This window comes from Marinomonas sp. BSi20584 (assembly GCF_002792415.1).
In the GTDB taxonomy this organism is placed as follows: Bacteria; Pseudomonadota; Gammaproteobacteria; order Pseudomonadales; family Marinomonadaceae; genus Marinomonas; species Marinomonas polaris.
On record NZ_KZ454880.1, the window covers coordinates 57,672 to 153,092 of the forward strand.

Sequence of the window (95,421 nt, forward strand, 5' to 3'; positions counted from 1 at the left end):
GTATTCCTATGGTGATTGTTTGGTGTGTATTCCTAGCAGTCGTTGCAAGTTGGGTTCTATTACGTACGAAATACGGCAACTGGATTTTTGCCACCGGTGGCGATGATAAAGCCGCTCGTAACGTCGGTGTACCAGTTGATAAAGTTAAAATTTCTTTGTTTATGTTTACTGCATTCACCGCTACGGTTTACGCGGCTTGTCAGGTATTTGAGTTTGGTTCCGCATCCGCTGACCGAGGCGTCTTAAAAGAGTTTGAAGCCATTATTGCAGTGGTCATCGGCGGTGCGTTACTGACCGGTGGGTATGGCTCGGTGATTGGTGCGTGTTTTGGTGCCTTGATCTTTGGTGTCGTGCAAATGGGCATATTCTTCACAGGTATCGATTCAGATTGGTTCCGTGTGTTTTTAGGTGCCATGTTGTTAATCGCGGTTTTGTTCAATAACTACATTCGTAAAAAGGTGACAGAGGCCCGACATTAGTGGCGAGCCCAGATTCGAGTTTACTTTTTAGAAAAAGAATTTAGGAGAACAAAATGAGCGAATTTATTATTGAATTGAAAAAAGTGAGCCGCTACTTCGGTTCGGTTATTGCTATTAAAGACATCGATATGAAGGTAAAGCTGGGCGAAGTTCACTGTTTGTTAGGTGATAACGGCGCTGGTAAATCCACCTTGATAAAAACCCTAGCAGGCGTTCACGCGCCAAGCGATGGGCAGTATTTGTTAGAAGGCAAACCGGTGGTTTTTAACTCGCCAGTCGAAGCTCTTGATGCGGGCATTGCCACGGTTTATCAAGATCTGGCATTAGTGCCTTTAATGAGTGTGACACGTAACTTTTTTATGGGACGTGAGATTACCAAAGGGCGTGGAATTTTTAAGCGTTTTGATATTGAAACCGCTAACCAAATTGCTCAAAAAGGCATGGCCGAAATGGGCATTAATGTCCGTGATCCTTCCCAAGCTATCGGCACAATGTCAGGCGGTGAAAGACAGTGTTTGGCAATTGCCCGAGCGATTCATTTTGGTGCCAAGGTATTGATACTTGATGAACCAACCGCTGCACTTGGTGTGAAGCAATCTGCCAATGTTTTAAAAGTCGTTGCGAAAGCCAAAGCCCGAGGCTTGGCGGTGATTCTGATTACTCATAACGTTCATCACGCTTATCCGATTGCCGATCGTTTCACTTTATTGAATCGTGGTCAGAGTCTAGGTTCCTTTATGAAATCCGAAGTTAGCCGTGAAGATGTATTGGAAATGATGGCTGGCGGTCAGGAGCTAGATGAACTTACTGCTGAGTTAGAAGAATTTAGTCGCTTGGATGCTACCGCATAAGGAACGACATCATGACAAATAAACAAATGCGTGTTGGTTTGGTTGGCTCTGGATACATGGGCAAAGCTCATGCGATTGCTTACCGAAATGCGATGGCGGCTTTTGCCATTCCCCAGGGTCAATTGCACTGTGAAATGTTAGCCGATGCAACGCCTGAGTTAGCTAAAACGAAAGCCTTGGAATTAGGTTTTAACCGCTCAACAGGTGATTGGAAAAGCTTAATTAACGACGCTGATATTGATGTGGTTGATATATGCGCGCCGAATTTTTTGCATAAAGAAATTGCTCTCGCTGCCATTGCCGCAGGCAAGCATGTTTACAGTGAAAAACCCTTAGCGCTAAACGCTGATGATGCCAAAGAAATGACTGAGGCGGCAGAAAAGGCTGGAGTGAAAACACTGGTTGGCTTTAATTATATTAAGAATCCAACTGTGCAATTTGCCAAGCAATTAATCGCTCGTGGTGATATCGGTGATGTGGTGCATTTTCGTGGTGTGTTTAATGAAGATTATCTTGCTGACGCGAACTTACCGTTTAGTTGGCGTTTACAAAAGCAATTTGTGGGAACGGGAGCGCTGAATGACTTAGCCTCACACCTTGTGCAATTGGCCATTCATCTTGTCGCACCGATCACGTCATTGTGTGCCGATTTAAAAATTGTTCATCAACAACGTCCATTGTCTCAAACGTCAGATGATTTGAAATCGGGTGTTGGCGAAGTCGAAAACGAAGACCAAGCTCATATGATGGTGCGCTTTGCCAATGGTGCTCAAGGTACATTAGAAGCATCACGCATCGCGTGGGGCCGCAAAAATGGTTTGTCGTTCGAAATTACAGGAACCAAAGGAAGTTTAATCTTCGACCAAGAAACCTTGTCAGAATTGTCTTTGTATATTGCTGAAGGTAATCCTCAAACCCAAGGTTTTAAACGTATTTTAGTGGGGCCGGAGCATCCTGATTATCAAGCTTTTTGTGTGTCAGCGGGTCATGGATTGGGCTTCAATGATATGAAAGCAGTTGAAATTCGAGACTTGTTCCAAGGTGTTGTTAACAACGCTCCTTTGTGGCCAGATTTTCGAGCCGCGACTCAGGTAAATATCATTCTCGACAGCGTGGTGGAATCCGTTGATAAAAGAGCGTGGGTCGAGGTGGAGCAATACGATGGGGATCACAGATGAATAATAAAAATTTGGATGTTATTTGCTTAGGGCGCGCTGCGGTTGACCTATATTCGGAACAAATAGGCGCGCCATTAGAAGACGTGAGTAGTTTTAAAAAATACCTTGGAGGTTCGTCTTGTAATATCGCCTTTGGAACCTCTCGAATGGGATTGAAGTCTGCCATGCTAACCCGCGTTGGTGATGAACACATGGGGCGTTTTGTGCGCCAAGAGCTCGCGCGAGCTGGTGTGGATGTCTCTCATGTGGTGACGGACAAAGAGCGCTTAACCGGCTTGGTGTTGCTTGGTATCAAAGACAAAGATACGTTTCCATTGATCTTTTATCGTGAAAACTGCGCGGACATGGCAATCAGTGAAGGCGATTTTGATGAAGCCTACATTGCTTCTGCAAAAGCCTTGCTGATTACCGGAACGCATTTTTCTACCAAAGGCACAGATCAAGCCGCTAGAGCAGCCATCAAATACGCCAAAGCTAATAATACAAAAGTGGTGGTCGACATCGATTATCGACCTGTATTGTGGGGTTTGACAGGGAAAGGCGAGGGCGAAAACCGTTTTGTATCGAATGACTCTGTCACCCAGCATTTGCTGTCAATTATGCCTTTGTGCGATTTGGTAGTAGGAACCGAAGAAGAGTTTCATATTGCTGGTGGCTGTGAAGATACCATTGAATGTTTAAAACGTATTCGCAAAGTGTCATCCGCTGAATTTGTGGTGAAGCGCGGTGCCTTGGGATGTTCTGTTTTTAAAGCAGAGATTCCTGAAACCTTGGACGAAGGCATTACTCGTTACGGTGTCACTGTCGATGTGCTGAATGTGCTGGGTGCTGGCGATGCCTTTATGAGTGGTTATTTACGTGGCTGGATTCCTGGCGAATCGACAGAAAATGCTTGTGACTATGCCAATGCTTGCGGAGCGATTGTGGTTTCTCGTCATGGCTGTTCACCTGCTATGCCAAGCCTTGAAGAACTGGATTATTACTTGGCTAATCGCAATGACATTCCAAGACCAGACCTTGATCCAGTGTTGAACTATTTGCATCGTGTCACGACTCAGCGAATGTTGCGTGAAGATCCAACAAAAGAATGGCAAGACATGTGTATTTTAGCTTTCGATCATCGACGTCAATTTGTCGATATGTGCCGTGAAGCGGGTGCGCCTTTGTCACAAATATCGAAAGCAAAGAAATTGATTCTACAGGCGGCTTATCAAGGGGCTTCTGTTTTAGAAGGTAAAGTCGGTGGCACGGGAATTTTGGCTGATGGCACTTTTGCCCAAGACGTTTTGAATGACATTACCGGCAAAGATTTTTGGATCGCTCGACCTGTGGAATTACCCAGCAGCCGTCCGTTGCGCTTTGAATTAGGTAATAACGTAGGGCAAGCGATTGCAACATGGCCAGCCAATCATATTGTGAAATGCTTGGTGTTTTATCATCCAGATGATGAAGTTAGTTTGCGTAATGAGCAAGAGCAAAAGGTCATGGATCTGTATCGTGCTTGCTGCACAACTGGCCATGAGTTGTTGGTGGAGATTATCCCGCCTGTGGGATCGGAGGTAAAAGACGATACTTTGTCTCGCTCCATCGAACGTTTCTATAACTTAGGCGTATTTCCTGATTGGTGGAAACTGCCATCACCAAGTAAAGCCGCTTGGCAAAATATTAGCGACTTGATCAAGGCGCGAGCGCCGTATTGTCGCGGTGTCGTCTTGTTAGGCTTAGATGCGCCAGTGGATGCACTAAAAGCAGGCTTCGAAGCGGCCGCAGGACAAGACATTTGTAAGGGCTTTGCGATTGGTCGAACGCTATTCTCTGAACCGGTAAAAGCTTGGTTAAGAAAAGACATTGATGATGCCATGCTTGTTGAACGAGTGACACAAAACTACTTAGAAATGAGTGCATTGTGGCAGCAGAGAAATGACAGCCAGATGATGAAAAGGAAGGAGGCATAATGGACACAATACGTTTAACAATGGCGCAAGCCTTGGTCAAACATTTGCAGGCGCAATTTACTGTGGTGGATGGTGTGGAAGTGCCGTTGTTTGGTGGGGCTTGGGCGATTTTTGGTCATGGCAACGTGGCTGGGATGGGCGAAGCCTTGGCTCAAGTCAAAGACGAGTTCACGACCTTTCGAGCGCACAATGAACAAGGTATGGCATTAGCGGCTTGTGCCTACGCGAAGCAATATCGTCGTCAACGTATTATGGCCTGTACTTCATCCATTGGTCCGGGAGCCTTAAACATGGTGACGGCTGCTGGCATGGCGATGGCGAATCGTTTGCCTGTGCTGTTTTTACCAGGTGATGTTTTTGCTACGAGAACGCCAGATCCAGTACTGCAACAGGTCGAGCATTTTAATGATCCGACCCTGTCGGTGAACGATTGTTTTCGTCCTGTGTCGCGTTATTTTGACCGAATCAATCGACCAGAACAGCTGATTACCAGCTTGCCTGTTGCGATCAATACCATGTTAGATCCAGCGACTTGCGGACCTGCTACATTAGCATTGCCGCAAGACGTGCAAACCATGGCGTTTGATTATCCAGCTAGTTTCTTTGCGAAAAAAGTTCATAAACTTCGTCGTAATCGTGCCGATGTGGATCAGTTAGCGACAGCGGTTGCCGCGATCAAGCAGGCGAAAAAACCACTGATCTTGCTTGGTGGCGGTGTGCATTATAGCTTGGCACTTGAAGAGGCAACTGCCTTGATTGAGCAATGCCACATTCCCGCTTGTGAAACGCAAGCTGGCAAAGGCGCATTGCCTTGGGATCATGAATTTAATCTTGGTTCGGTAGGTGTAACTGGTTCTAGTGCTGCGAATGCTGCGGCACAAGAAGCGGATTTAATCATCGCTATTGGCACACGTTTGCAAGATTTTACCTCAGCGTCGCGTACCTTGTTTGCCAATCCAGATCACACTTTATTAAGCATCAACGTAACGTCTTTTGATGCAGAAAAACACAATGCCGTGCCCTTAATCGGCGATGCAAAAGTTACGCTGCAAGAGTTGTTGGCTGAGGTTGAAGGTTATCAAACGCCAGCGACTTGGAGCAAAAAAGTGAAAGCCTTGAATCTTGATTGGCTCACTGCAGTGGATCAAGTTACTGCCTTGCCAAAACAAGCAATCGATCATAACTATTTGCCAACCGATGCAAATGTGATTGGTGTGATTAATCGCGCAGCAAGCACCAACAGCACTTTAGTGCAAGCAGCGGGTGGTTTGCCTGGCGAATTGCACAAATTGTGGCGTACTTCGTCAGACCTTGGTTATCACGTGGAATACGGTTTTTCCTGTATGGGTTACGAGCTAGCGGGTGGCCTTGGCGTGAAAATGGCAACGCCTGAGCGTGAAGTGATTGTGATGGTGGGGGATGGTAGTTATTTGATGCTGAATTCTGAAATCGCCACGTCGGTGATGTTAGGTTTAAAGCTCATCATCGTTGTCTTGGATAACCGTGGTTACGCCTGTATCAATCGCTTGCAACAAGCCTGTGGCGGAGAGTCATTCAATAATTTATTGCAACACTGCCATACCGTAGAAGCAGGTGCACCAAAAACCGACTTTGCTGCTCATGCCAAAGCCTTAGGTGCAAATTCCGAACAAGTGTCTTGTCTTGCCGACTTAGAACAAGCTCTGACTCGAGCAAAAGCCAGCGATAAAACCTATGTGATCGCTATCGATACTGACCCAATACCAAGTACACAAGAAGGCGGTGCTTGGTGGGATGTGGCGGTACCTGAAGTGTCGAATCGTGAGCAAGTGGTCGATGCCGAGCGTCAGTACAAAATAGCCAAACAACAACAACCTTATTAATTTTAACTTTCATTTTTCAATAAGAAAATAGAACAGAGATCTTGGAGCAACTTCATGAACAGCACGAATAAAAATAATAATGCGACAACCGAATCAAAGATCAGAATTGGCATTAATCCCCTTACTTGGACCAATGATGATTTGCCATCGTTAGGTGCTGATACACCGTTAGAAGTTTGTTTGAGCGAAGCGCGTCAGGCAGGTTACAGCGGTATTGAGTTAGGCAATAAATTCCCCCGTAATGCCAGTGTGCTTGGACCAATCCTCAAGCAACACGACTTATCATTGGTATCCGGTTGGTACAGCGCACGTTTGTTAGAGCGTAGCGTGGAAGAAGAAATTGCCGCCATGCAGGATCATCTTAATCTACTAAAAGCCTTGGGTTCTAACGTCATGGTATTTGCCGAGGTGAGTGGTTGTGTTCATGGGGATCAATCAGTGCCTTTGTCACAACGTCCACGTATGACCCAAAGTCAGTGGGAGGAATACACAAAACGCATGACAACTGTCGCGGATTATATGGCATCGGAAGGTGTAAAAATGGCCTATCACCATCATATGGGAACCGTGATCGAAACAGTGGAAGAAGTCGATAAACTCATGCAGATGACAGGCGATAATGTGGGTTTATTGTTGGATACAGGCCACATAACCTTTGCTGGTGGCGATGCTTTGGCGATGGCGAAAAAACACGCCAAACGCATTGTACATGTGCACTGTAAAGACATTCGCCCGGCTGTTTTGAAAGACAATCTTAATCGCGACAGTGCATTTTTGAATGCGGTTCTGGATGGTGTTTATACCGTGCCCGGAGACGGTAGCATTGATTATTTCCCAATTTTTGAAGTACTGAAAGCCGCCGATTATCACGGCTGGATTGTGGTGGAGGCGGAGCAAGATCCAGCGATTGCCCATCCATTAACGTATGCGACAAAAGGCTACGAGTATTTGTCGGCGAATTTAGAAAAGGCCGGTTTTCATTTTTAATCTGGCACTTGTCATTCACGTACTTTAAGCGATAAGAAAGAAGAGAGAAGAAAATGTCTAATAACGTCATGGGTAACTTCATCAATAACCAGATTGTAGGAAGTACTTCCTCACGCCAAGCAAAAGTCTTTAACCCTGCAACAGGTGATGTGTCATTGCAGGTTTCCTTGAGCACTGCTGAAGAAACACAAGGCGCGATTGCTGCTGCACAAACCGCGTTTGAGACATGGTCTCAGGTGACGCCATTAAATCGCGCTCGTGTACTGTTTAAGTTCAAAGCTTTGGTAGAAGAACACAGCCATGAGTTGGCGGAATTGATTTCCAGCGAACACGGCAAGGTGTATTCCGACGCAATGGGTGAATTGACCCGTGGTCTAGAAGTGGTCGAATTTGCCTGTGGTATTCCTCATCTACAAAAAGGCGAGCATAGTTTGAATGTTGGTCGTGGTGTCGACAGTTATAGCTTGATGCAGCCGCTGGGCGTTTGTGCTGGTATCAGTCCATTCAATTTCCCCGCGATGGTGCCAATGTGGATGTTCCCTGTGTCCATCGCTTGCGGAAATACCTTCGTAATGAAGCCGTCTGAAAAAGACCCAAGTACCATTATGCGCCTTGCAGAATTGTTAAAAGAAGCGGGTTTACCTGACGGTGTGTTTAACGTGGTTAACGGCGATAAAGAATCGGTTGATGTCTTGCTGACCGATGAACGCATTCAAGCGGTGAGCTTTGTTGGCTCTACGCCAATCGCAGAATACATCTACGCCACGGCTAGTGCTCACGGCAAACGTGTTCAGGCTCTAGGTGGTGCAAAAAACCATATGTTAGTGATGCCTGATGCCGATCCTAGTCAAGTAGTGAATTCACTAATGGGCGCCGCTTATGGTTCAGCAGGTGAGCGTTGTATGGCGATTTCAGTTGCTGTATGTGTCGGTGATGACGTCGCTGATAATTTGATTAGCAAGCTGAAAACAGAAATTTCCACCATGACGATAGGGCCTGGTTTGTACAAGCAATTTGGCATTGAAGAAGAGCCGCACATGGGGCCGCTAATCAGCAAAGAACATGCGCAAAAGGTTAGAGATTACATTACTTCAGGTGTTGAACAAGGTGCTACCTTGGTCGTTGATGGCCGTGATTTTGTGCGTAAAAATCACGAGCAAGGTTATTTTGTCGGACCAACCTTATTTGATCATGTTAAAGCGGGCATGCGCATTTATGACGAAGAGATCTTTGGCCCTGTTTTGTGTGTGGTTCGAGTTGATTCGTATGAAGAAGGTTTGGCGCTAATCAATCAGCATGAATATGGCAACGGCACGGCGATTTTTACTCGAGATGGCGATACGGCGCGTCAGTTTACTGAGAAAGTTCAAGTCGGCATGGTTGGTGTAAATGTGCCTATCCCTGTGCCAATGGCGTTCCATAGTTTTGGTGGTTGGAAGCGTTCTTTGTTTGGACCTTTGCACATGCATGGGCCAGATGGTGTACGTTTTTACACTCGCATGAAAACCATTACGGCGCGCTGGCCAACGGGTTTACGCGCAGGCGCTGAGTTTTCAATGCCAACCATGAAATAATAAGTTTCGAGGTTTTTAATATGTCACATCTTTTAAGTAAAAGAAGCCAGCAGGCAGGGCAGTCACAGACTCAATTAGTAACACCTAAAAGTGCCAATTGGCGTTACGTTGGCTTTGAAGCGCATCAGCTTAAAGCGGGTGAATCTGTTGTTATTGAAACAGGTATGGACGAAGTGTGTGCGGTGATCTTATCGGGCAAAGCGAATGCCAGTACCAAGCAGGAAGCGTGGAAAGACATTGGTGATCGTATGAGTGTATTCGAGCAAAAAGCACCATATTCAGTTTACTCGCCAGCGCAAGACGAGATTCGAATTGAAGCGATTACCGATGTGGAAGTGGCGTTTTGTAAGGCACCGGGTAAAGGCGGATTTCAAGCGAAATTGATCACGCCTGAGCAATGCCAATACGAAACGCGAGGCGTTACCAGCAACACTCGACATGTGTGTAATATCTTGTTCGGCAACGAACCGGCTGACAGCTTGTTAGTCTGTGAAGTCATCACGCCAAGTGGCGGCTGGTCTAGCTATCCACCGCATAAGCATGATACCGATGCGGCTCCCGCTGAAACTCAGTTGGAAGAAACCTATTACCACAAGATTGATCCGCCACAAGGCTTTGCCTTCCAACGGGTTTATACCGATGACCGCAGCATTGATGAAACCATGGCCGTGGAAGATGGTGATTTAGTCATGGTTCCGGAAGGCTATCATCCAGTTGGCGTGCCACACGGTTATCAGTCTTATTATTTGAACGTCATGGCGGGACCAAGTCGGAATTGGATTTTTCATAATGATCCGGATCATGAGTGGATTATTGAAAGAGATAAACAGCTCTAAACCTTAATAACTGTTGCGACGTTACGAGCGAAGTAAAGACAAGGCAAAAACGAACGAGAAAACGGAGTTTATAGTTATAAATGAGTATTTCGAGTTCGTTTTTAACACAGTATTTACAAGCGCAGTAGTCGCCTTAAATATACCTAAGGAATTATCATGTTGAATTTTGCGCTATTTGGTGCTGGTCGAATCGGAAAAATGCACGCCCAAAATATTCAGGCGTTTGCTCAATCGAATTTAAAATATGTATTTGATGTCTATGCGCCAGCGGCGGAAGCGGTAGCAAAAGCAACCGGTGCAAAGGTTGCTGACAGTGTCGAGATGGCCTTGGCCGATCCTGAAGTGGATGCGGTTTTAATCGCTACGAGTACGGATACCCATGTGGAGCTGATTATTAAAGCGGCCAAAGCGGGCAAAGCCATTTTATGTGAAAAACCAATTGATTTAGACACGGCTACGGTGAACGCTTGCTTAGCACAAATTAAAGATTGCCATGTGCCGATTCAGATTGGTTTTAACCGTCGTTACGACCCAAGCCATGCTGCAGTGGTCAAAGCGGCGCAAGATGGCAGTATCGGCAAGTTAGAACAGATCATCATTACCAGTCGTGATCCGGGCATGGCGCCAGTGGAATACCTTAAATCATCTGGCGGCATTTTCCGTGACATGGTGATTCATGACTTCGATATGGCGCGTTTTGTATTAGGTGAAGAGATTGTCGAGTTGCAAGCTTTTGGTAGCGCCATGGTGGATGAGAAGATTACCGAAATTGGTGATGTTGATAGTGTGATGGTCATCATGAAAAGCCAGTCTGGTCGCTTGATTCACATTAACGGCTCTCGTCGTGCAATTTACGGTTATGACCAGCGTGTGGAAGCGTTTGGTTCAGAAGGCATGGTGATATCGAATAACCAAACGCCAACTTCTGTAACGCGTTTCACCAAAGACACGACACAAGTAAAAGATCCGCTTTATAACTTCTTTATCGATCGTTATGTGGATGCCTACAACTTGCAGCTAACGTCTTTTATTGAAAATGTTCTTGCGAAGAAGTCTGTATCTCCAAGCTTCGAAGACGGACGTCGTGCACAAATGCTCGCTGATGCAGCACAGAAATCACTAGAAACAGGGCAAAAAGTAACCTTGGCCTGGTAATATCTCGATCTTTACCACAATAAAAAAGGGCGATTTGCCCTTTTTTATTGTCTTTTGCTAGGAGATTCAACCATCACTCTTTGGTTTAAGTCCTTCAAATTTGTTATCGAATGCTTCTATAAAGGCGTTTTTCAATGCTTCTAAAACAGCGTCAAACGCACTAACTTTAGGGTCGTTTAGTGAACCTGTAATTTCGATGATGGTAGCGGCTTTGTCCGTATCGCTGTTGGTAAATAAGCTTGTTAATCCGCCACTTAACCCCTCCCAAGATAATTGAAAGAGTCCGTCGCCATCTTCTACGGCGTCTTGTTGCCAATCAAGAATATCGACTTTTTTGAATAAGGGTTTTACGTAACCGTTTAGTTCTCCATCCGCGGCTTTTAGTTCGCTGACCACTTCGCCTGTACCTGCTCGAAAATCAAATCCGGCATAGGCTTGGGCAAAATCATTGAGTAAAGGCAGTGAAACGGATTCTGTTTTTAAGGCGATATTAAAATCGTTTGAGACAAAAGGGTCGAACTCAGCATTCATTTCCAAAGAGGCTGAATTCAGAAGTTTTGCGTCTAGATTTAAGCTCGCCACACGTTTACCGTCTTGTCCGGCAATATTGGTCAGGTTAGACACTTCAGCATTGAGTTCGGTAAGCTGTACATTAACAGGCGGTTCGGATTCAAAATTACGAAAGGCAATGCTGCCATTGTTTAAACTGATTTTACTAATGGTAATAGGAATAAGTCCTTCGACGACACCTTGCCAGTCTCCACCTTTGCCTGATTGGGCATTATCTGCTTTATCACTATCGACAAAGTTTACCTGTGGTGCGTTCAGAGCGATATCAGCCAGAATTTCGCCTTTGAACAATGCGCGCCAGCTTAATGCAATATCTATGTTGTCGGCGCGAATGAATGGCACTTTGTGCGTACCTTTTATCTTTGAAACAGATAATTCCTGTAGCTGATATGCACCTCGATAAAGATCTATGTCGACGTTTTCTATGTGTCCCGAATAATCTCCCATATCGGATAATTTTTGATTCACTGTATAAAGTGCCCAATAGGGTAAATACAGTCTTAATATGATGAGAATACTTAAGATCATCACGAGAAAAGTGATGGTGTTTTTCAGCCGTTCTGCTTTCATGCTAATTTCTCCTTGTTAGCATTTAGATTAAGATGCAGAGCGATTTTTCTCAATGAAAATCAAGGCTTTCCATAATCTATACGAGACCTTTGCATTATGTTAAATCCAGTTAACATTGAAAAACAAAATAGCTTAAGGCTTATTCAAATGCGGCAATAGACAACTCAACTCTTTGTCTGAAGTCATCTGGAAAGGGAATGGCAGCTTTGGCGGCTTTGGAGAAGCACACATAAGTCACATCGGCTTCAACTACGATCTCATTGGTTGGAACCTTGATGATGGTCTGCTGCATGGTGATGCTGCGATTGCCGATTTTAGTGTAGCGGGTTTGTACTTCGAGAACATCGCCGAAATTCGCTTCGGATTTAAAATTAATGTTTATGTTAACCACTGGCCAGACGAGATCTTGCTGCATCCAATCGTTGTCATCGAAAAACTCATCAAAAAAAGCCCAACGACCTTCTTCAATGAACTCTAGATAGCGAGCATTGTTGACGTGTTGAAAAAGATCAAGATGATAACCGCGTACTTTTATTTGCGTCTTGTTGAGCATGGTTACTGCCTCTAAAAAGTTCGAACGCAAAAGATTACGATTCTTTAAGCAAGAAGCAAATAACAAAATCGCTCGACTTTACTAACAGCGAATTTGAATAGTTATGAAGCGCTTGGACGTACGGTGTGTCTCCACACTGGTGGAGCGTGAAATATTAGATGTTGTTTTTTACGTTCTTTGTTAGAGGCGTTTTCCAGTAATGTTGAAATAGCATCTGCCATTGCACCAAGTGGTTGAGAGAACGTAGTTAGTTGATAGCCAAGCCAACTTGCTTGTTCTATATCATCGAAACCGACAATGCAGATATCTTCTGGAATACGTAGACCAAATTCATTTTTCGCCACATCCATAAAGCCGCAAGCAATCAGATCAGTGACACAAAAAATGCCATCCGGTCTATCCCGAGAGGCCAATAAACGTCGTGCTGCGTCTACGCCAGTTTGGTAACTCGTTGGTCCTGCTCGTAACAAGGTGCAAGCTTGCTTGGCGTCTTCGGCGGCTTGAATAAACAGTTTTTCACGCGTTAGTAAACTGGGCGATTGAATTGTCGACGACACAACCGCAAGGTTTTTACAGCCTGCTCGTAGCAGCATGTGATGGGCGTCAGCCATAGTAGATTGGTAATCTATGCTGATGTGGTCTGTGCCTTCAAATTGTCCGGCACGGTTCACAAGGATGACTTGTTGTCCGCTTTGTACACAAGTTTCAATCAAAGTGGTTTGTGGTGTGCCTGATAAAACGATGGTCGCCGAGGCGCGGTAATTTAACGTTTGACGTAACGCCGCATCGGCACTGGCTTCGCCGCCTGACGTGTTAATCACCATCACGGCTCGACCAGCCAGTTGCAGACGTTGGGTGAGAGCATCGAGCAAGCTTGCTTGATAAGGTGCATTAAGATTGGCGCCTAGAATACAAATAGGTCGGCTTTTTTCACTGGATAAGCCACGGGCGAGATGATTTACGTGATAATTCAATTCTGCGGCCGCGGCCAGCACACGTTCACGAGTGTCTTTGGAAACGCTCGCACCTTGGGTAAAAGTGCGAGAAACAGCAGACCGAGAAACGCCAGCTAGTTTGGCAACCTCTGCGGCGCTGGCGATGTTTTTCGGTCGTTGCTGTGTCATTTTTTTTTCATGTCCTGACCAAAGCCAGCGTCTCGCAATAATTTTTCCATGCTTGCGGCACGTTCTGCTAAGTGAATCAAAGCCGGTTTTGGGGTTTCGAACCATTCATCAGGATGAAGCTCTCGTGTTTTACGAATGTGCGCGATGGCTGCATCCAACGTAGGATAGCGATCTGGGTATTCTAGATGTAAAAACAAGGCAACTATGGTGACGGAGCGGCTACGTCCACCGCGACAATTCACTAAGATATTGCCTTTTTCGCGAACTTTATAAGAGGCTTTCTCGGGTAGCTCTTGATCCAGTGCTGAACGCATTAAATGATAACCCGCCAAGACCATAGATTCTGGGTTACCAGGGCCGTCAATAAGGCCAATTTTATAATAACGAACACGAGCTGAACCATGCTTTAGCAGATGTTCCGGTGTGTTTGGCTCTTCTGAATGCACAAGGTCTATGTCTAAGTTTACGGCACAGTTCAGCACGACTTTGATGTTGTGTTTTTCAAGCAATTCCGCGTCAGCTACACCGGTGGAACCGCCAATATAAATGTCGACGCCCCAGCCAGGGATATTGCTTTCGATTAAGCTAATCGGTGGGCGTGGATAATGCTTTTTTACTTTTTCAGATGTCATGGTTTTTCGTTCTCTTTTTTGCGCTTGTCTTTTATAAAGTACAAATGAGCCAAGGTGTTAGGCTGTAAGTTCAAGCTCAGTCACGCGTTGGTTATTCGTCTCTTTTTGGTCATTATGTTCAGCTGCAAGCGATATCATGGTGTCATTGGCAAACTGTTCTGCCACACCGGGAGCGACAGCGAGAATCGGTCCACCATGCGCTATCTCCTCGTGAGTTTTAGGGTAGACACCAGTTCGTCCACCAGCCTCTCGCACCATAAGTAAACCTGCCAAGCAATCCCATGCATTCATATGCGATTCTGCGTAGCCGTCGGTTCGGCCTTCGGCTACCCAAGCCAATGCCAATGCACCAGAGGCACCACGTCGTATATTGGTACCGCTTTCCAGAAGAGAAGAAACTATTGCCAAGTAGATATCTTGGGGAACACGTGTAGACCATCCTAATTCAAAGGATGAGCTATGAGTATCCCTTATGCTAGAAACACGTAGAGCTTGACCATTTTTTGTGACGTATTGGTCTTTTCTAGCCAAGTACATTTCGTTCGTCGCTGGATTATAAATCGCGCCGAGTAACGTATCGCCGTTATGCACAAAGGCGATGGAAATACAAAAATGATCTATGCCCCGAGCGAAGTTGGCGGTGCCGTCAATCGGGTCAACTACCCAAAGCGAGGGGTTAGATGTTGATCCTCCTGTTTCTTCCCCAAGTAATCCATCTTCAGGAAAAAGGTTATAAATAGCTTGGCGAATGTGTTCTTCGACCAGTGCGTCGGCTTCGGTCAAAAAGTCTTGCTGGCCCTTCAGTGTAAAATCGCCGGGTTGTCTGGCGCGATAGCTTTCTAGTGCTAATGCTCCTGCGGTTAGAGTAATAGAGTGCAGGGCGGCTTCGCGTTTTTCTAGTTCGCTTTTTTTGATGTTGTTGGGTGTCAAGGATGGATCCTTTTCTAAAATGTTGGATTGAGATCAGCTAGATATTTTATTGTCCTAACTGATCTCTTTTTTAGTTATTACTGAAGCTATCTCTAGCTTACTTTTTAAAGCTTAAGCTCCATAGGTCTTGCCAGTCTTGACGGCTTTCCCAGTCAGATTTTGCCGTAGAAGCATCGTACCCCATGATTTGGTCGCGGACTTTATCGATACCTGCTGGCTCGTTATCAGGCAGTTTAACGGTTTGGTTGGTCGACATTTTACCGTCAACACCCTGTGGCGCGATGCCTTCGGCTGTCATCATGTAATGAATGAACAATTTTGCTGCATTCGGGCTTTTCGTTCCCGTGGTAATGAAGCCTAAACCTGGATAGCTCCAACCGCTAAATGGCACCATATCTGCACAAAGACCCAGCTTCATACCATTTTCGTTTTGACGAAATTTCGCCGCGCTCACCATGCCGACAAAACTGTCCTTCACATCTGGTGCGCCCACTGCATCAGCTGCTTCTGTATCAGAACTAGTGACTAGTGGATGATTTTCTGCGAGGGCTTTTATGAAAGCCGCGGTGGCACTGTTTTCTTTGGTCTTTAGTGGCTTGCCGAATTCAGCTTGATACGCATCGGCCATAGCCTTGTCATGATGTGTGGCTAGCTGGTTAAACCAATCAGTGTAAGATGGTTTGCCAAGAGGATCCTGCATGGCGACTTTGCCACGCCATTCTGGTTTAGTAAGTTGCCACACATTGGTTACTGGGCAGGTGTCATAAAGGCCTGTGTTATAAGCCCAAATATTGGGCGCTAAAACCACCGTAAGTGGGTTTTGGTAGGTCGCTGGAATATTAACGGCAAGATCCGTAGGAACCCAGCTGGTGACATAACCTTTAGATAACAACTGTTCCATGCCAGCTGGCGCATCGGCAAGAATAGCGACGTCAGCTTTCACATTACCTGCTCTAGCTTCACGACTAACAATTTCTAGAATTTGCGAGGCTTTGGCTTTGATGCCTGTTGCTTGAATACCGTATTTTTTACTAAAGGACTCTGCCTGTTGGACGATTTTCCCTGTGGAGTCATACACTGTCAGTGGCGCTTCTTGTTTTGCGGCCGCGATTAATGCTTGAAGATCAAATGAGTCTGCGGCTGAAGCTGAAATAGAACCGAGAGTTGTTAAGCTAACACTCAGTGCAAGAAGGCTTTTTTTCATCGGGAAGTTCATAACAGTTTCCTTTTTAAGATTAGCTTATGCTTGTTTAGCGTAGGGTTGATTCGTGTGTATTTGATTAGCGTTTTGTTTATTAGGTAATGCTGAGCTGGGCAGTAAATTGCTGTAATCAAGGTGACTTTCTGACAGAACAAGACGCTTTTCATCATGATCAAAAAAGTGCAGTGATGGCGTTGGCAAATAAGCGTTTACCTGATCGCCTTCATGCCATCTCGGACGAGACTGAGTTGAATGGAACAATCGGTCTTCACCGAAACTCAGTTCAATCACCCAGCTACCGCCTGTGGGCATGATATTTTCTATGACCATCGGTAGTGTGTTGATGTTTGCTGTGTTGGTGAGAATGATTTCTTCAGGGCGAATGGCGCAGACATCGGCGAATTTACTTTCTGGCTGTCTGGCTAAAATGTGGCTGGCAAGATTGATGAACTTATCATTGGATTCTTTTAGCTTGATCAGATTGATTTTCGGGTTACCAATAAATTCAGCCACAAAACGATTGCTTGGTTCGGCGTAAATTTCATCTGGCGTGCCGATTTGTTGCAGCTGACCTTTGTTCATGACCGCAATGGTATTGGCAAGCGTCATGGCTTCCCATTGGTCATGGCTGACAAAAATAATGGTTGTGCCAAAGGTTTGATGTAAACGGCGCAGCTCGGCGCGCATTTCGAGGCGAAGGGTCGCATCAAGGTTCGATAATGGCTCGTCTAATAGCAAAACCCCCGGATTCACCGCCAGCATGCGCGCTAAGGCAACGCGTTGTTGCTGACCGCCAGACAATTGAGACGGATAACGGTCTGCGTATTCAAGAATGCGTAACTTGCTCATCACATCTAAACAACGTTCTTTGCGTTCATGGGCAGGCACCTTTTGTAAGCGCAAACCAAAATCCACATTGCGCTCTACTGTCATGTGCGGCCACAGAGCATAGTTCTGAAATACCAATCCAATACGACGTTGTTCAGGCGGAATAAAGCAGGACTGATGCACAGAATCGACAACTAAATCGTCTACGGCAATTTCACCGCTGGTGGAATGTTCGATACCGGCAATCATACGCAAAATGGTGGTTTTGCCGCAGCCAGATGGGCCAAGCAAACACATAAATTCGCCATCTTCTACCGTCAGTGAAACCTTGTTGACGGAAGGTTCAGTATTGCCGTCGTAACATTTTGTGAGGTTGGTTAATGTGATAGTAGGCATATTAATTCTCCAGACCTTGAGCCAAACCCGTACCGGAGATCTTTTGGATCAATACGGTACCAAGCCAAGCGATAAGCGCAATCATCAAGACCACCGCATTGGCGGCTTGGTCGTAGTTATAATCGAGTAAACGCAGTGAATAGGTGGTGAGTACATCGGTGGATGGAATCGCCAAGATAATGAACAGGCTGACGCCTTTAATGCCGGAAATGAAAGGCAGCAGAATGCCCGTTGCCAATGGCCCTGCTTGTATTGGGATAATGATTTTAGTCATGCGGCTAAACCAATTGGCACCTGCAATACGTGCCGCTTCTTCGGGTTCTTTGCCCAGTTGCGTCATGGCTGCGATACCAGATCGACTTGCAAAGGGCATTTTTTCCGCGACGAGAGCAATGATGAGAATCAGCGGTGTTCCGTATAAGGCTGGAATCGGGCCACGAGCCACAGCGAACAAAGATAAAAATGCCGCCGCAAAGGCAATGCCGGGAACCAAATAAGGCAAGAAGGTAATTTGGCGTAAGAAAGAACCCACACCTTTGAATGAGCAACGTAATACTGCATAACCGACTAACAACCCTAAGACGCCAGATATCATCGAAGACGAACCGACAATGACAATAGTGTTCCACGCGGCTTGCCAAAATTCTGGTGTCAGCAAGATGCCATTGCGTAGGGCAACCGTGTCTAAATTGCTGCCGATCCAATAATCAAAGGTGAAGTTTTCCAGCGTAAAGCGACCGGGCAAAATCATGATGGTGGATAGAAACAATGTCAGTAATGGAAGCACCACACCGATTAAAACAAAGGCCCCAGCAAATCCAGAAGCAGGCAAACGCATGCGACCAAGTTTGCGTAGCCTGTCCATGTTGCCTTTACCGCCGACGGTTACGAAGCGGCGAGCTTCTTTCATCATGCGAACATCGATCAGCAAAGTAATCACACCGATGATCATAATAACCGCAGCGATCACCGCTGCCACGCCGTTTTGACGAGTGTCTAAGGCGCGATAAAGTCCGGTTGCTAATGTGTCGTATCGTACTGGTAAACCTAAAATATACGGAACTGCGAACTCGCCAATACAGTCGGCAAATATCAATAAAGCCGCTGACATTAATGCAGGGCGAATCAAGGGTAATACGATAGAGAAGGCGATGACTCGTGATGGCGCACCGAGCACACGAGCGCTGTCTTCCATTTGTGTATCAAGACGACGTAATGCATTGCCCACAATCAAAATTACCAATGGCGTGTAATGCAAAACTAAGATAAAAACGATAGGGAAATAACCGTAAGCCACACTGTTTGATGTAGTGATGCCTAAGGATTCTAGCCAGCCGGGTTGTCCACCAACGGTGCGGTTTTTAAAAATTGTCGTCCAAGCGAGGGCGAACGTCCACGTCGGTAACATAAAAGGCACAATCAGCGCCGTGGCGAACCAAGCGCGTCCCGCCATGTTAGTGCGATTTACTAACCATGCCAGCACCACGCCAATACTCATTGAAAACACCATAGTACCAGCGGCAATGGCTAAGGTGTTGTACAGCGGTTGCCATAATAGGATTTCAGAAATGCGTGAATACAGAGTTCGTACAATATAGTAAAAGGTGAAACTGCCTTCGTCCTGATGGGTTCTTGCTTCATCACCGGATTGCACAATAAAGGAATCTACAAGAATCGAGAGCACAGGTGCAAGAATCAAATAAGCAAAGAAAATAGCCAGAACCAAACCAATCAAATTAGCGGGTTCATGTCTGGCAACAGCAAATGAATGCCTTGCGCGTCGCCAAAGATTTGGCTTCTTTTGCTCTGCTGCGGTGAGCAAGGTGGTCATAGATTATTCCTTAGAAAAACATTTAATTTTCTAAACAATAATCTTCGTCTATGACAAACCAATGACATTTTGCACATATGTGCAAAAAAGTTTTTTAGCGCACTTTTGATGAGATTAAATGGCATGATTCGAAGTTAAGCATGTTTTAGATTGAGCCACTGTATTTCTGCTGTTACTTTGGCTTCTCTAAATAGTGGGAGTATTCAATGGAACATGTATTGCCGAACGATGAGGCGTTTTATGGAAAAACCTTTACTGATTTAGCTATGGTGCAGGAAAGTGTGAGCCGTAAGGTGTTTGAGTCTTGTGTGTTTGAATCTTGTGATTTTACCGAAGCGTTTTTTGATGCTTGTACTTTTAAAGATTGTCAGTTCCGTAAATGCAAGTTGACCGCGGTGAATGTGAGAAATAGTAAGTTCTCAGATGTACAGTTTTATGAATCAAAAGTCTTGGGTGTGGATTGGACAAAAGCTTATTGGCGAGGCTTGGAGCTTGGCGCGCCGCTTTTTTTTAAAGAATGTATGGTTAATGGCTCGTCGTTTTATGACTTGAAATTATCAGGAATTGTTTTCGAAGAGTGCCGTGCTCATGATGTGGATTTTAGAGAAGCGACGCTTTCTCGGGCACGTTTTTCTGGAACCGATTTAACCAATAGTTTGTTTGTGAATACCGATTTGACTGGCGCGGATTTTAACGGCGCAACCAATTACGATATTGATGTGAAGAAGAACACCGTAAAAAACGCGATATTTTGTCGTTATGAAGCGGTAAGTTTGCTGACGTCGTTAGGGATTAAGTTAGTTTAAACACATAGCAGATAAAAATAAAAACAACAGGAGATGGATATGTTAAGAAAAGACAAAACGGGGTTAGTCGTGATCGACGTCCAAGGAAAGCTAGCGACTATTGTTCATGACAGCGAGGCGTTTATTGCTAATCTCGTTAAATTGGTGAAGGCCGCAAAGTTATTGGGCTTGCCCATTCTGTGGTTGGAACAAAATCCAGAAAAACTGGGCGCGACCGTACCTGAATTGCGAGAAGTCTTGGACATGGTTGAGCCGATTGCTAAGTATTCTTTTAGCGCCTGTGGTGAGCCTGCTTTTGTCGATGCCGTGAAAAAGGTCAAAGTGAATACTTGGTTAGTGAGCGGTATTGAAGCGCATATTTGTGTTTATCAAACAGCATTGGGCTTGCTGGATTTGGGTTATGAAGTGGAACTGGTGAGCGATTGTGTGTCGTCACGATCTATAGAGAATAAAGAAATGGCGCTCGCCAAGTTAGCTCGAAAAGGGGCAGAAGTGACTAGCCTTGAAATGTGTTTGTTTGAGTTGATTGGTGATTGTCGAGCGGATGAGTTTAGAAGTGCGTTGAGTTTAATTAAGTAAAAACTTTTGTACGATTGCGGCTCGTTATATCGATTTAATTTATCTTGAACGGTCTGCTTTGTGGTTTAATCCAGCAATAGTTTTTCATTGAGACTCAATACCTTTCCCTTTAGGCAGGCAGCATGAACATAGATAAATCTAAAAAACGTATCGCAAAGAAAGTAAAAATGGGTTTCAAAGGTTATCCGCAACTATCCATTGCTTACTTCGGCGATACTGAAGACATCGCCACAGAAGTGATTGTCACCTTTACCGCAGAAGAAGGCGCTGAGCCACAAGATCAGCGTTTTGCGGGCCAAAGTGATGTACGTGAAGACGAAGTGATTCAATCCGCCTTGGTGAAAATCATGGAACGCACAGATGCGAAAACAGTATTAGAAGTAGAAGGTGTTTCGATCAAGAGCTAAGGCTCTTTTTTATTTAAATAATATGAAACTGGTGCTTGACCTTGGAGTGTGCTCTAAGGTCTACACTCTCCTTATAGCTTAAAAACAGGAGAGCCATATGCATCATTCATCAGGTCAACATAAAGAAAATTGCCAATCTCATTCTTCATGTCAGTGTCATCAAGCAAAAGACCATTCATCACACTCACATCAAGAGACGAGCAGTTCTTGTTGCTCGACGCCAAGTGAAGCTTCCTCTTGTTGCGCAAGCAATGATAGCAGTCAAAACGAAAGCCAATGCTGTACTTCTGATGATGAAGACGCCCCCAGTTGTTGCTCATCCGCTGATTCCAGTGACTATGCCTCAGTAGCGCAAGAAACTGCCAAGCAAACTTATACTTGGCGAGTCAATGGGATGGATTGCGCCAGTTGTGCACGTTCTATTGAGAAGGCGGTTTCTTCTTTGGATGGCGTGGTGAGCGCGAATGTGGTTTTTTCTACCGAAAAATTACGCGTTCAGGCAGATTCGGATCTTTTTGACAAAATCCAAGACACAGTGAAAGGTATTGGCTTTAGTTTGGTGCCTTTTGGTGAAAGCGCTTCTAAGCAGCACTCTCAGCAAGAAAACACTCAGCAAACTATTTCAGATCAAAAAACGACGTCATGGTTTTCACGCCAGCAATTAAGTGAATACGGTCCGATTGCGGCTTTGGCAGTGCTGATGTTATTGAGCTGGGGTATCGCGCAATTCAATCCATTATTTGGCGAAACCGCCTTTATAGTCACTACCTTGGTTGGCTTAGTGCCTATCATGAAAAAATCATGGCGGATGATGCGCAGTGGCTCGCCGTTTGCCATTGAAACCTTGATGAGTGTTGCAGCGATAGGTGCATTATTTATTGGTGCTACCGCAGAAGCCGCCATGGTGTTGTTGCTCTTTATGATCGGCGAATGCTTGGAATCGTTTGCGGCGAACCGTGCGCGTAAAGGCGTGAGCGCTTTGATGGCTTTGTTACCAGAAGAAGCCTTAATCATCAAAAATGGTGTGCGTCAAAAAATCGCTATAGCGGATTTACGTCCAGGGGATGAAATAGAAGTGTCGCCGGGTGAACGTTTGCCTGCCGATGCTGAGCTCTTGTCCGAGATGGCAAATTTCGATGAAAGCGCGTTGACGGGTGAATCTGTACCTGTTGAACGATTACGAGATGAAAAAGTGCCAGCAGGGAGCTTGTTAGCTGATCGAGTTGTGCGACTCAAAGTAGTGTCGCAACCGGGTAATAATGCCATTGATCGAATTCTACACCTTATTGAAGAAGCGGAAGAGCGCCGAGCACCGCTTGAACGTTTCTTAGATAAATTCAGCCGTATCTATACGCCTGTGATTATGCTGATTTCTGTCTTGGTGATCTTGATTCCGCCTTTGGCCTTTGCTCAACCTTGGGATACGTGGATTTATCGTGGTCTAGCCTTGTTGTTGATTGGTTGTCCTTGTGCCTTGGTTATTTCGACGCCAGCGGCGATTACGTCTGGTTTGGCGGCGGCGACTCGTCGTGGTGCTTTGATTAAAGGCGGATTAGCGTTAGAGCAACTTGGTCGAATAAAAACCATCGCCTTTGATAAAACCGGCACGCTTACAGAAGGTAAACCAAGTGTGACGGATGTAGTTACTTTAAACGGTTCTAACTTTAATGATTTGTTGGCTGCTGCAGCGTCCGTTGAAATGGGGTCTCATCATCCATTGGCGAAAGCCATTGTTGATTACACAGAACAACAAGGCATTGTATTAGTGCATGCTGATAATCGCAAAACCTTGGCTGGTGTTGGTGTGGAAGGGGATTTTGCAGGTAGGAAAATCAAGATTAGTTCGCCAAGTAAGTTAGAGCAAGTGTTAGATGAATCTATACAACAGGAAGTTATTCGTCTTGAGCAAGAAGGTAAAACTGTCGTTGTTGTTTTCGAAAAAGGTGAATTGTCGGGCTTGATCGCTTTGCGGGATAGGCTACGCGATGATGCTAAGGCGGCGCTTAAAGATTTAGCGGCTTTGGGAATTAATGGCGTGATGTTAACGGGTGATAATGCCCGTGCCGCAGCTGCGATTGCAGCCGAGTTGAATATAGATTATCGAGCGGATTTATTACCAGAAGACAAAGTTATGGCTGTCACTGAGTTGAATCAACAGCAAGCGACAGCCATGGTGGGCGATGGCATCAATGATGCGCCAGCAATGAAAGCATCCACTATCGGCATTGCCATGGGAAGTGGCACCGATGTAGCTTTAGAAACCGCGGACGCGGCTTTGACGCATAATCGCTTGCAAGGATTGGCTGAAATGATTCGCTTATCGCGTGCGACCAATGCCAACATTCGTCAGAATATCACCATTGCTTTAGGTTTGAAGGCGGTGTTTCTGGTGACGACCTTGCTGGGTATAACTGGGTTATGGTTGGCGGTATTGGCTGATTCTGGCGCGACCGCATTGGTTACAGCGAATGCCTTGCGACTGCTTTCGAAAAGGTTGTGAGACATTGAAGGTTTGTTTGGCTTTTGTTACCTAATAAAGTCGCTGAAAATGAACCGCCAGTCATGAATATTTCATTTATGTTAATGAAATGGGTAAGAAAAGATTAATCCGCTTACAAAGAGCTAAGTTTTATTTTGCAAGCGCATTTTTATAGAAAGTTGGTGGTAGGATCTCGCACCTTGTGTTTGATGTTGGTCGTAGAAAAGGCACTTTTTGGTGGTTTTAAATCAACCAAAATAATGTCCAAACTGCGGTTAGCCTATATCAATGTCTGATGGTGGCGAGGTGCTTTTAGTCTGTCTCTTTGAGGATAGCAAGCACGTCCTATCATCCAACTATAAAATAATAGATGTTGTTTGCTTTATGAAAAATCAAAATACAGCTCCTGAAAAATCCCTTTCTGCTCCGTTCGTTTATCCGAACATGAAAATTGCGTTTATCTTGTTAATTACCTGCTTTGCTGCATGGGGCGTTGCCGCCAACATGACAGATCCATTGGTAAAAGTGTTTAGTAAAATTTTTACCATGAGCACGTTTGAATCCGCTTTAGTACAGTTCGCTTATTATGGCGCGTATTTCTGTTTGGCGATTCCTGCGGCGTTTATTAACGCTCGTTACTCTTATAAAGCGGGTGTGTTGACAGGTTTAGGCTTGGCTATTTTAGGTGCCTTGGCTTTTTATCCTGCCAGTGTTTCGATGACGTATGGTTTCTTTTTAGCTGCCTTGTTTATTTTGGCAGCAGGCTTGTCTATTTTAGAAACCTCAGCGAATCCTTTTGTTATGACTATGGGGCCAGAAGGCAGTGCAGCACGCCGTTTAAACTTGGCTCAAGCGTTTAACCCAGTTGGCACCAACATCGGTGTATTTCTTGCAGCGACATTGATTCTTCCTAATCTAAATACCGCATCTCCAGAAGAAAGAGCCAGCATGGCGCCAGAAATGCTGCTGAGCATTCGAGCAGATGAACTAAACAGCGTGATGACACCTTATGTCGGCATGGCTTTTGTGTTGATGATCATTTGGGCGTTTATCTATTTTATGCGCGTGCCTAAATCGGCTAACACAGTAAATGTTGATGAAGTTCAGACGATTGACTTTATGGCGACATTGGGCCGATTATTCGCTAGAAAACAATACCGTTGGGGTGTACTTGCACAGTTCTTCAACGTTGCCGCACAAACTTGTACTTGGACTTTTACTATTCAATATGTGCAAGAAACACTAGGTGGAACCGAAGCTAGTGCTTCTGATTACTTGCAGTACAGCTTGATTATTTTCTTGGTGTCACGTTTTGTGATGACTTGGTTGATGGGCTTTTTCCGTCCTGCTGTGTTGCTAAGTATCTTGGCTCTATTGGGGACTGCTTTATGCCTATACGCTGTGATGGTGCCAGATGTAACAGGTGTTTGGGCGATTGTGTCTATTTCCGCTTGTTTATCTTTGATGTTCCCAACGATTTACAGCATTGCGTTGGATGGTCTTGGTAGTGATACTAAATTCGGTTCTGCGGGTTTGGTCATGGCTATCTTGGGTGGTGCCGTGATGCCATTGATCCAAGGCGCGACTATCGATGAGTACGGCGCGATTTTTTCATATGTTGTGCCTGCCGTTTGCTTCTTGGTTGTAGCGGCTTACGGAATGTTCTCAGTGAAAAATACCTCTGTTTAATTACTGGTTATAATGAATTCTAAAGAGCCTCGCGAATGCGGGGCTTTTTTTTGTCTGTGACTTTATACGCTTACTTCTTTATGATTCCTGCTCACTCAAATCAATGTTGAAACGGCTCGTGGTTGATTTTAGTTGGATGATTAAGGATGTTAGTTTGTTATGTATTTATCGAACAGAGCGGAAATATTAGAAGAAGAAAGCCGCATATTTGCTCATTCTGTGACTCAATGTGATTTGCATCATCACGATGCACATGAATGCTTATGGGTGGTGAAAGGCCGTATTCGTGTTCAGGTAATGGATGAAATACTGCTTTTGCAGGAAGGCGATGTTTTATTTATTAATAAAGAATTGCCTCACGCCACTCAATCTACCGAGGATGATAATTTAGTACTTTGTCTACAGCATAACTTTGCTGGAGTGGCTCTGGATACTTGCCCAATGAAAGCATGGAGTTTGGTTCAGAAAAATATGCTGCCAACGATTAAGCGGCTGATGGCGCATTTGTGGTGGGAACACTACTACAAGGCGGGTCATTGGCAACAGGCGCAAACAAGTTTACTTGCCCAACTTGGCTTGCTGTTTGCTCGCTACTTTCCTTCGACTAATGCAATTAGAGCGGACTCTCTTGAATCTACTTTATTGATGAATGACCTGTTACGTCAGATTACATTGCGTTACCAAGAGCATCTCTCTTTGTCCTTGTTAGCTGAGGAGCGAGGTTTGTCGGAAGCCTATTTAAGCCGGTATTTTAAAGCCAAAGTAGGCGAGACTTTTCTACGCTATTTGACCCTTTATCGATTAGAAAAAAGCTTGTCAGATTTGGCACAGAAACCTAAAAAAGCCGTATCAGATATCGCTTTTGATCATGGTTTTCCTTCTGTAAAAGCCTTTAATATGGCGTTTCGCCGAGAATATGACTGTACGCCAACGGAGTTTCGTCTTAAGCGGGAGTCGGTAAGTTTAGTGAGTGTGGGGCAAGCCTATGCAGGAGTAGACGTAGTACTTTTGAAACAACGAATTATGCCGTGGTTGGATAGGCAATTTTTGTATCTTTAATAAAAGGTGACTTTATCAAGGTCAAAAAACGGCTACTGAGCAGGTCAAAAATCGGATAGCACACTTGATATTAATTCCCATAATGAAGCAAAACAATAAATACAAATAAGGTTTCATTATGAAGAAGTTATCGTTTTTCGATAAGGTTAGTTATGGCTTTGGTGACTTAGCCAGTAATGTGGTGTTTACTGCGGTTGGCACCTATTTGATGTTTTTTTATACCGATGTGTTCGGGATTTCTGCGGCTCTCGTCGGGACATTATTTTTTGTCACGCGAATGTGGGATGCCATATCCGATCCAATAATGGGCATGATAGGTGACAGAACCCAAACTCGATTTGGTAAATTCCGTCCCTATTTACTCTATGTGCCTATTCCTCTGGCTATTGTCGCTGTGCTCACTTTTACGACGCCTGATATGGATGAATCCGGCAAGATCATTTGGGCATTTGTGACCTATATTCTACTGATGACACTCTATACAGCCATCAATATCCCATATTCCTCTTTACCAGCAACCATATCGGATAGCCCAGTTGAGCGCGGCCAGATGGCTTCATTTCGCATGGTATTGGCGTTTACCGGTGCTTTGCTGGTTAATGCGAGTACGTTACCTCTGGTTGAATTTTTTGGTGACGGTAATAAACAGCAGGGCTTTCAGTACACCATGATATTGCTAAGTGCCGTCATGATTGTAATGTTCTGGCTGTGTTTTTCTCGTGTTAAAGAGCGTGTTCCAATGATCAAACAACATTCCTCTTTGAAGGATGATTTTGCCGTGGTGATCAAAAACCGTGCTTGGTGGATCACCATTTTAATGGGCATTCCACTGTTTACCTTTACTATTATGCCGTTTGCTGTGGGTATGTATTACTTTACTTATATTGTGGGCGATGCCAGTAAAGCGGGTATGTTTTTTACGGTGGCTAGTTTGGGCATGATTGTAGGCTCTGCTCTGATGTCTCAGTTAGTTAAGCGTTATTCAAAGCGGAACTTGGTTATTGCGGGTGCGCTGTTGAGTATGTGTTTGATTAGTAATTTGTACTGGGTTGATCCATCTGACGTTTATGTGATTTACGCCATTATCTTTTTTAATCAGTTGTCGAAAGGGATTGCTGCTTCTTCTTTATGGGGGCTCGTTGCTGACACTGCTGATTATGTTGAGTGGAAGTCTGGTCGCCGTGTGGTTGGTTTGTCTACCAGTTCTGCGACCTTCTCCCATAAATTTGGTATGGGGTTAAGTGGCGCCTTAGTCGGTATTGGGTTGAGTTTTGCTGGTTATCAAGCAGGTGTTGAGCAAACTGCGGAGTCTGCTCAGATGATTTTACTTTTCATGAGTCTGATTCCTGCTTTTGGCGCAGGCTGCATTGCTGTTATTGCTTACTTTTATCCGATCACGCGAGAGGTAGAAGACACAATGCAATCTGAATTACGTGCGACTCGTGAAGCGAACCGAGCAAATTAAAGAATACTGAGGTTTTATTATGAATGAATCATTCCGTAATGCACCGTTTTTTCTGGGTGACACCGAGCTTACTTGGGTGAATAAAACCTATTCAGAGCTAACGTTAGAGCAAAAAGTAGGGCAACTGTTTAATCTTATTGTTAGAGCAAATTCCGCAGAAGAGTTGTCTCTTATTGATACGATTCAACCTGGTGCGGTGACTAAGTTTGTCGGGCAAGATCTTGATACCGAAGTAAAGATGATGAATCAGCTGCGCAGTCATTCTGTCATTCCGCTTTTGGTGAGTGGTGACCTTGAAGGCGGTGGCATGAGCTTTCCTTTCGGTGCTCAAGTACCAAACCAGCTTGGTCTTGCTGGGTTGAAAGATGAGAGTGCGGTGGAATATTGTACCCAAGTAATTGCTCAAGAAGCTAAATTGCTTGGCATTAACTGGTCATTTACTCCGGTTGTTGATATCAACGCTAAGTTTCGTAGCGCTGTCGTAGGTACACGATCATATGGTAGTGACGTTGATGTTATCGAAAGTATGAGTCTCTCGAATATTAATACTTTCCAAAAAAACGGTATCGCAGCAACGGCAAAGCATTGGCCGGGAGAGGGGTTCGACGACCGAGACCAGCACTTAGTAACGACGGTGAATCCATTAACTATGTCTGAATGGGAGGAGCGTTATGGACGACTTTACCGTAGTGCTATCGATAGCAACGTGATGTCGATAATGTCGGCTCACATCGCTTTACCTGAATATGTAAAGACTCATAATGACAACCCGGCAGAGTGGTGGCGTCCGGCAAGTGTTAGTAAGTTGCTCAATGAACAACTCTTGCGTGGAGAGCTGGGCTTTAATGGCTTAATTGTCTCAGATGCTACTGTGATGGCGGGTTTGAGTAGCTGGACGAAACGTGAAAACGTGGTTGCTGAGATCATTGAAAACGGTTGTGACATGCTGTTGTTTTGCAAGGACCCGGTTGAAGATTACGCTTATATGCTTAAAGCCGTGCGTGAAGGTAGAGTATCTGAAACACGCTTAGAGCAATCTGTTATGCGGATCTTAGCGATGAAAGCCGCTTTGGGCTTGCATGAAAAGCAAGAGGAGATTAGTTCCAGTAAATTTAAGGATATGTTGGCATCAGATTACGCGGACCGAATCCCCGAGCTGAATCGTCGCACGGTGCATTTGGTAAAAAATCGCGATAATATTTTACCAATCAGTTTAGAACGTCATCAGCGCGTGTTGGTTATTTCTACTGGTATTCGACATGTTTTTAGTCCTATTCCTGCGTCATTGAGTGTGGCTACCATGCTGAAAAATGAAGGCTTTGAAGTGACAGAGTTTCAAACAGGTATGGCATTAAATGTGAAAGAGTATGATTTGTTGCTCTATCTTAACGCTGATGAATCTATGTTGGTAAAGTCGCACATTTACATTGATTGGATGGCATTACACGATGGTTTTGGTAATGCCATGTATCGTCCTTGGGTCGATATTCCGACGGTAATGGTATCTTTTGGTCATCCTTATCTTTTGTACGACGCACCTAAAGTGCCAGTATACATTAATGCCTATAGTCCTTTATTGGAGGTTCAGAAGGCGGTCGTGGAAGGCTTGTTAGGACGGTTAAGCTTTAATTCTAATGCTGCTATTGATCCATTCTGTGGGTTAGAGCAACTACGTTATTGATTGATAGTTAGCTTAATAAAAAGAACCCCCAATGTTGGTTGTCCAACTATTGGGGGTCACTTCAGAGATTAATGTGCACAGGCTCTTTTTTTGTTTGCTGACTTTGTGTGCGAACTCGCTTATGATGGTCCGTTGTGGTGCAAATCCACCGCTCGAATTGGAAAGAGTGAGTGTTATAAAAACAAGGAAGGTTTCCTGCTAGAGCAAATTCCCCTTCCGTTATACTTTTTTACACACTGGAAAAATTTCTGAAGCAAGTCGTAGGTAATGAGTTTACTTACGGCTTTTTTCTATTTTAAGCAATAGGTTAGACCAAGATAAAGAATAGGTAGATTATGATGCAAAGACCACAAATAACCATTTCATCATTAGATGCTGTGAGACTTGAGAAGATACTGGATTCACTAAGTTATTCGCAATTCCCCAACAAAGATGATTTACAGGAGGAGATTAATCGCGCCGAAATTGTTGAGCCACGAGATATGCCTGACAATATTGTGACGATGAATTCGACTGTAACATTTAAAGTCTTATCTTCGGAAAAGGAATTTTCAAAAACCTTAGTATATCCAAAAGATGCTAATGGCGCTGAAGACACGGTTTCAGTTTTAGCACCTGTTGGCAGCGCGTTACTTGGTCTAAAGGAAGGTGATCAAATTGATTGGCCTAAGCCAAATGGTGATGTGCTGTCGGTAGTTATTATGAAGGTAGACTATCAGCCTGAACGTGCTGGTGAGTTCCAACTTTAGGTTTTTTCGTTAGTTAGCGATCAGTTTTTGGTAATAAAAAATAACCCCTTGCGTTTGACGCTCGGGGTTATTTTTTTAGTCTTGACTGATACCGTTAATTTACTTTGGTTTTATGCTTTTCAGCAGATTGCTCAAGGCGTTCTTTTATAATAGGAGCAATGGCATTTAGCGGTTCAGAATCAAGCATGTCTTGATGCCGACATGAAATGTTATGAGTTTCTATTTCACCTGTGATTCTTGAGGCCCAGGCATTGGATTGGTGCTCAAGAATATTACCCATCGAGCCATTCACACTATCTTCAGCGACAAAAAACAGTAAATCTGCATCCACCTTTCTAGGTTTGAAGCGACCAGCCAGTGCTAAGTTGTTTTCGATTATGGTTTGAACTCTGTCCATAATATTTGTTTGGCTTTTTTGGATATCTTGAACCACAGACATGGACGAATCATCATAATCTCGCCATAACAACGACGCTAATTCTTCTTTGTTAATAGGCAGCTTTTCCAGTGTGCTGAGATCATAACCTAGAAAGAGTAGGGCTGCTCTGACAATATCTGCTTCGTTTTTTGGCTGCTGGTAATCGAGTTTGTATGGGTAGCTGTCTAACATACATAAAAAGGACACTGTTTCATCTTCTGCTTGTAGCTTCTCAGCAATAGCATGAGCAACCAGACCACCAAATGACCAGCCTAGAAGACGGTATGGTCCTTTTGGTTGCACGTTTTTAATTTGCAATAAATACTCTTCTGCCATTTCTTCTATAGATTCTGGCAAGCGCGCTGCATGGCGCAGCCCCGTTGCTTGGAGGCCAAATACTGGCGTTGATTTAGATAAGTGACGTAGTAGTCCTGCGTATCCCCAAGCGAGGCCAAGTGCAGGATGAATACAAAATAATGGTGAATCCGTACCGCTAGATTTGATAGGTAGCGTGCAAATCATAGGATCCCAATCATCACTTCGACTTAAGTAGTCAGAAAGATCGGCAATGGTGGAGGCTTTGAATAAGACACCTAATGGCACTTCAATTAATAAGTTCTTCTGAATATGATTCAGAATTCTTGTTGCAGATATGGAATCGCCACCAATTTCAAAAAAGTTATCTCGGATACCAACTAGAGTAAGACCTAATGTCTCAGCCCAAAGGCTAGTGAGCATTTCTTCTAGTTGATTTCTTGGTGGTTCATAACTATTAGATGCGTGCCAAGTTGGTAGAGGTAAGGCTTTTCGGTCTACTTTTCCATTTGGTGTTAATGGCATTTCATTTAACAGCATAAAGTGTGCTGGAACCATGTAATCAGGCAGTACATTGATTAGCTGACGACGAAGTTCATTGGTATCTAGGTTGCTGTCTATTGGTATTACATAGGCAACCAGTTGCTTATCTTCGTTCGGCGACGTTTGAGCTACGACTATGGCTTGAATGACTTCGCGACAAGCTAATAATGCAGATTCAATGTCACCAATTTCGATACGGAAGCCGCGAATTTTAATCTGATGATCGTCTCGACCTTGGTATTCTAATACCCCATCTTGGCGCCAGCGTGCTTTATCTCCCGTGATATATAGGCGGCTGCCTTTTTTGCCATATGGATTAGAGATAAACCGCTCATTTGTTAATTCAGGGCGATTGTAATAACCCAGTGCTAAACCATCACCGGCAATATATAGGTCTCCTGTTACGCCTACCGGAACAGGCTCCATTGCGTGGTCTAAAACATACATTTGAGTGTTTAGCAGAGGTCTACCAATAGGGGGGTGGCGGAGGTCTGTTGGCTTAACCAGTGGCATAATACTCGACCAGATCGTTGTCTCTGTTGGCCCATATAGGTTTACAACAGGATGCCCCAAGTTTGACATGATTTGAGCCAGTTGACCTGATAACGCTTCGCCTCCTACCAAAGGCCGAATGCCTTTTAGTTCATTGCTGTATGTCGGTAATAATGCCTGCCAAAGAGACGGCGTAGCTTGAAGCAAAGTTACGCCTTCTTTGACCGCTAGCTTTGTTAACGCTTGTGGATCGCGAACGGTTTTTCTATCCGCAATCAGAACAGATGCTCCAACAGTAATAGGCAGGAATAACTCTAAGATAGAAATATCGAATGAAATGGTCGTAACAGCCAGAAATTTATCTTCGCTAGTAAGGTTGAGCTCTTTTTGCATAGCGTATAAGAAATTCATCAAGGCTTTATGTGAAATTTCTACACCTTTAGGCCGACCCGTAGAGCCTGAAGTATAGAGGACATAGGCCGGATTGCTTCCTTGAATTGTTAAGCCAGTAGGATGAGAAACATGTTTGTCTAAGGAAATATCTGAATGTGCGTCATCGATTAATATTATCGGCATATCAACTTTGGGTAACTGTCCAATAGCACCATGGCAGCTGAGTATTAACTTGGGATTGGCATCCTCTACTATGCTGCGAAGGCGCTCTTCTGGAAAGTCAGGATCCAGTGGTAAATACGCAGCTCCAGCTTTTAGTGTACCCAACAAAGCGACTAGCATGTCCGTATTACGTGTTAGTGCAATAGCAACTAAATCGCTTGGGCAAACTTGTTCTTGTATCAGCTTATTTGCCCAAGCATTAGAAAGTGCATTAAGTTCTGAATAGTTTAAAGTGTTTTGTCCAGAGCCTACTGCAATGGCTGTTGGAGTACTGATTACTTTAGCATTAAATGCTTCGACTACGGATTGTTGTGGAATAGAGCATGCCGTATCGTTCCATACATGCAGAATTTTGTAGCGCTCACTTTCTGACAATAATGTTGCCTTACTTATAGGGTTGGCAGGTGCCAATACCATTGCGTCTATCAGGCGTTCAAACTGTGCTAAATGGTTTTCTAGTTCATGTTCTGTATAACGTGTAGGGTTAGCGTCAAACTCTACTTTTAAACCATTGTTGTCGTGTCTGTCGAAGATAAAAACGGTAAGATCGTCGATCAAGGCATTACTTAGGTTATGCAGCGAGGTCGAGCAATTTCCGAATGTTAAGTCATAATTAAAAGGTTCAATGTTAACTCCTAGCGAGGCAATTTGCTGACCAGCAGACATTAACCCCAGCTCACGCTTTAGGTCTTCATAACGATATTGCTGATGACGTAGTGCTCTAAGTACTACTTTAGATACTTGTGTTATTAACTTTTCCAATGTGATTTCAGTAGATAAACTTAAGCGAATAGGCACAGCGTTTGCCATCATTCCAGGTGTACCACGTTGTAATCGTTGGATTCTTGCAGTAACAGGCATTGCAAAAACTAAATCATTCGCTCCTGTCATACGATAAAAATACGCAGCCACTAAAGCTATTAGAGTTTGCGGTAGGCTGGCGTTTACTTGTTGCCCAATGGCAATGAGTTTATTAGTCAATTCTTGAGATAATGTTAGAGGTTTGCGTAGCTGCTTTTTACTCTGAGAATGATCTATTCTCTGAGAAAGGGACGTGGTTTCGGGTAAGTTGATAAGGTTTTCTAGCCAGTACTGACGATCTTTTTTATAGCGTTTGGAAGATTTGTACGCATGTTCACTTTCGACAAGTGCAGCAAGAGAGCCAAAAGGATTAGGGCCTGCATCTAGATTGTTTAGTAATGCACTGTATATTTCAGCAAGTCTTAGAGTGAGCAAGTTTCCTCCAAAACCATCGAGTGCAACGTGATGGCAACGGTGGTACCAGTAATGATGGTTTTCGCCGAGCTTAATCAAAGCACTACGCCACAAAATATCCCCTGGTTTGGTGAGTGGCCGCATCATGTCCTCCGTCATCCATTTTATTGCTGTTTGATGCGGGCTTTCTGCAGAACTAACGTCCGATAAAGAGAAATAGCCTTCATCTGTTTGATAGATGATCTGGAGGATTTTATCGTCTTCTTCGACGATTCGGCTGCGTATGCAATCAGCTTCACTGATGAGTTGTTTAATAGCGGAAGTAAAATGAACTGCATCTATTGCCCCCTTTATTTCAAGGTATTCGGCAATATTAAAGGCGGCACCTTGAGGCGCTAGTTTTTGGGCGATCCATTGTCCACGCTGGGCGGTAGAAAGGGGTACTGCAAATGATTGTTGAGAAATAGGTTCTTTTGAACCATAGCAATTATTATGACTTTTAATCATTTGTTTGCTCCTGCAAAAAACGTCATCCATGTTAGAACTGTGATTATTATGTCCTAAATATTTACTTAAATTAACATAAGTTGATTTTATAATTAAGTCTATTAAATAAAATTTACATATATATGAATATATAAATTGAAAAGTATTTTTATTTTTTAAATTGCAGTCTTAACTAGAAAAAGCAATATTTTTGTTTTTGATGTGACTAGTTACTTGCAGAAAAAGCAGTACGCCTGACAGGATTCCAAAGCCTGCTAGCCCTGACCAAATCCAACCATGATTTATATTTGTCGAAGATAATAGCCAACCTGTGCTGATGTTGCCTATAAAAGCGTATAGACCACCTACACAAGAATACAAACCATAATGACTACCTAATTCCTTAGCAGAGCAAAATTTAGGGACATAAGCACCTAACAGTGGAAACACTAACATCGAGCCGAGGCTAAAAAAGACTGCACAAATTATGAAAGATAAGGCTGGTAGCCACTGCAGGCTAAGGTTGAGCCATAGGTAGCTGGATCCCATAATCGCCATGCCTAATCCTATCCCTCGAGCTGTTCCCAAGTGTGACTCAACGAAACGGCTTACGGGCATTTGCATTAAGACGCCCATAATAGAAGATGTCGCGAAAACCCAAGTAATGATACTGACGTCCTGAGTGACTACACGGATTTCATGTGGAACGGCAATGTATAGTTGGTGGAATAGTAATTGATACACAGAAGCGCATAATATGAATCGCATAAAGGATTTGTTGCTGAGCATTTGTCCCCATTGCTTCCAGAATTTCGAATGAGCGTGCGTCGTATTTTTTTGTGATTCCAATTCAGGTAGAAAACGCCACTGAATAATGAGTAGTAAAGTAAATAACCCTGCAGAAACGACACCAACTAAAGCAAAATCGACGTAGAGTAGAGACAAACCTACTAGTGGTCCTAGCAGCATTCCTGCTTCTGATGTGAGGCTTTGTAAGGCGAAAACTTTATCTCTGGCTTTTTGTTCTGGGTATTCAGATGCCAAATAAGCTTGGCTGCTCGGTGTAAAAAGTGCGCCAGCAAAACCAGAAAAAAATGCTCCTAATATTAGTATGGGAATAGTCTGCCCAACTCCTAATAAGGTGAACCCAATGATACGAACGGCACAACCCAATAGAATAAGGCGCTTGTAGCCTAATCTGTCACCTAAAGTACCACCTACTAAAAACATGCCTTGCTGGCTTAATACTCTAAGTCCAATAATTAAACCAACATACCAACCGCTGATACCCAAGTTATGCTGTAGGTGATCCGCTAGATAAGGCAGCAACATATAAAAGCCAAGATTGAAAGTGAAGCCGTTTATCACCAATACTCGTCCTGCAGGAGAGAGTAATTGCCAATCTTTTATCAGATGTTTCGAAAGCATGGTGTGGTTGATTTAAGCCTTAATAAAATAATAATGTTAAGCAAGTGTTTGGTTGTTGTGATTCACTTTGACTAGGGTGTTTAGAAAGCACCTTCTGCGACTTTTATTGCTTGCTCTTTTGGTTCTTTGTTCTTGATGATTGAAGTAGCTGCGCGATTGTTTCGGATGGTTCGAACAAAAGGAATGCCTGCGGCGTCTTTTGTAATATCAGCCTCAACGTTATAAACATTCTTTACTAGCGATGGTGTGAGTATGTTGTTTGGGTGACCGGTGGCAATTAACTTTCCATCTTTAAGAACCAGTAAATTATCGGCATATTGAGCAGCAAGATTTAAGTCGTGAAGCACCATGATGGTGATCCAACCTTGTTCCTTTGTTTGAGCATCTAGATGATCAAGAAGGACTTGTTGAAAATGAAGGTCTAATGCGCTGACAGGCTCGTCTAACATGAGTATTTGAGGTTTTCTCATTAAGGCTTGAGCAAATAAAATCATTTGGCACTGACCGCCACTGAGTTTATTTACTGGGCGATTCGCTAGATGCAAGAGACCAATTTTATCAAGAGCTGATAACGCTTCTTTAATAACACTATCATCTAATCGAAAACCTAGAGCATTTAATTGCCCAAGTAGAACCACTTCTAAAACACTTAACTCTACATCAAGACGAATATCTTGAGGCATATAACCAAACAGCTTACGCCAGCGTGATAATTGTTTGCGTTGTAAGGTTTCGTTTGCAAAAGTTATCTCACCTGATTTGGCGTGAATATCGCCAAACAAGGTTTTCAATAACGTGCTTTTGCCTGTGCCATTAGGTCCAATAATAACGTTGACCTTGCCTGGCTCTAGGTGAAAGGACATGTCTTTCGCCAAAATAAGGTCATCTAAAACGACATTGAGATTGTTTACTTGCAGCATAGGTTAGCGCCTTTTACCCAGAATCAGCCAGAAGAAGAAAGGCACACCAATAATGGCGGTGACAATGCCGATTGGAAAGAGAGCACCAGGAACGATAACTTTAGATAACACTGATGCACTAGAAAGCAAAAATGCCCCAATGATGAAAGACAAGGGTAAGAAAAAACGCTGATCTTCTCCAACCAAAATCTTGGCAATATTGGGTGCGACTATGCCGACAAAGCCAATAATGCCAACAAAACTGGTTACGGTTGCGGTCATAACGGCAACGATCAACAAGGTTCGCAAGCGCAGTCGAGTAATATTGACCCCTAGGCTTTTAGCCCGTTCTTCGCCTAAACGTAATGCGGTCAGTTTCCATGCATCACGTATTAAAAAGAACATGCAGATAACTGTGACACTTATGATAATTGAAAGATTAGACCAAGAGGCTTTTGATAAGCTGCCGAAGAGCCAAAATAGGATTTGTTGGCTGAGTTCTGGTGAAGACACAAATTGTACGAGAGACAGCAAAGACTGAAAAAGGAACAGTAACGCGATACCCGCCAATATAAGCTGACCTGAACTGATGTGTCTCATGGTTGCCAATGCGAATAAAAATGCCGCCGCCAACATGCAACAAACAAAGGCTCCTAACGGAACCGCAATATTAGTATTTAATCCCAATGAATCAAAATACAGCATCAAAGCGGCACCAAATCCCGCTGCGGCTGCCATCCCCAAAGTGTACGGGCTTGCCATGGAGTTATTGAGTAGGGTTTGCATTTCTGCGCCACCGACGCCTAATACACCACCAACAACGACGGCCATAATAGCAATAGGTAGACGCAAGCTGGACACAATGACTTGTGTTGTCGGATCGACTTCTACAGGGAAACCAATAAGGTTTAGTAAGGCATTGGCGACGTCTTTTACATTGAGTAAAGACGGGCCAGTTGCGACATCTAAAATAAAAGAAAAAACAAGAATGATCAGTAGGATGCTTATAACTGACCAACGACGCTTTTCGCTACGTCGTTGGCTTGAAACCGCATCAGAAATTAAGGCTGATTGCATAGGTATGAATTCATCATGGTCTCGATGAATATTACTCCGTTATTTGGGCGGTAAAGGTGCCTGTCGGTACAACAGGTAAATATTTTTTGTAAAAATCTAGATATTCTTGCTCTGGGTTTATGTCTTCAAATAAACTTGGGTACATAGATTTAGCCATGAATTGAACCATGGAAGCATCTAAGATAGTACGAGAGGCACCTTGGTATATGCCATATACTCGGCCATTTTTCACCGCTGGCATTTGTTCCCATCCAGTACGTTTTTTATAACCTGCTAAACGAGATTCAGCTAGCTTCCTATCTACGCCTTGGCCCATTGCTATAGCATTACCTTTCATGCCAGATTCTGTCCCCGCAAGGAAAACAACGTCAGGTCGTGAGGCTAGTACTTGTTCAGGATTCATTGTTCCCCACCATTCAACAAATGGTGTGGCAATGTTATCGCCTCCCAACATGTTAATAACAGCGCCCCACATGTTTTTTCCATAAGTGAAGCTGTATTGGCTTGGGCCTTTATTGCCAAATTCAACATAAGTGCGTGGCTTTGGTAATTTTGCGGTTTCTATACGTTGTAGGGTCGATTCTATCGTATGTTGGTAGTCATCTGCTATTTCTTGAGCACGTTTTTCTTGTCCAGTTAATGCCCCAATAATTTGAGTGCTTTTAACATGACGGTCTAATGTTTGAGCGTTGTAATCGATAACAATTATTGGAATTCCTGCGCTCTCTAAGCGTTCAACATCGGTACCAAGTCCTTGATATTGCCAATCGGCTAACAAAATAACGCTAGGCTTAAGACTAATGACTTTTTCAATAGAGAACGTTTGCGCTTCTACCTCACCAACGTCAGGAATTTCTTTTAATGAAGGGCGGTAGTTTGTATAAAAGTTCCAACTTGCTGGACGCCATCCTTCCCATGTATCACGAGAAATACCTACCACATTATCTAATGCGCTTTCTGTTCCTATTGCTATGTAATCTTCGGCGTAGAACCCTAGAATTACTCTCTGGGCTGGCAAGTCAACTTCCACTTTTCGGCCTAAAACGTCATCAATGATAGTCATTTTTGCCTGAGCTAATCCAGCAAAAACGGACATTCCTAACATCAAAATAAACACAGCACATCGATTCATAAAAGTCTCTCTATTGAGAATGATTTTCGTTTTTTGGCATCTTACGGATAGAGGAGAATTAATCAAGGGTTTTATTGAGACAGAAGGTACATTTAAGATTCATTTCTATGTGTTGTAAAAAATAGGGCTATATTAGGTTAAAATGTTGAGGATCTTTTACTCATATTTAAGAGACTTCGTTTTCGATTTCCTGCAAAATTCGCGATAAATTTTACTTTGCTACTTGAGCGGTAAAGGTGCCTGTTGGCGTGACAGGTAAATATTGTTTATAAAAATCTAGGTATTCTTGCTCTGGGTTGATGTCTTCAAATAGATTTGGGTACATAGATTTTGCTATAAAGCGAACCATAGGCGCACCTAAAATAGTACGAGCAGCTCCATGGTATATTCCGTAAACTCGCTGGTTTTTTATTGCTGGCATTTGCTCCCAGCTGGCACGTTTTGTGAAGCCTTTTAAACGAGACTCAGCCAGTTTTCGGTCAATGCCTTGCCCCATAGCCATAGCATCTCCTTTTACTCCAGACTCGGTGCCTGAAAGGAAAATTACCTCGGGATTTGATGCTAATACTTGCTCTGGACTCATCGTGCCCCACCATTCAACAAATGGCGTAGCAATATTATTGCCTCCCAACATGGTTACGACTGCGCCCCACATGTTTTTTCCATATGTGAAGCTGAATTTGCCTGGGCCTTTATTGCCGTATTCTACATAAGTACGTGGTTTTACTAAGTTCGCCTCTTTTATGCGTTGTAAGGTGTTTTCTATAGCCTGCTTATATTCGTCTGCGATTTTTCTCGCTCGTTCATTTTGTCCTGTAAGTTGGCCAATAATCTTCGTGCTTTTAATGTGACGGTCCAATGTCTGTGCGTTGTAGTCAACGACCACTATTGGAATATTAGCGTTTGTTAAACGGCTAATGTCGGTGCCTAAGCTTTTATATTGCCAGTCGGCTAATAGAATCACGTTAGGTTTAAGGCTGATGACTTTTTCAATAGAAAAAGTTTGTGCCTCTACTTCACCAACGTCAGGTATGTCCTTTAATGAAGGGCGATAATTTGTATAAAGACTCCAATTTGCGGGGCGCCAGGTTTTCCATGTGTCACGAGAAATTCCGACCACTTTATCAAAGGCGTTTTCAGTGCCAATGGCCATGTAATCTTCGGCGTAGAACCCTAAGACTACTTTTTGTGCAGGTAAATCCACTTCCACTTTTCGACCTAAAACGTCATTAATGACGGTCATTTTTGCTTGGACTGATCCAGTAAAAAAAGACATCCATAACATAAGAAGAAGCATTGTAGATCGATTCATAAAAGGCTCTTTTATTAAGAATGATTTTTGTTTCTGTGTGTTCTGTACGGACTAACAATGAATTAACTTTTTAGGGTTCTATCTACTCTTAATAGTACGCTTACGGATAATTTACAAGTCAATCGCTTCTTTAATTAATTGCAAGTGATTATCATTACGTTTATATTTATTGCTAATGGTTATCATTACAGGAGTTTTTATGGACGCTACCGTTCAAGGCCATGCTAGTTCTTTAGCATTGAATCAATCTCAAGATGATTTGTTTTTATTTAATTCCAATTTTAATCTCGTACGTGCAAATGGCATTCGTCAGCGACTTACCATTCCAGTTCTTGCTAATACCTTTCATAAAGAAGTTCAAGCTGTTTTTAAAAGAGAGAAAGCTCAAGGGAAGAGCAATCCTATTTTGGTTGGGGCTATTCCATTCGATATGAATCAAGCTGCACAACTGGTAGTGCCAGAATGGTACGAGAGAGTAAAGCCCCTAGATCGTACCTTGCCGTCATTTGTGGACAAGGATTTTGTTCATCATGTGTGTGAGCATAGTTTTGCTCCAAGCCATGTGGGTTTTTTAGACATGATAGAGCAGGCGTTGTCTATTTTTGAAAGCGGTCCTTTAAAAAAGGTGGTGTTATCCAAAATACTGAAATTAACCTTAGACAGAAATGTAGACGTTCCCCGTTTGTTGGCCAATATCATGGCGCAAAACCCAAGTGCTTACCATTTTAGTGTTCCGCTTGAAAACAGTATTTTGATTGGTGCTAGTCCTGAATTACTGATTAGAAAACAAGGTAATAAGATATTTTCCAATCCATTGGCAGGGTCGGCTAAACGTTTTGGTAATGCCGATGCTGATCGGCAAGCGGCGAAAAGCCTCTCTAATTCTAAGAAAGATCACTATGAACACAGGCTTGTTGTTGATGCGATTCGAGCCTCTTTATTGCCTGTTGTCGAACGCCTTAATGTGCGGGAAGAGCCTAGCCTGATTTCAACGCCAACAATGTGGCATTTATCAACGGACATTGAAGCAACACTTCCAGCAATAAATCCTCCCTCCATGTTTGATCTTATTAAACAAATACACCCAACGCCGGCCATGTGTGGCACTCCAACAATGTCCGCGCAGCATCATATTGCAGCGCTAGAGTCACACCAACGTGGCTTTTTTAGTGGCTTAGTTGGCTGGTGTGATGCAGAAGGCAATGGCGAGTGGGCTATTGCGATACGTTGTGCAGAAGTGTCGGAGAACAAGGTGACCTTATTCGCTGGGGCTGGTGTTGTGCCAGACTCAAACCCAGAAAGCGAGTGGTTAGAAACTAGCGCGAAAATGCGCACTATGCTAAATGCATTTGGAATAAAGGAAGATGTAATATGAGTATTGCCTATACACCATGGCCAGAATCATTTGCTCAAAAATACCGTAAAAAAGGTTATTGGTCAGATCGACCGTTGTTGGACTTAATTGATAACGCGCCACACGAGAACATTGCAGTTATTTGTGGTGAAAAGTCGTTGAGTTATCGAGACCTGTGTTTGCAATCTAAGCGATTGGCCATCTATCTACAGGAATTAGGTTTGCGAATGGGAGACACCGCATTAGTTCAGCTGCCTAATATTGCCGAGTTTTATGTGGTGTTCTTTGCGCTTATGCGTCTTGGTGTTGCTCCTGTTAACGCATTGTTTAGTCATAACAAAATGGAGTTAACTGCTTACGCCACACAAATCGAACCTAAGATTATTATTGCCAGTGATGAACACGCCTTGTTTCATGATAGTGCTTTTTTCACCACGTTGAGCGCATTGTCAAAAGAGCTACAGCACGCTTTGATTGTTGGCAAATCAGAATGGGCTGAGACCCTTGAAAATATACTTGGTTCATCGACAAGTACATTGTTAACGGCAACACCAAGCAAGGCTGATGAGGTGGCATTCTTTCAGCTTTCTGGTGGCAGTACAGGTACGCCAAAGCTTATACCAAGAACTCATAATGATTACTTTTTTAGTGTGCGTCGTAGTACTGAAATCTGTCACTTTACATCTGCTACAACGTATTTATGTGCGCTGCCTTGTGCTCATAATTTCCCAATGAGTTCTCCTGGTGCATTTGGTGTTTTTCATGTTGGAGGACGTGTTGTCATGTCGCCAAGTCCTGATGCTAGTACTTGTTTTAAGCTAATAGAACGTCATCAAGTGACGGTTGCCGCTTTGGTTCCTCCCGCTTTGGCTTTGTGGTTACAAGCAGCACCAACTAATAAAACCGCTTTATCGTCTTTGCAGCTGGTGCAGGTTGGTGGAGCGAAACTAAGTGAGAGTCTTGCTCGACAAGTACCAGATGTATTGGGTTGTCAGTTACAACAGATTCTTGGTATGGCTGAAGGGTTAGTGAACTATACCAGACTGGACGATGACCTTGACACAATAGTCACGACACAAGGTCGACCCATGTGTTCGCTTGACGAGGTGAAAGTGCTAAATGCAGAAGGTGAGGAGGTGGCGAATGGGGAAGTTGGTGAATTGGCGACTCGTGGCCCTTATACCATCCGTGGTTATTACAAGGCGCCAGAACACAATGCCAAGGTGTTTGATAGCGAGGGCTTTTATCACTCAGGTGATTTGGTGCGTCGAAACGACAAAGGTTATTTGACTGTTGTCGGGCGTGATAAAGATCAAATCAATCGTGGTGGTGAAAAGATTGCTGCAGAAGAAATAGAAAATCTTTTATTAAAGCATGAGCAGATCATGCACAGTGCCCTTGTCTCTATGCCGGACAGCATGATGGGAGAAAAGAGCTGTGCTTTTATTGTGCCGAAAATTGCCAGTCACAGCATGAAAAGTCTCTCGTTACGTAAATATTTAAGAGGGCTTGGTGTTGCTGATTATAAAGTGCCTGATCGCTTTGAGTTTATTGAGTCTCTTCCTCTTACGCCTGTTGGTAAACCCAATAAAGTCGCATTACGTGAGGTAATTCGTCAGCGTTTACAGCTTACTTCTCAACTAGATAACACTCTATAAAAAAGGATCATTATGAGCATTCCAGCTATACCTTCTTACCTTATGCCAACATCTGATACGTTTCCCAATCAAAAAGTAAATTGGGAGTTAGAACCAAAACGTGCGGTGTTTTTAATTCATGATATGCAGGCTTATTTTTTGCGCTTTTATGATGCGGATTCCGAGCTAATTAAAACCCTTAAACAAAATCTTGCGGCCATAAAAGCATACTGCCGAGCGAATGGCATTCCTGTTGTATATACGGCTCAACCCAATGATCAAAAGCCTGAAGATAGAGCCTTGCTGAATGATATGTGGGGAAGTGGATTAAACGATTTCCCTGAATTGCAAAAAATTGTCGAAGAGTTAACGCCAGATGAGCACGATACAGTCTTAGTGAAGTGGCGTTATAGTGCTTTTCACCGTTCTAACCTTCAAGAGCTTATGCAGAGCTGGGGGCGTGATCAGTTATTGATTGGCGGCATTTATGCACATATCGGCTGCATGATTACCGCCGCTGATGCCTTTATGCGTGATATTCAGCCTTTTATGATAGGCGATGCCTTGGCCGATTTTAGTGAAGATGAGCATAGACAAGCGCTAACTTTTACTGGAGGGCGAACGGGGCGAGTAGTGTCAACAAAAGAAGTACTTATCGCTACGGATGTTGCTGATGTTGGTTTTCATTATGAGAAGTTTAAAGCACAAGTTTTTGCGTTTTTAGATGAAGATGATATTCAAGAGTTTGATGCCGATGAAGAGCTTGTAGATTATGGCCTTGATTCGATTCAAATCATGTCTTTTGCATCTAAATTGAAAGAGCAAGGGATTCAAGTGTCTTTTCAGGAGCTGGCTACTACTGCAACACTCAATGGTTGGTGGAGTCTCATTCAAAGCAAAAGAGAGAGTGCAGCATGATCAATCCGCTCGATTTTTCAGGGAAAACAGTTTGGGTAACTGGCGCTGGTAGAGGAATAGGGTTAGAAGTTGCTAACCAATTTACCCAATTTGGCGCAAAGGTTATTGGCTTTGACTTGTCATTTGATAATGCATCTTATGATTTTGATTGTGTGATGCTTGATATTAGCGATGAAAGTGCGGTTTCACAGATGATTCAAAACGTATTGTCAGATTTTCCATGCTTAGATGTGCTGGTTAATGGTGCAGGAATATTGCATTTAGGGAGCCTTGAAGAGACCAACTTTGAGGATTTCAAACACTGCTTTAACGTCAATGCTGGCGGTGCGTTTTTAATGATTAAGCATACGACTCCGACGTTTAAGCGTCAGAAAAGTGGGGTGATAGTAACTATTAGCTCGAATGCCGCAAAAGTACCGCGTCAGAATATGGCGGCTTATTGTGCATCAAAAGCGGCGTTATCTGCACTAAGTCATACTGCAGGACTAGAGTTAGCACCTTATGGTGTTCGGTGTAATCTGGTGTGTCCAGGTTCTACTGATACGCCAATGCAGCGAATGTTGTGGACAAATAATGAAGCAGAGCAGAACACTATCAAAGGCTTTCCAGAGCAATATAAACTCGGCATACCTTTGGGGAAAATTGCCCAACCTAACGATATCGCCCAAGTGGTCTTGTTCTTTGCTTCTGATATGTCGAACCATATCACTATGCAAGATATTGTCGCGGATGGTGGTGCGACGTTAAATGCTTAATTCATAATTGAATAACAATTAATTGGGGCTATTAATAGAAGAACCAAAAAGGCGAATCATTTCTGATTCGCCTTTTTGGTTTTTTGCGTTATCCCTAATTATTACATACGGTATGTAGCGCTTAGGCCGATAGTGCGAGTTTGGCCTACAGAGGCGCGTACAGATCTTCCCCCATCGATTTGGTAGATTATGGTTTCGTCGGTTAGGTTTTTAACATAACCATCGATAGTTAGGCTGCCATTAACGTACTGTATGCGAGCATCGGTGCGGACGTAATCGCCAGCTTTGTAGTCTTCTGTGTTATCTAGGTCAGAATAGTACTCGCCAACATAAGTGACATCTCCACCAAATGACCAATTTTCACCAATATATTGAGTGAACCCTAGGCTTAAGTTGGTTTCAGGGGCGCTAGGAAGGTCATTTCCTTTTGAAGTTTCGTAATTATCGATTTCACTGCGCAGTAGGCCAATAGAACCACGTACTTGCAGGTCGTCGGTTGCCCAAGCGAGAGCCTCGATCTCTAAGCCGTATGTGTGTGCTGCGTCAATATTGTTGATGCGATCATTATACATTGCTTGGTAATTAGAGTAGTCGTTATAAAACAAAGAAGTATTTAGTGTGGTGCCATTTTCGAATTGACTTTTACTGCTCACTTCGTAGGCAATAACCTCTTCACTTTCATAAGTGTAAAACTCGCGTGTTGAGTCCCATTGATAAGCAGAACCACCAGGGCTGTAGCCTTTACGAATGTTGGCACCTAATGTTGTGGTATTTGATATCGCATGTGTTAAACCGATTTTTGGTAGGAGATTTGTTTCGCTATCGTCGTGATCAACATCGGTACGGCCATCATTGACAATAAAGCGGTCTGCCTCTTCTCTTTCTACTCTAGCACCACCAATCAAATTTGTTTTCTCAGTTAATGCATAGCTTCCTTCACCGTAGAATGCCAATGTAGTGGTGGAGGTGTCGTTGGCTGTGTACCAGTCTTGACCACGGTAAGTGATGTCTGTATCAGCGTCTTTTTCTGACACGAATAAGCCAATGACACCTGTTAGTTTCGCGTCAGGTTGATTGAAGATGATACGGTTTTCAATCGTTGTGGTATTTTTTGTTATGTCGAGTAGTGTCGTCCCAGGATATTCATCAAAGCTTACTTTGCTTTTGCTATAGGCGATATATAAAGCGTTACTGATCCCATCACCTAGATCGTAATCGATGTCTATTGCAATTGCGTCTGTTGTTGAATCTTGCAGACGTGTATTGCGACCACCACTTCCTAAAGTCATCAGTGGTCCAGAAAAGTTATTTTTTTCATCATTTGCCCAGCTTAAGTACTCTCCTTCATACTTATGATGTTCAACGGTTAATTTAGCAGTTAAGTTAGGATTACTTGCAGGCTCCCAAAGCAATTTTCCGCGTACATTGTAGTTTTCTGCATCGTTGACGTCGGGGCCAGTGTCTAGCTCATTGTTTTCTTGAGCGTAGTTCATCCAACCTTCGCCCTTAGTGCCATCGAGTGTAATACGATATGCCAGCTCATCGTCAATTAAGGCACCTGATGACATCGCTCCTAAGTTGTATTTCAGATTTCCGTTTTCGTAATGTTCAAGTCCGGCTCGTATAGCGGACTCATTGGTAAAGGTCGGGTCGTTCGTTTTTATTACCACTGCGCCTGCGATCGAACTGGTACCTTGGGTTGTAGATTGTGGGCCACGTAAGACTTCCACTTGCTGGGCGTCCCAGACACCACTTGGCGTGAAATTATAGCCAGACCAATCTTGGGTTCCACCATCAATTACGGTAGAGACGCGAGAGCGTGCGCCAGTGATCAAGGCGTAACCACCGGAAGCCGCTCCGTTACCACTCATTCCTCGAATCGCGACATTACCAAATGCAGAAGTGACGACGTTTGGTGCTTGCGTTGCTAGTTCTTTTACCTCTTTAGTTTCGCCACTAGCAATATCTTTGCCATGAATAATGGTAACGGCTGTTGTTGTTTCTTTAATGTCTTTGTCGATTTTTTCACCAGTAACGACCAAGGCTGGTAATGCATTAACCTCTTCCGCGAATGCATTTGATGAAACACAAGCCGCATTAATGCTAATGACCGCTAGGGCGACGGTAGATAGGTTGCTTGGGAATTGAACTGATGGTTTTTTCTTTAAGAGAGACATGCTATTCCTTTTTGCATAAATTAGATAAAGAGTTTGTTAATCTTATTGATAATGATAATACTTCGCAATACTATTAACTGGTGTTTTTTGATTGTTTAATAACTTGAGGAGTGATGGAGCTTTATGTTTTCCAAGAAAAAACTAATAGTCAGCATGCTGGCAGCTATCCCAATGATGAGTTTTGCTGCAAGTGAAAATAATGAAATTAGTCTGTCTGAAGAGGCAGAGCAGTTGGATACACTCGTTGTTACAGCAACAATGGAAGCTAAAAAAATTGAGGATATTCCTGCTTTTGCAACAGTAGTAACTAAAGATGATATTGCCAAATCTACTGTAAGCAGTGTTGCTGATTTACTTCGAGACACAGTGGGTGTTAATAATTTTAGCGACGAAACTGGTCGTGACTCCATCCAGATTCGAGGTTTGGATGGCGGATACACCGTTTTATTGGTAAATGGCAAACGTGTTTCCGCTGGCAGTGCTTTTGATAAAGGCAGCGATACTGACTTCAATAGTGTGCCGTTGAACTCTATAGAGAGAATTGAAATTATTCGCGGACCAATGTCCGTATTGTATGGTGCGGATGCTATTGGTGGCGTGGTAAACATTATTACTAAAAGACCTCAGGATGATGCAGGTTGGACAGGAACTGCCAGTGCAGAAATGCGTAAAATTGAGTCTGGTGAAGGTGGTGACCAATACCGATTAGGTATGTCTGGAATGGGGGCTATCAGTGATAAAGTAGCTCTTTCCGTTAGCGTTGAAGATTTAAGACAAAAAGCTTGGTTTGCTAATGATAGTGATATTTCTCCATTGCGTGAAAAGAAAAATGCACAAAATTTAGTTTCTACTTTGACTTGGCAGGTTGCGGATAATCAGGAGGTCGATGTTGACTTTGGTTATAACCACGATGAACGTCCTTACCAAGTTTTTAATACAGGCGGTGCTACGCGCGAGCAAGAAATTACTCGTACTGATTTAGCTGTAACTCATAAGGGACAATGGGATTGGGCAAATACTACTGCTTATATTAAACGTGAAGAAAGTGATATATATGACTATAATTCCCAATATGACGAGCCAGAAGCTCACTCTGGCCTAGAGGCAAATAACACTTATGCAAAAGGTTATGCGAACAAACTAATTGGTGCGCATGCTCTTATGGCTGGTGTTGATTACCAAAATGAACAGCTAAAAAATAGTTATACGCTTTTGGATTCAGGTGAATATAACGTAGATCAGTACGGTGTCTTTGCTCAAGATGAAATATCGTTGACCGATAAGCTTGTTTTTACTTTAGGTGGACGTGTTGATAATCATGATATTTATGGAAATAACTTTTCGCCAAAAGCTTACCTTGTGTATGACGCGACCAATTCACTGACTTTAAAAGGGGGAATTACCAAAGCCTTTAAAGCACCAGAAGTTAGTAAATTAAGCGAAGAATATCGAACTGTAAGTTGCGGCGGTGCCTGTACTTTGTCAGGTAACTCAGATCTAGAAGCGGAAACCAGTATTAGTTATGAATTTGGCGTGGATTATCATACCAGAAGTTTAAATGTTACCGCCGCTGTCTTCCGTAATGATATTGATAACTTGATAGAGCGTGAAGTTGGTTATGATAGTAGCGGCAATGCTAATTCCGCTAAGTGGATTAATGTTGCTACCGCAATGACTCAGGGGCTTGAATTAAGTGCATCTACATCATTAACTGATGATCTTTTATTAAAAGCAAATTACACCTATTTAGATACTGAAGCAGAGGATTCTGAAGGGGTAAAAACTGTTTTAACTGGACGCCCAGAGCATCAAGCAAGTTTGTCATTCGACTACCAAGCAACCGATATATTGTCAACGTATCTTTCAGTTAACTACATATCTGGCATGCAGTATTCTACTTGGGTTTCAGGTGTGGGTGATGTTTATAGTACATTGCCTTCCTATTACCGTACTGATATTGGGCTAGTAGCTGATGTAACTGATAATTTAGTTCTTCGTGCGGGCATTAAAAATATTGGTGATGTTCGTTTAGATGAAGAAGACACAGGCTATACAACCTATGAGCTTGGTCGTAACTTCTTTGTAAGTGCAGCTTATAACTTCTAAAGTGTTATGAACTGGTTGAAAAGACGTACATGCTAAAAACATGTACGTTTTTTTATGTGTGGGTTTTATAGGTATGAAAAAGCCTCCGCATAGGGAGGCTTAGGAGCATGGGTTGAAAATAGGCTTAACTTTCTTTAATTAGGTTTGGATCATTCAGTGTACTACTTCTTAGCGTTTTTAAGCTGGCCAATAGTATCAATCCAAGTCCCATTGCGACGGTACCAAAAGCAAAGATACTACCTAATGACGAGAGTAGTTTTCCTAATGCTCCGATAGAAAGTGTTCCTACAGAATCACCAGAAGCATCTTGAGCCGTCCATATGCCATTTATGCGACCTAAATAATGGTCAGGGGTATGACCTTGAACAAAGCTGTATTGCAGTAATGAGGTAATAGACACAAGGTAACCAAAGGCTGCCAGAAGGATAAGGGTAAGAGGAAAATAGGTTGTACTGCCAATTCCCATTAAACAGAGAAAAGCAGCAAGGCTGATAAGCATCATTACCAAGCCTGGTTTTGCTACATGATTTGCCCAGCCACTAATAATAGCGCCCATCGTTGCACCTAATGGAACGGCAGAATACATCAAGCCAACTGTCCAGGCGCCACCGCCGTAGACGCTATCAGCAAGGGCTGGAAAGAGCACGCGTATCGCTGTTGTTAAGGTGACTAAGGTTCCCATTATTACCACGCTGGCAACAATTTTATTAGTGCATAGATATGTAAATCCGTCCCATAATGATTTTAGTGGATTGTGAGTTTTTACCTCTTTTGGTCGCATTGTTGGTAAAGACAGAAGAGCCAAAAGTGTTATGCCTGTGCCCACAGCCGCGATCATATAGTTCCAAGCTACATCAGAAACCGCAATAATAACGCCGCCAATAGCTGGTGAAATGACTGTTGCTAAACGCACACTTACCATGCTGATAGCGCGAGCTTGCATGAGATTTTCTCTGCCAACAATAAAAGGCATGCACGCCATTAATGCCGTGACGCCTAATGCACCAAAGAAGCCGTCCCAAATTGATAGAACATAGATGGCCCATAAAGAAGGTTCTGGTAACCATGCATTGACGGCCATAGCGAGAAAACCTAACCCACAAATTGTACGCGCAAAAAGGATTATGCGCTTACGTTCATACATGTCGGCTAAAACACCGCCTAGAAGTAGGCCAATAAATAGACCTATTCCTTCTAGTGCCATGACGATGCCTACATGCAAGCTGTCGTTGGTTAAAGAATACACCTGTACAGGTATGGACACGGAAAGCATGCCTAAACCTAGTATAGAAATGGTACGGGCAATAAATATATTGCGAAAATTCCTGTGGGTCGCTAATAAACTGAAATCCACAAACATTGATTTTTTCTTGGTATCGCTCACGTTTCACTCTCTTTTTGAAATGGTTAAGCCAGTTCTGATGATGTGTCAGAACGGTCTTTTAAACTTAATAATGTATTTTGTTTTGCATCATGAATAAGTTGATCTAGCAATGGTCCTAATGTTTTTAAATGTTCTGGGGATAGAATGTCTTCATGGCTGCAATGAGCTAAAGGGTGAAAACACACTTGACTTGCATAAGGTGGCCAATTGATGGCCGGGTTGATGTAATCCGGAAGAGATTGCTGTGCAATAAAGACATCAACTTTTGCATCATAGTTAGGAGTGGTGGTTTTTTTCAGTAAGCGAACCGCATCTTTATAGTTGGCAAAAATTTGCTCAAGCATCTTATCTTGTTCTTGTTTTACAAAAAGTGCCATTTCACCAGGGTCGCCATCTTCATCTGTTATTGCCGTGCTTAGAAGTTGTGTTTGTTCTCGCTCCGCGCCCATAGCAGCCTCTTCTCCTTGCGGGTCATTCCAATCATGAACTTCGGCTGGATAAGTATCTAATAGACCGAGGAAGTTAACGTCTTCCCCTATTTCTCTAAGCTTAGCTGCGACGCCATAAGCAACGGTTCCTCCGAGGGAATAGCCCAATAAATAATAGGGACCGTGTGCTTGTTCTTGACGAATGACATGAAGTTGTTGGTCGATTAGTTCTTCCATCGTTGCGCTACTGGCGATTAAACCGTTGGGTCTGGGAGATTGTAAGCCAATAATAGGGTGTTCACCTTTTAAATAGCGGGATAACACACTGTATTGCCAAGCAAAGCCAGATCCAGGATAGAAGCAAAACAGTGGTTCACCTTGCCCTTCACGAAGGTAAATCAAATGGTCAAAGCCATTTGCGTTACTGGCAGTCATTGCATTGCTGCCATCCATCATGGCTTCCAGCTTTTCGCGGCTATGTTGCTCTGTGTCTTTGCTTAAGAGTCGGGCGAGTTTGGCAACCGTAGAGGTAACCATTATTTGTCCTACTGTAATAGGTCGTTTCACTTCTCTACGTATATCCGCAGCTAGCCTCATGGCGAGTAAAGAGTGACCTCCTAGTGCAAAGAAATCATCTTCAGCTTTGATGTTTTCTATTCCTAAAAGCGTTGTAAACAGGCGTGCCAGCTGACTTTCTAGTCCGATCGATGGTGCTCTAGACACGTTGGACGTGAGCGTGTTTTTTGCTATGTTGGGTTCTGGAAGTGCATTTCGGTCAAGTTTGCCATTGGCACTGAGTGGTAGGCTGTCCAATATGACATAAGCGACAGGCAGCATATGACTTGGTAGTTCTTCGGAGAGCGCAAGTTTAACTGCTGATTCATCATAGTTTGTTGAAGCATTTAATGTGAGATAGGCCACTAACTGGCGATTATCTTGTCCCGTATTGTTGGCGGTTTCATTATTCAATGTACGGGCTACGACGACCGCTTGTTCGATTGTATTTTGTTGTAGAAGAAGCGTTTCAATTTCTCCTAGTTCAATGCGTTGGCCACGGATTTTGATTTGATTGTCCGCTCTGCCTAAATACTCAATATCCCCGTTTTCTAACCAGCGGACGATATCGCCTGTACGGTACATTCTGTCTCCGGCTTGTCCAAAAGGGTCAGCGACAAACCGAACACAATTGAGTTCTGGGCGATCTAAATAGCCAATAGCTAACTGAGTACCGCATAAATAAAGCTCTCCTGTTGCACCAATAGGGACGGGCCGTAAGTACTGATCTAGCACCCTTAGTTCTGTGTTCCACACGGGTTTTCCAATCGCGACGCCTTGGCCATGTGAAGACAAATCCTCAAAAGCGGGTTTATAAGTCACATCAACAGCGGCTTCGGTTGGCCCATAAAGGTTATGCAGTTGAGCGTTAGAGCAGTCTTTGAAAGCAATGGCTTGTGTTTTTAGCAATGCTTCACCGCTGCAGAATACCTGTTTAAGTGATTTGCAAGTAGGCGAATTATCGTCCTTGCTTTGCATGCTTGCCGTAAAAATAGCGAGCATAGAAGGAACAAAATGCAAGGTGCTGATAGCATATTGGTCGATGGTTTGCATGAGTAGTTCTGGATCGCGGTGAGCTTCAGGGGCCGCCATGACTAAAGATGCACCAACCATTGGCGCCCAAAAAAACTCCCAAACAGAAACGTCGAAACTGCAGGGCGTTTTTTGTAAGACGACGTCGTCAGGGGTGAGGTGGTATTCATGCTGCATCCATAAAATACGGTTGATTATTGCTTTATGGGAAACCAATACGCCCTTTGGACGACCTGTGGTACCTGACGTATAAATTAAATAAGCAGGATGTTCACCTGTGATCGCGCTGGCCGCTATTGGCTTGGTGTTTTTGTATTGATGTGCCGAGTTTTTATCGTAAGACTGGTCAAATAGCTCATCAAAGGCAAGGCGTTTTATGTTTGTATTTATGTTAAGAAAACGGTTTTTTTGAGAGCTCTGGGTGACTAACAATACAGGTGAGGCATCGTCGAGCATGTAGGCGAGGCGATCATCAGGATAACCAAGGTCTAAAGGTAAATAGGCCGCCCCCACTTCAATAATGGCCCAAATGGCCAAGCTTAAGTGACAGCTTCTTGGTAAGGCGACGGCAACAATATGACCTTCAGTAACACCTTCATTGCGCAGCTTTGATGCCAGGACTTGCACTTGATATCGAGCTTCTTGATAATTCAACTGATGTTGTTGATCTGAAAGGCAGAGAGCCTCCGGCGTAGTTTGTGCTTGTATTGCTAATGCCGATTGTAAGGTTAATTCAGGAACAGATTGCTTCGTATCGTTAATACGGGTAATGAAGCGAACTTCCTGAGAGCTAAGACTTTCGTATCGGCACAGTGGTCGTCGAGGGTCTTTAAGACAGATTTCAATAGTTTGCTGCAATCTATGTGCTAAGGCTTCCACTTCAAAATGCGTTAATGCACCACGGTTTTCGATAAGGAAAGTAATTTCTTCACCGGGTAATACTAATAAAGCCAATGGGTAGTGACTATAACCGCGGTTATGAATGTCGCTGACCGTCAGTGGGTTGCCGTCTTTACCTTGTAATTTGGTGTCTAGATATCCGCTGTCCGGGTAGTTTTCCACCACTAATAAAGTATCAAACAAGGTTTGATTCCCCGTTATGTTTTGTATTTCCGCAAGACCAATTGCGTCATGTTCTAAGAGTTCGATATGACGTTCTTGCATGATCGGCAACTGTTCCCAGAGCGATAAAGTAGGGTCTATCATCACGCGAATTGGCAGTGTATTTAGAAATAAGCCAACTTGGTCTTCAATACCGAGGATATTGCTGCTTCGTCCAGAGACGGGCGAACCAAAAATGATATCTTCTTTACCGGATAATAGGTTTAAGGCTTGGGCCCAAAGTGCTTGCATGAAGACATTTAAGGTCACACCACGCTCTTTAAGTTGAGACATTAATTGTTTGCTTGTGGTGTGATTTAAAGAGAGTTTAAATTCGTTGACTTCATCTTGGCGCTGCTCAAATAGCAGGCAAGGTTGTGCTTGATGCATGACTTCCTGCCATTTTTTTAAACTCGTCTGTTGATCACGATTGTATAGTTGCTTGATTACCTCGGTGTAACTATTGGGGATAGGGCTAAGAGAGTTAGTTTGTTGCTGGTAGGCATCAAGTAGGCTGCGTAATAAAAGGGGCGTAGACCAACCATCGATAATAAGATGATGGACAATTAGGATAAGTGCCGATTTAGGTTTTCCTGTTGTTTCATCTTTTCCTAAATCCACATAAGCGGCGTGGATCATACTGCAGAATGTATCTGTCTTGTGTTGTGTTTTTAACAATGTTTGTTCTAGCTCTTCTAATGCAGCTGATTTTTTATCGTCAGGATAAAAGCTGATATCATGCGTACTCAGCGGCCATTGCCATGTTTGTTGTTGAGTATCGGGAATGATGAATACAGGTTCTGCTAAGTGTTCGCTATCAAAAGCACCGGCTAATTGAGGGTAGCGGACTAGCAGGGCATTTAGTGCATCCTGTAAAGTGGAGAGGTCCATTTCACCAGTAAAGTTTAGGCGCGTATATGCGTTGTAATTACCGGAAGCCGAATCCATCATGGTTTCAAATAGCATGCCTTTTTGTAATGGCAGTAACGGTGCAATGTCGCCAATCGGTTCATAATGTAATGATAGTGTACTTAGCTGATCTTGTGAGAGCGCCCATTTCTTGATGTTATCGGATGACGATGTGTCTGAAATAGGTGTAATTTCGATGGCAATTTGTCGGGGAGTGCGTAGTTTGAAAACTTGGCTCGGACGCAATGTATAGCCTGTATTTCGTAGTTCTGTGCAAAGCATAATGGCGCTAATACTGTCGCCACCGAGAACAAAAAAATCGTCCGTCGTGCCAATTTTGTCTATTTTTAATACCTTTGAAAAACAATCACAGAGCCGTATTTCATCTTCATTTTCAGGTAAGGCCTTGGCCTCTAGTGAAGTTTGAACGTCTATTTTAGGTAGAGCTTTTTTGTCTACTTTACCGCTGACATTACGCGGAAAAGATGACATGACGCAAAGGCTGGATGGCACCATGTAATCAGGTAGATTATTGCGTAATTCTGCTAATAATATTTGTCCGTGGTCTTGCTGTTGTTCTGTTGATAAGCCTGGTATCACGCAATAGCCAATTAGTCTGTGGCTGTTATTTAGCGCTTCAGCAATGATAATGGCGCTTTCGACATGCTCTAATTTTGAGAGAGCATTCTCTACTTCGCCTATTTCAACTCGGTAGCCACGGATTTTAACCTGATCGTCTCCACGCCCCATAAACTCTACGTAGCCTTCTTGATTCCAGCGTACGATGTCGCCGGTTCGATACATGCGGGTGCCGGCTTGATCGCTAAAAGGGTCAGCAATAAAACGGCTAGCACTGAGTTCCGCTCGAGCCAAATAGCCGTGGGCTAAGCCTGCGCCTGATATATAAAGTTCACCTAAGACGCCGATGGGAGCAAGCTGTAACTGAGTATCTAAAATATAAGTTTGTGTGTTTGCAATAGGGCGACCAATGATAGGCATATTATGCTGTGTTAGGTCGGCACGCAGAGTATCTACTGTGTATTCTGTTGGCCCATAAAGATTATGAGATTTTAGTTTTGGGTAGCTTCTCAGTTGCTGCCAAAGTGCTGCTGGGCATGCTTCGCCACCAATCAATATTAGGCTTGGTTGATGGTTTGATGTGCCTGATTGATCTGCCATCAGACCATTGTTAAGTAGTTGCGCTAACAGAGACGGCGGCAAGTCCATGGCATCAATTTTGATCTTATGAACCTCTTCTACAATGGCATAGGCGTCGCGTCGTGTTTCTTCATCAAACACATAGAGTTCTTCTCCTTGAATCAGCCAGAAAATCTGCAACCATGAAGAGTCGAAAGAAAATGAATGGGTGTGCGCCGCTCGTAGAGCGCGCCCTGGGTGACGTTCTTGAACCACTTTCTGGGCTGGACGGTAAATTGATTCTTGGTGAGAAAGTAGCAGGTTCAGCATGGCGGCGTGGGTGTTCATCACACCCTTTGGTCTACCTGTGCTACCTGAGGTGAAGATTACATAGGCGATGTCGTCCTTGCTGGGCGTTGGTCTATCTGCTTCTGTAATGTGGGTGTCTGGATGGGTGGCGAGTAACGAGACAAATGATTCATCGTCTAGGTTAATTACAGGCATATTTAACCCTAGCGAGACACTGGAATGGGTCAATAGCAAAACGGGATCTGTATCTTCACACATCATTTCCATGCGTTCTTTTGGGTAATCTAAATCCAGCGGTAAGTAGGTTGCTCCTGTGTTTAGAATAGACATCATCGCGATAACAGATTGAGCGCTACGAGGCATGGCGCAGGCAATGACAGTTTTGCCTTCGGTCTTTTGAAGACTAGGGTGTGCTAGTAAAAAATGACTTAAGCGGTTGATAGCTTGACCTAGTTCGAGAAACGTAAAACGTGTTTCAATGTCTTCGTCTGGGTGGCGGCAGACAAGCGCTGTCGCTTCTGGTTTGTCTACTACTTGTTGCCAAAAAACGTCTAAAATATTGGATACGTTTTCGGGTTCGAATTGGCGCCCTTTTCCCCATTCGATAAGAGCTTTGCGTTCCTCTTCAGGTAGAATGGATAGTTGGGCTAATGGAGTTTCGGGAGCTTTCAGCCAATTTGTTAGCATGGTAAAAAGGCGTAGGCCGTGCTGCTCTAGAGCAGCACGATTATATTTACGAGCATTTGCTCTTAGCTCGAAATACGTTTTTTCTTTTTCGACAATAATGCTGAACTCAAAATCATCCACAGGGCCTGTGGCCAAATGATGGGTAATGCCTGCAATTCCTGCGAAATTGAGTTCGTAGTCAAACTGTTTGTAGTTGATGAGCGTGTTATAAAGCCCAGATGACCCTACCTTACCTATGTCTCGCTGAATTTGTTCTGCGCTGTAGTTTTGGTGGCGACGAATCGTTTTTAAAGAGCGCTTAAATGCTTGTGTGATGTCATGCCATTGCATGTGGGGTTCTAAGTCTATTTTCATCGGCAGCACATTGACCATGGGCGCAACGGATGACACAGATACAGAGCCTAAGCGCCTCATAAAAGGCATTCCAATGACTTGGCTAGTTTGACCTGTTACTCGGAATAGGTAGCTGGTTATAAGGCTCATTAATAGCTCAGCGTTGCTGCTTTTAATTGAGTCAGCCAGTACGTTCAGCTTTTCTAGCTGATTAGGTGTTATTGGCGTGATATGGCGTATTAAGCTTGATTTACCTAGGTCGTTTATAGTGGGTGTATTTGAAAGGCTGACAGGGGATGGCATGTCAATGCAATAGTCAGTCCAGAATATTTTATCGTTCTGATATCTTTCGGATTCCTGATATGTACTTTCTTCATCTATTACCTGAGCGACTGAAGTAAAAGGTGAATTGGAAATAGGTTGTTTTTTTAACAAGTGATTGTAAATCTCGGCCACTCGTTTGGTGAGAACGGTGAAGCTGAATCCGTCTAACATAATATGATGGTAGCGCTGATACCAAAGCCAGACACTATGACCATTCTCTGTGATGGAAATTAATATCTGTTTCTGTAGCGGCTTTTGGCCGTCATTGGTGAGTGGAAGGTCTTGTTCTGTGTCTGCTTGCATGATTGCCAGCGCTTGTTCGCGACCTGCGTTGTTTCGTGTGAGGTTGATTTTTTCTATGTGAATTTTATTGGCTTCTTTCGGGTCAAGAAGTGTTTGTTTTCCATCTCCGTAATGAGCGAGAACTGTATCGGCTTCACCAAGTGCTAAACGGATGGCTTGTTCTAAATATCCACTTTGAATATTTCCTTTCATTTCTAAGCAGTGCGAAATAGTGTAAAGGTGTTTATCTTCTGATACCTGATCAGCCAGCCATATCCCTTGTTGTGTATTGGTAAGAGGGAGTCTTTTAGATCGCATAATAGGGTTCCTTATCGGCTTTCTGTCACTGTATTATCAAATGGATTAATCGCTTTCCAATGCTGTTCAACGTACGTTACGCATTCACTTCTAGGTACAGGACCTAGCACTACTTCCCATCCTTTTGGGAGTGAGGCGAATTCTGGCCATAAGCTGTACTGCCCCTGTTGGTTTAGAAGCACAAGGAATGACAGTTTTTCATTGTCGAATGGGTTGAGGTATTGGTTATTGTCCATAGGTGTTTGGTCCTTATGACGCGGTATATAGTTGTTAATAATTAGCTATTAAGCGCCTGTAATAGGCTGTGAATGAGACCTTGGCGCCAGCATAGCCAGTCATGACCCCCCCTAAATTCTCGATAGCGAACATGATGTCCATTGCTTTTGAGTGCTTTTGCCATTATTTGGCTGACCTCTAGCATGTCTTTCTCATAGCATCCGGCCTCCATCACAATATTTAGAGGGGTTGTGGTTAAATCTGCATTTGAAATCTCTTGAATTAACCTACCTTCTCCTGGTTGAGAGTCGACATCAGGCCACCAAAATGAACCCGATTGACTGATGGCTGTAGCAAAGTATTCAGGCCAGTGAAAAGCCCCAAAAATAGCGCAAAGGCCACCAAGGCTTTGACCTGCAACGGTCGTTTTTTCAGGTTTATCCGTAATGGGGTATTGAGCATTCACCCATGGGAGTAATTCTTTCTGGATGGCGATCCAGAAATCGGTATTACAAGCAAGCTCAATATTTCTATGAGAAGTGTTAATCGAATCGATGAAGACATATTGGGCTTTCGGAAGCTGACCAGATAAGGTTAGTCCGTCTAGCTCTGCATAAATTGGTAGGTGATTTGCCCAATATTGTCCATCGAATAACAGTACGACAGGCAGTGATTCTTGAGTGTTATTACTTGTTCTGTAGAGCCAAATGCGGCGTTCATTAGTGAGTCGCTCACTTTGCCATATGCATTCTTTTAGGATGCCCTGTGTTTCTACATTTGAATATTTGAACGTGTTTTTTTTATCTTCACTTAGACAAAGGGCTGAGAGTGTTATTCCGTTTCCGTTACTATGGGCGGGTAATAAGTTTAATGGATCAGACTGCGCAGTTAAGCCCATTAATTGGATCCACCATCGGCGAATATATTGATGATTTTTGTGTAGTGGTGGGCGTTGATTGTGTGTGGCTGGCATTAAAAAATAGCTACCAAGCCAGTCGTTTTCAAGTTCTGTTTCCCAGAACCAAACATCACTACCTTTAAGTCGGGTGAAACCTGTCAGCTGCTGGGTGGGATGAGGCGTTTTCGAATAGATATCAATATAAACGGTATCGATATCAGAGCGCTTTCCATCTGGGTCTCGCCAAATAAAGGAGACAAGGCTTTTATTCTCATCGACCTTTACGATTAAAGGTGTCCCTGCTTGCTTAATATCCTGCCACCACTCATGAGAGCCTACATCTTGATGATGGAACAAAGGATTAATAGGTTGTATTTTCTGCATAGTGTTGACTTTAATAATGGCACCTTTATTAAAAGGCGCCCATTCTAAAGTGAAATAGATTTGTCTAAATTCACCTTAGAATAGGCGAGTGTCTTCAATTAGTGTTTAAGGGTTGGAAGTCAGTGCATGTTTGTCTTTTTTAAATAAGTTTGTTAAACGCTGAATCATGTTACTTGAGCTAAAATAATCGAGCCTGAAAGTATCATTTCCTACTGCGTAGATGGAGTTATTAAGGATGGCTGGAGTTTCAGCAAGGTAAGCATTGTTTTTTACCATTGCTTCTTGAGGCGGTTCTGTAGCAAACAAGAGCAATGTGTTTCCGGTTAACGCATCGGGGAAGCGTTCACCACTAGCGATGACTATGTCATTGCGTTTTCCCATGCTTAAATCGCCGCGCATCGAATCTGGAATAGGTGACAAGGTGAATCCTAACTGGGTTAAAAGTTGACCCTGAGCCGATTCGGATGTCCAGATGTTGCCCCCTGTACCGTCTCGATAGTAAACCAGTGCGGTTGTTGGTTGAGGTGGGAGTGTTGCCACTTCTTTGAACTGATCTATTTGCTGATTAAACGTATCGATCAGTATGTTTGCATTTTCTTCTAAACCAATGAAGTTGCCCAATACCTTGGCAAGTTGCATCCAGCTTTTATCTCCGTAGTTAATGACTGCTGTCGGTGCGATGTCTTTTAATTGATCGTAGAGCTTAAGGGCTGAATCACCACCTGTTGCGGAGATGAGTATAAGATCAGGATTTTCTCGAATAACCGCCTCCGCATTGTGTTCTGTCTGATAAAGCACCTTTAAGCCTTTCTTCGAGGCACATTCACTCCATTGAGTGAAAAAACCTTGGTCATCAGAGATGTTGGTATTAGGAATTGTTGCACCTGAGCCAATAATGGGAGCATCAATGGCTAACAATGTTCCAGTCATGGTGACACTAGTGGAGACGATTCGTGTCGGTTGCTTGGTGAGGGTGACAGGGCCATGACTCGTCATAAGCGTTCTTGGCCATCCTGATACATCTTTACTTACCTCATCAATTTTTAGCTGCGTGGTACTTTGAGTGCTAACGTCTTTATTGGATGCATCATCACAAGCTGTCATTAAAATGCATAGTGAAAGTAGGCTAGCCCAGAGGGAAAGGCGTTGAGTTCTGTGCGTCATTATCAGAGTTCCTAATGCAAATGATGTCTTTAAGTAGATATTGATTCAATTAACACATATGATAATCATTATCATATGTGTCTTACAAGGCTTATAAATACTTAATTCATGAATGTTTTTGTAGAGGAAATAGAATTGATCGAAAGTACGGGTTTACCACAACTGTTGTGTAGTTTTCTTTTACCTAAAAGTCAGATTGGTAGTAGTAAGTGGTGGAAAGATGTTCACGCGATTGGAGCGCCTTTTATTAAAGTTAAAAACCCTCAAACGAGTGTTGTTCTATTTATTTGGCAGGATCCACATGGAACGGATGAGAAATCTTCAATAGCGAGCGTATTGTTGGATGTGAACTCAATCACCGATCATCACAGTTGGGAACCAGTCTGCCTGCATCGAATAAGTGGTACGGATGTGTGGTTTGGTCAGTTAACTGTGGATTCTAAATGGAGAGGCAGTTACTCCTTCATTCCAATAGAAGAGAACCAGTTGCCAGATCTTGTGCTACAAGCGGGCGATAGCTCAAGAGAAGCTCAACGCGCTTGGTGGATGTCTGTTGCTGGTAACCAAATTCCTGATCCTTTAAATCCATTGCCTGTACTGAGCTCTGGTTGGGGGATAAGTTCACCACTTCACCTTCCTAAAGCCGCAACTGAATTGGGTTGGCAAGAATGGGATCGTGGAGAATTGAATGCTATTTCAGCGAGTCGTGTTAATTCTATCGATTGGTCTTCAAAAGAACTGGGTAACCAGCGAACAGCTTGGCTTTTCTCGACTGCAACGAGTGACGCACCATTGGTTATATTGCTTGATGGACAAAAATGGGGAGCGCCAAGTGGCACGCTATCGGTTCTCCAGTATTTAACAGATACCTCTAAAATAGCACCTGCTCATTATCTTTTGGTGCCTTCAATTGATGGGCTAACTCGCTGGAAAGAGCTGAGTTGTCATCACCCTTTTTGGCAATCTTTGTTAGATGAGCTTTTGCCAATAGTAACGTCAATACTTGCTAAAGACGATTGCTCTGCTACTGATTTTCTTGTCGCAGGCCAGAGTTTAGGTGGGCTTTCTGCTTTGTACGCAGGTATTACTTTTTCAGATGTCTTTTCGAAGGTGATTAGCTTATCAGGGTCTTTTTGGTGGCCTGACAAAGACCGAATGGTTGATCCTGATAATGTTATCGCGTCTAAACCTATTCCAGCCGATAGTCTTGCAGAGCAAATATTGAATGACCGAGTAAGTGTTTCGCACTTAAAGGTTTATCAAAGTGTTGGAACGGGCGAAGAAGATATGTGTGTTTACAATGAGCAGACTCGCCAAGCCATTAAAGGAAAAGGGGGTTGTGTGCGATATGAGGTCTTCTGTGGTGGCCATGATTGGCTCTCGTGGCGCTCTGGCTTGATAAAGGGATTGTTGTTTTTGATTCCTGCTGACATGGCGGATTAACTGAGTTGTTATGTCTAAATCAAAGATTATGTTGGATTTTAGCTTACTAAAAACCAACAGGAATTTTCGTGCAATTTTTATTGCTCGATTAATGTCAGTGTTAGGTATTGGAATGCTAAATGTTGCCGTGCCGGTACAAATATATGAGTTAACGGGATCAAGTTTACAGGTTGGTTTTGCCGTAGCGTTAGATGGAATGGGGATGTTTGTCGGTCTAATGCTGGGTGGTGTTTTAGCTGACAGAATGGATCGCAAATGGCTGATTCTATTTTCGCGCATTATTTGTGGTGTGGGCTTTATTCTGCTCGCTGCCAATGCGTATTTGTCTGAGCCAAGCCTTTGGGCTGTGTATACTATCTCTCTCTGGGATGGCTTTTTCAGTGCCATTGGAATGACGGCATTATTGGCGTCTATTCCTCATTTAGTAGGGCGAGAAAACTTGCCAACAGCGGGTGCATTGAGCATGTTGATTGTGCGAATTGGTTCCGTCATTTCACCCGCCATTGCCGGTGTGGTAATTGTGTCATTTGGGGTGACATGGAACTATACCTTGGCTGCGATAGGTACGCTTTGTACGTTAATTACCTTGGTTACTTTGCCGAATATGAAGCCGCAAGAAGGTGGACCTAAAAAGTATCCGATTCGCTCTTTAATGGACGGATTTAGCTTTGTATTTACGCATAAAGTTATTCGTGCCGTTGTTGCCTTGGGTACGCTAGAAGCAGTCACCAAATCAATTCGTATTTTATTTCCTGCTTTAGCGGCAACCGCGTTTGGTGGCGGGGCGTTTGAGGTGGGGCTCATGTACGCCGCGGTGCCTGTAGGATCGACCTTAGGAGCACTTACTAGCGGTTGGGTTCGTCATGCGAAGAGGCCAGGTATGGTTATGCTGTTCACGGCGTTTTTCTCCTTTTTGTGTGTCTCTGCGTTGGGGTTTATGGGACATTTAGTGTTAATGCTGCTTGCCTTGGCGGTGTTTGGTTATCTAGGGTCGATTGGTGGTTTGCTGCAATACACCATTGTACAAGGTCATACTCCCGATCATATGTTAGGGCGAATTGGTAGCTTCTGGACAGCGCAAGATGTGGTAGGCGATTCTGCTGGTGCATTAGGCATTGGTGTGATTGTAAAAATGCTATCGCCAGTCATGGGCTTGGTCGCGCTTGGCTTTGGTTGTGCAGCAGCAACTGTATTATTAAGCGCAGGAGTGCGTTCGTTAAGAAGTGTCAGCTTGATTGATACGACGCTCTTTCCTGATGATGACGTTGCTAAAAAAGAAACTCTTCAAGCAAAAGATGCTACGGCATAATCGCTCTTTTACTTGTGCAGTCTAAAAAATGGCGATGTCTCAGGACATCGCCATTTTTTTATTTATAGCTTGCTGTTCAACTATACTTGTCGGCCTTTGGGAATGATTAATGGTGTACCCGAAACAGGATCTTCCAGAATCATACAGGGTAAGCCAAATACGTCTTCAATAAGTGCTTCAGTGACTATGTCTTTGGGGGCGCCAGAGGCAATGATTTTTCCTGCTTTCATAGCAATAAGATTGTCAGCGTATCGGCAAGCGTGATTAAGGTCATGCAGAACCGCCACCATGGTATGACCTTGTAGGCGGTTTAAGTCTTGAAATAAATCCATCAGCTCAATTTGATGAGCGATATCTAAGTACGTTGTTGGCTCATCTAATAACAGTAATGGCGTTTCTTGAGCCAATGCCATTGCTACCCATACACGTTGTTTTTGCCCTCCAGAAAGTTGATCAACATGATGCTGAGCGAACTCCATGATGCCCGTTGCTTTCATTGCAGACTCTACGGCTATCTGGTCTTGTTCGCGCCAAGGTTGAAACCATTTTTGATGGGGAAAACGTCCGCGAGCCACTAGATCAACAACTTTTATACCATCTGGAGCAATTGCGCTTTGTGGTAAGAGCCCCAGTATTTTTGCTACCTCACGGGTTGGTAAGCTATGAATGTCTTGGCCATTTAGTCGTACTTGGCCAGATGTTGGTGGCAGCAATCTACTCAGTGCTCTTAGTAAAGTGGATTTTCCACAGCCATTTGGGCCAACAATAATACTGAACTTACCTTCAGGAATATCAACCGAGAGATTGTTGGCGATGATTGTTTGATCGTAACCGAGGGTAACAGATTGGGTCGACAAAGAAAGTTCTGGCAAAGCTTGATAGTCTGTATCGTTTGATTTGTTCTGCTGAATTTCTGTGACTGTTGCTGTCATTTTCTTCCCTCACGAATAATTAAAAACACTAGATAAATACCACCCAAGCTCACGGTGATGAGTCCTACCGGTAATGTCGAGCCTTCCCAGCCATGTTGCGCGATAAAATCTGCGCTAAGTAATAACAAGCCGCCGACTAGAGCGGATGATCCTAATGAGGTGCTCGCGCTGTTTTCAAGACGTTTTGCTATCTGAGGCGCGGCCAGAGCAATGAAGGCTATTGGGCCTGTGATGGCGGTGGCTACAGCGGTTAGAGCAACGCCAACAAACATTAGGGCGAGACGGGTTTTATTCACTGAAACGCCCAGCGCCGCCGCGGTATCGTCGCCCATTTCGAGTAATTTCATACGAGTATTAAGCAAAAAAGCACAAAGGATAAAGACCGTAATGAGTACCGCTGCTGGCAATATGCGCGCCCAGGTCATACCATTGAGTGTGCCTGCACTCCATAGCGCTGCTGTCATTGCTGTTTCCAATGAAACGCTGAGTATCAGCCATTGGTTAAACGCAGAAAGGGTGGCACTAATCGCGATGCCTACAATGATTAATCGAAAACCGGAATGGCCATCTCTATAGGCAAAAGTATAAACGAGCAAGGCAGAAAAAAGACCGCCCAGAATTGCGCCCAATACACTGAACCAGTAGAGATTGCCAAACAAAGCAATAGACAGCAAAACCCCGGTAAAGGCGCCCACATTAAAGCCAGTGATGTCAGGGCTACCCAAAGGGTTACGAACCAATGATTGGAATACGGCACCGCTGATTCCTAGCGCCGCACCGATTACTAAGGCGGCAAACAATCTAGATGCTCGCCATTGCCACACAACAATGGATTGATATGGGTCTGCTTGGCCTGTGATAAGTTGCCAAATATCTTGAGTATTTTCGGCAATGTGTTGGCCAAAAAAAAGTGTGGCAATGATCAACGCAAGAGTAAAAGAACAAATGATTTGCTTTGGGTAGTGGCTGATAACATTGGTTATTGTCAGTGTGTAGGTACGATAGATCTTCATAGTCCAGAAGCTCCTTTTTTGCGCACTAAATAAATCAGAATAGGTGCGCCGATAAACGCGGTCACAATAGAAACCCGTAACTCCCCAACAATTAATACACGCCCGATGATGTCAGCAATTAATAGCAATATAGGCGTTAGGATAAAGCAAAAGGGGATGATCCAACGTTGATCTGGGCCCACCATCCAGCGAGCAATATGCGGCATCATAAGACTGACAAAACCAATGGGTCCAGCCGCCGCAGTGGCAGCGCCACAGAGCAATGTAACTGCTATTAGCCCTAACAACTGAATTCGAGCGGGTTTGCTGCCCAGTGCTGAGGCCAAAGAATCGCCTAATCCAAATGCATTAAGAGCTGGGGTAATCGATATGGCTAATAAGCAGCCACCGATGACAATAGGGGCGATAAATAATGGGACAGATAACGAGCGAATATCTAGACTACCAACTGCCCAAAAACGCATCTGATCAAATGCACTTGGATTAAAAAGAGTAAGGCCAGAGCTAATACCGCCAAATACGGCGCCAAGGGCAACCCCTGCTAGCGTAAGTTTCAGAGGGTCGGTTTTACCGCCGCCAATGCTGCCAACGAAATATACTAATAAACTGGCTAAAAAAGCGCCCAGAGCCGCGTAGCCAAAAAATTGGGTCAGCTGAGTTGCGCCTAAAAAGACGATGGCAATTGCTATGGCTAAACTGGCGCCTAAGTTAACGCCAAGAATGCCGGGATCCGCCAAAGGATTTCGGGTTATCGCCTGAATCAGTGCGCCAGACGTTCCAAGCGCCATACCGACAAAAAGCCCATTTAAAGTGCGTGGTAAACGACCTTCAATAACAATGGTTTTGGTAAGTCCATGTTCTTTGCCCATGAAGATATTCCACAGAATGTCCATGGAAATCGGCTTAGCCCCAATGTATAAACTGGCGATCATAATAATGAATAAAAATAGCAGCAATGCGAATAACCAAGCATATCGCTTGCTCTTTGACGTAGACATTGTGTTATTGGTCATGACTTTTCACGTCCAAACAGTATTTGTAATCGTTTTAATAAGTTGGTGGTGCTGTAATAGTCCAAGCGAAAGGTATCATCGCCAACAGCGAATACCTGTTTGTTTTGTACGGATCTTGTTTCATGTAAATAAGTGTTATTCATAAAAGCTTTTTCTCTGTCTGTGCTGGCAGAAAATAACAGTGTGGTATTACCTGTTACCGCATCAGGAAATCGCTCTCCAGTAGCAATAATAATGTCATGGCGAATGCCCATACTGATATTGCCTTTTACGCTCTCAGGTACGTCGGCAAGAGTAAAACCAAGCTCTTGTAATAATCGACCTTGTGCAGATTCTGAGGTCCAAATGTTGGCACCTGTGTCGTCTTGGTAGTAGACCATGGCCGTAGTCGGTTGAGGCGGTAAATTGATGGTTGATTTGGTGCGTTCAACTTCTTGTTTGAAGCGTTGGATCATGGTTTGCGCTTGTTCTTCTAAACCTAGAAGGTCACCAAAAATATTCGCAAGTTGCATCCAGCTTTTGTCGTCATACGCAATGACCAATGTGGGTGCGATATCTTTAAGTTGCTCATAAAGCTTGATGGCAGAATCGCCACCTGTTGCAGAAATGATGATCAGATCTGGGTTGGCTTTGATTATCGCTTCGGCATTGGGTTCGGTCTGATATAGGGGGATGATACCTCGAGTTTCTGCGATATCTGCCCACTGGCGCATGAACCCTTGTTCAGATGCAACGCTGGTATTCGCCATGGTGGCGCCAGAACCAACAAGTGGTGCCTTGATGGCGAGTAAAGTACCCGTCAAGGTGACGCTGGTGGACACAATTCTGGTTGGTTTTTTATTGAGGGTGAGTGAACCTTCAGGGGTCATGATTGTTCTTGGCCAACCCGATGAGCTTTTTTCTACCTGATCTATTTTTAATTGTGATTTGTCTGGTAAGGCTGGAGGTGATTGATCGCAACTTGCTAAGATAAGACTTAAAAAAAGAAGAGCTAAAACCTGTTTGAAGTGTGTCATAAAGCGAACCATGTCTAAAATCCTGTAGACCAAAAAGAACGCGTTATTATATAGATGAGAATGGGTTTTTTATACTATTGATAATCATTTGTATTTGTTTTTTAATCTTTCGCTGCTTTTATGCAGTAAAACACTAAAAAATAATGCTCTAGGGACTGATAACTTTGAGTTTAGTGAGTTTGGTGCGGTCACCTAATAACCATCCTTGCATGCTTTGGAGGATATTATTTTTATAGGCATAAAACTCAGCTATTGAGCTCAATATGCTGCCATACATTAGGCTTAATACAGGGATGAGTAAGGTGTTTTTGAATTCAATACGGTTAATGATGGTAATGAAGATGAGGCTTGTAGCAAAGCAAAAAGCAATAGTAAATATCATTTTACTGCTGGTACTAGCTTCATCGAAGTGTGGTCAATGAAACTCAAATCATTAGTTTAGTCGTATCAATTGCTGGGCTCCAGTTATTTGTGATGCCATACATAGCATCACAAATAAAGCTGATAATCGTAATATCATGAGAAATATACTTCACTTGAAAGTGGAGTTTTCAAAAAAAGTATCAGTGCTTTTTCGTAGAATAAATGGCATTAACTATTTAAATAAATAGACTGTGTGGGTTGCCAAATGGATGGGTCTCGATGAGTCACAAAAATGACGGTCGCAGATAGGTCATGAATTACGGTAATAATTTCCTGTTCTGTTGCCTCATCTAGCACTGCTGTTGCTTCGTCTAATATTAAGATGGGAGCGTTTTTGATTAGGGCGCGAGCCAATGCTACACGTTGGCGTTCACCCCCTGATAACGCGCTACCTTGCTGGCCAATTGATTGATGTATGCCATCAGGTGAACGATCAATTATAGAGCTGAGTGTGGATTTTCTCGCAATATCTTCAATTTCTTTATCTGAAGCATCTGGCTTACCAATGCGAATATTTTCAGCTAAAGTTCCTGTAAATACGATAGGATCCTGCGGCACAAAAGCGATATTAGAAGCCAGTCCATCATAGGTCATTTCATTTAGTTTAATTCCATTAATTGTAATATGACCTTGTGTGGGATCATCAAATCTCATTAGTAGTTCAAGTAGGGTGCTCTTGCCGCTACCACTAGGACCTGTCACTAATACTCTGCTGCCAATCGAAATGTTTATATTGATATTGTTTAGCATAGGAGCATAGCTTACACCTTGAACTGAAATATGGTGGTTATCTGATGCATGCTGTACGTTTGCCTGTGCAGTAGTAGGCTCGGGCAATATTGGTGTGTTTGTAGCGGCCTTATAATTATTTAATGAAGCTCGTAGGTCATTAATGTTTAATCCTGCTGTTGCCAAGTCGCCAAGAGGGGCTGCGGCACGGCTAATCATGATTAGGAGTGCTAATATGGCTGTAGGGCTATTAAATCCAGTAAATATCAAATATGCAGCCATTCCTGCTATAGGCATTATGCTTGCTAACGAAGAAATAAATACGGCGAAAGCAGCCGCTTTATTAGTTTTGATTAACGCCTTTTCCTGATTTTTCCAGCGATGCTCAATTCGTTCTATTGTTCGTACGGGTCCTGCTGCTGTTCGTAATAGCTCAATATGATCAACTAATTCAATAGTTGCTTCTGATGTTTTTGCTTCTGTATCATGTCGCCTTGCATCTGCATGTCCAAGTGCTTTCTGAGATAAGAATTGTGTGATCAATGATAATGTAAGTAATGCGGCGGCAACTAGGGCTACATCTAGACTCACAAGAACATATATACCGAATATTAGAAATAGAGGAATGCATGGTGCATGAAGAAAATTTTGGAGTTGGTGAGCTGGGATGCTCATAAATCCAGGAATACCTTGCCCAGCAATGTGGGCTATTTGTGCTCGATGATCATTGGTAAACCAAGATAATTTAGTACGAGCAAGAGATTGCCCTAATGCTGCATATAAATCGCCAGCGAGTCTAACCCCTGTTAAATAGCCTAAACGGTTCACTAAAACTGTTGCGAAAACAGCAGCGCCAGCGCTGATTAAAATCCATTTAGGTGGCCAATAGTTGATAATCCCAAGAGCCAAAATAGTGTAAGCAATTGCTTCTAATGCGGCTACTAATATCCAGCCAATACTAACAGTAATTAATCGCCTACGTGCGATGGGTGGCAATATAGCTATTGTTTTTTTGTCTGGTGTATTTACTGCAATGCTCATAATAACTCTCCTGATGTAGTTTTACGCTTCAATTCAAGGTGAGCACTTGCTTTGGTTGCTAAGGCTTTATCGTGCGTAACAATAATAATAGTTTTGTCTTGATTTCGAGCTAAGTGTTCTAGAGATTCAATTAATTTAGTTGCCTTTATTTGATCTAAAGCGCTGGTTGGTTCATCAAGTAATATCACAGGTGCTGGAGATAGAAATACTCTTGCAATACCTATTCTCTGTCGCTCACCACCTGATAGTAATTGAGCAACTGTATTTAAATCGATGTCCAACTGTGCTGTTATAAGGGCTGATTTTAGTTGTTCATCGGTAGCATTTGGGGCTGATAATCTTAAATTTTCTTTTACGGTTGCGGGTAGTACATCAGCACCTTGCGGTATGAGTAGGAAGGTTTCGTGTCGAACTTGTTCATCTAGTTGAGAAATGTCTGTTTGGGCCAGCTGGATATGCCCTTTTTGCAGAGGTTCAAGCCCTGCTAAAATGCGCAAGAGGGTTGTTTTTCCTGCACCACTTGGACCAGTGATTGCAGTCATAGTGCTGGGTTCAAAAATATAGTTTAGTTTATCAAGAGTCTTGACTTTGCCTATAGAGTATTCAGCATCTTTAATTGTAAGTATAGGTGGAGTACCTAACTGTGTTAATTGACCTGTTGGTAATGTAGGCGTCTGCAGCAGCTTTATTATTCTCCCCATTGCTGATTTCCCCGTACTTACATAATCAAGTCCATGTCCGAGACGCAAAGCGGGTGTCACAATTGCTAAGCTGAAAAATAATGTTGCGGCTAATATTATAGTGTTTTGGTCATAAGACACTAAATAGGCAATAGCAAACGTCGCGACAGCTTGTAGCAATGCTACGGCAATCCCTGCAAATGTTGCGACTTTACTTACCCACATAACCATGCTGTTAGTAAAACGTTCCGCTGAATCATGATAAGTGGCTAAAGCTCCAGATTGACGCCCATATATTCTATTTACTCTAATGCCGCGCGCGTAATCGTCAACTGCAGATATCACCTCAGCCATAACCTTCATGCGTGCAGCTCCATCGCGAGCAGTAATGCGTGGTACTACTACGAGATAATATAATGAGGCAATAAGGCCTGGTAATAACACCCAGAGTGTTTCAGGACCAACCATGCTAATTAATAAAGTAATAGAGGCTAGCGGTAAGACTGCTAAGTTAGCAATTTCTGAAGGTAAATGAGCCACCATATGATGTAATTTTGCAATATCATCTGAAACAAGGCTTCTTAAGCTCTGGTCACCTTGTCCAGACAGTGTTGATGCAGGTAAGCGAGTAAGGTGATTGGCAACTTGACGACGTAACTTTCCTGAAAATGCGGCCTCGGCATCGTGTGCAAGCCATGAAGCTGAGGCTGAAAATGCAGCACTTAAAAGCCACAATATTATCGCAGTAATAACCCAATAAGCAGATATATCGCTAATCAATTGAACCATGCACCAAAAGGCTGCGAGCGTGGCTAAGCCAGATAAGGATGATAAAAGCGTCCCAGCAAGAAGCTTAGGCAATGCTGGTTGTAATGTTAATCCTATCAATGGGTTAGTAATAAGACAGCGTAAGTTTGGTTTGCTCATGTTAGCCTCAATTGTCCATAATTTAGTTGTTTCATAAGGTTTACAACCTTATCTTTATTAACTCTGTTATCTTAGGTTTGGCTGATGTTGGTGCCAAATTATTAAGATTAAGCAGCATTCTAAGAAGATGTTTTTTTTCTTTGTTATGAGATTGTTGATTAGTAGATCGGTTATATAATGACTAATAATAGCGTTATTGATAATGGTTATCAATATTGTGTTTGTTTTGTGTGTTGATAAAAACTACACACTAAAACACCAAAAATTAATGCTGTAGGGGCTGACTAGATTAAGTTTAGAAAGCTTGGGGAAATCACTAAGTTTGATTTTTCCATTTTTAAATTTGGGTTTGACTCCGTTGATGCGGATCTTTTTTGATGTGAGGGAGTCTGCGGTAATTTCAAAGCGCTTCTTTTTTGAGCCAAAGCCGTTGCAGTGAAGAATTTTTGGATTGGCTGACATATTGATAATGAGTAGGGTGCATTTGCCTTCTTTTTTTGCGCTATGGCAGTAAATCTGCACAAATGGGTCGTTACTTTGCACGTCAAAAACGTGTTCTCCTATGAGCTTCCCCCATAACCAGCTGACCCAATAATCTGGATTTGGTTTTAACGTTTGTCGATTAATAAGGGCGTAGTCACCGCCGATTAGACTTTGTCTTATCATGACTTTCTGGCCGTTTTTTGCGCCTCGACCGAGTTGATCTGCCCACCAAAAACAGGATACAAAACGATCTGATAGTTTGGCTTGCCCACCGCACTGAGCCGATCCAGTTTCTCCGGTCCAAAGTTGAGCATTAGGTTGATATTGATCACGGAGCTTTTCCAGTTGTCTCGAATATCTCTCATAATCCATGAGTGAGCTTGGCGATAGAATGTTTTTGATTGTTGCTGCGCGAGTTTTGATCGGAGAACGACTGCTTTGAAATGGATAATAATGCCAATCAACAATATCGAGAGGTTCTTCTAGATTATCTAAAAATGGAGCGGAAATATTGCTAAGGGGTTTGATGGCTTCGCCGATTCTCGGCCAGAATGCACTGCCAGGGCCGGCGATTTTGCTATTGGGACTGTACAGTCGAACGCAGCGAATAAAAGAGTCATAGTCTTTTGCGAGATTTTTCGCGCTAGGTTGTGAGGTTAATCCATGAAATGCCCAATAGGCGTTGAGCTCATTACCCAGTTCGCAAATATGGATACTTTGCCCATGAACGTGGCTGTATTCCAATAATTCTTTAACTTCGGTTGATTGCCATGTGCCTTGTTGACGTCGTTCAAACAGACCATATTTCATGGTAAACATAAGGGCTAAACCATTGCGTTGGCAAAAGTCATGAAGCTGGTGCCACATGTCTTTGGTGACAGTAAGTGCGTCTGAATTGCTATTAGTTGGGGCGTTAGCGCTCGTAAAGTAATGTACTTTATCCGCTTCAGAGCCGCCTACTCGAATATAGGCGGGGCCGAGTGCTTGAACTAATAAATCGAGTTTTTCCTGTTGTAAGTTGAGAGGATCAACCCGTTGAGTACCAAGTCCTCGTTGCGTGCCTTTACTTCCTTCCCACCAGAAACCGCCAGCCAATACGGATATATCAATCGAGAAAGATAAGTATCTTGGTTCTATGGTTGTAACAGGTGTCGTGCTGTTAAGATTAACGACAAGCAATTTATTTTGGCGAATGTTGTGTTGTCTTTGCAATCTAGAATAAAACAAGAGGTTTCTTCTCTCACAAAAGGTTTTGCTAGACTGCAATAAAAGTGTGACATTTGTATGATGCTCTAAATGCCCCGATTTTTTATAAAGGACACTAAGATGAAAGTACCGGTTTGGATAATGACGATTTTGTTGGCAGGTTGCACTTTATTAACTGGTTGTACTAGTGCTCCAAAAAATATTGATCCCGTAACACAATTTCAAGTAGAGCGTTATTTAGGCACTTGGTATGAAATTGTGCGTCAAGATCATGCTTTTGAGGAAGGTTTGTCTAATGTCACAGCGACTTATTCTATGCGTGATGATGGAGGCGTCGCAGTGTTGAACCGTGGTTATTCTGCGGAAGATAAAAAGTGGCGAGAAGCTGAAGGCCGCGCTTATTTTGTCAATTCGTCGGATATTGGGCATCTAAAAGTGTCGTTTTTTGGGCCGTTTTATGGTGCCTATGTGATTTTTGAGCTGGATCAAAAAAACTATCAATACGCCATGATATCTGGGCCTAGCCGAGACTATTTCTGGTTATTGTCTCGCACTCCAACTATGCCTGAAGACGTTAAACGTCGATTATTAGCCAAAGCGGAAGCATTAGGCTTCCCTATGGATAAATTGGTTAACGTAGTTCAAAGTAGCAATGTGCCAGCCAGTTAGCTTTTCCTGCGTTACAATTTTAGAAAAGAGAGCAAGTAATCGACTCTTTTGCTTCAGGAGTTGAGCAAACTTCAGTGTAAGCTGTGGGGCTTTGAATAAGAGCATAGTGCACATTGGAGTCTCGACATAAGGCGAGAAAGTCGTCATAGCGTTGATTGAAATTGTTTCTTGTTATCTCATAATTGATTGTTGCGTCATTATCGCCAAAATTATTATCCATGGCTTCTGCTTTTACTCGCTGAATCAGATACGTTAATTCATTATATTTGTGTCGAATTTGATGGCAGTATGCGCTATTCGGTGTGGTTTCAGCACATTCTATCATTGATGTTTCGAGCTGGGCTTTCTCGGTTTGATAGCGATCTAAGTAATTTATCGATTGGCTATTTTTCCTTTGTGTTCTTTCAGACTGTAGCGATAGCACTTCTAATCTATTTTTTGCTTTATTCAAGCGCTCTTCTTTTGCCAAGCACTCTTTTCCGAAGGCTATTAAATCACTGCTATGTACTAGACTTACAAAAGAGCATCCTAGTAAAAGAACGCCGTATTTAATGGTCGAAATGTGCATTAGGTTGTAGATCCTGTTTGTTTTTCGTTACACATTTTGTGTACGTTCATCGTAATTACGCTTAATTATACACTGTGTTTTTCTGGAGGAAGTATGGAAAAATTGTTATCAGTAATAGGTGAGGGGAAGGGGGTTTCTATCTCTCTTGATCGAGGGCCTTTTCAGAATAATGGTGCGTCACCTTGGTATGCTTATGTTGGAGTTGGCACGCCAGAGCAAACATTGAAGTTTTCTTTTGATACCGGCAGTGACTTTATCTGGGTGACATCTAGTTTATGCAAAGCAGATACTTGTCATCATTATGGTGATCAAGAGTTTGCTTATCAAATATCATCCAGTTTTTCTTGGGTTAACCAGCAGACAACTGAGGTTAATTTTGGGCCATGGGGAAATATGAAGGTAAAAACGGGCAAGGATGTTTTTACCTTAACACCTGAAGCCTTGGGACAATCAACAAGTGGTTCTGTGTCTTTGCTGTCAGATGTGTATTTAGCGCAGTCTTATCAAGGTATTCAGTTTCGAGAGCTTGATTGGGATGGCGGCATCGGTATTCCTAGTACAACGGAATTGTCAGATTCTCTTTTTGTTTATCGGTCTTTTCGAGGCATAACACCGAGTAATAAAACTGAACCGGCATCATTTCATTTCTTTCAGAGTTTGCTTGATCAAGGAGTGGTTAGTTCGAAACGTCCTTATGTAACATTTCTAACAGATATCGATAACAAGAGCGGTCAAGTGGAATTTGGTCAGCTGAATAAAGATTACCGAGAGAACAGGGAGTATCTATTTTTGCCTTGGGATAAATACAGTGCACCTTATTTATGGACCAGCAAGATCACATCTTTATCTATTGGTGATACTCAGCTTATTTCACCTGAATCAATTACTAGCACGCCATACTTTCTTGCTTTGGATTCTGGCTCATCTCAGTTCAAAGGCGACTTGGATGTAATGGCTACGCTTTACAACATAGCATCTAAAACAAAAGAAAATCTGGTGATTGAGATCGGAGAAACGGATTCTGGAAATATTGGAAAGTTGGTGGTTACCTCTAACATGTACGATGTATTGATTGAGGCTGGTGAGAATAAAGGAGTAGTTATTACGCAATTTCAACCAATGGAAAATGCTGATTATATCGCGTTGGTAGGTTCTGTATTGATGGATTATTTGTATACGGTGTATGAATTTAGAGTAGTTCAACGTGAAGGCGAGAATTGCGTTATTCCTGTTGGCATGTGGATATTCAATAAAGAAGAGGGGCCCAAAGTGATTACGACAACTCAAAATAAGCCAGCACGTATTTTCAATTAATGTCTACCAATTTTAGTGAACAGATAAAAATGTTTAAACCATAAAGGAGTAATGCATGTCTTTGATGTTGAATGGCTCATGGGAAAATAGCTATGGCTCAACGATGACGTTAGAAGTCGATGAAGATGGTTTTATTTTTGGAGAGTACGGATCTCATACTGGCTCTACTGGTACTTATCTTGTGATTGGATATTGTCGGCCAAGTGACCCTACTAATGATGCTGGGCAACCATTAGTTCTGTCTATTTATTGGCGTTCAATTGGTGGTGAAGAACCTGACGATGGCTCTCACTGGGTTTCTACCTACTGTGGCCAGCTTGATAGTGATGGCCAAATTACGGTAATGAACTCATTGGTAACGACAACTAAATATCAAGCTTTTGTTCCAGGAGATTACATCGACAAGTTGATCTTCACGAAACATTCTAGCTCTAATGAAATCAAGACAAAAAACATTGAGCCTATGGCTCAGAAAAAAGCAAAATTTGCTAATTCTATTAATGGCGTTTGGGTAAACCAAGAAAAAAGTATTCAGCTAACGGTATTTTTGCAGGATAAAGAATATGGGGTTGTTAACGGCTGGTTAGCATATGAAGGTGAACTAATAAGCATGCTTGGTTTCACAGATACCTTAGATAATAACAATATATTACAGAGTGTTAGCTTAAGTGGATATATGCTAAATACATATCAACCGATATCACTTATCGGTCGTATAAGCCAAGACGCTAATACTTTGATTCTTTCTCGTTGGTTGGCTAACTCCACAAAGGCTGAGTCAGCCTACTTTCAGGCAAACTCTGAAAACTGGGAATTAACGAAAAAATCATAGTTGAGTCATGATCAAATTGTGAGGGAAAACAAATGAGCTTAGGTAATGCATTCAATAAAGAAGAGCATGATCAAACTATAATCGATTGTTTTCTACAAATGTGGCGTTATTCTGCCGATTTAATGTTCATCATGGCAGTAGAAGATGGTGATGAGTTTTCTTTATACGACAATAACCCAGCGTCTAAGGCAGTAATGGGTCTTGAAAAGGGAGCAGAGATACATCGCCTTAACTTACGAGTGCAGTTTGGTGACGAAATGGCAGAGCAAGTCTATGCTACCTATCGTCAAGTATTGCAGGGTGGAAAACCTGTTTCTATCGAACAAGCTGGTATGCGAGGTGACGGTAGTCAGATTTATTTTGATACCTTGTTTGTCCCTATTTTTGATTCATTAGGTAAGCCGATTTTTGTATGTGGCGTAAGTCGTGATATTACGAAAATAAAAGAGGCCGAAACCGTTGCATTAAAAGCTAATGAAAAACTTCTGGAATACAGCACCGCACTGGAAACGATCAACCAAGAATTGGATCGTAAGGTACAAGAGCGAACCAAAGAATTAGAAAATGCGAAACGCATAGTAGAAGAGTCATTGGAGGCAAAGTCTTCCTTTGTTGCCAGAATGAGCCATGAAATACGCACCCCAATTAATGCTGTGATTGGATTAAGCCACCTGACTTTAAAAACGTCTTTAAATCATGAGCAAAAAGACTATATCAACACCATTTTATCGTCCGGTGAAAACCTACTTAGTCTCGTTAATGATGTATTGGATTTTTCGAAGATTGAGGCGGGGGAAATGGGGATAGAAAAAGTGCCTTTTTCCCCTAAATTGATTGTCCAGCATGCGATCAATATGAATGCTATCAAAGCTGAAGAAAAAAAATTGGCAGTGACGGTCGATATTTCTCCATCGTTGCCGCCCATGCTATTAGGTGACCCATTACGTATACAGCAAGTGTTGGTCAATCTAGTTACCAATGCTGTTAAGTTCACCGAACGTGGTGGTGTTTGTGTACGCATGTATGCTGATGAAAATAATGATAAAGGTGTTCTAATAAGGTGCGATGTAATTGACACAGGTATTGGGATATCGAAAGTGTATTTGGATCAACTATTTCAATCATTTCATCAGGCTGACGATAGTGTTACTCGCAAGTTTGGTGGAACCGGTTTAGGCTTAACTATCTCTCGCCAACTCTGCTCGTTGATGAACGGTGATATTTGGGTACACAGTGAATTAGGGCAAGGTTCTACTTTTAGTTTTGTTCTCCCTCTTAATATCGCCCCTGATTTATTGCTTTTAAATGAAAGTACCTTAAATGAAAAAGTGTTAAAAGAAGAATGTAGAGAAAATAAAAGCATCCCGAATTTTTCTCAATATAACATTCTTCTGGCAGAAGATAATCTTATTAATCAAAAGGTTATTTTGGGGTATTTAGATGATACCTTGATAAAGGTGGATGTTGTTGGTAATGGTGAAGAGGCTATTAATAAATTAGAAAACAAGAAATACGATTTGGTTTTGATGGATATTCAAATGCCGATTATGGATGGGTTAACCGCTTCTAAAAAAATTAGACAATCCTCTCATTATAGTAATATTCCTATAATTGCAATGACAGCTCATGTCTCTGATGAAGCAAAAAAGCAGTCAGCACACGCTGGTATGAATGCGCATTTAGATAAGCCAATTAAAAAGTTTGATTTATACAAAATTTTACAAAAACACCTAGCTACAAATAAGCATCATAACTCCTTGCAAATGAAGGGTTTTGTGATGCATGAACAAGACGCACTGCATTCTGAGGTGTTGTCTAATTTGTACTCAATAGATACATTGGATATAGATAAAGCGATAAAAAATCTTAGTGGAAAAAAAGACTTATATCTTGATTTAATATCGTCTTTTTATAATAGATACAAAGATTTTTCTTTGGCTGAATGTATTGGTATTGATTTAGATGGGGTTATTCACTCATTAAAATCTAATGCTGCTTACATAGGGGCGTTAAATATATCAGTGTTTTGTACTGAATTAGAAGGCAATATTAAAAATGGGGCTTTTTGTTCTGAGCTAATTATCCATCTTGTGGGAATGGTTAAGGTGTTAGTTGATAAATTGAAATGTATTTTAATGCCCTATTTTTCTTTAATTAAATCAAGTGAAGATATAGAAGGGTTTAGCGAAAGTGATTTAGTGAATAAATTGAAAAAAATAGTACCTCTATTAAAAAAGTCAGATTTTTTTGTAGAAAATCATTTCAGTTTACTGCGCAAAATGGTTCGCGGTAGCAAGTACGTTCTGGATATCGAAAATTTAATTTATGATGTTAAAAATATTGAGTTTGAGACGGCTGCTGTTAAAGCGTCTCAGCTTGTTTTAGAGCTCCAAGGTGATTAGAGACGATGACAGAAGTGCAAAGTGTTTTAGTCATTGATGACGAAAAAATCAACCTGAAAATAATCAGCGATATACTCAGTGATGAGGTTAGCATTATGCTAGCAAAAAGCGGTGAGCAGGGTATTAGAAAGGCTATAGAATATAAGCCAGATTTGATTTTATTAGATGTTGTAATGCCAGAAATGGATGGTTTTGAAACCATGGCTCGCCTTCGTCATGATGTGCGTACAAGTGCCATCCCCGTTATTTTTATTACTGCTTTAAATGACTCGAGTCATGAAGAAAAAGCTTTATTAATGGGTGCCAGCGACTATATTCAAAAACCACTACATACCAATATAGTACAGGCTCGCGTTCGCCTTCATTTGCAGCTTGTAAAACAGCGTCAAATGTTAGAAAAACTAGCCAATATTGACCCTTTAACATCACTTGCCAATCGTCGTAAGTATCAAGATGTTATTGAGCAAGAATGGCAAAGAGCCATTACTCATCAAGGATGTCTTTCTTTGCTCGTCATTGATATAGATAATTTCAAGCAATATAACGATTGTTACGGACATGCTACTGGTGACAAAGTGCTTCAACAAGTCGCAATGGTATTAGCTAAGCAAGCTTTAGATAAAGGACTCGTTGCAAGATATGGTGGTGAAGAGTTTGTTATCTTGTTACCTGACCATTCTCAAGAAGATGCTGTTGAGGTTGCTCGTCTTTGTATGCAAGGAGTTGAGGCCCTAAATTTAGCTTACAGTCATGAAGATTTTAGCGGTAAGGTAACTGTCAGTGTGGGGGGGACCACAAAATTACCTAATCTAAGCTGCAGCAGCGATGACCTTTTTAATACAGCAGATGAGATGCTGGGGCTCGCGAAAAAAAGCGGTAAAAATAAAATATTATGGAAATTACCGAGTAATCCGCACACAATAGCTGAGTGATGTTTGTTTTTTTAAGTCACTCTTATTATAAGGTTTGTAATGAACAAGGTTAATAACTCATACGGGTTAGAGATGCATCCATTACGAGATGCACTGTATGCAGAGCTACATTCACGCCCTTTTCAGGTGCTGCCCAGTCCAGCCAGAATCAGTTATCTCGCGGTTATTGTCGGTTCAGATCAGAAGCAAGCAGAGTTTGAACACTTTTGTTCACTTTATAATCATTTTAATGGTGTGCCACCACAAGATGATGGCGTGTGCTTTGAAGTAGATTTTGGCGACTTTAAAATACGTCGTGATAAGCATCTTGAATTTACTTCTTACATGATTACTCATTCGCAGATTGATCCTAACCTAGGTTTTTTCGATCAAAATGCTTTGGTTTGTTTGCCAATTGATTGGTTATCTAAAATTCCTGGTATTGTTATTGCGGCGTTTCATGTGGCCGTTGAGGACGCTCGAACCATTCCTGAACCAGATCTCGCTCTAGTAAAAAGCCATTTTGAGGGCATGCGTTTAGTCGGTAGTCGTCCTCAAAATGGCGATGCTCAGGTTTGGACCACTTTTCAGTTGCACAGTGATGGCTGTGGTCGTTTTCTCATTTACAACAAACGCATGAGTGATAGCCAACTGGGCCGTATGGTTCAGCGCGTAGTCGAGATAGAAACCTACCGTTTGATGGCGTTATTAGCGTTACCCATGGCACGTAAATACAACGCAGAACTTGTTGCCATGGACGAAGAGTTAGCTCAAACCACCGCCAGCTTGTCTGATGCGACAGAACCACTTGATGAGCAGGCCTTGTTGAGCGAACTAATAGACATGGCCGCTTGGGTTGAAGCCACACGATCAAAAACCTCATTTCGATTCAGTGCCACAAGGGCTTATCACGAATTAGTTTTAAAACGTTTAAATGAGCTAAAAGAAGACGAAGTATCCGGTCATTTAACCATTACCGAATTCATGACTCGTCGTTTAACTCCAGCGGTAAGAACCTGTAATACAGCTGGCAACCATTTAGAAAGCCTTTCGACTCGTATCGATAGAGTATCAGATATGATGCGTACTCAAGTAGAGATGTCTATTCAATCTCAGAATCAACAATTGCTCACTTCCATGGATCGTCGTTCAAAAATTCAACTTGCCATGCAGCATACGGTCGAAGGCTTGTCTGTTGCTGCGATCAGTTACTACAGCGTGGGTTTATTGAAGTTTTTGATTGAAGCGGTGTACGACAAAGGTGTCCATTTTGATAAAAGTTTAGTTATCGGTTTGTCCGTGCCTATTGTTGTTGGCAGTGTATGGTTAGCGACGCGAAAAATACATAAACGCTTTTTGTTGCTGGCTAAGGCCAAAGAAGAAAAGTAGTCGTTGTTTTGTTTTCAAACACACATAAAAAAGGCTTTCTATTGTTACCGTAGAAAGCCTTTTTTGTGATTAGAGGTTTGTTTTATTAGGGTCTTTATCAAACTGTATTATGAATCTCTGCAACGAAGTCGTAAGAATCCCCAGGGAACCATGAGCGCGTAAACTCAATGGGCGTACCATCTTGTGTTACAGCGGTACGTTCAATGTAAAGTACAGCGCTAAGTGCTGGGATGTCGAGTAGATGAGCTCTTTGTTCATCAATGCTAATGGCGCGAAGACGCTGAAACGCACGAACAGGGCGGCAGCCTTGTTGTTCCAGCAAATCGTACAATGATCCTTCCATCGCAAAAGGGTTGAGAATGTAACGGCTTGGAATCGTCGCCAGCTCAAGCGCCATTGGCTTGCCATCGGCATAACGCAAACGATAAAAGCGCACCACTTCTTGCTCTGCTGACAGTTTAAGTGCTTTGCATTCATCCTCATGAGGCATACCCAAAGAGCGATCTAGCCATTTGGACGTAATGGTTTTGCCACGAGCTTCCATGACTTCGGTAAAGCTACGCAAGTGGTTCAGCGGTTGTTCAACCCTTTCACTCACAAAAGTTCCTGCGCCTTGACGTTGCGTCAATACGTCTTCTTTTACCAACTCGTCGATGGCTCGGCGCACGGTGACGCGTGAAACATCAAGATACTTGGCCAGATCACGCTCTGGTGGAAGCGTATCTCCACCAAGTACTCGACCTGCAGAAATAGACGCTAAAATGGCTTTTTTTACCTGCATATAAAGAGGAATGCCTTTTTCTCTCAATGCTTGGGCCGCGCCAAATAACTCATTAACCCGATTTTGGTTCATATCAGTGTCCTGAACGGGAAGGGGTTCCCGTATTCGTACTCGTTTTGCTAAGGGCTAAGTATGTCAGCTCTAAAGTGTAATAGCTGCTGACGTATGCGCGTTGACCCTCGTTAAGGCGTTACCTTGGTGATCAAATAAATACAAGCGATTAGGTTGAATACCAAAGGTAATTTTATCACCTGCTTGGTGTTGGTTGTCACCATCCACCTTAAGCACCATTTCACCTTCCTGACCGATATCGACATATAAATAAGATAGTTCACCAAGGTGTTCAATGAGAGTGACTTTGCCTTCTACGATGTTGCTTTCGCAGTTTAGCGCCATGTGTTCTGGCCGCATGCCTAGTTGTACTATATCGCCCTGATTTAAAGACGAAGTATCGACCGAGGCTTCAATAACACGGCCAGATTCTAGCACAAGTTGCGTGTTTTCAGCGCCGGATTGACTGATCTTCGCTTTCAAAAAGTTCATTTTTGGTGAGCCAATAAAACCAGCAACAAATTGTGTTTTTGGATGATGATACAAATCCAACGGTGCGCCAACTTGTTCGACACGGCCTTTGTTCATCACGACGATTTTATCGCCCAATGTCATGGCTTCTACTTGATCGTGAGTAACATAAACCACCGTGGCTTTTAGTTCCTGATGAAGCTTACCAAGTTCGACTCGTGTTTGAACTCGTAGTGAGGCGTCTAAGTTAGATAAAGGCTCATCAAATAAGAAGACTTTTGGATCGCGTACAATGGCACGACCTATAGCAACGCGCTGGCGTTGACCACCAGACAATTCTCTCGGTAATCGCTCCAATAAGTGATCAATCTTCAGCTTCTTCGCCGCTTCCATAACCTTGTTGTTCACAAACGCTTTGTCTTTTCCTGAGATTTTTAAGCCAAATGCCATGTTTTTAAACACGTTCATATGAGGGTACAAAGCATAAGATTGAAACACCATAGCGATGCCGCGCTTGGCGGGAGAGCGTCCATTGACGCGCTCGTCATCGATATACAAATCGCCTTCGGTGATGTCTTCTAATCCAGATAGCAAACGTAATAAGGTTGATTTACCGCAACCAGATTCGCCGATCAACACGACAAACTCGCCGTCTTTGATATCAAGGTCGATGCCATGCAGTACGTCCACATCGCCAAAGCGCTTTTTAATATTGTTAAGTTTTACACTAGCCATGAAATAAACCTCCAACGGTCAAAGATATAAAATATTATTTGACCGCTCCGCTGGTTAAGCCGCGGATCAATTGTCTTGAGAAAATGGTGTATAGGATCAGTACAGGAACGATCGCCAAGGTTAGCGCTGACAAAACCGAGTTCCAGTCAGTGACGTATTGACCAACAAACTGCTGTACGCCAAGTGTTATAGTGCGAGTCTCTTCACCCGGCGCGAGTATCAGTGGGAACCATAAATCATTCCAAATCGGAATCATGGTGAATACGGCAACGGTCGCCATCGCAGGTTTCAGTAGTGGCAAGATGACACAAAAGAAAATCTTGTATTCACTAACCGAATCGCAACGAGCAGCTTCGGTGAGTTCCTTTGGAATGGTGCGTACAAACTCCGATAATATGTATACTGCAAGAGGTAATCCTTGGGCTATGTACACCAAAACTAGCGCAGTAAGCGTATTCACAAGATCCAGATTGACCATCAGACTCAAAATACTTACCGTGCCAAGACGTATTGGAATCATGATGCCCATGGCAAACAAAAAGGTAATCAGCAAGTTGCCCTTAAATTTGTATTCCGTCAGAGCCCAAGCGGCCATCGCGCCAAGTAAAAGCACCAAACCTACTGCCAAGATAGTGACGACCAAACTGTTCCAAGAATACAAACCGAAGTCTGATCTCAATAACACTTGCTGGAATCCTAGCAAGGTAAAGGAATCACTGTCTGGTAAGCCGAGTGGATCGCGGAAAATTGCACGACGTTCTTTAAAGGCATTGATCACAACGACAATAATTGGGAACAGAGCAATCACGGTATAGGCCAATAACACAGCGTGTACCGTGACACTTTTGGGCACCTGTCTCATTCCAGAGGAGGGAATAAAGCGGTTTAATAGTTTCATCATGGCCTCCTTAAAATTGGAATCGCTGAATGCGGCGTTGAATAAAGAATAAGAACAGCATGACGCCCACCAAAATGATCAAAAACATCAGTGTTGCCACCGCAGCACCCATGGATGCGCTACCTTGTTGTAGCTGGAAGCCAAAAAATGTTCGGTAGAAGAAAGTTCCCATTAAATCGGTCGAAAAATCTGGGCCGGCAAGGGCGCCTTTTACCGCATATATCAGTTCAAATGCATTGAAATTCGCCACAAAGGTTAAAATTGATACCATGGCGATAGTTGGCAAAATTAACGGTAATTTAATGTGCCAAAAGGTTTGAAATGAATTCGCGCCATCAACCACACTGGCATCGACAATGTCATCAGGAATGTTGAGCAAGGTTGCGTAAATCAACATCATCGGAATGCCGACAAACTGCCACACTGAGATAAAAGCTAAAGTGATTAGTGCGCTACTTTCCTTACCAAGCCAAGCATCGAAGTATTGACCAAGACCAATACTGTAAAGGAAGTTTTCAGAAATTCCCCAAATAGGACTTAACAGCAGCTGCCAAACGAAACCAATGATTACTACAGAAAGCATGGTAGGCATGAAGATAAGTGTTCGGTAAGTACCGGATAAACGTAGCTTTGGCGAGCTCAATAAAACCGCGAGAAGCAAACCAATCGGGTTTTGTACAAGCATGTGAATCGCGAAAAATTTGAAGTTATTGCCCAGTGCGTTCCAAAAAGCCTGTGACCAAGTTTCGTCTGTTACCAAGGTGATAAAATTCTGCAGACCGACAAAGCTACTTTGCCCTTGTTGCTCGTTGAATAAACTTAAGACAAGCGTATCGAGCAAGGGGTAAACACTGAAAACAACGTAAATAAGCAGCCCCGGCCCGAGGAAAAATACCAAGTGCCATGGGAACGGTTTCTTTTCGTCATGTTGGTTGGATGGAGTCATAGTTTATCTCAATGTAACGTGCTATCTAGATAAATTTCATTTAGTTAAAAGGTCGCCCCGATGGACGACCTCTTTATGGTTTAGTTTATTGCTGAGGTTTGTACCATTGCTCCAAACCATCCTGTGTTTCTTTGGCGGCGGCTTCTGGTGTCATGGTGCCATTGATTACCTGAGCGCTCACGTTCCAAAGTTGGTTTTCCAAGTTTGGTGTACCACGAGACAGGATTTGATAAGAGTTACGAATGGTCGATTCACACTGCTGACGCCAGCTCATAAACTCTTGTGCAACAGGATCTTTGATGTCAATTTGATGATCAGACAATGGGAAGAAGCCCGGTACCGCATTCGCATAAAGTGTGGCGAACTCTTTACTTGCCATCCAATTTAAGAAGATTTTAGCTGCTTCTTTATTAGTCGAACTTGCATTGATGCCAATACCCATATCGGTATGATCACTGATGTAACAAGTGTCTTCTGCTTTTGCCACTGGAGGTGGAAACGCACCAAATTCAAAATCCGCTTGATTGTTGAACGTCTGAATATCCCAAGAGCCCGCTGGGTAGATAGCAGCACGACCTAATGTGAAAAGATTCTGTGAGTCAGAATATTTCTGCGCTTCAAATCCTCGACCTAGATACGGTTTCCACTGGGCAAGTTCTTTCCAAGTATCTACGTAAGCTTTGTCGGTTAGTTTTTCTTTACCTGTTAATAGTGCTTTACGGCCTTTTTCACCTTCCCAATACTTTGGTCCGATATTCTGGAACCCCATTGTTGCGGCTTCCCACTGATCAGCGGTTCCCATTGCTAACGGTATATAGCGACTTTCTGATTTGATGGTATCAAGCGTTTTGAAAAACTCATCACGGGTTTTAGGCACGGATAAATTCAGTTCTTTAAAAATTTCTTTGTTGTAAATAAAGCCGTGAATAACCGACGCAACAGGCATGCAGAATTGATCTTTGCCATCGTCCGTGACCCATGCGCTTTTCGCTACGTCAGAGAATTGCTTTAGACCTTTTAGATCATTTAAGTTGGCAAGATAACCGTCTTTATAAAGATCTAATGCCGTATCGAATGGACGACAAGTGATTAAGTCGCCAGCAGAACCTGCTTTTAATTTTGCTTGTAAGGCTGAGTTGTATTCCGTTGGAGGGGTTGGGGCAAAGTTTACTTTTGTATCTGGATGGCTTTTGTTAAAAGCTGGAATGATGACATCAGACCAGATATTAGCATCATCACTGCGCCAACTTTCTATCGACAAACCGTTCGCAGCTTGCGCTATGCCAGTGCTGCTAAGCAGGATGGCGGCTAGACAAGTAAGTTTTGTTGCCATTTTTGTTTCAGGTGAAGCGGAACGAACATTGAACATGAGTACTCTCCGATTGTGTTTTCCAATTGTGATGTGATTGCTTTTTTTATTAGGTTTTTTCGTAGACCTTTTGTACTGCTACAGCTTTCGTAACACCGTAAAATAATTTCCGTTAAAACTATATTGGTATTTTTTAGGTATTGCTAAGTTTTAAAAATTAGCACCAATTATTCGTTCAAGCAAATAAATATGACAGAATTGTGGAAAATAAATTGATCTTACGCTTTAATTGGTTCTATATTGGTTCTATATTAATTCTGGTTACTAAAGAGGGTTCTTATGCAAGTTATCATTCTCCCATCTGCTCGTGATGTGGCCTTGTATGCGGCTGATTGTGTTGTAGATGTGATTGATGCCAGAACGAATCCCGTTTTAGGGTTGGCGACTGGCTCGACGCCCATCGCTTTGTACAAAGAGCTAGTGGTGCGTTATCAATCTAAGCAAGTATCGTTTCGTCACACGACAAGTTTTAACTTGGACGAATATATTGGTATTGCCGACTCTCATGAGCAGAGCTATCGCACTTTTATGAATCGGCATCTGTTTGATGCTATTGATATCATTGCTACGAACACGCATGTTCCATTGGCCGAAAGCCAAGATGCAGGCACCTTAAAGAAAAGTGCGCAGGATTATGAAGCGAGTATTCAGCAAGCGGGTGGTATTGATTTACAGATTTTAGGTATCGGCTTAAATGGTCATATTGGCTTTAATGAGCCTACTTCTAGTTTTGCTTCGCGCACGCGTATCAAAACCTTGTCTGAATCTACTGTTATAGCGAATAAGCGTTTTTTCAAAGACGGTGAGTTTCAGCCTCATTTAGCGTTAACGATGGGAATTGGTACCATTTTGGATAGTAATGCAGTGTTGTTAATGGCAACCGGAAAGGCGAAAGCTGAGGCGGTAAAGGCCATGATTGAAGGGCCGCTTTCTGCAATGTGTCCAGCGTCGGCACTGCAATTACATGAAGCGGCAACCATAGTATTGGATGAAGAGGCGGCTAGCTTATTAGCTCTAAAAGAGTACTACCAATGGTGTGAACAAAAACGACAACAATTACATGAGGGGAATGTGTCATGAGCGGCTTATATATAGGAGTGGACGGAGGAGGAACCTTCTGTCGAGCCCGCTTGGTTGATAGTGATGGTAATGTATTGGGTGAGGCCGTAGGTGGCTCGGGTAATCCAAGAATAGGGATAGAAGCGGCATGGCAGAATATTATTAATGCCTGTCTTGAAGCATGTCATCAAGGCAATATTCTTCCCGAAGCCTATTCAAAAATCACGTTAGGTTTAGGCTTGGCGGGTGCCAATCAGCCGTTAGAACAAGAACAGGTGATTTCTCAAAAATCCCCTTTTGGGCAACGCTACTTATTAACCGATGCGCATGCGGCTTGTTTAGGGGCGTTTAACGGTGAAAATGGCGCGTTATTGATATTGGGCACTGGCAGCTGTGGTGTGGTTTATAAAAATGAAAGGTTTAGCATTGTTGGTGGTTGGGGTTTTCCGTTATCTGATCAAGGTAGTGGGGCACGTATTGGCCTATCTGCACTTGAGTATTCGTTAGCTGCGTTAGATGGTATTTCACCATCGACACCTTTTACTGACAGTATTAATGCTGAGTTTTCTCTCTCTGCGGAAGAATATGTATTGTATCAAAATCGTGTGCCACTTCCGAAAGAATACGGGGCTTTTGCTGTCCAGGTGTTTCAGTTTGCTCAGCAAAAAGATCCTATCGCGTTAAAAATCATCCAGCAGCAAGTAGAATGGGTAAGTCTATATTTAGACGCTTTGATCACCAAAGGCGCGCAGAAGATAGTTTTAGTTGGTGGCGTGTCCGAAGCCATTTTAGCGTATTTGCCGGAGCGATTTTCGACATACTTTTGCCAGCCAGAAGGCGATGCCATGGCGGGCGCGATTTTGATGGCCAAAGCTCAGATAGGAAGGAAGGCAATATGAAGGAACATATGATGAAAACTATATTTGCTAAACGTCTGTTCGATGGCGAAAACTGGTTAACGAATCAAAAAGTGACCTTAAAAGGCCAAATTATTGAGTCCGTTGTGTCTATAGAAGGTATTTCGGATGCACAAGCAGGCCACATGGAAGTTGTTGATTTTCTGGCGCCTGGGTTTATTGATGTTCATGTTAATGGCGGTGGTGGTGCATTGTTTAACCATACGCCGACTATAGAAGCATTGGAGCGTATGGTTGCTGTGCATGCTCAATTCGGTACGGTTGCGATGATGCCGACATTGATATCGGATGATTACGAGATCATGTCGCAAGCTCACCAAACGGTTTGCCAAGCACTGAAACAAAACATGGTGGGTATTTTGGGGATGCACTATGAGGGCCCTTACCTCAATCCTATCCGCAAAGGTGTTCATAATGAATCTAAACTGCGCAAACCTACAGAAGGTAAATTAACGACGTTGCTAGAAGTGAGTCGAAGTGGAAAGCTCATGGTGACATTAGCACCAGAGCAAGTGCCAGAAGGCTTTATCGAATGGTTAGTTTCCGAAGGGGCTATTGTTTGTATTGGTCATTCTGCGGCGAGTTATGATCAAGCAAGGCAAGCTGTGATGAGTGGTGCTCGCGGTTTTACGCATTTGTTTAATGCCATGACACCCTTGGTAAGTCGTGAACCGGGTGTGGTTGGGGCGGCATTACAAACCGACAAACCAACTTGGTGCGGTTTAATTGCCGATGGTCATCATGTTCATCCTGCCAGTATGCGAGTCGCTATTGCCGCAAAAGGCTGTGAGCATATGCTTTTAGTAACCGATGCTATTCAGAGTGTGGGGTCAGATGAAAAAGAAATGCCATTTTTAGGTAAAAAAGTACTGCGCAGTGAAGGTAAAGTCACCACCGAAGATGGCACGTTAGCTGGCTCCGATTTAGATATGGCAACCGCCGTACGTAATACTATTTCTTTAATTGGCCGAACACCTACGGAAGCCTTACAAATGGCGTCTTTAAGACCTGCTGAGTTTTTAGGAATAGAGCATCATTTTGGTCGTATTAAAGCGGGATACCGAGCTAGCCTTGTAGCATTAAGTGAAGATTTTTTTGTGCAATCAACATGGATCGATGGGCGGAAAGTGTGGGGGTAGGTAACAACTTATTTTAAATAAGTTGGAATAAAGCTATCTATCTAAAGCGTATCTCTATACTATGGCGGCACAAGCTAGAAAGAAGTCTAAATTATTAACTCTGCAATACGTTGTTTTATTCATAAAATCCTCGTCTGAAAGTTTCTAAGTACAAGTCTATTTTTTTGCAAAACCGGCCCCAAAAGGGCTATTCAAACTCAGGTGATTATTTATGTCTAATACAGTTAAAGGAACCGTTAAGTGGTTCAACGAAATTAAAGGTTTTGGTTTTATTGAGCAAGAGTCTGGCCCTGATGTGTTCGCACATTTCAGCGCTATTGCTAGCTCAGGATTCAAAACTTTGGCTGAAGGCCAACAAGTAGAATTCGTTGTTACTGCTGGCCAAAAAGGTCCTCAAGCAGAAAATATTACAGTACTTTAATTAGCTACTAAGAATATTTAAAAAAGGGTAAGTTCTTCGGAACTTACCCTTTTTTTTTGCTATCAATTAAGTAGTTGAAGGGTCTGTATCATAGTTATCGAAGGGATGGAATACCTGATCGGGGGTTGAGTATTCTGTGTTTCTTAAGAGATAATAAAATGCATTTTTAAGTTGTCTTAAATTAAAGTGATTTTAGACTAATAGTGTTGTTGTGAGCTTCTACATATTAACGCTCAAACATAAATTTTTTCTATATCGTATATGTGAAGTGTATGACATCTTTAAGTCGGTTGTATTTATTAGTATTTTTATTAGCTTTTTCTACTTCTTTATTTGCCTCACCGCTTCACCTAGGGGCTGACATTGCTTATACATACTATGAAGATAAAAATGGAGCTCTCAGTTTTGAGGAATTCTTAGACATTCCCGAAGAAAAATTGACTGAGTCACATCGCATCCTATCTAAAGGCTATACGAACTCTGTTTTTTGGGTGAAAGCAGAAATTAATGGTGAAGGCTTTAAAGACAAAGATTATTGGTTAGAAATATTACCAACCTATTTAGATGATGTTGAGATCTATTATAAGTCAATTGATTATTCTGGTAATTGGGAAAAAAGAGTGGCTGGAGACTTCAATAAAGATTCAGCGTGGGATTTTGATTATCGTTCGCCTGTTTATATATTGCCACCCTCAAGTAAAGGCTATTCTTTCATATTTAGAATAAAAACGAGCAGCTCAATGATTTTTAATGTAAAAATATGGGGGGAGAGAGATTTTAGTGAGAATGAATTAAAAAGAAATATGTTTTGGTTTTTTATATTCGGAGTTTTCTCTTTTGCTGCAATTGCCTTTTTATTATTGGCAATTATATCAAGAAAAAGAGATGTTTTAGTTTGTTTTTTATCAGCTACGATATATTTAAATGTATTTTTTGTTCAAGGATATTTTGGATGGGTTTTTGGTAGTTCTTATTTTTATTTGCAAAATTATTTTGTTAGTTTTTTTTCTATTTCAGCTTACGGTATTGTTTTGTTAATGTGTGCGACATTACTAGGACGGCCTCCTGAAAATAAAAAAATTAATATTTTTATTGATTTTGTTTTTTTTGCTATATTTTTTCAAAATATTTTTTTGTTTTTTGATATGTATTTGTTTGCAATGAAAAACGTATGTTTTTTGTTCGCTATTGGTTCGGCAACTGTTTTGTATTTATGTTTTTTTGATTCTCGTAAAAGAACAAAAAATATGAAAGATATTTTTATATTTTTTGGGGTTGTATCCTTAATTTCAATAGTTTTGTTTAGAATGTTGACGCTAAATGGTTTTATATATTATCCAGAAGGTGAGGGGTATTTTTGGCAAATTGTAGTTGCGATGATAACCTTTTTTATGATGGGAGTGACAATATCAAACCTTTATAAGGAAAATATTCGCGACATTGAGCGTAGAAATCTAATTAGAGAATTAAATATAGAAAGAGAAGCTCGTTTTCATCAAAAACAATTTGTCAGTATGGTTTCGCATGAGTTTCGTACTTCACTCGCAATTATTTCTGGCGCCATTACCAATATTCTTAATTTTTATGATTACGATGAGAGCTTAGAAAAACGTTATAAACGTATCGAACGAGCAAACAAAAGGCTTGTACAGCTTACGGATAATTGCTTGGCAGATGATAGGTTGTCATCAGATGTACAAACCTTTCAGTTAAAAAAGCAGAACCTTACAAAAATCATACTGGATGCTTGTGAAGTGATTTATATGTCTGATCACCATTCGATTCAATTTTCATTGAACCATGAGCCGATAGAGTGTTTGCAGTTTTTTGAGCTTCCTATTAATGCTGACTCAGCAATGCTTCAAATTGCTTTTTCTAATATATTCGATAACGCATTAAAGTATATGGAAGAGGGTGTGTTGGAAGTTGATATTTATAATGAGAAAGGGTTTTATTTTGTTGATGTTTTAGATCATGGTATTGGAATTGATAAAGAAAAAGAAAGTGAGATTTTTGATAGATACAAGAAGCTTACTCAAGTCAGTGCGGGGGAAAAGTCTGGAGTTGGTCTTGGACTTTATATATGTAAAACTATTTTGCTTGGTCATGGCGGTGACGTTTATTTATTGAAAAATTCAGAGTGTGGTTGCTGTTTTCAATTTAAAATACCGAAAATTTCGATTGATTAGGATTTTGGGGATGTATAAAAAACCGAATATTGCAATTATTGAAGATAATGAAGATTTACGTGATGAGTTGAAATTTTTTCTAGGTGCTAATGGCTACAGGGTTTGGGAAAGTAGCAGTGCTGAATTATTTTGGCGACAATTACACGCTGAACCAACAGATATAGTATTAATTGATGTGGGTTTGCCAGGCGAAGATGGTTATGGGATTGTTCAGCATCTAAGTAAGTTGGGGCGTTATGGATTAATAATGTTAACGGCGCGAGGCAGTCAAAATGATAAGCTGCTAGGGCTTCAAAGCGGCGCAGACTTATATCTTATTAAGCCAATTAATTTTTCTAAGCTCATCGAGCAAATTAATGTCTTGTGGCAACGACTTCTAGCAAATAATGTTATGTCTTCGAATGATTTATCTGAGACTTCGGGTGATTTAAAAATTGAATCTGATTTCCAATTAGACAGAGCTAATTATCAAGTAAATATAGTAGGTCAATCTGCTATTGCTCTTACTCCTATTGAATTTTCTCTTATGTCAAAGCTGCTGGAGAACCAAGGGCTGGTGCAAAGTAAGCAAGACTTATGCGATTATTTATGGATGGATGACAAAGAGGTTGAGTTACATCGAGTTGACGTCGTCTTGAGCCGTTTACGTGCTAAATTTCGTTCTCATGGCGTGAAACTTCCTATTCGTTCTATTTTTGGAAAGGGTATTGTTTATAAACCAAAACGATAACGATTTTTGTTTATTTTTTTGAGAGTAATGAGAGTTTTGAGACTGACATTTCGCATATCCAATGAAGATAATGTAAGCAATTAGTCAATTTTTGTTTATCTTGGTAATGGAGTGTAAAGTGATGGTCGGTAAGAAAATAGCCGTTTTATTGGGTTCTGGGTTATTGATGGGTTCAGTTAATGCAGAGCCAGTTGTGCTCGATAGTGAATTGGCGCGTTTGCTTCAAGAACACGCATTGATTTCTCAGGCAGATAAAGAAATATTTTCTGCAAAGCAGCAAATGGAAGCGGCTCAATCGGCTTGGTTTCCCACTTTAACAGTATCGGGTCTCTACGGTAGAGAACACATTGACCGAGATATTGGCAATGATACTAAAATGACCAAATCCGAGCTGGACGCAAGCTTGCGTCAAACCTTATGGGACTTTGGTAAAACCTCTGGTGCGATCACCAAAGCAGAAAAAACCGTTACACGCAAAGAGTTAGAGCGTGATTTACAATCTCAAAACCTACTTTTGGCAGGTCTTGAAGCTTACATCAATTTGAAAAAAGCTTACCGTGTGGCAGAATTTGCTCGCCAATCAGAAGAAAATATCAAGCAACAAACCAATCTTGAAGATACTCGAATCAACAACGGCAAAGGTTATACCACCGATGTATTGCAAGCGAAGGCACAGTTAGCTGGAGCAAGAGCAAAACGTGTAAGCGCCGAGCAAGTCTTGTCTACAGCGAAAAACCGTTATGTGACCGTGTTTAATACGTCAGTTCCAAGCGATGCCGATATGGCTATGCTTACCATTCCTGCTGCGTTATTACCAAGTGATATCGACGATCTTATTAGTAATGTTGTTTTGAATAATCCCGATGTGCGTCGTGATCAAGCTAGTGTAGCCGTCGCTACAGCGGAAAAAGAACGTGTTAAATCCAATCAATGGATGCCGAGTTTAGATCTAGTTGCATCAACTCAAAACCATCGTAATCAAGATGGTGTATCAGGTGATCGTTACGACAATGAAATTTCCGTGCAATTTAATTGGAATATCAACTTAGCCGGTCAAGCTAACCATCAAGTAAAATCTGCCGCTGCGGATGAAGCCGCACAGCAATATCAAGCGGATTATACTCTGTTGACTGCCAAGGAAACGGCTGAAAATGCATGGTCAGATTTAATCCTTGCCAAAGAGCGTGCTGGTTATTTGCAAGATCAAGCTGAAATCGCTGGACAGTTCCTAGAGTTGGCGCGTAAAGAACGTGAATTGGGCCGTCGTTCATTGATCGACGTCTTGTCAGGTGAAACGTCGTTAATCAACGCACAAAGTGATTACAGCGCAGCGCAAGCAGACGTGGTGATTGCCTCCTACAATATCGTTCGTAGCATGGGCAAATTAACTTTAGAAAACGTAAAAGACCTATAAAACGATGAGCCGAGTACCGTCGATAAACTGATCGATGGTACTCGGCTTTTTGCGTAAATAAGATAGCAGGTGACCATCATGGCAGATGAAAACAACAGCACGCAGATTAGTACAAATCAAGACAATACAGACCAAAACAACAGCACAGATCAAACCACAAACACACCAACATTGTCTGAACAAGAACAGCAAATCCTTGTGCAAGCAAGAGCGGCTTATGACGAAGCCATTGCGCAGGGACAAAGTGTAGAGCAAGCTCTAAGTGGTGCTAGTGATATATTAAATCAATCTGATTTAGACAATACATTAAAAACCACCACATTGAACTTATGGCGTGGCGCTGGTGATTTAAATTCTGAGCAGAGCATTCTTGATAATGTTCTTACTGGTGCGACGAGCGAATCGGATGATGTTGAGCCGATTGTAGAAACAGTACCAACAGGTATTTTAACAAATAACAGCAGCACCAGTTTTGTAAGTGCTGATACAAATACATCATCGTCTGATGCTTCGACTGTAAACGTTGTAACGGAAGTTAATCGCGTAGAAGAAACCGGCATGAGTACTGTTGGTCGTAATTCAGCTACGTCGCAAGTATCAAGGCCAGAACAAACAGATTTGGTCGAAGAAACGAACTCTGTCACGACCAGTGTGAATGATATACCCAAAGAAACCCAAACAGTTACCCCCGATGTTACTCCTCCAAGCATTAGCTTCATTGCGGCAACCGATGATGTCGGTAGTGTTATAGGTCTGCTTACGTCTGGTGATGCTACAGACGATACACGTCTGGTGCTATCTGGATCTGTAGAAGCGGGTTCTACCGTCGTCATATTTAATGGGGCAACCGTTATTGGTACTGCGACGGTTACAGGTACTACGTGGGCTTATACGGCTACTATTGAAGATGGTGTTACTTATCAGTTCAATGCGAAAGCTACTGATGCAGCTGGCAATGAAAGTACGGCAACAGAAAACTTTACCGTTATCGGTGACATGTCAGTATCCCAACCTGTTATTGATCTGAACAGCGACAGCGACACGGGTAATTCTAACGAAGACAACCTAACTAACGACGCCACCGCGACCTTCACCATCACCAATGTCGATGCTGACATGAAGAGCGTGGAAATCTTTAATGGTGATGCTTCTCTAGGTTTTGCACAGCAGATTGACGGTGTGTGGATCTTTACCGCTGCCGAAAGTCAATTATCGGAAGGCGTAAACACACTGAC

General features: G+C 42.7%; 72 protein-coding genes (1 of these 72 cut by a window edge). 39 read left to right on the forward strand and 33 right to left on the reverse strand.

Translation table 11 applies throughout. The features are described from left to right. The 9 genes from TY87_RS12550 to iolG form a co-directional block, all read left to right on the forward strand. Positions 1-479: the final stretch of an ABC transporter permease gene (locus TY87_RS12550; RefSeq protein ID WP_232617130.1), read on the forward strand. The gene continues 679 nt to the left of window position 1, outside the view; only the last 479 of its 1,158 coding nucleotides appear in the window; its start codon lies beyond the left edge, outside the window; it ends in the stop codon at positions 477-479. A 53-nt stretch (positions 480-532) separates the two neighbouring features. After that, complete coding sequence (locus TY87_RS12555; protein WP_072837906.1) at positions 533-1,330, forward strand: ATP-binding cassette domain-containing protein; 798 nt, start codon at positions 533-535, stop codon at positions 1,328-1,330. Between the two features lie 11 nt (positions 1,331-1,341). Next, positions 1,342-2,508 (forward strand): Gfo/Idh/MocA family protein, encoded by a 1,167-nt coding sequence (locus tag TY87_RS12560; protein ID WP_100187331.1) that lies wholly within the window; start codon positions 1,342-1,344, stop codon positions 2,506-2,508. Then, the gene (locus tag TY87_RS12565) at positions 2,505-4,463 is read left to right on the forward strand and encodes a bifunctional 5-dehydro-2-deoxygluconokinase/5-dehydro-2-deoxyphosphogluconate aldolase (protein ID WP_100187332.1); all 1,959 of its coding nucleotides are present in this window, start codon (positions 2,505-2,507) and stop codon (positions 4,461-4,463) included. Before TY87_RS12560 ends, TY87_RS12565 begins: the two co-directional genes overlap by 4 nt. Beyond that, positions 4,463-6,325 carry a 3D-(3,5/4)-trihydroxycyclohexane-1,2-dione acylhydrolase (decyclizing) gene (iolD, locus tag TY87_RS12570; protein WP_072837909.1) on the forward strand — a complete coding sequence of 621 codons (1,863 nt, stop codon included), beginning with the start codon at positions 4,463-4,465 and terminating at the stop codon, positions 6,323-6,325. Before TY87_RS12565 ends, iolD begins: the two co-directional genes overlap by 1 nt. A gap of 54 nt (positions 6,326-6,379) precedes the next feature. Further along, positions 6,380-7,312 carry a myo-inosose-2 dehydratase gene (gene iolE / locus TY87_RS12575; RefSeq protein ID WP_100187333.1) on the forward strand — a complete coding sequence of 311 codons (933 nt, stop codon included), beginning with the start codon at positions 6,380-6,382 and terminating at the stop codon, positions 7,310-7,312. 53 nt (positions 7,313-7,365) lie between these two features. Further along, positions 7,366-8,886, forward strand: coding sequence for a CoA-acylating methylmalonate-semialdehyde dehydrogenase (locus TY87_RS12580; RefSeq protein WP_100187334.1), 1,521 nt, complete (start codon positions 7,366-7,368; stop codon positions 8,884-8,886). Between the two features lie 20 nt (positions 8,887-8,906). Continuing rightward, a complete protein-coding gene (gene iolB, locus TY87_RS12585; RefSeq protein ID WP_100187335.1) occupies positions 8,907-9,722 on the forward strand; it encodes a 5-deoxy-glucuronate isomerase in 816 nt (271 codons plus the stop codon). Positions 9,723-9,878: 156 nt separating this feature from the next. Further along, complete coding sequence (gene iolG, locus TY87_RS12590) at positions 9,879-10,877, forward strand: inositol 2-dehydrogenase (protein ID WP_100187336.1); 999 nt, start codon at positions 9,879-9,881, stop codon at positions 10,875-10,877. A 66-nt stretch (positions 10,878-10,943) separates the two neighbouring features. On the opposite strand, the gene TY87_RS12595 is transcribed toward iolG, so the two are convergent. The 8 genes from TY87_RS12595 to TY87_RS12630 form a co-directional block, all read right to left on the reverse strand. Beyond that, positions 10,944-12,017 carry a DUF748 domain-containing protein gene (locus TY87_RS12595; protein ID WP_100187337.1) on the reverse strand — a complete coding sequence of 358 codons (1,074 nt, stop codon included), beginning with the start codon at positions 12,015-12,017 and terminating at the stop codon, positions 10,944-10,946. Positions 12,018-12,156: 139 nt separating this feature from the next. After that, positions 12,157-12,570: an acyl-CoA thioesterase gene (locus tag TY87_RS12600; RefSeq protein WP_072838075.1), complete on the reverse strand. Its 414-nt coding sequence runs from the start codon at positions 12,568-12,570 to the stop codon at positions 12,157-12,159. Between the two features lie 101 nt (positions 12,571-12,671). Further along, entirely contained in the window at positions 12,672-13,694 is a 1,023-nt protein-coding gene (locus tag TY87_RS12605) for a LacI family DNA-binding transcriptional regulator (protein ID WP_100187338.1), read from the reverse strand. Continuing rightward, positions 13,691-14,326 (reverse strand): dual specificity protein phosphatase family protein, encoded by a 636-nt coding sequence (locus tag TY87_RS12610; RefSeq protein WP_072837916.1) that lies wholly within the window; start codon positions 14,324-14,326, stop codon positions 13,691-13,693. The genes TY87_RS12605 and TY87_RS12610 overlap by 4 nt, the downstream gene beginning before the upstream one ends. A gap of 57 nt (positions 14,327-14,383) precedes the next feature. Next, positions 14,384-15,256, reverse strand: a complete 873-nt coding sequence (locus TY87_RS12615) for an inositol monophosphatase family protein (protein ID WP_100187339.1) — start codon at positions 15,254-15,256, stop codon at positions 14,384-14,386. Between the two features lie 97 nt (positions 15,257-15,353). Continuing rightward, positions 15,354-16,472, reverse strand: a complete 1,119-nt coding sequence (locus TY87_RS12620; RefSeq protein WP_100187340.1) for an ABC transporter substrate-binding protein — start codon at positions 16,470-16,472, stop codon at positions 15,354-15,356. A 24-nt stretch (positions 16,473-16,496) separates the two neighbouring features. Further along, on the reverse strand, positions 16,497-17,681 hold the full coding sequence (locus TY87_RS12625) for an ABC transporter ATP-binding protein (protein WP_100187341.1): 1,185 nt from the start codon (positions 17,679-17,681) through the stop codon (positions 16,497-16,499). Position 17,682: 1 nt separating this feature from the next. Continuing rightward, entirely contained in the window at positions 17,683-19,512 is a 1,830-nt protein-coding gene (locus TY87_RS12630) for an ABC transporter permease (protein ID WP_100187342.1), read from the reverse strand. 206 nt (positions 19,513-19,718) lie between these two features. Here TY87_RS12630 and TY87_RS12635 point away from each other — a divergent pair, with 206 nt between their 5' ends. The 9 genes from TY87_RS12635 to rnk all read left to right on the forward strand — a co-directional run bounded on the left by TY87_RS12635 (position 19,719) and on the right by rnk (position 30,426). Beyond that, positions 19,719-20,318, forward strand: coding sequence for a pentapeptide repeat-containing protein (locus TY87_RS12635; RefSeq protein WP_100187343.1), 600 nt, complete (start codon positions 19,719-19,721; stop codon positions 20,316-20,318). A gap of 39 nt (positions 20,319-20,357) precedes the next feature. Then, positions 20,358-20,897: a hydrolase gene (locus tag TY87_RS12640; RefSeq protein ID WP_100187344.1), complete on the forward strand. Its 540-nt coding sequence runs from the start codon at positions 20,358-20,360 to the stop codon at positions 20,895-20,897. Between the two features lie 122 nt (positions 20,898-21,019). Next, positions 21,020-21,304, forward strand: a complete 285-nt coding sequence (locus TY87_RS12645) for a hypothetical protein (RefSeq protein WP_012069321.1) — start codon at positions 21,020-21,022, stop codon at positions 21,302-21,304. 97 nt (positions 21,305-21,401) lie between these two features. Further along, positions 21,402-23,804 (forward strand): zinc/cadmium/mercury/lead-transporting ATPase, encoded by a 2,403-nt coding sequence (locus TY87_RS12650; protein WP_100187345.1) that lies wholly within the window; start codon positions 21,402-21,404, stop codon positions 23,802-23,804. Between the two features lie 363 nt (positions 23,805-24,167). Then, positions 24,168-25,472: an L-fucose:H+ symporter permease gene (fucP, locus tag TY87_RS12655; protein WP_072837922.1), complete on the forward strand. Its 1,305-nt coding sequence runs from the start codon at positions 24,168-24,170 to the stop codon at positions 25,470-25,472. A gap of 159 nt (positions 25,473-25,631) precedes the next feature. Further along, positions 25,632-26,531 carry a helix-turn-helix transcriptional regulator gene (locus TY87_RS12660; protein ID WP_072837929.1) on the forward strand — a complete coding sequence of 300 codons (900 nt, stop codon included), beginning with the start codon at positions 25,632-25,634 and terminating at the stop codon, positions 26,529-26,531. 118 nt (positions 26,532-26,649) lie between these two features. After that, positions 26,650-27,996, forward strand: a complete 1,347-nt coding sequence (locus TY87_RS12665) for an MFS transporter (protein WP_100187346.1) — start codon at positions 26,650-26,652, stop codon at positions 27,994-27,996. Positions 27,997-28,015: 19 nt separating this feature from the next. After that, on the forward strand, positions 28,016-29,677 hold the full coding sequence (locus TY87_RS12670; RefSeq protein ID WP_198432089.1) for a glycoside hydrolase family 3 N-terminal domain-containing protein: 1,662 nt from the start codon (positions 28,016-28,018) through the stop codon (positions 29,675-29,677). Between the two features lie 335 nt (positions 29,678-30,012). Beyond that, positions 30,013-30,426 carry a nucleoside diphosphate kinase regulator gene (gene rnk, locus TY87_RS12675; protein WP_012069327.1) on the forward strand — a complete coding sequence of 138 codons (414 nt, stop codon included), beginning with the start codon at positions 30,013-30,015 and terminating at the stop codon, positions 30,424-30,426. A 94-nt stretch (positions 30,427-30,520) separates the two neighbouring features. On the opposite strand, the gene TY87_RS12680 is transcribed toward rnk, so the two are convergent. The 6 genes from TY87_RS12680 to TY87_RS12705 all read right to left on the reverse strand — a co-directional run bounded on the left by TY87_RS12680 (position 30,521) and on the right by TY87_RS12705 (position 40,358). Continuing rightward, on the reverse strand, positions 30,521-34,531 hold the full coding sequence (locus TY87_RS12680) for a non-ribosomal peptide synthetase (RefSeq protein WP_198432090.1): 4,011 nt from the start codon (positions 34,529-34,531) through the stop codon (positions 30,521-30,523). A gap of 168 nt (positions 34,532-34,699) precedes the next feature. After that, the gene (locus TY87_RS12685; protein ID WP_100187348.1) at positions 34,700-35,938 is read right to left on the reverse strand and encodes an MDR family MFS transporter; all 1,239 of its coding nucleotides are present in this window, start codon (positions 35,936-35,938) and stop codon (positions 34,700-34,702) included. An 80-nt stretch (positions 35,939-36,018) separates the two neighbouring features. After that, positions 36,019-36,858 (reverse strand): ABC transporter ATP-binding protein, encoded by an 840-nt coding sequence (locus TY87_RS12690; RefSeq protein WP_100187349.1) that lies wholly within the window; start codon positions 36,856-36,858, stop codon positions 36,019-36,021. 3 nt (positions 36,859-36,861) lie between these two features. After that, positions 36,862-37,914: a FecCD family ABC transporter permease gene (locus TY87_RS12695; protein ID WP_100187350.1), complete on the reverse strand. Its 1,053-nt coding sequence runs from the start codon at positions 37,912-37,914 to the stop codon at positions 36,862-36,864. Between the two features lie 31 nt (positions 37,915-37,945). Further along, complete coding sequence (locus tag TY87_RS12700) at positions 37,946-39,046, reverse strand: ABC transporter substrate-binding protein (protein ID WP_100187351.1); 1,101 nt, start codon at positions 39,044-39,046, stop codon at positions 37,946-37,948. A gap of 211 nt (positions 39,047-39,257) precedes the next feature. Further along, entirely contained in the window at positions 39,258-40,358 is a 1,101-nt protein-coding gene (locus TY87_RS12705) for an ABC transporter substrate-binding protein (protein ID WP_100187352.1), read from the reverse strand. A 199-nt stretch (positions 40,359-40,557) separates the two neighbouring features. On the opposite strand from TY87_RS12705, the gene TY87_RS12710 reads away from it, so the two are divergent. Genes TY87_RS12710 through dhbA form a run of 4 tightly spaced genes read left to right on the forward strand, consistent with a single transcriptional unit; the run spans position 40,558 to position 45,022 of the window. After that, complete coding sequence (locus tag TY87_RS12710; protein WP_100187353.1) at positions 40,558-41,733, forward strand: isochorismate synthase; 1,176 nt, start codon at positions 40,558-40,560, stop codon at positions 41,731-41,733. After that, the gene (locus TY87_RS12715) at positions 41,730-43,370 is read left to right on the forward strand and encodes a (2,3-dihydroxybenzoyl)adenylate synthase (protein ID WP_100187354.1); all 1,641 of its coding nucleotides are present in this window, start codon (positions 41,730-41,732) and stop codon (positions 43,368-43,370) included. Before TY87_RS12710 ends, TY87_RS12715 begins: the two co-directional genes overlap by 4 nt. A 12-nt stretch (positions 43,371-43,382) precedes the next feature. Beyond that, positions 43,383-44,267 (forward strand): isochorismatase, encoded by an 885-nt coding sequence (locus TY87_RS12720; RefSeq protein ID WP_100187355.1) that lies wholly within the window; start codon positions 43,383-43,385, stop codon positions 44,265-44,267. After that, the gene (dhbA, locus tag TY87_RS12725; RefSeq protein WP_100187356.1) at positions 44,264-45,022 is read left to right on the forward strand and encodes a 2,3-dihydro-2,3-dihydroxybenzoate dehydrogenase; all 759 of its coding nucleotides are present in this window, start codon (positions 44,264-44,266) and stop codon (positions 45,020-45,022) included. Before TY87_RS12720 ends, dhbA begins: the two co-directional genes overlap by 4 nt. A gap of 101 nt (positions 45,023-45,123) precedes the next feature. Here the strand turns inward: dhbA and TY87_RS12730 are convergent, their stop codons facing one another. Next, positions 45,124-47,199 (reverse strand): TonB-dependent receptor, encoded by a 2,076-nt coding sequence (locus tag TY87_RS12730; protein WP_100187357.1) that lies wholly within the window; start codon positions 47,197-47,199, stop codon positions 45,124-45,126. Positions 47,200-47,322: 123 nt separating this feature from the next. Between TY87_RS12730 and TY87_RS12735 the strand changes: the two genes are divergently transcribed. Further along, positions 47,323-49,305, forward strand: a complete 1,983-nt coding sequence (locus TY87_RS12735) for a TonB-dependent receptor plug domain-containing protein (RefSeq protein WP_100187358.1) — start codon at positions 47,323-47,325, stop codon at positions 49,303-49,305. Between the two features lie 124 nt (positions 49,306-49,429). Here the strand turns inward: TY87_RS12735 and entS (TY87_RS12740) are convergent, their stop codons facing one another. From entS (TY87_RS12740) to fepB (TY87_RS12760), 5 genes are all read right to left on the reverse strand, one after another. Then, positions 49,430-50,689 carry an enterobactin transporter EntS gene (entS, locus tag TY87_RS12740; RefSeq protein ID WP_232617131.1) on the reverse strand — a complete coding sequence of 420 codons (1,260 nt, stop codon included), beginning with the start codon at positions 50,687-50,689 and terminating at the stop codon, positions 49,430-49,432. A gap of 23 nt (positions 50,690-50,712) precedes the next feature. Next, on the reverse strand, positions 50,713-58,104 hold the full coding sequence (locus tag TY87_RS12745) for a non-ribosomal peptide synthetase (RefSeq protein ID WP_100187359.1): 7,392 nt from the start codon (positions 58,102-58,104) through the stop codon (positions 50,713-50,715). Positions 58,105-58,115: 11 nt separating this feature from the next. Then, complete coding sequence (locus TY87_RS12750; RefSeq protein ID WP_072837945.1) at positions 58,116-58,340, reverse strand: MbtH family protein; 225 nt, start codon at positions 58,338-58,340, stop codon at positions 58,116-58,118. Between the two features lie 41 nt (positions 58,341-58,381). Further along, complete coding sequence (gene fes / locus TY87_RS12755; protein ID WP_072837946.1) at positions 58,382-59,602, reverse strand: enterochelin esterase; 1,221 nt, start codon at positions 59,600-59,602, stop codon at positions 58,382-58,384. A gap of 105 nt (positions 59,603-59,707) precedes the next feature. Then, positions 59,708-60,766, reverse strand: a complete 1,059-nt coding sequence (gene fepB / locus TY87_RS12760) for a Fe2+-enterobactin ABC transporter substrate-binding protein (protein WP_072837947.1) — start codon at positions 60,764-60,766, stop codon at positions 59,708-59,710. Between the two features lie 135 nt (positions 60,767-60,901). Between fepB (TY87_RS12760) and fes (TY87_RS12765) the strand changes: the two genes are divergently transcribed. Continuing rightward, positions 60,902-62,209: an enterochelin esterase gene (gene fes / locus TY87_RS12765; protein WP_157789897.1), complete on the forward strand. Its 1,308-nt coding sequence runs from the start codon at positions 60,902-60,904 to the stop codon at positions 62,207-62,209. Positions 62,210-62,219: 10 nt separating this feature from the next. Continuing rightward, positions 62,220-63,518 carry an enterobactin transporter EntS gene (entS, locus tag TY87_RS12770; protein WP_072837949.1) on the forward strand — a complete coding sequence of 433 codons (1,299 nt, stop codon included), beginning with the start codon at positions 62,220-62,222 and terminating at the stop codon, positions 63,516-63,518. 80 nt (positions 63,519-63,598) lie between these two features. On the opposite strand, the gene TY87_RS12775 is transcribed toward entS (TY87_RS12770), so the two are convergent. From TY87_RS12775 to TY87_RS12810, 7 genes are all read right to left on the reverse strand, one after another. Beyond that, a complete protein-coding gene (locus tag TY87_RS12775; RefSeq protein WP_084122076.1) occupies positions 63,599-64,450 on the reverse strand; it encodes an ABC transporter ATP-binding protein in 852 nt (283 codons plus the stop codon). Continuing rightward, complete coding sequence (locus TY87_RS12780) at positions 64,447-65,463, reverse strand: FecCD family ABC transporter permease (RefSeq protein WP_100187360.1); 1,017 nt, start codon at positions 65,461-65,463, stop codon at positions 64,447-64,449. Before TY87_RS12780 ends, TY87_RS12775 begins: the two co-directional genes overlap by 4 nt. Next, positions 65,460-66,476 (reverse strand): Fe(3+)-siderophore ABC transporter permease, encoded by a 1,017-nt coding sequence (gene fepD, locus TY87_RS12785; RefSeq protein WP_232617132.1) that lies wholly within the window; start codon positions 66,474-66,476, stop codon positions 65,460-65,462. The genes TY87_RS12780 and fepD overlap by 4 nt, the downstream gene beginning before the upstream one ends. After that, the gene (fepB, locus tag TY87_RS12790; protein ID WP_100187382.1) at positions 66,473-67,492 is read right to left on the reverse strand and encodes a Fe2+-enterobactin ABC transporter substrate-binding protein; all 1,020 of its coding nucleotides are present in this window, start codon (positions 67,490-67,492) and stop codon (positions 66,473-66,475) included. Before fepB (TY87_RS12790) ends, fepD begins: the two co-directional genes overlap by 4 nt. Before the next feature lie 591 nt (positions 67,493-68,083). Then, positions 68,084-69,685 carry an ATP-binding cassette domain-containing protein gene (locus TY87_RS12800; RefSeq protein WP_100187361.1) on the reverse strand — a complete coding sequence of 534 codons (1,602 nt, stop codon included), beginning with the start codon at positions 69,683-69,685 and terminating at the stop codon, positions 68,084-68,086. Continuing rightward, positions 69,682-71,292, reverse strand: coding sequence for an ATP-binding cassette domain-containing protein (locus tag TY87_RS12805; protein WP_072837952.1), 1,611 nt, complete (start codon positions 71,290-71,292; stop codon positions 69,682-69,684). Before TY87_RS12805 ends, TY87_RS12800 begins: the two co-directional genes overlap by 4 nt. A 243-nt stretch (positions 71,293-71,535) precedes the next feature. Beyond that, positions 71,536-73,002, reverse strand: a complete 1,467-nt coding sequence (locus tag TY87_RS12810; protein WP_100187362.1) for a glycosyl hydrolase family 79 N-terminal domain-containing protein — start codon at positions 73,000-73,002, stop codon at positions 71,536-71,538. 99 nt (positions 73,003-73,101) lie between these two features. Between TY87_RS12810 and TY87_RS12815 the strand changes: the two genes are divergently transcribed. After that, entirely contained in the window at positions 73,102-73,650 is a 549-nt protein-coding gene (locus TY87_RS12815) for a lipocalin family protein (RefSeq protein WP_072837954.1), read from the forward strand. Between the two features lie 19 nt (positions 73,651-73,669). On the opposite strand, the gene TY87_RS12820 is transcribed toward TY87_RS12815, so the two are convergent. Further along, positions 73,670-74,119, reverse strand: coding sequence for a hypothetical protein (locus tag TY87_RS12820; protein ID WP_139248820.1), 450 nt, complete (start codon positions 74,117-74,119; stop codon positions 73,670-73,672). Positions 74,120-74,311: 192 nt separating this feature from the next. Between TY87_RS12820 and TY87_RS12825 the strand changes: the two genes are divergently transcribed. From TY87_RS12825 to TY87_RS12845, 5 genes are read left to right on the forward strand one after another with little or no spacing between them, the layout of a single operon-like run. Then, positions 74,312-75,532 (forward strand): pepsin-like aspartic protease, encoded by a 1,221-nt coding sequence (locus TY87_RS12825; RefSeq protein WP_100187363.1) that lies wholly within the window; start codon positions 74,312-74,314, stop codon positions 75,530-75,532. Positions 75,533-75,587: 55 nt separating this feature from the next. Beyond that, positions 75,588-76,364 (forward strand): avidin/streptavidin family protein, encoded by a 777-nt coding sequence (locus TY87_RS12830; protein ID WP_100187364.1) that lies wholly within the window; start codon positions 75,588-75,590, stop codon positions 76,362-76,364. Between the two features lie 32 nt (positions 76,365-76,396). Continuing rightward, complete coding sequence (locus tag TY87_RS12835) at positions 76,397-78,766, forward strand: PAS domain-containing hybrid sensor histidine kinase/response regulator (RefSeq protein WP_100187365.1); 2,370 nt, start codon at positions 76,397-76,399, stop codon at positions 78,764-78,766. Positions 78,767-78,771: 5 nt separating this feature from the next. Next, complete coding sequence (locus TY87_RS12840; protein WP_100187366.1) at positions 78,772-79,698, forward strand: GGDEF domain-containing response regulator; 927 nt, start codon at positions 78,772-78,774, stop codon at positions 79,696-79,698. Between the two features lie 39 nt (positions 79,699-79,737). Beyond that, entirely contained in the window at positions 79,738-81,066 is a 1,329-nt protein-coding gene (locus TY87_RS12845) for a DUF3422 family protein (protein WP_072837960.1), read from the forward strand. Positions 81,067-81,163: 97 nt separating this feature from the next. Here the strand turns inward: TY87_RS12845 and TY87_RS12850 are convergent, their stop codons facing one another. From TY87_RS12850 to TY87_RS12870, 5 genes are all read right to left on the reverse strand, one after another. Beyond that, positions 81,164-81,919 carry a GntR family transcriptional regulator gene (locus tag TY87_RS12850; RefSeq protein WP_072837961.1) on the reverse strand — a complete coding sequence of 252 codons (756 nt, stop codon included), beginning with the start codon at positions 81,917-81,919 and terminating at the stop codon, positions 81,164-81,166. A gap of 69 nt (positions 81,920-81,988) precedes the next feature. Next, the gene (locus TY87_RS12855) at positions 81,989-83,104 is read right to left on the reverse strand and encodes an ABC transporter ATP-binding protein (protein WP_100187367.1); all 1,116 of its coding nucleotides are present in this window, start codon (positions 83,102-83,104) and stop codon (positions 81,989-81,991) included. A 34-nt stretch (positions 83,105-83,138) separates the two neighbouring features. Continuing rightward, entirely contained in the window at positions 83,139-84,002 is an 864-nt protein-coding gene (locus TY87_RS12860) for a carbohydrate ABC transporter permease (RefSeq protein ID WP_100187368.1), read from the reverse strand. Positions 84,003-84,012: 10 nt separating this feature from the next. Then, positions 84,013-84,948, reverse strand: a complete 936-nt coding sequence (locus TY87_RS12865; protein ID WP_072837964.1) for a carbohydrate ABC transporter permease — start codon at positions 84,946-84,948, stop codon at positions 84,013-84,015. An 85-nt stretch (positions 84,949-85,033) separates the two neighbouring features. Beyond that, positions 85,034-86,317: an ABC transporter substrate-binding protein gene (locus TY87_RS12870; RefSeq protein WP_198432091.1), complete on the reverse strand. Its 1,284-nt coding sequence runs from the start codon at positions 86,315-86,317 to the stop codon at positions 85,034-85,036. 279 nt (positions 86,318-86,596) lie between these two features. Here TY87_RS12870 and nagB point away from each other — a divergent pair, with 279 nt between their 5' ends. From nagB to TY87_RS12910, 8 genes are all read left to right on the forward strand, one after another. Further along, positions 86,597-87,397 (forward strand): glucosamine-6-phosphate deaminase, encoded by an 801-nt coding sequence (nagB, locus tag TY87_RS12875; RefSeq protein ID WP_100187369.1) that lies wholly within the window; start codon positions 86,597-86,599, stop codon positions 87,395-87,397. Then, a complete protein-coding gene (locus TY87_RS12880; protein ID WP_100187370.1) occupies positions 87,394-88,275 on the forward strand; it encodes a glucosamine kinase nucleotide-binding domain-containing protein in 882 nt (293 codons plus the stop codon). Before nagB ends, TY87_RS12880 begins: the two co-directional genes overlap by 4 nt. Then, positions 88,272-89,432, forward strand: coding sequence for an N-acetylglucosamine-6-phosphate deacetylase (gene nagA / locus TY87_RS12885; RefSeq protein WP_100187371.1), 1,161 nt, complete (start codon positions 88,272-88,274; stop codon positions 89,430-89,432). The genes TY87_RS12880 and nagA overlap by 4 nt, the downstream gene beginning before the upstream one ends. A 211-nt stretch (positions 89,433-89,643) precedes the next feature. Then, entirely contained in the window at positions 89,644-89,853 is a 210-nt protein-coding gene (locus TY87_RS12890) for a cold-shock protein (protein WP_012069364.1), read from the forward strand. 272 nt (positions 89,854-90,125) lie between these two features. After that, positions 90,126-92,042 carry a sensor histidine kinase gene (locus tag TY87_RS12895; RefSeq protein ID WP_100187372.1) on the forward strand — a complete coding sequence of 639 codons (1,917 nt, stop codon included), beginning with the start codon at positions 90,126-90,128 and terminating at the stop codon, positions 92,040-92,042. 10 nt (positions 92,043-92,052) lie between these two features. Next, entirely contained in the window at positions 92,053-92,772 is a 720-nt protein-coding gene (locus TY87_RS12900) for a response regulator transcription factor (RefSeq protein WP_100187373.1), read from the forward strand. A 121-nt stretch (positions 92,773-92,893) separates the two neighbouring features. Further along, positions 92,894-94,186 (forward strand): TolC family protein, encoded by a 1,293-nt coding sequence (locus TY87_RS12905; RefSeq protein ID WP_232617135.1) that lies wholly within the window; start codon positions 92,894-92,896, stop codon positions 94,184-94,186. A gap of 78 nt (positions 94,187-94,264) precedes the next feature. Beyond that, on the forward strand, positions 94,265-95,421 hold a 1,157-nt coding region (locus TY87_RS12910; RefSeq protein WP_157789899.1), incomplete at its 3' end, for an Ig-like domain-containing protein.

Coding starts and splice junctions, on each gene's coding strand:
- TY87_RS12650 (WP_100187345.1), top strand. CDS start 21,402: ATGCATCATTCATCAGGTCAACATAAAGAAAATTGCCAATCTCATTCT.
- TY87_RS12860 (WP_100187368.1), bottom strand. CDS start 84,002: ATGAAACTATTAAACCGCTTTATTCCCTCCTCTGGAATGAGACAGGTG.
- TY87_RS12555 (WP_072837906.1), top strand. CDS start 533: ATGAGCGAATTTATTATTGAATTGAAAAAAGTGAGCCGCTACTTCGGT.
- TY87_RS12865 (WP_072837964.1), bottom strand. CDS start 84,948: ATGACTCCATCCAACCAACATGACGAAAAGAAACCGTTCCCATGGCAC.
- TY87_RS12890 (WP_012069364.1), top strand. CDS start 89,644: ATGTCTAATACAGTTAAAGGAACCGTTAAGTGGTTCAACGAAATTAAA.
- TY87_RS12880 (WP_100187370.1), top strand. CDS start 87,394: ATGAGCGGCTTATATATAGGAGTGGACGGAGGAGGAACCTTCTGTCGA.
- TY87_RS12640 (WP_100187344.1), top strand. CDS start 20,358: ATGTTAAGAAAAGACAAAACGGGGTTAGTCGTGATCGACGTCCAAGGA.
- TY87_RS12670 (WP_198432089.1), top strand. CDS start 28,016: ATGAATGAATCATTCCGTAATGCACCGTTTTTTCTGGGTGACACCGAG.
- TY87_RS12825 (WP_100187363.1), top strand. CDS start 74,312: ATGGAAAAATTGTTATCAGTAATAGGTGAGGGGAAGGGGGTTTCTATC.
- TY87_RS12735 (WP_100187358.1), top strand. CDS start 47,323: ATGTTTTCCAAGAAAAAACTAATAGTCAGCATGCTGGCAGCTATCCCA.
- fucP (WP_072837922.1), top strand. CDS start 24,168: ATGAAAAATCAAAATACAGCTCCTGAAAAATCCCTTTCTGCTCCGTTC.
- TY87_RS12835 (WP_100187365.1), top strand. CDS start 76,397: ATGAGCTTAGGTAATGCATTCAATAAAGAAGAGCATGATCAAACTATA.
- TY87_RS12635 (WP_100187343.1), top strand. CDS start 19,719: ATGGAACATGTATTGCCGAACGATGAGGCGTTTTATGGAAAAACCTTT.
- TY87_RS12705 (WP_100187352.1), bottom strand. CDS start 40,358: ATGAATCGATCTACAATGCTTCTTCTTATGTTATGGATGTCTTTTTTT.
- TY87_RS12620 (WP_100187340.1), bottom strand. CDS start 16,472: ATGAACTTCCCGATGAAAAAAAGCCTTCTTGCACTGAGTGTTAGCTTA.
- TY87_RS12630 (WP_100187342.1), bottom strand. CDS start 19,512: ATGACCACCTTGCTCACCGCAGCAGAGCAAAAGAAGCCAAATCTTTGG.
- TY87_RS12565 (WP_100187332.1), top strand. CDS start 2,505: ATGAATAATAAAAATTTGGATGTTATTTGCTTAGGGCGCGCTGCGGTT.
- TY87_RS12845 (WP_072837960.1), top strand. CDS start 79,738: ATGAACAAGGTTAATAACTCATACGGGTTAGAGATGCATCCATTACGA.
- TY87_RS12780 (WP_100187360.1), bottom strand. CDS start 65,463: ATGAAGATCTATCGTACCTACACACTGACAATAACCAATGTTATCAGC.
- TY87_RS12610 (WP_072837916.1), bottom strand. CDS start 14,326: ATGACATCTGAAAAAGTAAAAAAGCATTATCCACGCCCACCGATTAGC.
- TY87_RS12840 (WP_100187366.1), top strand. CDS start 78,772: ATGACAGAAGTGCAAAGTGTTTTAGTCATTGATGACGAAAAAATCAAC.
- TY87_RS12745 (WP_100187359.1), bottom strand. CDS start 58,104: ATGCGATCTAAAAGACTCCCTCTTACCAATACACAACAAGGGATATGG.
- TY87_RS12560 (WP_100187331.1), top strand. CDS start 1,342: ATGACAAATAAACAAATGCGTGTTGGTTTGGTTGGCTCTGGATACATG.
- TY87_RS12680 (WP_198432090.1), bottom strand. CDS start 34,531: ATGATTAAAAGTCATAATAATTGCTATGGTTCAAAAGAACCTATTTCT.
- TY87_RS12595 (WP_100187337.1), bottom strand. CDS start 12,017: ATGAAAGCAGAACGGCTGAAAAACACCATCACTTTTCTCGTGATGATC.
- iolD (WP_072837909.1), top strand. CDS start 4,463: ATGGACACAATACGTTTAACAATGGCGCAAGCCTTGGTCAAACATTTG.
- TY87_RS12710 (WP_100187353.1), top strand. CDS start 40,558: ATGGACGCTACCGTTCAAGGCCATGCTAGTTCTTTAGCATTGAATCAA.
- TY87_RS12750 (WP_072837945.1), bottom strand. CDS start 58,340: ATGGACAATAACCAATACCTCAACCCATTCGACAATGAAAAACTGTCA.
- TY87_RS12660 (WP_072837929.1), top strand. CDS start 25,632: ATGTATTTATCGAACAGAGCGGAAATATTAGAAGAAGAAAGCCGCATA.
- TY87_RS12870 (WP_198432091.1), bottom strand. CDS start 86,317: ATGTTCAATGTTCGTTCCGCTTCACCTGAAACAAAAATGGCAACAAAA.
- TY87_RS12830 (WP_100187364.1), top strand. CDS start 75,588: ATGTCTTTGATGTTGAATGGCTCATGGGAAAATAGCTATGGCTCAACG.
- TY87_RS12700 (WP_100187351.1), bottom strand. CDS start 39,046: ATGAATCGATGTGCTGTGTTTATTTTGATGTTAGGAATGTCCGTTTTT.
- TY87_RS12690 (WP_100187349.1), bottom strand. CDS start 36,858: ATGCTGCAAGTAAACAATCTCAATGTCGTTTTAGATGACCTTATTTTG.
- TY87_RS12600 (WP_072838075.1), bottom strand. CDS start 12,570: ATGCTCAACAAGACGCAAATAAAAGTACGCGGTTATCATCTTGATCTT.
- fepB (WP_072837947.1), bottom strand. CDS start 60,766: ATGACGCACAGAACTCAACGCCTTTCCCTCTGGGCTAGCCTACTTTCA.
- TY87_RS12665 (WP_100187346.1), top strand. CDS start 26,650: ATGAAGAAGTTATCGTTTTTCGATAAGGTTAGTTATGGCTTTGGTGAC.
- TY87_RS12645 (WP_012069321.1), top strand. CDS start 21,020: ATGAACATAGATAAATCTAAAAAACGTATCGCAAAGAAAGTAAAAATG.
- TY87_RS12695 (WP_100187350.1), bottom strand. CDS start 37,914: ATGCAATCAGCCTTAATTTCTGATGCGGTTTCAAGCCAACGACGTAGC.
- TY87_RS12850 (WP_072837961.1), bottom strand. CDS start 81,919: ATGAACCAAAATCGGGTTAATGAGTTATTTGGCGCGGCCCAAGCATTG.
- TY87_RS12605 (WP_100187338.1), bottom strand. CDS start 13,694: ATGACACAGCAACGACCGAAAAACATCGCCAGCGCCGCAGAGGTTGCC.
- TY87_RS12730 (WP_100187357.1), bottom strand. CDS start 47,199: ATGTCTCTCTTAAAGAAAAAACCATCAGTTCAATTCCCAAGCAACCTA.
- TY87_RS12685 (WP_100187348.1), bottom strand. CDS start 35,938: ATGCTTTCGAAACATCTGATAAAAGATTGGCAATTACTCTCTCCTGCA.
- nagB (WP_100187369.1), top strand. CDS start 86,597: ATGCAAGTTATCATTCTCCCATCTGCTCGTGATGTGGCCTTGTATGCG.
- nagA (WP_100187371.1), top strand. CDS start 88,272: ATGAAGGAACATATGATGAAAACTATATTTGCTAAACGTCTGTTCGAT.
- fepB (WP_100187382.1), bottom strand. CDS start 67,492: ATGACACACTTCAAACAGGTTTTAGCTCTTCTTTTTTTAAGTCTTATC.
- fepD (WP_232617132.1), bottom strand. CDS start 66,476: ATGACCAATAACACAATGTCTACGTCAAAGAGCAAGCGATATGCTTGG.
- entS (WP_072837949.1), top strand. CDS start 62,220: ATGTCTAAATCAAAGATTATGTTGGATTTTAGCTTACTAAAAACCAAC.
- TY87_RS12855 (WP_100187367.1), bottom strand. CDS start 83,104: ATGGCTAGTGTAAAACTTAACAATATTAAAAAGCGCTTTGGCGATGTG.
- TY87_RS12805 (WP_072837952.1), bottom strand. CDS start 71,292: ATGAGCAAACCAAACTTACGCTGTCTTATTACTAACCCATTGATAGGA.
- iolG (WP_100187336.1), top strand. CDS start 9,879: ATGTTGAATTTTGCGCTATTTGGTGCTGGTCGAATCGGAAAAATGCAC.
- TY87_RS12815 (WP_072837954.1), top strand. CDS start 73,102: ATGAAAGTACCGGTTTGGATAATGACGATTTTGTTGGCAGGTTGCACT.
- TY87_RS12895 (WP_100187372.1), top strand. CDS start 90,126: ATGACATCTTTAAGTCGGTTGTATTTATTAGTATTTTTATTAGCTTTT.
- TY87_RS12775 (WP_084122076.1), bottom strand. CDS start 64,450: ATGACAGCAACAGTCACAGAAATTCAGCAGAACAAATCAAACGATACA.
- TY87_RS12900 (WP_100187373.1), top strand. CDS start 92,053: ATGTATAAAAAACCGAATATTGCAATTATTGAAGATAATGAAGATTTA.
- rnk (WP_012069327.1), top strand. CDS start 30,013: ATGATGCAAAGACCACAAATAACCATTTCATCATTAGATGCTGTGAGA.
- TY87_RS12800 (WP_100187361.1), bottom strand. CDS start 69,685: ATGAGCATTGCAGTAAATACACCAGACAAAAAAACAATAGCTATATTG.
- dhbA (WP_100187356.1), top strand. CDS start 44,264: ATGATCAATCCGCTCGATTTTTCAGGGAAAACAGTTTGGGTAACTGGC.
- TY87_RS12715 (WP_100187354.1), top strand. CDS start 41,730: ATGAGTATTGCCTATACACCATGGCCAGAATCATTTGCTCAAAAATAC.
- TY87_RS12905 (WP_232617135.1), top strand. CDS start 92,894: ATGGTCGGTAAGAAAATAGCCGTTTTATTGGGTTCTGGGTTATTGATG.
- TY87_RS12720 (WP_100187355.1), top strand. CDS start 43,383: ATGAGCATTCCAGCTATACCTTCTTACCTTATGCCAACATCTGATACG.
- TY87_RS12580 (WP_100187334.1), top strand. CDS start 7,366: ATGTCTAATAACGTCATGGGTAACTTCATCAATAACCAGATTGTAGGA.
- iolB (WP_100187335.1), top strand. CDS start 8,907: ATGTCACATCTTTTAAGTAAAAGAAGCCAGCAGGCAGGGCAGTCACAG.
- TY87_RS12625 (WP_100187341.1), bottom strand. CDS start 17,681: ATGCCTACTATCACATTAACCAACCTCACAAAATGTTACGACGGCAAT.
- iolE (WP_100187333.1), top strand. CDS start 6,380: ATGAACAGCACGAATAAAAATAATAATGCGACAACCGAATCAAAGATC.
- fes (WP_072837946.1), bottom strand. CDS start 59,602: ATGCAGAAAATACAACCTATTAATCCTTTGTTCCATCATCAAGATGTA.